We start from the raw sequence: 113,379 nt of genomic DNA, 5'->3' as shown, positions 1-113,379 counted from the left end.
GCAAACGCAGCACCGGGAAGCCCAGCAGGAAACCGAACGTCGCCGCCATCAGGCCGGCAATCGGCAGGCAGATCCAGAAGCTCAGGCCGTAGTAGTGCGACAGCAGCGCGTAGCTGTAGGCGCCGACGGCGTAGAAGCCGACGTAACCGAGGTCAAGCAGACCGGCCAGACCGACGACGATGTTCAGGCCGAGGCCGAGCATCACGTAGATCAGGATCAGCGTCGCGATGTCCACCGCGCCACGCGAGCCGAAGAACGGCCACACCAGCGCCACCAGGATCAGCGCAATGATGAAATAGCGCTGGGTGGTCGGCAGGGTCAGGAAGTTGCTGGCCTTGGCCGGAATCAGCGGCAAGCCCGGCGAGGATCGCCAGGCCTTGCTGATCTGCTGATTGAACAGCACGCGCAGGAACATCAGTACCGAGCAGATGGCGATGGTCGCCAGCACGGCCGGGCTGGTGTTGTGCACTTCCAGGTTGATGCCGACGATGGTCAGTTTCAGACCGAGTACCGGGTAGGCCACGGCCCACACCAGCAAAGCGCTGAACAGCGCCTGTTTAAGATTCCTAGTCATACTTTCTCAACCTCCGGACGGCCCAGAATGCCGGTCGGACGGAACAACAGCACCAGAACCAACAAGCCGAAAGCCACGACGTCCTTGTACTGGTCGCCGAAGATATCGGCACCAAAGGCTTCCGCCACCCCAAGCACCAGCCCGCCGAGCATGGCGCCGGGGATGCTGCCGATACCGCCCAGTACCGCTGCGGTGAAGGCTTTGAGGCCGACGAGGAAACCGGCGTTCGGGTTGATTACGCCGTACTGCATGCTCAGCAGCACAGCCGCAACGGCCGCCAGCGCGGCACCGATGACGAAGGTCAGGGCAATGATGTTGTTGGTGTTGATGCCGAGCAGGTTGGCCATCTTGATGTCTTCGGCGCAGGCGCGGCAGGCGCGACCCAGGCGAGAGCGGGAGATGAACAGGGTCAGGCCGAGCATGGCGATCAGGGTCACCACGAACACCACGATCTGCATGTAGGAAATCAGCACTTCTTGTGCGCCACCTGGGCCGAAGGCAATGTTGCCCGGAATCAGGTTGGGGATAGCTTTGTCCTTGGAGTCTTGCGCCAGCAGAACGGTGTTCTGCAGGAAGATCGACATACCGATTGCGGAAATCAGCGGGATCAGACGGTTGCTGCCGCGCAACGGGCGGTAGGCAATGCGTTCGATGCTGTAACCGTAGGAACTGGTGACGACGATGCTGGCGATAAACGCTGCGGTCATCAACAGCGGGACACTGTCGAGTCCCATCATGGTCAGCCCGGCGATGGCGATGAACGCCACGTAGGAACCGATCATGTACACCTCGCCGTGGGCGAAGTTGATCATTCCAATGATGCCGTAGACCATCGTGTAGCCGATGGCGATCAGGGCATACATGCTGCCAACGTTCAGGCCGTTAACCAGCTGTTGGAAGAAGTGATAGATGTCAGGCATTACAGCGCTCCTAAAAACCTGATACGCATTTCACTGGTGGAGTCATTTTCCCGCCCGGCCCCGTGGATCTTTATCCACTTCGAATCCGGGTTTTGCCAGCGAACCGCTGATGACGGTTTTGAGATTTTCAGGTGGGGAGACTGGCGGATCACGCCAGCGCGGCCCAATACATTCGTAAAACAAAGCCCACGGCACGCCGTGGGCTTTATTGGCAGTCAGTCAGGCAGCGCCTTACTGAGGTGACACTTCGGTTTTCGGCTTGCCGTTGTGCCACTCGTAGACTACGAATTTGAAGTCTTTCAAGTCGCCCTTGGCGTCGAAGCTCAGATCGCCAGTAGGCGTCTTGAAGGTACCGGCATGAATGGCTTCAGCCACTTTGGTCGCGTCTTCGGACTTGGCTGCCTTGATGCCTTCGGCAATCACTTCAACCGCCGAGTAGGAAGGGAACACGAACGGGCCGCTCGGATCTTCTTTCTTCGCCTTGAAAGCATCAGCCAGGGCAATGTTGGCTGGATCCTGGTCGAAGGATTTCGGCAGGGTCACCAGCAGGCCTTCGGCCGCGTCTTTGGCGATCTGGGTGATCGAGTCGTTACCCACGCCTTCCGGACCCATGAACTTGGCTTTCAGGCCTTTTTCCTGGGCTTGACGCAGGATCAGACCCAGCTCCGGGTGGTAGCCGCCGTAGTAAACGAAGTCGACGTTGGCTTGTTTGAGTTTGGCGATGATCGCCGAGAAGTCTTTGTCGCCGGCGTTGACGCCTTCGAACACGGCAACCTTGGTGCCTTTCTTCTCGAGGGTCGATTTCACAGCGGTGGCGATGCCTTCACCGTACTGCTGTTTGTCGTGCAGCACGCCAACGATTTTCGGTTTGACGTGATCGGCAATGTAGTTACCGGCGGCAGGGCCCTGGGCGCTGTCCAGACCGATGGTGCGGAAGATCATTTTGTAACCACGGGCGGTGATGTCCGGGCTGGTGGCAGCCGGGGTGATCATGATCACGCCTTCGTCTTCGTAGATGTCCGAAGCCGGTTGAGTGGAGCTGGAGCACAGGTGACCAACCACGAACTTGACGCCGTCGTTGACGACCTTGTTCGCGACCGCTACCGCTTGTTTCGGATCGCAGGCATCGTCGTATTCAACGGCTTCGAGCTTCTTGCCGTCGACACCGCCCTTGGCGTTGATTTGCTCGATGGCCATTTTCGCGCCACTGAACTGCATGTCGCCGTACTGGGCTACAGGACCGGTTTTAGGACCGGCGATACCGATTTTGATGGTGTCAGCTGCGAACGAATGGCTGGCAACCCCGGCCAGAACCATAGCGGCAAACAGTTTGGAAATCTGCTTAGTAGCCTTAGTCATAGTGCTCCACTCTTACTGTTGTAATTTTTTTGAGTTCTGGCGCCGTAGCAGCAGAACCGGGTCAGATATCTTTGCGATACCCTCCGGAAATGCCCCCGGCAACTGTACCGGTACAGTGTAGAGCGCCGGTTGTCAGCCTGGGAAGCGGGCGCCGAGGGGCAAAACTTCGGGGTGTCGCATTTTTGAATGAAAAAGACAGAATTGCGGCGGGGCGTTCGTGGGCATATATCCCAATCAGCAGCATTCCCTGGCGTTCCTGCTCTTTTCGTTCGGTGCAGCCATTTGCAACCGGGTTTTGCTGGCGGACCACCGACGTTATTATTCGCGTCGATTTCTTTTCCGGACAGCACCCATGAATCAAGAACCTAGCACCCTCTATGCCAAGCTGCTTGGTGAAACCGCATCTATTACCTGGAAAGAGTTGGAGCCGTTCTTCGCCAAGGGTGCCCTATTGTGGGTCGACCCTGCGCTGGATTTGATCGCCGCTGCCGAGGCCGTGGCGTCGGATGATGGCGAGAAAGTGGCTGCCTGGCTGGCCGAAGACAGACTCGCCAAGCTGTCTGAAACGCGGGCGCTGGATCTTTTCGAGCGCGATCCGTCGTTGTGGGCGGTGGTGGTTTCGCCGTGGATTATGATCCAGGAAAGGGCAGTCGCTGCTGACGTCGCACCGTGATAGTGCGACCAGCCATCAGCGAAAAGTGTGTAGCGGAGTAGCGTGATGGCACGTTGCCGTAGAGAAACACCACAAGCGCAGGCGGGCTCACGGTGACGTAAACGTAACGGGAACAGTTTAGTAAGCAGCCTAACGGCTGCTTAATTGTTTCTGGATATTGGAAAGGCCGAAATCTTCAGTGAATTTGAAGGCCTCTTCGCGAGCAGGCTCGCTCCCACATTTGGAATGTATTCCCCTGTGGGAGCGAGCCTGCTCGCGAATGGGGCGACTCGTTCTCAGATCAGATCAGATTAGACCGAGAACGACTTGCCGGTATGGTTATTGAGGGAAATAACCTTGGTCTTGCCAATCCGGTGACGGTAAATCTCGCGCAGGTACTTGATCGACTTCTTCACGCAATCACGCGACAAACGAATGTCGTTGATCGAGACAAACTTCTCTTTGTCGTTGATCAACTCGCGGTACTTCTTCTCGTACATCGGTTTTATTGCATACCAGTTAGTGTCGAGGATCTTCGCCGGGTTCTCGAATTCGTTGAGCAGGTCGTCGATGCGGTCTTCGTCGAACTCTTCGTTGATGATGAAATCGAGGATCGAGTTGTCCAGGGTCTCGTCGAAACGGTACGGGTTCTTCGCGAAGCAGCGCTTGATAAACGCCACGATCAAGGTCAGGAAGTCATCCGACAGGCACGGGCTCTTCGCGATCAGGGTGGTCAGCGAGAGGTTGGCCGAGGCGCCGATCACCAGCGCGTAACGCTTGAGCGTGGTGTTGGGGAACAGGCTGTTGAGGTGAGTCTTCAACCGGTTCAGGTCCATGTACGACAGCTTGTAGTCTTTCGGCAACGAGACAATCGAGACCACCGACGAGCAGTTCTTGAAGAAGTGCAGGTCGTGCAGCGCGGCAGCGTCGTAGCCGGAATTCTTGTACTGCTCCAGCGAAGCGCGATAACGCTTGGACTCAATCGGCAACAGACTGATGCCTTCAATCGCCTGGGTGACTTTGTTGAAGTGCGGCAGGTCGATCGAGCGGAAGAACAGGTCGTCGATGTTCAGGCGCTGCGGCTCTTTGTCGAACACCTTGAACTTGTCGCTGCTCGGTGGCGGGGTTTCCGGCACCACCGATTCGGCGTAGGCAATTGCCACCGGGCCGGCCAGACTCATGAACAGGTCGTTGGCGTCGAGGCGAATGGTTTCGCCGATGTCGATGCCGGCGCGGCGGAAGTAGTTCTGGTCGTAGTCGGTGGTGACGGCCTGCGCTGTCAGAATGTTGAAGATCTGCTGCGAGATGTATTGATTGGCGTGCTTCTCCATCGCATTGACATCAATGTTCTGGATGTTGCCGTCATCGCTTTCTTCGGCGTAACGCATGATGTCGTTGGAGATCAGCATCATTGCGTTCCAAGGGCGGATACGGCCCATGACGCTGGCTTCGCTGCTGTCTTCATTGGCGAAGTTGTAGGAGAAATCCCACTCTTCCGAAAGATATTTGCACAGCAGGCGACCGGCGTTGATGTGCAGCGCCTCGGACATTTCGCTGCGGTGATCGGAGATGTTCGGCAGCACGCAGATGCCGCTGGTGAAGATCGGTTCGAACACGAACGAATGCCCGCTCTTGCCGTCATGCTCATCCATCGGCTTGGTGTCGAACGTCTTGTTCATGTACGAGTGCTGTTGGGCCAGACCGAACTCCGAAGCCATGCCGGAACCGGTACCGCCGCCGGCACTGAAGATCGAGAAATACAGGCGCGACTGGTTGGCCTTGATGCCGCAGCTGTCGATCAGGTACGAATGGATCATTTTCCAGTCAGGGCTAGAGAAGCGCTGGGTGTCCTTGTTGAGGATGATCTTCGCCAGGTACTGGCCGAGGATCGGCGCGTTACCGGCGCCACCGGCGTGGACTTCGGACAAGTCCATGATCTTCATTTTGCTGTAGTCGCGCAGGAAGCCGCTTTTCTCGCCCTTACGCGAGAAACGGATGCGCCCGGCGATGTCCTTGTCGAGGTCGCCGAGCATCACCAGCGGTTCGACCAGGAACACCGGTTTGGTCGATTTGTTCGGGCCGATGCGCAGGTTGTTCTTGATCCACTGGGCCGGGCTGTAGCCCTTGTCGGCCAGACGCCGATCTGCCGCGCGGTCTTCGTTGTTGAATTCGTTGAGGTAAAACTTGCGCGCGTTGTACACCAGCTCCGCGACATCGAGCGCGATGTTGGAGCCGCAGCGACCGAGGCCGATCAGGCACACAGACGGGAATTCCTGGTCGTTGTGCTGTTCGTTATCGCCTTCCAGGTGCGGCGGGCGCGGGAACACCAGATCACGCAAACCGTCGAGGTTGTCGAGGATGCGGTCGGTATTGGTTTCGGTGAAGTACAGGTATTGCTGAGTCGACAGCGGGCGCGACGGCAGCAATGGCTTCGACGGTGACGGGCTGTTGGCGGCGGGGCTCAAAGTCAGATCGGATACCGCAGTGGCGGGATTGTTTTTAGAAGTCATTGTGCGCCATATACCTGGACTGGGTTGGCTCGTGGGCTTTTGCCTGCGAACCTCACGGAATAAGATCTCGCGTCTTTGTGCGCGAATTGAGCCCGAGCATCAGGTTTTTGGCCTGACTGTCGCTGGGGGGAATCCTTTCCTGATCGTTGATGAATCGGCCATTATTCGGCGATCTTTAATCGAAAAGAGGCAAAATGATGTCAACGCTACCTTCGTTGGGGTTCGCCGGAATCGGTCTGATGGGCCTGCCCATGTGCCGGCGTTTGTTGGCGGCGGGTTATCCGCTGACCGTGTGGAACCGCAACCCGGCCAAGTGCGCGCCATTGGTCGAGGCCGGCGCGCGACAGGTAGCGAGCCCCGCTGAACTGTGCGAACACGCTGACGTGGTGATGCTGTGTCTGGCCGATACGGCGGTGGTTCGCGAGGTGGTGTTTGGCCCTGTTGGTGTTGCCGAAGGCGCGAAGAGAGGCCAGTTGCTGGTGGATTTTTCCAGTCTTGAGCCGACCGCCACGCGCGAGATGGCCACAGAACTGGCGGAGAAAACCGGCATGGCCTGGTTGGACTCACCGGTGTCCGGTGGCGTGGTGGGTGCCGAGGCGGGCAGTCTGGCAATCATGGTCGGTGGTGACGCTGCGGATCTTGAGCGGGTGCGCCCGGTGTTGCTCAATCTCGGTCAGCGCGTCACGCACATGGGCGGCATCGGTGCGGGGCAGGTGACCAAGGCCTGCAATCAGATGATCGTCGCCTGCAACGCGCTGGTGATTGCCGAGGTGGTGGCGCTCGCCGAGCAAGCGGGGGTCGATGCGAGCCTGATCGCCGAAGCGCTGGCCGGTGGTTTTGCCGACTCCAAACCGTTGCAGATCCTCGCCCCGCAAATGGCTGACAGCCGTTTCGAACCGATCAAATGGCACGTGCGCACATTGCTCAAGGATCTCGACACCGCCGTCAAATTCTCCCGCGAACAGGGTTCGGCGACGCCGATCAGCGGATTGGCCGCACAACTGATGCGCCTGCATGGGGCGCAAGGCTATTTGGCGCAGGATCCAGCGACACTGGTGCAAATGTACCGCGCGCCAGAATCAGCGGATTGACCGTGTGTGAATGCTTGCGCTGATTGATTTCTTCCAGCACCGGGCGCAACTCGTCCAGCGGCACGGGGCGACTGAGCAGGTAACCCTGGATGAAATCGCAGCCCGAGCGTTCAAGGAATTCGTACTGCTCCAGACTTTCCACGCCTTCGGTCACCACCTGTAAACGCAAGGTGTGCGCCATAACGATGATCGCCTGGACGATCTCCATGTCGGCGGTCGCCGTGGGAATGTCGAGGATAAACGAGCGGTCGATTTTCAGGGTGTTGAGCGGCAGGCGTTTGAGGTAGGCCAGCGAGGAATAACCGGTGCCGAAGTCGTCGATCGACAACGACACACCGAGCGCACGAATCTGACGCAGCAGCACCAGGGTGTTGGCAATGTTGCCCATCAACGCGTTTTCGGTGACTTCCAGTTCCAGCCGTCCCGGCGCCACCCCGGCGGTGCGTAATGCGCTTTCGATTTCCGTGGCCAGTTCTTCCCGGGTGAGGTTGAGCGGAGAGCAGTTCCAGGCAATTTTCAGTTCTTCGCAGCCATGCCGCGAGAGTTCGCCCAGATCCTTGCAGGCCCGGCGCAGCACCCAATTATCCAGTTCGGCAATCAGGCCATTATTTTCGGCGATAGAGATAAAGCGATCCGGGGTCAGCAACCCGTGCAGTGGATGCTGCCAGCGGATCAGTGCTTCAAGCTTGGTGACGCGGCCGGTCTTCAGTTCGAAGATTGGTTGGTAATACAGCGTCAGGCCGTTTTCTTCGCGCAAAGCGTGGCGCAATTCTTCTTCCAGTTGCAGCTCGAAGCTGGCGCGGGTCTTGAGGTTGGAACTGAAAAAATGCAGGCCGTTGCGCCCCGCGCCTTTGGATTGATACAGCGCCAGATCCGCGTGTTTGAGCAATTCTTCGCAGGTGCTGCCATCCTCCGGAAACAGACTGATGCCGATGCTGGTGGTCATCACCATGCGGCGTCCGGCCAGTTCGATCGGCTCCTTCATCTTGAGCATGATGCGCTGGGCCATGTTGCGGGCTTCTTCGCGGTCACGCAGATTGATGAGGATGCAGAACTCGTCGCCGCCGAAACGCGCGACCACGTCTTCATGGCTGCGCACCGAGCCTTTGATGTGCTGGGCGATGACTTTGAGCAGTTCGTCACCGGCGTCATGGCCGAGGCTGTCGTTGATCCGCTTGAAGTGGTCGATGTCGAGAAACATCACCGCGAGCATGCCGCCCTCGGTGGCTTTCTGGCAGAGTTTCTCGGCGAAGATCTGGTTGAACCCGCGGCGGTTGATCAGGTTGGTCAGGGCGTCGTAGTTGGCCGCTTGTTGCAGCGACATGCGCGCCTGATCGAGCTGGCTGAGCAGGGCGTTGACGCGGCGCAGGTCCTCTTCTTTGTTCTGCAGTTTCTTGTCGGCCAGCGCCGCACTGATCGCACTGCCAAGGATCAGCAGGATGATCAGCGCCACGGTCAGGCCCAGTTGCAGATGCCCGTTATCGCCGCCGCTCGCTGTCAGGCCTCCCTCGGGAAGAACCAGATCCAGCGCAGCCATGCCGGTGAAATGCATGCTGATGATGCCAGCGCCGAGAATCAGCGCAGCGCCGTACTTGAGCAACTGATGCGCCACGCCGCTGCCTTCGCTCAGATAGCGGGCCACACACAGCGCGGCGAAACTGGCGCCGATGGCGATCGCCACAGACAGCGCGAACAGTCCTGGCTGATAGTAGGCGGTGGCGCTCGACTTCATCGCCGCCATGCCAACGTAATGCATGCCGGCGATGCCCAGGCCGATGACAAACGCGGTTTTCAAGCAATGCAACGCACTCGGCTGCGCTTCGCTCAAAGTTTGCATGGCCAGCCAAGAGGCGAGCAGGGCGATCAGCAACGAGAAAAGGGTGATACCAAGGTCGTACTGAATGTCGATCGGTGTCTGGAAAGCCAGCATGCCGATAAAATGCATGGCCCAGATGCCGCCAGCCAGGCAGGTCGCGCCGATCCAGCGCCAGATCCGCCGCGATCCCGGATCTTCGGCATTTACAACGCGCTCAGCCATATCCAGGGTGGCGAAACTGGCTGCGCAGGCGACCAGATACGCAACCATCACCAGGAGAGGGTTGTGACTGCAATCGAGGATGACCTGCCCGCTCTCCGGCAGCTCGGCAACAAACTGCAAACCAAGCCACTCCATAGCATGCCCCGTCTCTGAAGTCGTCCCGAGTGCGCGTTGAACGCAGTTGAATGTCAGGAGTATAGAGGCCGATTTCGGCGTGCAAGCGGTAGTGGCACATTGGCGCTAATGATTTTGGCATTAGCGTCATAGCGATTGGCGCTAAAAGCTTAAGCGATCTGTTCGAAAGGGATTTGCGCCCAATCGGGTTGCAGGGGCGGCAAGCCGAAACGCGCGCGGGCCTTATCGCAATCGACATTCTGCTCGCCGTTTTCCCACGACGACTCGAATTCGCGGCAGGGGCTGGAACGCAGTTCATAAATCGAACACTTCACCTCGCTGCCGACTTCGCCGACCAACGCCGTGCAGCGCGGCGATTTGCAGTCGGTGCCGTTCATCGCCACCCGGCTGGGGCTGATCTGTGTGACCAGTTCATCAGGCACCGTGCCGCCGGAAGATGCGCACTCACCCCAAAAGAAAGACACGCGAAAATGGGAACAGCAGGCACCGCAATTCAGACACGGACTGACTTCAGACATGGGCGAGGGTATCAAAGGGATTGATCGGGAGATCCGGACGGATCCGGCGGCCATTCTAGGCTTTGCCGCAGACTTGGGAAGGGGGGCAGGAAACTATTTTTTTGTGGCAAGGTTTTGCCGCAAAAGCCCCGGTTTTCGGGGGATTTCAGGCTTATCAAGGGCTTACGTTTCGTTACAGTGCCATGGGTCGATATCAGGCAGACGAATGATCACAGACAGCCTTTGCGCGGCTGACTAGATTGCAGGTTCCGGGCTCGGATGCGGTGGCAGTGAAGCCCTATAACAATAAAGAGACGGACCCATGCAGAACTCGACCCAAGCGGCGAATGCCTGGCGCATTCTGTTCCTGCTGTTCCTCGCCAACCTGTTCAACTTTTTCGACCGCACCATTCCGGCGATCATCATCGAGCCGATCCGCATGGAATGGCACCTCAGTGACTTTCAACTGGGCATCGTCGGTACCGCATTCACCATTGTTTACGCGATTGCCGGACTGCCGCTGGGGCGGATGGCCGATACCGGTTCGCGTAGCAAGCTGATGGGCTGGGGCCTGGCGACGTGGAGTGCGCTGACGGCAGTCAATGGCCTGGTCGGCAGTTTCTGGAGCTTCCTGATCGTGCGCATGGGCATCGGCATCGGTGAAGCCAGTTATGCGCCGGCGGCCAACTCGCTGATCGGTGATTTGTTTCCTGCCCATCGTCGGGCGCGGGCGATGGGCATATTCATGCTCGGTTTGCCGTTAGGGCTGTTGCTGGCGTTTTTCACCATCGGGGCGATGGTCAAGGCGTTCGACAGCTGGCGTGCGCCGTTCTTTATTGCCGCAGTACCAGGGCTGATCCTGGCGATTTTCATGTTCTTCATTAAAGAGCCGAAGCGCGGGGCGGCGGAAACCGTGCAGGTTTCGCAAGAAAAGGTCGACAAGCCGATCCGGCGGATTCTGGCGGTGCCGACTTTTCTCTGGCTGGTGATGGCCGGGTTGTGCTTCAACTTTGCGACGTATGCCTGTAACTCGTTTTTGGTGCCGATGCTGCAACGCTATTTCCTCATGTCGTTGCAGGAAGCGGCGGTGGCCACCGGAGTTATCGTTGGCGTGACCGGGCTGGTCGGCTTGACCCTGGGCGGCTGGATTGCCGACAAAATTCACCAGCGTGTGGCCAACGGGAGACTGTTGTTTGCCGCGTTCAGCCTGATCATTTCAACGCTGTGCACGGCGTGGGCGCTGCACGCCGGGCGTATCGAGATCGGTGTATTCGTGGCGGTGTTCAGCGTCGGCTGGCTGTTCGCCTACAACTTCTACACCTGCGTTTATACGGCGATTCAGGACGTGGTCGAACCGCGCCTGCGAGCGACGGCGATGGCGTTGTTCTTTGCCGGGTTGTATCTGCTGGGCGGTGGTCTGGGGCCGGTGGTGGTGGGGGGCTTGTCGGATCATTTTGCGCACACGGCGATGCTGGCGGCGGGGGCGGAGCAGATGACCGAAGCGTTCAAGGCAGTCGGGCTGCATGATGCGATGTACCTGATTCCGGTGGCGCTGTTTTTGACCATGGTCTTTCTGTTTCTGGCGGCGCGGTGTTTTGTGCGCGATGCGCAGCGGATGAAGGAGGGGTTGGTTGCGGTGGTTGAGCCAGAAGTGGCTGCGGCGACTGCATAGCCGCTATCGCGAGCAGGCTCACTCCTACAGGGGGACGCATTCCAACTGTAGGAGTGAGCCTGCTCGCGATAGGGCCCTTAGCATCGGCAAGTAAATAACAGGCAAACAAAAAGGCCCGCATCGCTGCGGGCCTTTCTGTTTTCAGCGGTGGAGCGGGGCGGTTTAGCCCGCCACCAACACCCGAATCGCTTCCAGGCGCAACGCCGCTTTATCCAGCATCGCCAGACCCTGCTCACGCTGCTGGCGCAGCGCATCCAGTTCGCTGTCACGCACAGTCGGGTTGACCGCTTGCAACGCGGTCAGGCGCGCCAGTTCTTCGTCGGTGTCGGCTGCCAGACGGCGGCGGGCCTCGGCCACGCGCTCGGCGTGACGCGGGGCGATCTTGTCTTCACCGGCGTTGATCCGTGGCGTCAACTGATCGCGCTGGGCCTGGATGAACTTGTTGGCGCTGGCACGCGGCACGCTTTCCAGCTGATCGTTCAGCGTTTCAAACGATACCCGTGGCGACAGGTCGTTGCCGTTGGCGTCGAGCAGGCAGCGCAGGGCGGCCGGCGGCAGGTAACGGCCCAGTTGCAGCGAACGCGGCGCGACCACTTCGCTGACATACAGCAATTCCAGCAACACGGTGCCCGGCTTCAGGGCTTTGTTCTTGATCAGTGCGACAGCGGTGTTGCCCATCGAACCGGACAGCACCAGGTCCATGCCGCCCTGCACCATCGGGTGTTCCCAGGTGATGAACTGCATGTCTTCGCGCGACAGCGCCTGGTTGCGGTCGTAGGTGATGGTCACGCCTTCGTCGTCGCCCAGCGGGAAACTGGCGTCGAGCATTTTTTCGCTCGGCTTGAGGATCAGGGCGTTTTCCGAATGGTCTTCGCTGTCGATGCCGAACGCGTCGAACAGGGTTTCCATGTAGATCGGCAGGGCAAACTGATCGTCTTGCTCAAGGATGGCCTCGACCAGCGCTTCACCTTCGCCAGCGCCGCCGGAGTTCAGCTCCAGCAGACGGTCGCGACCGGTGTGCAGCTCGGCTTCCAGACGCTCACGCTCGGTGCGTGCTTCGTCGATCAGCGCTTGCCACTCGCTGTCGTCGGCTTCTTCGAGCAGCGGCAGCAGGCGCGGGCCGAACTGGTGCTGCAAGGCGTTGCCAGTCGGGCAGGTGTTGAGGAACGCGTTGAGCGCTTCGTGGTACCACTGGAACAGGCGCTCTTGCGGGCTGGTTTCCAGGTACGGTACGTGCAGTTCGATGATGTGTTTCTGGCCGATCCGGTCGAGACGACCGATACGCTGCTCGAGCAGGTCCGGGTGCGACGGCAGATCGAACAGCACCAGGTGGTGCGCGAACTGGAAGTTGCGACCTTCACTGCCGATTTCCGAGCAGATCAGCACTTGCGCGCCAAACTCTTCGTCGGCGAAGTAGGCGGCGGCGCGGTCACGCTCAAGGATGTTCATGCCTTCGTGGAACACCGTGGCCGGGATGCCGGAACGCACGCGCAGGGCGTCTTCCAGGTCCATCGCGGTTTCGGCGTGGGCGCAGATCACCAGCACCTTGGTGCGCTTGAGCATTTTCAGCTGATCGATCAGCCACTCGACACGCGGGTCGAATTTCCACCAGCGCTCTTCTTCGCTGGCGTCCGGCTGGGCCTGGAAGCTGACCTCCGGGTACAGCTCGGCGTGTTCGCCCAGCGGCAGTTCGAGGTATTCGTCCGGGCATGGCAGCGGGTACGGGTGCAGTTTGCGCTCCGGGAAACCCTGCACGGCGGCGCGGGTATTACGGAACAGCACGCGGCCGGTGCCGTGACGATCGAGCAGTTCACGCACGAGGCGCGCGCTGGCTTCGGTGTCGCCATCGTTGACAGCGGTCAGCAAGGCTTCGCCTTCGTTGCCGAGGAAACCCTGAATGGTTTTGTGCGCTTTGGCCGAGAGACGGCCCTTGTCGAGCAGTTCCTGAACGGCTTCGGCCACCGGGCGATAGTTCTCGCTCTCGGCGCGGAAGGCAGCCAGGTCATGGAAACGGTTCGGGTCGAGCAGGCGCAGACGGGCGAAGTGGCTGTCCTGGCCGAGTTGTTCCGGGGTGGCGGTGAGCAGCAGCACGCCCGGAATGACTTCGGCGAGTTGCTCGACCAGCGAATATTCCGCGCTGGCTTTCTCTTCGTGCCAGACCAGGTGGTGGGCTTCGTCGACCACCAGCAAATCCCAACCGGCAGCAAACAGTGCGTCTTGCGCCTTTTCGTCGTCGACCAGCCATTCCAGCGCGACCAGCGCCAGTTGGGTGTCTTCGAACGGGTTGGTGGCATCGCTTTCGATGAAACGTTCTTCGTCGAACAGCGCAACTTGCAGGTTGAAGCGGCGGCGCATTTCGACCAGCCACTGGTGCTGGAGGTTTTCCGGGACGAGGATCAGCACGCGGTTGGCGCGGCCCGAGAGCAGTTGGCGATGGATCACCAGACCGGCTTCGATGGTTTTACCCAGACCCACTTCGTCCGCCAGCAGAACGCGCGGCGCGATGCGGTCGGCGACTTCGCGAGCAATGTGCAATTGGTGCGCGATTGGCTGAGCGCGTACGCCACCCAGGCCCCAGAGCGACGATTGCAATTGGCGGCTGGTGTGTTCGAGGGTGTTGTAACGCAGCGAGAACCACGCCAGCGGGTCGATCTGCCCGGCGAACAGACGGTCGCTGGCCAGACGGAACTGAATGAAGTTCGACAGCTGGGTTTCCGGCAGGGTGACGGCTTCGTTCTGCCCGTTGAGACCGTGATAGACCATCAGCCCGTCGACGTCGTCGACTTGCTGCACGGTCATCTTCCAGCCTTCGAAGTGGGTGATGCTGTCGCCCGGCGAGAATCGCACGCGGGTCAGGGGCGCATTCCGTAGCGCGTACTGGCGGGTTTCGCCAGTGGCCGGGTAAAGCACGGTCAACAAGCGGCCGTCCTGTGCCAGAACGGTGCCTAAACCAAGCTCTGCTTCGCTGTCACTGATCCAGCGTTGCCCCGGTTGATACTGCTGCGCCATGCTGCCTGACTCCCACCTTGAAAAAGCGGGCTATCTTAACGGAATGCAGGCTTCAGGGCCAAAGATTACTGGCGTAGGAGCTGCCGTAGGCTGCGATCTTTTGATCTTTGAGAACCCTTGAGGTTTGAGCTGTCTGATGAAGATCGCAGCCTTCGGCAGCTCCTACACGTGCCAAGTGCGTCACAGATTTTCGACCAGTGGCTCAAGGCGCCTTTGCCGCAGCCGATAGCCTGCTGACAGGAGACCCCATATATGTTGCCACCGATGCTCCCCCTGAGCGCTGTGCCGATCACTTCCCAGCAGGATCCGATCCGCCAGCGGCCGGACATTCCTCCGGTGGTGCCGGTGCAGGAAAGCTCCAACGAAAGCACGATCGATCTGCAAAAGCGCGACCCGGAAGAGGATCGACTGCTGGCGCGTGAAGAGCAGCGCCGTCAGCAAGAACGTGATCGCCGTCGTCGCGAAGCCGACGAAGACCCGGAAGAACACCTGGCGGTGCCCGGTACCGAACTGAATGCCGACAACACCGTGCCGGTGGTGCCGCTGATGGAAGATCAGCCGCGTCAGGGCTTGTGGGTCGATATCGAGATTTGAGTCGCTGTACCGCGTGGGGCGCGCCGGCTGGTCAGCGCGCGTCTGAGGCTGCATTATTGGCGCAGTCCTGCCGGTGATGTGGCAGTTGTGATTCTTTCAAGTGATGTACTGACGCCATGAGCCAAGACGACAAATTGATTGACCTCAGCACTGAGCGCGCCAAGCGTGTGCATGACATTAAAGAAAAGCGCCTGAACGAGGTGCGCCAAGCGTTCGAGCAGGCTATGCCGCTGGGAAAAGCCAAGAAAAAGTCGAAAAACAAGCCGAAAAAGCGTTGATCTCCCCCTGCATCCGTTGATGCAGGTCAGTTATTTTCCCTCCTTTATCCCCCTTCGTTGCTGGTATTGATCCCGGTCAATTTGTGCGCCTGTGTGTTTGGTAACTTAGTCCCATCGCAGCAGAGCAGGGGCCAGGAGGCCAGTCATGTTTTTCGATAACGTGGTGTTTGCCGGGGTCCTGACTGTAGGGCTGATGGTTCTGTTTTTTGCAGGGTTTGGATTTTTTATCTGGAAGGATGCGAATAAGCGCAAGAAGTGATTCTTCTGGATTGATGAGCACGCAAGGCATTTTGGGGCGACTTCGGTTGCCCCTTTTTTTTTTGTGTCTTGGCGGCCTTTGGGCCGACCATGCTCCTGGGGTTCTGGGTGAATATCCGTTTTTGCGGGTGTTGCTGATTACGGTTCCGCCCTTACGGCGGGTCACCTTTTTCAAACGCCAAAAAGGTAACCCAAAAGGCTTGCTCCTGCGTTCGGCCCTCGCAGGCTCGGGTTCCTTCGCTCCGGGATCGATCCGGGCGCAGCGGCTCCGGTTTGCTTCGCTGCACCTCCTTCCGCTGTGTTTGGCTTCGCCAAACGGTCGCTGCGCTCCCACCCCCGGATCAATCCCTCCACTCAGCCTTCCGACGTCGCCTTACAGATCAAGATCAAAAGCAGGCGAGCTGACACTCGGCCTATTGAGTGGTGAAAAGCGGGTGTTCGGCTTTGGGTTTTTGGTGCTCTTGCCACTCACCCCAGCCCTCTCCCGAGGGAGAGAGAGCCGATGGTGGGCCTGTGAAAATTTGCGTTCAACTCGGACTTTCACGTCGGCGTAACTCTACCAAACACCTCGGTCAGTCCCCTCTCCCTCCGGGAGAGGGCTAGGGTGAGGGGCTTTTGATCTGGCTTTTGATCTGGCTTTTGATCTGGCTTTTGATCTGGCTTTTGATCTGGCTTTTGATCTGGCTTTTGATCTGGCTTTTGATCTGGCTTTTGATCTGGCTTTTGATCTGGCTTTTGATCTTGCTTTGGTTTTTGATCTTTTGCCCCATCGGCAGGCCGAGCGAAGGTGTTCATCCGGGGGTAGGCGCGTAGCGCCGTGCGGCGTAGCCGCATACATCGAGAGGAGGTGCAGCGAAGCAAACCGTAGGCGATGCCCCCGGATGGACACCGTAGCGAGGGAACACTGAGCCTCAGCGAAGTGCCGTACGCCAGGGGCAAAGCCTTTTGGTTCCTTTTTGGCGTTTGAAAAAGGGACTCGCTGTAAGAGCGAAACCGCCAGCGGCAGCACCCGCAGCAACGGATATGCCCCCAATCCCAATCCCAATCCCAATCCCAAAACCCCAAACACAAAAAAAGGCGCGATCCTCTCGAATCGCGCCTTTCTCAAGTACCGCTATCTATCAACTACCCAACGCCTTCGACGCCAGCCAGAACAACCCGGCCGACAGCGCCACAGTCGCCGGCAGGGTCAACACCCACGCCAACAGAATGGTACGCACCGTGCCACCCTGCAGGCCGCTCTTGTTAGCAACCATGGTGCCCGCCACGCCCGAAGACAGCACGTGAGTGGTCGACACCGGCAGGCTGAAGATATTGGCCATACCGATCAAACTGGCAGTAGTGATCTGCGCCGACATGCCCTGGGAATAGGTCATGCCCTGCTTGCCGATCTTCTCACCGATGGTCAGTACCACGCGTTTCCAGCCAACCATGGTGCCCAGGCCCAGGGCCAGTGCAACCGCCAGAATCACCCAGAACGGGGCGTATTCGGTGGTGGTGGTCAGGTCTTTGCGCAGCTTGTCGAGGTCAGCCTTTTCACGGGCTTCCAGGCCAGGCAGCTTGCCAACCTTCTTCGCGGTGTCGTCCAGGCAGAGCAGGTAACGGCGTACTTCAATGCGGCTTTCCGACGATAGCGAGTGATAGTCCGCTACGCCTTTAAGCGTGTGCAGCAGGGCGCTGATGGTCGGTTCGGTCTGCTGCGGGTTGCAGCGGAATTTCTCCGGCAGGTCGCCTTCCACGCTTTTGCCCAAGGCCAGGAATTCACCCAGCGAATCGGCGTTGCGCTGGTAGAACTGGCTCAGGTGCAGGGTCGCATCGCGAGTGCGTTCGATCTGGTACGTGGTGCTGTTCAGATCAAGGACGAACTGCGCCGGGACGATACCGATCAACACCAACATGATCAGGCCGATGCCTTTCTGGCCATCGTTGGAACCGTGCACGAAGCTCACGGCCATGGCCGAGATCACCAGAACGAGACGGTTCCAGAACGGTGGGTGCTTCTTGTCGTCGATCTTGCGGCGTTGTTCCGGTGTCTTGTGCATCTTCGACAGCGGACGCCACCACTTCAGGCCGATCAGGATCAGCGCGGCGATCAGGAAGCCGGCCATTGGCGAGAACACCAGCGAGGCACCGATGTCGATCGCTTTCTGCCAGTTCACGCCGTCGGCCAACGGAATGTCGTTGATCAGGGCGTTGGCGAGGCCGACACCGAGGATCGAGCCGATCAGGGTGTGCGAGCTGGAAGCCGGGATACCGAAGTACCAGGTGCCCAGGTTCCAGGCGATTGCCGCGGCGAGCAACGAGAACACCATCGCCAGGCCATGGCCGGTGTTCACATTGATCAGCAGCTCAACCGGCAGCAAATGGACAATGGCATACGCCACGCCAACGCCGCCCAGCAGCACGCCGAGGAAATTGAACACACCGGAGAAGAACACCGCCAGATGGGGCGGCATGGCTTTGGTGTAGATAACAGTGGCTACCGCGTTAGCGGTGTCATGAAATCCATTGATGAACTCGAAGGCGAGGACAAACGTCAGGGCGAGCAAGAGGCTCACAAGCACCCAAGCATCCAGTCCGCTGAATAAATCGATCATGAAGGTTTTCTGACCCGGTCGTAAGGGGGCGCGATTATGCCAGAAAAGACTGGAAATCGATCCCCTCCCTGCTCATCGGTTACACACTTCTTCGATTTAATTTGTTGCAACGCATGAAAACCTAGCGTTTTGCATGGTTTTTCAAGTCATTGATTTTGTTAGTAGAATCATTGTTTTTCGGGTGATTTCGGCCATGCACAAGGGTCTCAAACGCTTGTCTGAAATATCTGTGAAACCTGTAGGACGCCCGTTCTCAGTCAGTCAGACCGGATGATGGCCGCTGCCCGCGGGTAGCGGGCGCGCAAGGCATCGTCGTTCCACCGCGTTTGTAACCGGTGTGGACGCAAACCTTCAAAAGATCCGAAAACCGTGGCTCAAGGCTCTTCGGCTTTGAGTTCCTTTTCGATTTTTTCGATTTCCTGCTTGAAGACCTGATCCTGAACGGTAGGGCGTTTACGCCATGCTTTGCGTTCCGGTTCGGGCTGAGCGGCGTAGGTGGTGACTTCCCCGCCGTAAACTTCCTTGTAACGTTGTTCCTGGCGCTCAAGTTCCGCGCGCAGTTCGTCTTTCGTCACAGTGCTACCTGTATGAGTTGAGTTAAGTGTCTGGTGAAACGCACTGCAACGAATCGATTGAACGGAGCCACCGCGAGTTCAACGCCCGGACAGGCATTGGTGTGAACGGTGGGGCGATCAAGACTTCCGTGTTACAGGCGGCTACGGCACCAGATAAAAACTGACGCAGCATCAGTTTCCTGTTTCAGCGAGCGCAGGCGTTGCATGAGTAATGCGCGTCAGGCGCTGGCCGGGCTGTTGGCGATGGGCATCGCCGCAGCGGGTGACGACCTCGCGATTGAAAACGAGGTGCCACTGAGCTGCATTATAGCGGTCGATTCAGGAATGACTATCTTTGCCAAGTTAAAAACGGTTCCGGATGTGTGATTGTTTTGTGACTCGCAACTTTTGTTACTAGTTGAAGTGCGTGTTGGCGCTTATTGCGTGGGTGATCTGTTTTTGGCGCCATTTAGTCGGACAACTAAGGCTGTGATTCTGATAATCGCAAAGTTTGGCTTGCCCCATAAATGGCTAGAGGCTAGCCCATCAGCTGATTGCGATTATCGGTCGACGGTTCGATAATCGCCCAATCTTGCAGCCCGACGCTTGTGCATTTGTCGGCGAGCCGCTTGTATAGCCCATTGATCCGTGCCGGATAAAAGGACAAGAAATGAACGATCAAATGCGCAACTCCTTCACCTCCGTGGCGCCGCCGATCGTCGCCTCGCCGGCCAAACGCATCCAGGCGCTGACCGGTGATCCGGACTTCATGACTTCGCTGGCTCGTGGTCTGGCGGTGGTGCAGGCGTTTCAGGAGCGCAAGCGCCATCTGACTATCGCCCAGATCAGCCACCGCACCGAGATTCCCCGCGCCGCCGTGCGCCGTTGCCTGCATACGCTGATCAAACTCGGCTACGCCACCACGGACGGTCGCACCTATTCATTGCTGCCCAAAGTGCTGACCCTCGGCCACGCCTATCTGTCGTCGACGCCACTGGCGGTATCCGCCCAGCCGTACCTTGACCGCATGAGCGAACAACTGCACGAAGCCTGCAACATGGCAACGCTCGAGGGCGACGACATTCTCTACATCGCCCGCTCGGCGACCACCCAGCGACTGATTTCGGTGGACCTGTCGGTGGGCGGCCGTCTGCCGGCGTATTGCACATCAATGGGCCGGATTCTGCTGGCAGCCCTTGATGACACCTCGCTGCGTGAATACCTCGATCACGCCGAACTGGTCGCCAAGACCAGCCGCACGATTCACACGCCCGATGCTTTGCTCGAATGCCTGCAGGAAGTGCGGCAGCAAGGCTGGTGCATCGTCGATCAGGAACTGGAACAAGGTCTGCGTTCGATTGCCGTGCCGGTCTACGACGCTTCCGGCCAGGTGGTGGCAGCGCTCAACGTCAGCACCCACGCCGGTCGCGTCAGTCGTACCGAGCTGGAGCAGCGCTTCCTGCCGGGACTGCTCAGTGCCAGTCGTGACCTCAGTGCGCAGCTGTTCGCCTGATGAAGCTGTTCGATAAACGCACAGTGTTGCGTTTATCGAATTGACGCTAAAACCCTCGGATCATTAATGTCGCGGCAGCGTCATCCGGCGCTGATGTGAATGAACCCGCCGGACTGCCGACTCCCATAATAATGACAAGAGGCAACTCACCATGCGCATGCTCTCCGACTGTCTCCGCCCCATCCGCTGTTGCCGGGTTCACCGCAACGCCTGATCCAGACCTTCTATTCTTGTGACCGTGCCGCTCTCTGGCCGGCCGCCGTTCGACTGCGTTTTTTGCGTGGAATAAAAATAATGAACCAGCCTCAGTCCGCTGTGGGTAACTGCCTCGACGTGCAGACCTTCATCAATGCCCAACCGATCTCGCGCTATCAGTGGCGCGTAGTGATCCTGTGTTTCCTGATTGTCTTTCTCGATGGCCTCGACACCGCCGCGATGGGGTTTATTGCCCCGGCGCTGTCGCAGGATTGGGGCATCGACCGGGCCAGCCTTGGCCCGGTGATGAGTGCCGCGCTGATTGGCATGGTCTTCGGCGCACTGGGTTCCGGGCCTTTGGCTGACCGCTTCGGGCGCAAAGTGGTACTCGTTGGCGCGGTGGTTCTGTTCGGTGCCTTCAGCCTGGCGTCGGCGTACAGCAGCAACGTTGAACAGCTGCTGGTGCTGCGCTTCCTCACTGGCCTTGGCTTGGGCGCGGGGATGCCGAATGCCACAACTCTGCTCTCGGAATACACCCCGGAGCGCAAGAAATCGCTGCTGGTGACCAGCATGTTCTGCGGTTTCAACCTGGGCATGGCCGGTGGCGGGTTCATTTCCGCCAAGCTGATTCCGGCGTTCGGCTGGCACAGCCTGCTGCTGATCGGCGGGATCCTGCCGCTGATCCTCGCCGTGGTGCTGCTGTTCTGGCTGCCGGAATCGGCGCGTTATCTGGTGGTGCGCAATCGTGGCACGGACAAAGTGCGCAAGACCCTGGCGCCGATCGACCCGGTCACCGTCGCTCAGGCCTCGAGCTTCAGCGTACCGGAACAGAAAACCGTCAAGGCGCGCAACGTGTTCGCGGTGATCTTCTCCGGCACTTACAGCACTGGCACCTTGCTGCTGTGGCTAACCTACTTCATGGGGCTGGTGATTGTTTATCTGCTGACCAGTTGGTTGCCGACACTGATGCGTGACAGCGGCGCGAGCATGGAGCAAGCCGCATTTATTGGCGCGTTGTTCCAGTTCGGCGGGGTGTTGAGCGCGGTCGCTGTGGGATGGGCGATGGACCGCTTCAATCCGCACAAGGTCATCGGCATTTTCTACCTGCTGGCCGGGGTGTTTGCCTACGCGGTGGGGCAGAGCCTGGGCAACATCACGTTGCTGGCGACTTTGGTGCTGGTGGCGGGGATGTGCGTGAACGGTGCGCAATCGGCGATGCCGTCACTGGCGGCGCGGTTTTATCCCACCCAAGGGCGGGCGACCGGGGTCTCATGGATGCTGGGGATTGGCCGCTTTGGCGCGATTCTCGGGGCATGGATGGGCGCGACATTGTTGGGCCTGGGCTGGAATTTCGAGCAGGTGTTGACGGCGTTGGTGATTCCGGCGGCATTGGCGACTACTGCGGTGGTGATCAAAGGCATGGTCAGTCATGCGGATGCGACCTGAGTATCAGCGCATGATCGTTCCCACGCTCTGCTTGGGAACGCCTCAATAGACGCTCTGCGTCTGCTTTGGGACGCGGAGCGTCCCGGGCTGCATTCCCACGCGGAGCGTGGGAACGATCAATCAAAACACGAACCGATAGGCTGACAACAATCTGTTCGATAAACGAACACTCAGTCGATTATCGGATTGTTTGGCGATTTTCCCAGGCTTAATCTGCAGTGACTCCGGCGCTGAACCTCGCGCCTTTTTATCACTGGCGATTCATTACAAAAACAGGAGCCCGCTCCATGGCTGAGATCCTTTCGCTGCACGACGCGGTGAAGCAATTCGTCAACGACGGTGACACCGTCGCACTCGAAGGCTTCACTCACCTGATCCCTACAGCAGCGGGTCATGAAATCATTCGTCAGGGCAAGAAAGATCTGACGCTGGTGCGGATGACACCTGACCTGATCTACGACCAACTGATCGGCGCCGGTTGCGCACGCAAACTGATTTTCTCCTGGGGCGGCAACCCGGGCGTCGGTTCGCTGCACCGCCTGCGTGACGCGGTCGAGAAACAATGGCCGCATGCTCTCGAAATCGAAGAGCACAGCCATGCCGACCTGGCCAATGCCTACGTCGCTGGCGCATCCGGCCTGCCGTTCGCGGTGCTGCGCGCCTACGCCGGCTCCGACCTGCCGAAGGTCAATCCACTGATCAAAACCGTGACCTGCCCGTTCACCGGTGAAGTGCTGGCGGCGGTGCCGTCGGTGCGCCCGGACGTGACCGTGATCCACGCACAGAAAGCCGACCGTCAGGGCAACGTGCTGCTGTGGGGCATCCTCGGTGTGCAGAAAGAAGCGGCACTGGCGGCCAAACGCTGCATCGTCACCGTGGAAGAGATTGTCGACAACCTCAACGCGCCGATGAATGCCTGCGTGCTGCCGACCTGGGCCTTGAGCGCAGTCTGCCACGTACCCGGCGGCGCGCACCCGTCCTACGCCCACGGTTACACCGAGCGCGACAATCGTTTCTATCAGGCGTGGGACCCGATTGCCCGTGACCGTGAAACGTTTACTGCGTGGATCAACGAATACATCCATGGCTGCGCTGACTTCAGCGCGTTCCAGGCCAAGTTGGCCGCTGCTTCGGAGGCCAAGTAATGACTTACACCACCAATGAAATGATGACCGTCGCGGCGGCCCGTCGCCTGAAGAACGGCTCGGTGTGCTTCGTCGGTATCGGCCTGCCGTCGAAAGCCGCCAACCTGGCGCGCCTGACCTCGTCGCCGGACGTGGTGCTGATCTACGAGTCGGGCCCGATTGGCGCCAAGCCAAGCGTGTTGCCGCTGTCCATTGGTGACGGCGAGCTCGCTGAAACCGCTGACACCGTCGTACCGACCGGTGAGATTTTTCGCTATTGGTTGCAGGGCGGACGCATTGACGTTGGTTTCCTCGGTGCTGCGCAAGTCGACCGTTTCGGCAACATCAACACCACCGTGGTTGGCGATTACTTCTCGCCGAAAGTGCGTCTACCGGGGGCCGGTGGCGCGCCGGAGATTGCCGGTTCGGCAAAAAGCGTGTTGATCATCCTTAAACAGTCGGCGCGTTCGTTTGTCGACAAGCTCGACTTCATCACCTCGGTCGGTCACGGCGAAGGCGGCGACTCGCGTAAACGTCTGGGCCTGCCGGGCGCCGGGCCGGTCGGGATCATCACCGACCTGTGCATCATGGAACCGGAAGAAGGCACCCACGAATTCGTGGTCACCGCGCTGCACCCGGGCGTGACCCGCGAGCAAGTGGTCGCGGCCACCGGTTGGGCGATTCGTTTTGCCGAGCATGTTGAAAACACCGCTGAACCGACTGAAGTCGAACTGACTGCGCTGCGCGATCTCGAAGCGCGTACTGCCGCCGCCCACGGCCAGGCACCGGGAGAAGCATGATGCGTGACGTTTATATCTGCGACGCGATTCGCACCCCGATCGGCCGTTTCGGCGGCGGTTTGTCCGCCGTCCGCGCCGATGACCTGGCCGCTGTGCCGATCAAGGCCCTGATGGAACGCAATCCATCGGTGGACTGGAATGCCATCGACGAAGTCTTCCTCGGTTGCGCCAACCAGGCCGGTGAAGACAACCGCAACGTTGCGCGTATGGCCCTGCTGCTGGCGGGCCTGCCGGAAAGCGTACCGGGCGTGACGCTCAATCGTCTTTGCGCTTCGGGCATGGACGCGATCGGCACCGCATTCCGCGCCATCGCCAGCGGCGAGATGGAGTTGGCAATTGCCGGCGGCGTCGAGTCGATGTCCCGCGCGCCGTTCGTGATGGGCAAGGCTGACGCAGCGTTTTCGCGCAACATGAAGCTGGAAGACACCACCATCGGCTGGCGTTTCATCAACCCGTTGATGAAGGCGCTGTACGGCGTCGACGCGATGCCGCAGACCGCTGACAACGTCGCCGACGACTATAAAGTGTCGCGCGCCGATCAGGACGCGTTTGCTCTACGCAGTCAGCAACGCACTGCTGCCGCGCAGGCTGCGGGCTACTTCGCCGAAGAAATCGTCGAAGTGCGGATCGCCCACAAGAAGGGCGAAACCGTGGTCAGCCAGGACGAACATCCGCGCGCTGACACCACGATTGAAGCGTTGACCAAATTGAAACCGGTCAACGGCCCAGACAAAACCGTCACCGCCGGCAATGCTTCTGGCGTCAACGACGGTGCTGCCGCACTGATTCTGGCTTCCGCCGACGCGGTGAAAAAACATGGCCTGACCGCCCGCGCCAAAGTGCTCGGCATGGCCAGCGCTGGTGTCGCACCTCGGGTGATGGGCATCGGCCCGGTGCCGGCGGTGCGCAAATTGATCGAGCGCCTGGGCGTCGCGGTCAGCGATTTCGACGTTATCGAACTCAACGAAGCGTTTGCCAGCCAGGGTTTGGCGGTGCTGCGCGAACTGGGTCTTGCCGATGACGCTGCGCAGGTCAACCCGAACGGCGGGGCGATTGCCCTTGGTCACCCGTTGGGCATGAGCGGTGCGCGTCTGGTGCTGACCGCACTGCATCAGTTGGAAAAGACCGGTGGCAAGAAAGGTCTGGCGACCATGTGCGTCGGTGTCGGCCAAGGTCTTGCCCTGGCCATCGAACGCGTCTGACGCAAGCCGTGACGAAAAAGAACAGAGGAAAGCGACATGTCTGACAAGCCTGGTTACCGTCGTCCGCAGGAAGGCACTCAGCCTGAGTACCTGCACCCGACGTATCAATCCACCAACCTGCGCTCGCCGTCGAAGCCGTTGGTGTTTCTGCCGCACTCGCTGTCGGAAATCACCGGGCCGACCATCGGCGCCGAGCGCGTGGGCGACACCGATAACGACCTGACCGCCCAGCATGAAGGGGAGCCGCAAGGTGAGCGCATCATCGTTCACGGCCGCGTACTCGACGAAAATGGTCTGCCGGTACCGGGAATTCTGGTGGAGATCTGGCAGGCCAACGCCGCCGGCCGCTACAACCACAAGCGCGACCTGCACGATGCGCCGCTGGACCCGAACTTCACCGGCACCGGCCGCACCGTCACCGACGCCGACGGCTGGTATCAGTTCCAGACCATCAAGCCCGGCGCCTACCCGTGGGGCAACCACCACAACGCCTGGCGTCCGGCGCACATCCACTTTTCGCTGTTCGGGCCGAGCATCCTCACCCGTCTGGTCACGCAAATGTATTTCCCGGGCGATCCGTTGCTGGCCTACGACCCGATCTACAACTGCGTGCCGGACACTTCGGCCAAGGAACGCCTGATCGCCAGTTTCGATCTGGAAAAAACCATTCCGTCCTACGCCCTCGGTTATCGCTGGGACATCGTGCTGCGCGGGCGTGAAGCCACGCCGATGGAGAAATAAGATGACGCTGACTGCGACCACGTCCCACACCGTCGGGCCGTACTACCACATCGGCCTGACCTGGCTGAACCGTGAAGACCTCACCGTTGAGCAAACCCTCGGTGAGCGCGTGGCAATCACCGGGCAAGTGGTGGATGGCAACGGCGATGTCGTTAACGACGCCATGCTCGAAGTCTGGCAGGCCAACGCTGCCGGCAAATACGACCACCCGGAAGACGAGCAGGACAAACCGCTTGATCCGCACTTTGAAGGTTTTGGCCGGGTGCCGGTGGATGCTGAAGGGCGCTTCCGTTTCACCACGATCAAACCGGGCACGGTTGAGGGGCTGAAGGGCTCGACCCAGGCGCCGCATCTGGTGGTGCTGGTGTTTGCCCGTGGCTTGGTCAAACACTTGCTGACGCGGATCTACTTTGAAGGCGAGCCGGCCAACGTTGATGATCCGTTACTCGATTGTGTGCCGGCCGAGCGTCGCAGCACGTTGCTGGCCAAGCAGGACGCCTCGGGTGTTTACCAGTGGAATGTGATTCTGCAGGGCACTGACGCCGAGACGGTGTTCTTCGATTATTAAAATCAAAAGATCACCGCCTGCGGCAGCTTCTACATGATCGTTCCCACGCTCTGCGTGGGAATGCCGCCATGGACGCTCCGCGTCCACTGTGACGCGGAGCGTAACCGGATGCGTTACCACGCGGAGCGTGGGAACGATCGATGTAGGATGTGGAACGGGACTGTTGCAAAGTATGTCTAGACTCTCACTGTCCCTATCGAGTGAAAAACAATGACAACGACCACCTCCCATTACACCGGTGAAGAGCGCAGCAAGCGCATCTTTGCCATTGTCGGCGCCTCGTCTGGCAACCTCGTCGAATGGTTCGACTTCTACGTCTACGCTTTCTGCGCGATCTATTTCGCCCCGGCGTTCTTCCCCTCCGACAACCCGACGGTGCAACTGGTCAATACCGCTGGCGTGTTCGCCGCCGGCTTCCTGATGCGTCCGATTGGTGGCTGGATTTTCGGCCGGGTCGCCGACAAGCACGGGCGCAAGAATTCGATGCTCATCTCGATTCTGATGATGTGCTTCGGCTCGTTGCTGATTGCCTGCCTGCCGACCTATAAGGACATCGGCGTCTGGGCACCGGTCCTGCTGTTGTTCGCACGCTTGCTGCAAGGCTTGTCGGTCGGCGGCGAGTACGGCACCACCGCGACCTATATGAGCGAAGTTGCCCTCAAGGGCCAGCGTGGATTTTTCGCCTCGTTCCAGTACGTGACCCTGATCGGCGGACAACTGCTGGCGGTGTCGCTGGTGGTGGTCCTGCAGCAATTCCTCACCGAAGAAGACCTGCGTGCCTACGGCTGGCGGATTCCGTTTGTGGTCGGTGCGGTGGCGGCGCTGATTTCGCTGTTCCTGCGTCGCAGCCTGAAAGAAACCACCAACAAGGAAACCCGCGCGCATAAAGACGCCGGCAGCATCAGCGCACTGTTCCGCGATCACAAAGCCGCGTTCATCACCGTGCTCGGTTACACCGCCGGTGGTTCGCTGATTTTCTACACCTTCACTACCTACATGCAGAAGTACCTGGTCAACACCGCTGGCATGCACGCCAAGACCGCCAGCTACATCATGACCGGCGCGCTGTTCCTGTATATGTGCATGCAGCCGCTGTTCGGCATGCTCGCCGACAAGATTGGCCGACGTAATTCGATGCTCTGGTTCGGCGCACTCGGCACGCTGTTCACCGTGCCGATCCTGCTCAGCCTGAAAAGCGTCAGCAGCCCGTTCCTCGCGTTTGTGCTGATCACCGTGGCGCTGGCGATTGTCAGTTTCTACACCTCGATCAGCGGCTTGGTGAAAGCAGAAATGTTCCCGCCGGAGGTCCGTGCCCTTGGCGTTGGTCTGGCCTATGCGGTGGCGAACGCGATCTTCGGCGGTTCGGCGGAATTCGTCGCCCTGAGCCTGAAGAACATCGGCATGGAAAACTCCTTCTACTGGTACGTTACGGCCATGATGGCGATCGCCTTCCTGTTCAGTCTGCGCTTGCCGAAACAGGCGGCGTATTTGCACCACGATCTCTAACCCGAAGTGCGCGGGTCGTCAGGGCCCGCGCCGGCAAGGACTGTTTATGACTCAGCGACCGGGCAATCAATTGTTCGATGCCTATTTCACTGCCCGCGATATGCGTGAGGTGTTCTGCGATCAGGGCCGCGTGCAGGCCATGCTCGACTTCGAAGCGGCGCTGGCCCGGGCCGAGGCGCGGGTCGGGTTGATTCCAGCTTCCGCTGTGGCACCGATTGCGGCGGCATGCAGCGCTGGTCTGTATGACTTCGCGGTTCTGGGCGAGGCGATTGCCACGGCCGGCAATTCGGCGATTCCGCTGGTCAAGGCATTGGGCAAGCAGATTGCTGCCAGCGACGCTGAAGCCGAACGTTATGTGCATTTGGGCGCGACCAGTCAGGACGTGATGGATTCCGGGCTGGTGTTGCAATTGCGTCAGGCGCTGGCGTTGATCGAGAACGATCTCTCGCAACTCGCTGATTCCCTCGCGATCCAGGCGCAACGTCATGCTGCAACGCCGTTGGCCGGGCGCACGTGGCTGCAACACGCGACGCCGGTAACCCTCGGCATGAAAATCGCCGGATGGCTGGGCGCGGTGAATCGCAGCCGTCAGCGCTTGCGTGAACTCAAGCCGCGTTTGCTGGTGCTGCAATTCGGTGGCGCTTCCGGGACCCTCGCCGCGTTGGGCGAACAGGCCTTGCCGATTGCCGAAGCGCTGGCTGAAGAACTGCAACTGACCTTGCCGGAACAGCCGTGGCACACCCAGCGTGATCGCGTGGTCGAGTTCGGCGCGGTGCTGGGTTTGATCGCCGGCAGCCTGGGCAAATTCGGCCGCGACATCAGCCTGTTGATGCAGACTGAAGCGGCTGAGGTGTTCGAGCCATCGGCACCGGGCAAGGGTGGTTCGTCGACCATGCCGCACAAACGCAACCCGGTGGGCGCGGCGGTGTTGATCGGCGCAGCGACGCGGGTGCCGGGTCTGGTCTCGACGCTGTTCAGTGCCATGCCCCAGGAGCACGAGCGCAGCCTCGGTCTGTGGCATGCCGAATGGGAAACCCTGCCGGAGATTTGCTGCCTCGTTTCCGGTTCGCTGCAACAGGCACGCTTGCTCGCCGACGGTCTGGAAGTCGATGCCGAGCGTATGGCCCGCAACCTCGAATTGACTCAGGGGCTGGTGTTGGCCGAAGCCGTCAGCATCGTCCTTGCCCAGCGTGTCGGCCGCGACGCCGCGCATCACCTGCTCGAACAATGCTGCAAACGCGCGGTGGCCGAGCAGCGCCATTTGCGCGCCGTGCTCGGTGACGAACCGCAAGTCACCGCCGAGTTGAGCAGCGCTGAACTTGATCAACTTTTGAACCCCGCTCATTACCTCGGCCAGGCAAAAACCTGGGTCGAGCGCGCGGTGGCCGAACACAACGCATTGTCTGTCTGAAAGGAGAGGGCTGTGGCTTTCGTTCAACTCGCCGATGGCGAACTGCATTATCAAATCGAGGGCCCGGTCGATGCGCCGGTGCTGGTGCTCTCCAACTCGCTAGGCACTGATCTGCACATGTGGGACGCGCAGATGCCGGCGTTTACCGAGCACTTTCGCGTGCTGCGTTTCGATACCCGTGGCCACGGCGAATCGCTGGTGACGCCGGGTCCTTACAGCATCGAGCAACTCGGTCATGACGTGCTCGGTTTGCTGGATGCACTGCACATTGAGCGTGCGCATTTTTGTGGGCTGTCGATGGGAGGCCTGATCGGCCAGTGGCTGGGGATCAATGCCGGGCATCGGCTGCATAAGCTGATCGTCTGCAATACCGCGGCAAAAATCGGTGATCCGTCGGTGTGGAATCCACGCATCGAAACCGTGCTGCGTGACGGTGCGGCAGCGATGGTGGCCCTGCGTGATGCATCGATTGCCCGCTGGTTCACCCCGGACTTTTCGGCTGCTCATCCGGCAGCGGCCAAGCAGATTACCGACATGCTCGCGGCCACCTCGCCGCAAGGTTATGCGGCTAACTGCGCAGCGGTGCGTGATGCGGATTTCCGCGAGCAACTGGTTTCGATCAACGTGCCGTTGCTAGTGATTGCCGGCACTGAAGATGCGGTGACGCCGCCGTCCGGTGGGCACTTTATTCAGGAACATGTACGCGGCGCCGAATACGCCGAGTTCTATGCGGCGCACCTGTCCAACGTGCAGGCTGGCGTGGACTTCAGTGATCGTGTGTTGGCGTTTTTGCGGGCTAAGTGAGGAAGTTTTTGTGGACGAGAAACAACGTTACGACGACGGCATGCAAGTGCGTCGCGCGGTGCTGGGCGATGCCCATGTCGATCGCAGCCTGACCACGCTGACCGAGTTCAACTCGGAGTTTCAGGAAATGATCACCCGGCATGCGTGGGGCGATATCTGGACGCGACCGGGCTTGCCACGTCATACGCGCAGTCTGATCACCATCGCCATGCTGATCGGCATGAACCGCGAAGGCGAACTGAAACTGCATCTGCGCGCGGCGGCCAATAATGGTGTGAGCCGGGGCGAGATCAAGGAAGTGATCATGCAGAGCGCGATCTACTGCGGGATTCCGGCGGCGAATGCGACGTTTCATCTGGCTGAATCGGTTTGGGATGAGCTGGGTGTTGAATCCAGGGATTGATGGTGCCTGAGCTGACGTCTTCGCGAGCAGGCTCGCTCCCACATTTGGAATGCGTTCCCCTGTAGGAGTGAGCCTGCTCGCGATAGCGATAGTGGCCGCGACGAATCAGACGGTGGCAACAATAAATATCCGCTTGAACGCAAACAACGTATGCCCATCCCCCTCCTGCGGATAATGCTTATGCACCCGCATCAGGTAGTGATAGATAAACCGCGCCTGTTCCGCTGAATCCAGCGCCTGCATCACCGGCCGCAGCGCCGAGACCTTCACCCAGTCATAAATTGGCGATTTGCCGTCAACCACCTGCAACTGCTCGGTCTCCCAGATATCCAGGGATGAGGTCAGCGGCGCGAGCAAGCGGTAGTAATCCTCCAGTGCCAACAACGGCCGCGCGGCCATGCGCTGGCGCAGTTCAGGTGTGCCCATTGGCGTGCCACCGGGGCCGCCATTTTCGAGAGTGTCGAGCATCAGCCGATACCACAGCGCATCGCGCCAGTCCGGCATGTGCGCCGCCAGACAACCGCCGGGATTCAGATAACCGAGCAGATGCGGCAGCAGCGTTTCATGGCCCTCGATAAAGTGCAGCACGGCGGCTGCGAGCAGCAGGTCCGCCGGCTGCTCCGGTTGCCAATCGAGCAGATCGCAGTGTTTCCACGATGCCCTGAGCGGCAGACAGCGCGCTTCTGCGAGCATCTGTGCCGAGCTGTCGATCCCCTGCAACTGCGCGCGCGGCCAGCGTTTGGCCAACAACTGCGTGGCAATGCCGGTGCCGCAGCCAAGGTCGTAAATGCGTTGAGGATTTGGCAGGTCAACACGGTCGAGCAATTCATTGACCGGGCGTTGCCTGAGACGGGAAAACTGCTGGTACGCCTTGGCGTCCCAGTCGGGTGTTGCAAGACGAGAGATCATTGAGGTGGTCCTCCAGTGATCGATGGTGTCTTCCGATGACAACCTGGCTCCCAGCTTGAGGACCGACTACGACGACGGAAGCGGAAAGGTGAAGCACCTGACTCCTACAGGGTTGGATCGGTGTTTAGAGGAGGCTGATCGGGTAGCTGACGATCAAACGGTTCTCGTCGAACTCGTTATTGCTGAAATCTCGACGCATGGTCGAGTTGCGCCATCTAAGGTTCAGATCCTTCAGCGCGCCGCTCTGCACGGTGTAGCCCAGTTCTGATTCGCGGCCCCATTCCTTGCCGTCGGTGATGGTCCCGGTGTGCACGTTGTCGCCGCTGATGTAGCGGTTCATCAGGGTCAGGCCGGGGATGCCCAGCGCGACGAAGTTGTAGTCATGGCGTACTTGCCAGGAACGTTCCTGCGCATTGTCGTAGCTGGCGTTGTAGCTGTCGTTGGCCAGCGTGCCGCCGCTGGTGCCGTTGACGCGCATCCAGGCGCTGTCGCCGGTGAGTTTCTGCAGGCCGACGTAGAAGGTGTTGCCGCCGTACTTCGCCGAGAACATCCCTGACCAGGTTTTGTTGTCGAGGTCGCCGGCGCGGGCGCTGCCATCGTCCTTGCCGTAGAAGAAGCCGAGGTTGGCGCCCAGCGTCCAGTCGCCCAGCGGCTGGCTGTGGATCAGGTTGACGTATTGCTGGCTGTAGATGTCCTTGAGTTCGGCGTTCCACAGGCCGATCTGTGTGCGTTTTTCGTTGAAAACGTATTCGCCGCCCTGAAAGTTGAAGCGATCAGAGGTGAACGCCGCTTTGCCGGTCATCGACATGTCGCTCATGCTGCTGTCATCGCGCGGGCTGTTGGCGCGGAACTGGCCGCCGTAGAGGGTCAGGCCGTCGATTTCTTTGGACGTGATCTGCCCGCCACGGAAGGTCTGTGGCAATGAGCGGCCATCGTCCGAACGCAGGATCGGCAGCACCGGCATCCACTCGCCGACCTTCACTTCGGTCTGCGAAAGCTTGGCTTTGAAAGCGACGTTGGTGCGACCGAAGTTGTCCGCCGGACGACCGTCATGGTCCAGCGGCAACAATTGGGTGCCGCCCGTGCCTTTGCCGCCATCAAGCTTTACCGAATACAGGCCCAGCACGTCCATGCCGAAGCCGACGGTGCCTTGGGTGAAGCCGGATTTGGCGTCGAGGATGAAGCTCTGCGTCCACTCTTCAGCCTTGCCCTGAGCCTTGGTCGGGTTGGTGAAGTTACGGTTGATATAGAAGTTGCGCAGGTTGAGATTGACCTTGGCGCCCTCGATGAAGCCGGCTTCTTCAGCCGCTGCGGGCAGCGCCGCGCCGGCCAGGGCCAGGGCGATCAGGCCGGGAATTGCGTAAGGCGCAGGGGATGTTGTCATGGGCTCGGGTCTCTCTTGTTTTTTTAAGGCGAACAGGTGCGCTGACACCGGTTTTCGGAGTGCAAACATGAAAAGTGTTCAGAGGTGAAACGACGGCAATCAGCCGGACGGGGCAGGGCGCGGGAGCATGGTGTCGAACCTGTTGTTATTGGTTTTGTGGAGCGAATGGTGCGGGGGGCGGTGGTGGGGATTCAATCGGCGGAAGCGGTTTTTGGGCGATTATCGAACGCAAGATTTGCTCGGGGTTTTGGGTGAATGGGAGGGCCTCATCGCTGGCAAGCCAGCTCCCACAGGTTTTTGTGTCGTTCACAATGTTGGGTACACCACAGAACATTGTGGGAGCTGGCTTGCCAGCGATGGGGCCAGCCCAGACACCACAACTTTCTGACAGGCAACAAAAAGCCCACCAATCGGTGGGCTCCTTGTATTCAGCCGATGATCAGAACAACTTCATCTTCGGCGCTTCTTCTTTCAGCGGTTCGTTCTGCGCGGTCTGCGCATTCCAGCCACCGCCCAAGGCCTTGTACAGGTTGACCGCACTGGTCAGCTGAGCGAGGCGGTCGGTGATCAGCGCTTGTTGCGCGCTGAACAGCTGACGCTGGGCATCGAGGAAGGTCAGGTTGCTGTCGACGCCGATGCGGTAGCGACGTTCGGCCAGGCGGTAGTAATCCTGGTTGGCCGCGACGAAGTCACGCTGCGCTTGCAACTGCTCGGTGTAGGTCTGGCGGGCGGCGAGGCCGTCGGCGACTTCCTGGAAGGCCGTTTGAATGGACTTCTCGTAGTTCGCCACGCCAATGTCCTTCTGGATCTTGGCGTAGTCGAGGCTGGCGCGCAGGCTGCCGGCGTTGAAGATCGGCAGGTTGATCTGCGGCTGGAATAACCACGTCCCCGAACCACCCTTGAACAGGCCGGACAGGTCCGGGCTCAGGCTGCCCGCGTTGGCGGTCAGGCTGATGCTCGGGAAGAACGCGGCACGGGCTGCGCCAATGTTGGCGTTGGCCGCTTTCAGGTTGTACTCGGCTTGCAGAATGTCCGGACGACGTTGCAGCAGGTCCGAAGGCAGGCCGGCCGGTACGTCGCTGAGCAGGTCATCGGACAGCGGTTTGGCCGTTTGCAGATTAGCCGGGATACCAGTGCCGAGCAGCAGGGTCAGGCTGTTTTCGTCCTGCGCCACCTGGCGGGTGTAACGCGCCAGTTGTGCGCGAGCGTTCTCGACCGAGGTGCGCGACTGCGCCAGGTCCAGTGCCGAAGCCACACCGACTTCGTTGCTGCGGCTGGTCAGCTTGTAGCTTTCTTCGAAGGCACCGAGGGTGTCCTGGGTCAGCTTGAGCAGTTCCTTGTCCGCTTGCCAGGTCAGGTAAGCATTGGCGACGCTGGCGACCAGACTGATCTGGGTGCTGCGGCGTGCTTCTTCGGTGGCGAAGTATTGTTGCAGCGCTTGTTCGCTCAGGCTGCGAACGCGACCGAACAGGTCGAGTTCGTAGGCGCTGATGCCGACAGTGGCGGAGTAGGAGCTGGTGATGCTCGACTCGCCGGTCTGCGATGCACGGGCCGGAACCCGCTGACGGCTGCCGCTGGCATTGGCCGATACCGCCGGGAACAGGTCGGCGCGCTGGATGCGGTATTGAGCCGCATAGGCGTCGATGTTCAGCGCCGCGACACGCAGGTCGCGGTTATTTTCCAGGGACACCTGGATCAGCTGTTGCAGCGCCGGGTCATGGAAAAACTGCTTCCAGCCTTGCTCGGCAGCGGCTTGCGCCGGTGCCTGGGCCGGCGAATAGGCCGGCCCCTGCGGGTACTGACCTGCGACCGGAGCCTCAGGCTGCTGATAATCAGGTATCAGCGAGCAACCGCTCAGCACGAAGGCGGCGACTGCGATGGAGAGTAGCGACTTGCTCATTGGCCAGCCTCTTTAGGAGTTTCTTTAGTGTCATCCGGGTCGGTGATTTTACGCTGGCCCATGGACGAAACCGTAACGAAGAACAGGGGTACCCAGAAAATCGCGAGTACGGTGGCGGTGATCATACCGCCAATTACCACGGTGCCAATGGCGTGCTGGCTGCCTGAGCCGGCGCCTGTGGAAATTGCCAGAGGCACTACGCCGAGGATGAACGCCAGGGACGTCATGATGATCGGACGCAGACGCATGCGGCAAGCTTCGATGGCTGCGTCGCGCAGACTGGCGCCCTGTTCATGCAATTCCTTGGCGAACTCGACGATCAGAATGGCGTTTTTCGCTGCCAGACCGATGGTCGTCAACAGCCCCACCAGGAAGTACACGTCGTTGGACAGCCCGCGCAGACTGGTCGCCAGCAAGGCACCGATGATCCCCAGCGGCACCACGAGCACCACCGCAATCGGAATCGACCAGCTCTCATAGAGAGCCGCCAGACACAGGAATACCATCAGCAGCGACAGCGCAAACAGTGCCGGCGCCTGCGAACCCGCCAGACGTTCTTCATAGGACAGCCCCGTCCAGGAGATGCCTACGCCTTTCGGCAGTTTCGCGGCAATGGCTTCGACCTCGGCCATGGCTTCACCCGTGGAGTAACCTGGAGCCGGGGCACCGAGGATTTCCACCGCTTCCACACCGTTGTAGCGCGAGAGCTTCGGCGAACCGTAGATCCACTCGCCCTTGGCGAATGCCGAGAACGGAACCATGGTGCCGCTGGCGTTGCGTACGTACCACTTCTTCAAGTCTTCCGGTTTCATGCGCGAATCCGGCTGGCCTTGCACGTACACCTTCTTCACCCGACCACGGTCGATGAAGTCGTTGACGTAGCTACTACCCAAAGCAATCGACAAGGTGTTGTTGATGTCGCTGATGGTAACGCCCAGGGCGCTGGCCTTCTCGTCATCGATTTCGAGCTGGAATTGCGGCTCGTCATTCAGACCGTTCGGACGTACCTGCGACAACACTTTGCTTTGCGCCGCCATGCCGAGGAACTGGTTGCGTGCCTCCATCAGTTTTTCATGACCGATACCGGCGCGGTCCTGCAGGAACACGTCGAAACCGGTGGCGTTACCCAACTCCAGCACTGCCGGCGGGGCGAAGGCGAACACCATCGCGTCGCGGAAGGTAAAGAAGTGCTGCTGGGCGCGAGCCGCCAGCTTGAACACGCTGTTGTCGGCGTTACGCTCATCCCATGGCTTGAGCATGATGAATGCCATACCCGAGCTCTGACCACGGCCGGCGAAGTTGAAACCGGTCACGGTGAACACCGAGGCGACGGTGTCACCTTCACCGCCATCCTTGGTCGGACGCAGCAGGTATTCACGCATTTCATCCACGACTACCTGGGTGCGCTGGGCGCTGGAACCGGCCGGGGTCTGCACTTGAGCGAACAGTACGCCCTGGTCTTCTTCCGGCAGGAAGGAGGAGGGGATGCGCATGAACAACCAGATCATGCCGATCAGAATCAGCGCGTAGGCCAGCAGGTAAGGCACCTTCTGGCGCAGGATATTGCCGACGCCACGCTCGTAGCTTTTGACGCTGCGATCGAAGTTGCGGTTGAACCAGCCGAAGAAGCCTTTTTTCGGAACGCCGTGCTCACCATGGGGAATAGGCTTGAGCATGGTCGCGCAGAGTGCCGGGGTGAAGATCAGCGCGACCAGCACCGACAGGGCCATGGCCGAGACAATGGTGATCGAGAACTGCTTGTAGATCACACCGGTCGAGCCACCGAAGAACGCCATTGGCAGCAGAACCGCCGACAGTACCAAGGCGATACCAACCAGTGCGCCCTGGATCTGGCCCATGGATTTCTTGGTCGCTTCCTTCGGAGACAGTCCCTCCTCAGCCATGACTCGCTCGACGTTTTCCACCACGACGATGGCATCGTCCACCAGCAAACCGATGGCCAGTACCATGCCGAACATGGTCAGGGTGTTGATGCTGAAACCGGCGGCGGCGAGGATGCCGAACGTACCGAGCAATACCACCGGCACGGTCATCGTGGTGATGACGGTGGCGCGGAAGTTCTGCAGGAACAGGAACATCACCAGGAACACCAGCGCGATCGCTTCGACCAGCGTGTGAACCACACCTTTGATCGACTCGGTCACTACGGGGGTCGTGTCGTACGGGAACACCACTTCCATGCCTGGCGGGAAGAACGGCTTGAGGCTGTCGATAGTGGTGCGCAAGGCTTTGGCCGTATCGAGGGCGTTGGCGCCGTTGGCCAGTTTCACTGCCAGACCGGATGCCGGGCTGCCGTTGAACTGGGCACTGATGGCGTAGTTTTCGCCACCCAGGCCAACATCAGCCACGTCTTTGAGGCGAACCTGCGAACCGTCCTTGTTGACCTTGAGCAGGATTTCCTTGAACTGCTCGGCCGTCTGCAGACGGGTCTTGCCGATGATCGTCGCGTTCAACTGCTGGCCCTGTACGGCCGGCAAGCCGCCGAGCTGGCCGGACGAGACCTGGACGTTTTGCGCCGCGATGGCAGTCTTCACGTCGATCGGGGTCAGGTTGAAATTGTTCAGCTTGGCCGGGTCGAGCCAGATGCGCATCGCATACTGGGCACCGAAGACCTGGAAGTCACCGACGCCAGCAGTCCGCGAAATCGGATCCTGCATATTCGACACGATGTAGTTGGACAAGTCGTCCTTGGTCATGCTGCCGTCACGCGAGACCACGCCGATGACCAGCAGGAAGTTTTTCACTGCCTTGGTCACGCGGATACCTTGTTGCTGCACTTCCTGCGGCAACAGCGGAGTGGCGAGGTTCAGCTTGTTCTGAACCTGCACCTGCGCGGTGTCGGAGTTGGTGCCTTGCTCGAAGGTCGCGGTGATGGTCATGCTGCCGTCGGAGTTACTTTCCGAGGACACATAACGCAAGTTGTCGATACCGTTGAGCTGCTGCTCGATCACCTGGACCACGGTGTCCTGCACGGTTTGCGCCGAAGCGCCCGGGTAGGTCACGGAGATCGCAATGGCCGGTGGCGCAATGCTTGGGTACTGGTTGATCGGCAATTTCAGGATCGAAAGTGCCCCGACCAGCATGATCACCAGGGCAATTACCCAGGCGAAAATCGGACGGTCGATGAAGAATTTTGACATGGATTACTCCCCTTTGCCGCCGGCGGCTTTGTCAGCTGCCTGAGCGGGGGCCGGGTTCTTGGTGCCGACGTTGGTCGCTTCAGTCGGTTTGACCTCGACGCCCGGTTTGACGAATTGCAGCCCTTCGGTGATCAGGCGATCGCCGGCCTTCAAGCCGTCTTCGATCAGCCATTGGCTGCCGACGGTGCGGCTGGCCTTCAACTGACGCAACTCGACTTTGTTGTCCGGGCCGACGACCAGTGCGGTCGGCGTGCCTTTGAGGTCACGGGTCACGCCTTGCTGCGGGGCGAGGATCGCGGCGCTGTTGACACCGGCCTGCAGCTGCGCGTGGACGAACATGCCTGGCAACAGGGTGTGATCCGGGTTCGGGAACACGGCGCGCAGGGTTACCGAACCGGTGGTCTGGTCGACCGACACTTCGGAGAATTCCAGCTTACCGTCGAGCTTGTATTGGCTGCCGTCTTCCAGAGTCAGCTTGACTGCGGCGGCGTTGTCACCCGCTTTCTGCAGACGACCGCTTTCCAGTTCGCGGCGCAGCTCCAGCAGTTCCACCGAGGACTGGGTGACATCAACGTAGATCGGGTCCAGTTGCTGGATCACGGCCATGGCGTCGGTTTGACCATTGCTCACCAAGGCACCTTCGGTGACCGAAGAGCGGCCGATACGCCCGGAGATCGGCGCGTACACCTTGGTGTAACGCACGTTGATCTGCGCGCTCTGCAGCGACGCTTCCGATTCCATGCGGTTGGCCACGGCGGTGTCGTATTCCTGGCGGCTCACGGCCTGTTCATCGACCAGTTGCTTGTAGCGGTCGGAGATCGACTTGGTCGAACGCAGGCTGGCTTCGGCGCTTTTCAGGGTTGCTTCATAAACCGCCGGATCGATCTGATACAGCTGCTGACCGGCTTTGACATCGCCGCCTTCCTTGAACAGGCGCTTGAGAATGATGCCGTTGACCTGTGGTCGAACTTCCGCGATGCGGTACGCACTGGTGCGCCCCGGCAGTTCGGAGGTGAGGGTAAAGGCTTGTGGTTGCAGGGTGACGACGCCGACCTGAGGCGGTGGAGCGGCCGGTGCCGCTTCTTCCTTTTTACATCCGCTGAGCAGCGATGCCAGGGCGACGGCAGTGACCAGAGCGGTAACAGCTGGCTTGAATTGCATGAAGATCCTCGGGTCAGGCGCGCAAAAAGCGCACAAGAAGTGTGGAAGGGTAAAAAATGGGTATCGGGTGGATAAGTAGCTTGCTAAGGAATATACTTACGTTCATGGTTGTTTGTAAATACCTTGGCGTCGTATCCACCCTGTTACAAAACTCGTCGCAAGGTTTGAAATTGTAGGCCGGGGAGCAGATCCGTGAGAGATCGCCCCCTCTTTATTCAGCGGATATTCAGCCATCCCTGAAACATCCTGTTTGAGGTTTTACTGTCATGGTCCGTCGTACCAAAGAGGAAGCTCAAGAAACCCGTAGCCAGATCCTGGAAGCGGCGGAGAAAGCCTTTTATGAAAGGGGTGTCGCTCGTACGACGCTGGCCGATATCGCGACAATGGCCGGCGTCACACGTGGTGCTATTTACTGGCATTTCAGTAACAAGGCCGATCTGGTCCAGGCCATGCTGGATTCGCTGCGTGAGCCGCTGGATGAATTGGCCAGGGCCAGCGAAAGTGAAGATGAACTCGATCCGTTGGGCTGCATGCGCCAACTGCTGATTCATTTGTTTCATCAAGTTGCGCTGGACCCGAAAACCCGGCGTATCAACGAAATTCTGTTTCATAAGTGCGAGTTCACCGATGAAATGTGCGATTTGCGCCAGCAGCGCCGGGACGTCAGTCTCGATTGCAACGAGCGCATCGCTCTGACGTTGCGTAATGCGGTCAATCGCGGCCAGTTGCCAGAAGATCTCGACACCGCCCGCGCGGCCATCAGTATTCACAGCTATATCGATGGCCTTCTGTATGGATGGCTTCTGGCGCCGGACAGCTTTGAGCTGCATGCCGAGGCCGAGCGTTGGGTCGATACAGGGTTGGATATGCTGCGCCTGAGCCCCAGCCTGCGCAAATGAAACAAAATGCGTAATTGACACCGCTTATGTCAATTGGCCTGCCTTTATATAGCTTCGCAGCGGGGGGAGTTTAAACGTAGCGAGCTACGCATTTTGTAGGGGATTTGTGTCTTCTGTGTGAATGAGTGTAAGCCGCTTGCCCTCACCCTAACCCTCTCCCAGAGGTAGAGGGGACTGACCGAGGTGTTCTTTCGAGTTACGCAGACCTGAAATGTCCGGTTGAACTCACGTCCCGAACATTCCCCGATCGGCCCCCTCTCCCAGAAGGAGAGGGACTGACCGAGGTGTTCTTGCGAGTTACGCCGACCTGAAATATCCGGTTGAGCTCCGATTTCGAACGTTCCCCGATCGGCTCCCTATCCCCTGGGAGAGGGCTGGGGTGAGGGGCTACGTACTCAGACGCGCAATCATTCTCCAGGCGAGCACAAAAAAGCCCCCGACTCTCAAAAGTCGGGGGCTTTGTGTTCCTACTGCTTATAGCGCTGGATAGTCGATGTAACCGACCGGGCCTTTGCCGTAGAACAACTCCGGACGCGCATCATTCAACGGCGCATCCGCCTGCAAACGAGCCGGCAGATCCGGGTTGGCAATGAACGGCACACCAAATGCCACGGCATCAGCCTTGCCGCTGGCCAGCCATTCATTGGCGCTGTCCTTGGTGAATTTTTCGTTGGCAATGTACGGGCCACCGAACGCCTCTTTCAATTGCGGGCCGAGGCTGTCGGCGCCTTCTTTCTCACGGGAGCAGATGAACGCGATGCCGCGCTTGCCCAGTTCACGTGCGACGTAGGTGAAGGTTTCCGCCAGGTTGTCATCGCCCATGTCATGGGAGTCAGCGCGCGGTGCCAAGTGCACACCAACGCGACCAGCGCCCCAGACTTCGATCGCGGCGTCAGTCACTTCCAGCAGCAGGCGCGCACGGTTTTCCAGCGAGCCACCGTAGTTGTCGGTGCGCTGGTTGGTGCTGCTTTGCAGGAACTGGTCGAGCAGGTAACCGTTGGCGCCGTGGATTTCCACGCCGTCGAAACCGGCGGCTTTGGCGTTCTCGGCACCAGTGCGGTAAGCGTCGACGATGTCGGCGATTTCAGCGGTTTCCAGTGCCCGCGGGGTTGGGTAGTCGGCCAGTGGGCGCACCAGGCTGACGTGACCTTTAGGCTGGATCGCGCTTGGTGCCACCGGCGTTTCACCGTTGAGGTACGACTCGTGGGAGATACGGCCCACGTGCCACAGTTGCAGGAAGATCTTGCCGCCAGCGCCGTGAATCGCTTTGGTCACGTTGGCCCAGCCGCGCACTTGATCGTTGGACCAGATTCCCGGGGTGTCCGGGTAGCCAACGCCCATTGGCGTCACCGAAGTGGCCTCACTGAGGATCAGGCCAGCGGACGCGCGCTGTACGTAGTATTCAGCCATCAGCGCGTTCGGTACGCGGCCTTCGTCGGCGCGGCAGCGGGTCAGCGGGGCCATGATGATGCGGTTGGCCAGCTCGACGTCGCCGAGTTTGATCGGATCAAAAATAGTTGCCATGTCTACAACCCTCGTAAGTAAAAGTTAATCAGTTGGTTGCCGGGGCCAGATCGGCATTGCCGTTCTGACGGAAAGTAATCAGGGTCACCAGCAGGGCGAGCACGGCCAGAGCCGCCGCCGCGAGTGGCACGCTGGTCAGGCCATAGCCGTGGGCGATGACGCTGCCGCCGACCCAGGCGCCGAGGGCGTTGCCGACGTTGAAGGCGCCGATGTTCAGGGTCGAAACCAGGTTCGGTGCGGCTTTGCCGAAGGTCACCACGTTGACTTGCAGCGCCGGCACGGCGGCGAAACACGCGGTGGCCCAGAGGAACAGAGTGATTTCAGTCGGGATCAGCGCAACGCTGGTCCAGGTCAGTACGGTGGAGACCACGGCCATGGCGATGAACACGCCGATCAACGTCGCGGCCATGCCCTTGTCGGCGAGTTTGCCGCCGATGATGTTGCCGACGGTCAGGCCCAGGCCGATCAGCATCAGCGTCCAGGTCACGCCACGCGGTGACACGCCGGTGACTTCGCCGAGCAGCGGGGCGACGTAGGTGAACAGGGTGAAGACGGAGGCGGCGAACAGCGCGGTCATGCTCAGCGACAGCCAGATCCCGGCACCTTTGAGGGCGGCGAGTTCGGCGCGCATGTCGAGTTTTTCTTCGTCACGCTTGGCCGGCAGGAAGCGGATCAGGCCGATCAGCGCGATCACGCCGATAACGGTCACCGCCCAGAAGGTCGAGCGCCAGCCGTATTGCTGACCCAGCGCAGTGCCCAGCGGCACACCGAGGACGTTGGCCAGGGTCAGGCCGGTGAACATCAACGCCACCGCCGAAGCACGTTTGTTGGCCGGCACCAGATTGGCCGCCACCACCGAACCGATGCCGAAGAACGCACCGTGGCACAGCGCGGTGATCACCCGGGCGAACATCAGCACGTTGTAATCACTGGCAATGGCGCAGAGCAGGTTGCCGACAATAAAGATGCCCATCAACGCCACCAGCGCCGCTTTACGCGGCAGTCTGGCGGTGGCCATGGCCATGAACGGCGCACCGATGGCCACGCCGAGGGCGTATCCGGTCACCAGCCAACCGGCGCCGGGTATCGACACACCGAGGTCGGCCGCCACATTGGGCAGCAGGCCCATGATGACGAACTCGGTGGTGCCGATGGCGAAGGCGCTCAAGGCGAGAATGAGGAGCGAGAGGGGCATGCGGGTTTCCTTGTCGGCTGGCTGACGTTAAGGGTCAGAGCTCTTTACTGAGGGTGCTGAGGAACGCCTGGATCACGTCCTCGTTACGTTTGAAAAAGTGCCATTGCCCGGCCTTCTGGCTGCTGATCAGGCCGGCGCGCTGCAACGTTGCGAGGTGTGCCGAAACGGTCGATTGCGACAAGCCGCAGCGTTGATCGATCTGCCCGGCGCAGATGCCGTACTCGTGGTTGTGCAACTGTTCCGGAAATTCGTTCTTCGGGTCTTTCAGCCAGTTGAGGATGTCTCGCCGTACTGGGTGCGCCAGGGCTTTTATTATTTCGTCGAGGTCGAGGTTCATGGCAGGGTGCTCACAATGTGTACAACGCTATATCGCGATGTGGCGAAATATAAATCGTTAGATCGCGATACACCAATATGATTTTGATCTGACATCAGCATAAATTGGTATATCGCGTTATAACGATACGTGGGTGTATGGCTTGTGGGTCGCAGTGCTAAGCTGCGCCCATGAACTATCTCGCACATTTACACCTCGGTGGCCAGCGCCCCGGGCAACTGCTCGGCAGTCTGTATGGCGATTTCGTCAAAGGTCGGCTGCAAGGGCAGTTTGCCCCGGAGGTCGAGGCGGCCATTCAACTGCATCGGCGGATTGACGTGTTTACCGATCGCCATCCGTTGGTGGACGTTGCGTTGGGGCGGTTTTCCGATACGAGGCGGCGTTATGCCGGGATCGTCCTCGACGTGTTTTTCGATCATTGCCTGGCCCGGGACTGGACGCTGTATGCCGATCAGCCTCTGGAACACTTCACCGCTGATGTCTATCGAGTGCTGTCCCGAGAACCGCAATTACCCGAACGTCTGGCGAAGATTGCCCCGCACATGGTCGCTAATGACTGGTTGGGCTCGTATCAGGAATTTGAAGTGCTGGAGCAGGTGTTGCGCGGCATCTCACGGCGACTGACCCGGCCGGAAGAGTTGGGGGGGGCGATGGAGGAATTGCGGCGGTTGTATGAGCCGCTCAGTGAAGACTTCCGCTTGTTCTACCCGCAACTCCAGGACTTCGCCCAAAACCCCGAATCACTGAAGATCTAAATGTGGGAGCGAGCCTGCTCGCGAAGGCGGCGTGTCATTCAGCATCTACATTGGCTGAGACACCGCTTTCGCGAGCAGGCTCACTCCTACAGGGGATGTGTGTTTTCAGGCGGCGATCAGTTCGCCTGCACGACGCGGTTCGGCCGGTTTCGCCACCTCACCAAACAACGCCTTCTGCACCGCCTGCTGTGCTTCAAATGCCAACGCCGCACGCTCACGACCCTGACAGGCAAGCGGCTTGAGCAGATGGACTTCGACATCGCCGCAATCATTGCTGAACAGACGCATCAGGTGCGAGAGCAGATCATCATCACCAATGAACGGCGCCAGCGCATCGATCTCGCCATCACGCAGATAACGGATCGCCACCGGTTGCAGCATCACCTCGGAATCAATCGCCGCCGCCAGCAAGCGACCATGAAAGGTACGCAGCGAGCGGCCATCGGTGGTGGTGCCTTCCGGGAACATCAGCAGGGCGTGGTCGGTTTGCAGGTGACGGGTCATCTGCTTGCGGATCAACTGGCTGTCGCCCGAACCGCGACGGATGAACAGGCTGCCAGCCTTCGCCGCCAGCCAACCAGCCACCGGCCAGGTACGCACTTCGGCCTTGGACAGAAACGACAACGGCGTGAGCATGCCGAGCAGCGGAATATCAGTCCACGACACATGATTGCTGACCCACAGCATCGGCTGTTTCGGCAGCTCACCGTGCACGGTCACGCGAAAGGGCAGGGCATTGCTCAGGCGCGCCATGAAGAAGCGCGACCAGCGCTGACGCCGTTCCATCGAATGCGCCAGGCCAATTCGTTCAAATACGCCAAAGACAGTGGCCATGGTCAACCCCAGCGCCACCACCAGCAGCACCCGCGCGATCCGCGCGTACACCCGCAGCCGGCTCATCACACGGCCGCCTTGAAGTGCTTGGCGTAGCGCGGGCAGAGTTCGTCGCGCTTGAGCAGGATAAACACATCGGCGACCTGGAAGTCTTCGTCCCAGCACGGCTCGCCGCAGATCTTCGCGCCCAGGCGCATGTAGGCCTTGAGCAGCGGCGGCATTTCGGCGATCACGTTGGAAGGAATATCCAGCGTCGGCAGCGGATTTTTCGGTTCGGCGCGCAGGTGTTCGGTGCACAGATAGCGTTCACGCAAACGCTGCATGATCGCGTGGGCCTGGATGCCGCCGTCTTGCATAGGAATGCTCGCGCAACCCATCAAGTAGCTGTAACCGCCCTGATTCAACACTTCGGCCAATTCGCCCCACAACACCGCAATGGTGCCGCCGTTGCGATAGGCCGGGTCGACGCAGGTGCGACCGATTTCGAGGATCGGGCCTTGCAGATGCGTCAGGCCGTGCAGGCTGAATTCTTCTTCGCTGTAAAACTTGCCGAGGCTGCTGGCGGCGGTGTGATCGAGCAGACGCGTGGTCGCCACCAAACGGCCGGTGTTCAAGTCACGCACACCGATGTGGCTGCAGTGAACATCATAATCATCCATGTCCAGACCCAGTTCCGCGCCTTTCAGTTTGGCGTTGAACTCGCCGCTGAAGACGTTGAAGCGTAAGGCCTGGGCTTGCTGCAAGGCCTCGGCGCCGATCAGGCGTTCGGCTTGCAGGCGGCGTTCATTGCCGGTGTCGCTGATGCGGGCGATCTGAGTCATGTGAATCTCCGTACGGGCCGTTAACCCGTCGTGGGTTGCAGCCGATCGACTTTCTTTATGCAGCCGTGTTGTGCAAAGTCAGGCTATGTAGCCCCGGTGTCATCGCCATGAACGTTCGGTGATGCTTATATGACAGCCCACAAGGAGCCTCTTATGCCCTGGCCAGATTTGCTGCACTGCCGTGAACGATTGCCCGCCGTTGCTGACCTGGCCGAGGGTTTTGCGACGTTGTTGCAGCAACTGGGCAACGTCACCCCGTTCGAATTGGCGGTCGCGGGCGGGCGGCGGATGGCGACGCCGGGGCTGGCGTTTCTGGTCGGTTACCAGGCGGCATTGCGCATGTTGTGGCCGAGTGCACCGCTGAGCCTCGGTGCGTTGTGTGCGACCGAACAGCGCAGTTTGCGTCCGGCGGACATGCACACGCGGCTTGCCGATTTACGTCTGAGCGGACGCAAGGATTTTGTCACCGCCGGCGATGCGGCGGACTGGTTGCTGATCGCCGCGCGCAGTGAAGAATCCGGTGAAACGCCGCGCCTGAGTCTGGCGGTGGTGTATCCCGGCGAACCCGGCGTGACCGTGGAGAAGCTGCCGGCGCTGCCGTTGATGCCTGACATCAGCCATGGTCGGCTGCAGCTTGATAACGCGTTGTGCGAGTTGTTGGCCGGCGATGGTTGGGACGCTTACGTCAAACCGTTCCGCACCCTGGAGGACGTTTATGTGCTGAGCGCGATGACCGCGTGGCTATATGGCGTCGGCCAGGACAGTGACTGGCCGCAGGCGCTGCAATTGCGCTTGCTGGCGCTGTTGGCCGGGTGTGCGGAGGCGAGTCGGCAACCGCCGAACAATCCGGCCGGGCATGTGTTGTTGGGCGGGTTGTTTGCGCAGTTTGAAGCGCTGGAGGGGGAGGTGAGTCAGGCGTTGTCTGACGGACCGGCAGAATGGGCGCAGATGTGGCAGCGGGATCGGGGGGTGATGCAGTTGGCCTCCGGCGCTCGGGCCAAGCGGTTGGCCAAGGCACTGGTGGTGTCCTGACTGGCCCCATCGCTGGCAAGCCAGCTCCCACAGGTTTCACAGGTGTTCACAAAATTTGTATCCACTCAAGAACCCTGTGGGAGCTGGCTTGCCAGCGATGGCGATTTCATGGAAAAGCAAAATCTCAAATTTGTCATGAGTCCCGACTAATCTCAGCAGGTCCTCCCCAAGAGCCCTCACCATGCGCAAAGGCCTGTCGCTGTTTCTGCTACTGATCAGCTTCACCGTTCACGCCGAACAATGGCCGGGTGAAGAATGGCCAATCGGCACGACGATCACCGATACCGGAGCGCTGGATAATTACGCCTTCCCACCCCGCGACGACACAACCCGCAAAGGCATCCGCACCGATGCCCTGCTGATCATCCACGACGGCCAGATCCTCTACGAACGTTACGCCGGCCCGACCACCGAACAAACCCCGCATCTGACTTGGTCAATCAGCAAAAGTCTGATGGCCACCGTCCTCGGTATGGCGTATGGCGAAGGCCTGTTCAAACTCGAAGCCCCGGTCGTGCAGTTTTACCCGCCGCTGGAACAACACCCGGCCATCAAAATCGCCGATCTGTTGCACTGGGCCTCCGGTATCGACTGGCAGGAAGACTACGAATACGCGCCACTGAAATCCTCGGTGGTGGCGATGCTCTACACCCGGGGCCATCGCGACATGGCCGCGTTCACCGCCGATCACGATGCTTACGCCGAACCGGGGCAGGCCTTCCGTTATTCCAGCGGCGACAGCAACCTGCTCGCGGCGGCGTTGAAAAATATCGTCGGCCCGCAGCGTTATCCTGATTATCCGTGGACGGCGTTGTTCGAACCGTTGGGCATCCGCCACGCCGTTTGGGAGACTGATGCCAACGGCACGTTTGTCGCGTCGTCTTATGCTTACCTGACGGCGAGGGATCTGGCGCGCGTCGGTCTGTTGATGGCCCGTGACGGGCGCTGGAACGATCGGCAATTGCTGCCCAAGGAGTGGGTCGACTTCAATCGGCAGCCCTTCGCCGGCTACAAGGCTCATCAGGACGAAGCGGTGCCCGGCGGTCAATGGTGGCTCAATCGCCCGGCCGATGGCGCCTTGTCACCGTGGCCCGATGCACCGCTCGACACCTTCGCGGCCCTCGGCCACTGGGGCCAGGCGCTTTACGTGATCCCCAGCGAGAAACTGGTGATCGTGCGATATGGCGATGATCGCGACGGCAGCTACCGTCACAACGAGTTGCTTAAGCGTGTGCTGAAGGCGGTGCGCCCATGAAGCGCTTATTCCTGTTAATGCTGGTCCTGTTGCTCGGCTGGATCGTCTACGAGCGCGAAAATCTGTGGGCCTTCCCCGACATCATCAGCGCCTACACCGCCAAGGAATATTGTTCCTGTCGTTATGTGATGAACAATGATGCCGAGTACTGCCGTGGCTATGTAAAACAATGGCTGCCGACCAGCCAATTCACGGATGACAGCGCGAACAAAACCATCACGGTCAGCGGCATGGGCCGCAGCAACCGCGCCCAGTGGCAAAGCGAACGGCAAGGCTGTCGCCTGAATCCCTGAAACACCCGATTGTTTTTTGTGGGAGCGAGCCTGCTCGCGAATGCAATAGCAGGCGCACCTTCTCTGTTGAGGCAGATGACGTCTTCGCGAGCAGGCTCGCTCCCACCGGGTGTGATCTTCAGTTTGCAATAACAGCGTGGGCGGTTAAGGTTCGTGCAGGTTTATCGGCCCTACGAGTGTTCAATGTTCAACCGCTCTCTCTGTGCAACCCTGTCCAGTCTGCTGCTCGCCACCGTCGCGTTGCCGGCGCAGGCCAATTGGTATCTGGACGGCGAGTCGTCGCGGCTGTCTTTTGTCAGCACGAAAAACACCCATATTTCCGAGGTGCAGCGCTTTCTGGTGTTGCACGGCAAGGTCGACCCCAACGGTCGCGCCGAAGTCGAAGTCGAGCTGGATTCGATCAACAGTGGCATCCCGCTGCGTGACGAGCGCATGCGCAAGGAGCTGTTCCAGATCGAGCAATTCCCCGAAGCGACCATCACCACCCAGATCGACCTGCGCCCAATCAACGATCTGGCCCCCGGTGCGCAGCTGGAATTGCGTCTGCCGCTGACCGTCAACCTGCACGGCAAGCAACACGAATACCCCGCTGAGCTGCTGGCGACGCGCCTCGATGACCGGCGTTTTCAAGTGGTCACCCTGGAGCCGCTGGTGATCAACGCCGAGGATTTCGATCTGGTGCCGGGGCTGGAAAGCCTGCGCAAACTCGCCGACCTGTCGGCGATCAGTCTGTCGGTGCCGGTGGGTGCGGTGCTGATTTTCACGGCGCGCTGACATGCGCGGCGCGGTGTTCCCGTGGCGCGATGGCAACCGCTTCGAGCTGTTGATCGATGGCCCGCAATTCTTTCCGCGCATGCTTGAGCAGATTGCTGGCGCGCAGGAGCAGATCGAACTGGAGTTGTATCTGGTCGAGGCCGGCGCCTGTGCCGAAACCATCGTGCAAGCGTTGGTGCTGGCCGCCGAGCGTGGTGTGCGCGTGCGTTGCCTGTTCGATGATTACGGCAGCCTGGCGTTCACCCTCAATCTGCGTCAGCGCCTGACCCATGCCGGGGTTGAACTGCGTTTCTACAATCGGCTGAATTGGCGGCGCTGGGTCGGCAATTTCTATCGTGATCATCGCAAGTTGCTGTTGGTCGATCAGCGTCTGGCAGTGGTCGGCGGCACCGGAGTCACTGATGAGTTCTGGACACCGGGGCACGACACCAGCGAGTGGCACGAAGTGATGGTCGAGATCAGCGGCCCACTGGTGATCGACTGGCAATTGCTGTTTGATCGTCAGTGGATCGCCAACCGCTATCGCCGCGCCTGGCGCCCGGCCGCGCATTTCGGCTTGCCGCGATTACCACGGGTGCCGGACAAGGGCGAGGGCATGGGCCGAGTGGCGTATGCCGACGCCCGCCAGCATCGCGACATTCTGCAGTCGCTGTTCCGTGCGCTGAACAGCGGGCACAAACGCATCTGGATGGCCACGCCGTACTTCCTGCCGACCTGGAAAATCCGCCGCTCCCTGCGCAAGGCTGCGGCGCGCGGTGTCGATGTGCGTTTGCTGTTGACCGGGCCGCGCACTGATCATCCGTCAGTGCGTTACGCCGGGCATCGTTATTACCCGCGACTGCTTAAGGCCGGGGTGCAGATCTTCGAATATCAGCCGTGCTTTCTGCATTTGAAAATGGTGCTGGTGGACGATTGGGTGAGCATCGGTTCGTGCAACTTCGATCACTGGAACCTGCGCTTCAATCTGGAGGCGAATCTGGAGGCGCTGGATCCGTCGTTGACGGCAGCGGTGCAGGCGAGTTTTGTGAAGGACTTCGGGCTGAGTCAGCAGGTGAGCCTGGAGGAATGGAAGCGCCGGCCGTTGTGGCGGCGGGTGAAGCAGCGGGTGTGGGGCTGGGTGGATCGGGTGGTGGTCAACATCCTCGACCGCCGCGGATAACCGCTCACCTGATGATCGTTCCCACGCTCTGCGTGGGAATGCAGCCCGTGACGCTCCGCGTCACTGGACGCGGAGCGTCCCTTGAGGCATTCCCACGCGGAGCGTGGGAACGATCAGCCGAGCAAAAACCGGTTACAGCAATTCAAAGCTCTGCTGCGTCACGTCCTGGGAATCCAGGCCGATCTGCACGTTGAACTTGCCAGGCTCCGCCGCGTATTTGAGCTGGGCGTTGTAGAACTTCAGGTCATCCTCGCAGATGGTGAAGTGCACGACTTTCTGTTCACCGGCCTTGAGCATGATTTTCTGGAAGTTCTTCAGTTCTTTCACCGGACGAATCATCGAGCCGGTGACGTCCTGAATGTACAACTGCACCACGGTTTCGCCGTCACGCTTGCCGGTGTTCTTGACCATGACGCTGGCGTCGAGTTTGCCGGTGGCGTTCAGGGTGGTCGACGACAGCGCCATGTCACTGAGGGCGAATTGGGTGTAGCTCAGGCCATAACCGAACGGGAACAGCGGCCCGGTCGTGTCATCGAAATACTGCGAGGTGTAGTTGCCCGGTTTGCCCGGCGTGAACGGCCGGCCAATGCTCAGGTGGTTGTAGTAAGTCGGGATCTGGCCCACGGAGCGCGGGAAGGTCACCGGCAGTTTGCCCGACGGGTTGTAGTCGCCGAACAGCACGTCGGCGATGGCGTTGCCGCCCTCGGTGCCGCTGAACCAGGTTTCCAGAATCGCGTCAGCAGACTGGTTCTCTTCGAGAATGGTCAGTGGGCGGCCGTTCATCAGCACCAGCACCAGCGGTTTGCCGGTGGCTTTCAGCGCGCGGATCAGCTCACGTTGGTTTTCCGGGATGTTCAGGTCGGTGCGGCTGGAGGATTCATGAGACATGCCACGGGATTCGCCCACAGCCGCAACGATCACGTCAGCGTCCTTGGCGGCTTTTACCGCTTCGTCGATCAGCACGTTGGCCGGGCGCGGGTCATCGACCACTTCCGGCGCATCGAAGTTGAGGAAGTTCAGGTAGTCGAGCACCTTCTTGTCGCTGGTGATGTTGGCGCCACGGGCGTAGATCAGGTTTGACTTGTTGTCGATCACCGAACTCATGCCATCGAACAGCGTGACCGATTGCGCAGGGCGCCCGGCGGCGGCCCAGCTGCCCATCATGTCGATCGGTGCTTTGGCCAATGGGCCGACCAGCATGACTTTTGCGTCTTTCTTCAGCGGCAGGGTTTCGTTCTGGTTCTTCAGCAGCACCAGACTGCGACGCGCCACTTCACGGGCCTCGGCGCGGTGCAGGCGGCTTTCGGCGTAGGTGTCGGCCGGATCATCTTCAGCCTTGCCGATGCGCAGGTACGGGTCTTTGAACAGGCCCATGTCGTACTTGGCCGCGAGCACTTCGCGTACGGCGTTGTCGATGTCTTTCTGTTCGATCTCGCCGGACTTGAGCAGTCCCGGCAGTTCTTTGCCGTACAGGGTGTCGTTCATGCTCATGTCGATACCGGCCTTGATCGCCAGCTTCGCCGCTTCACGACCGTCGCGGGCCACGCCGTGCTTGATCAGTTCGAAAATCGCGCCGTGGTCGCTGACCGCCAGGCCCTTGAAGCCCCAGTCTTTGCGCAGCAGATCATTCATCAGCCAGGTGTTGGCGGTGGCCGGAATGCCGTTGATCGAGTTCAACGCGACCATCACACCGCCAGCGCCGGCATCGATCGCGGCGCGGTACGGTGGCAGGTAGTCCTGGTACATCTTCACCGGGCTCATGTCGACAGTATTGTAGTCGCGACCGCCCTCGACCGCGCCGTACAGGGCGAAGTGCTTGACGCTGGCCATGATGCTGTCGGCCGCGCTCGGGGTGGCCCCCTGATAGGCGCGCACCATGACGCCGGCAATGCGTGAAGTCAGGTAGGTGTCTTCACCGAAGCCTTCGGAGCTGCGGCCCCAGCGCGGGTCGCGGGAGATGTCGACCATCGGCGCGAAGGTGATGTCGAGGCTGTCGGCAGCGGCTTCTTTAGCAGCAACGCGCCCGGACTGACCGATGGCGTCCATGTCCCAGCTCGAAGCGAGGGCCAGTGGAATCGGGAAAATCGTACGGTGACCGTGGATCACGTCGTACGCGAAAAACATCGGAATCTTCAGGCGGCTGCGCATGGCGGCGTCCTGCATCGGACGGTTTTCCGCGCGGGTGATCGAGTTGAACGTGCCGCCGATGTTGCCACCGGCAATCTCCTTGCGGATCAGCTCACGGGGCATTTCCGGGCCGATGCTGATCAGGCGCAACTGGCCGATCTTCTCGTCGAGGGTCATTTGCTTCATCAGGTTGCTGATGAACGCGTCCTTGTTTTCCAGAGGTACCGGGGTCGTGGCGGCCAATACTTGATGACTGGCCAGGCTGACGAACAGACCCAGCAAACACAGCTTCTTCATGAATAGTTTTCTCAAGGGCCCATGCGGCAATGCAACGCCGGCCAGCCAAAATTTAGGGAGCGACTATTGTTGTTCGGGTACAGGCTCAAAGAAACAGAGCCAAAAAACGGCAGCCGACACTTGGCCGCATGATCACGCAGGGCACTTTTTAGCCCATTGCCCCGTCGTAATCCAGCGACGCGGCCGATTATGCCCCAACAGCCCGCTGAGAATGTTTCGCGCTCGGTTTTTATAATGATATGTGCCAAGGAGCATCACTGCGATGAATGTAAGCCCAACCAATCGCTCGCGTTTGCAGGTCGCCACACTGCTGGTGCTGGTCACGCTGTTGACCGCGTGCGGAATCAACAATATCCCGACCCTCGACGAACAGGCCAAAGCTGCGTGGGGCCAGGTGCAGAACCAGTACCAGCGCCGCGCCGACCTGATCCCCAACCTGGTGGAAACGGTGAAGGGTTATGCCAAGCATGAAGAGGAAACCCTCACGGCAGTGATTGAGGCGCGGGCGAAAGCGACCTCGATTCAGGTCGACGCCAGCACCCTCGACAATCCCGAGAAACTTAAGCAATTCCAGCAGGCGCAGGATCAACTGACCGGTGCATTGAGCCGCCTGATGGTGGTGTCCGAGCGCTATCCGGATCTGAAAGCCAACCAGAACTTCCTCGCCCTGCAATCGCAGCTGGAAGGCACGGAAAACCGCATTGCGGTGGCTCGCCGCGATTTCATTCTGGCGGTGCAGAAATACAACACCGAGATCCGCACCTTCCCCGGTCGCCTCTGGCACAGCGTGATGTACAGCGATCTGCCGATCCGCGAAACCTTCGAAGCCACCACGCCCGGCGCGGAAAAGGCCCCGGAAGTGAAATTCTGATTCGAGGTTGTCCATGCGCGTGTTGAAAATGGGTCTGGTGCTGATGCTGTGGCTGTTCGCCGTCAGCGCCCAGGCCGAGTTGACGTTCCCGGCGCTGAGCGGGCGGGTGGTGGACGAAGCGCAGATGCTCGAGCCGTCGGTGCGCACGCAACTGACCCAGCAGTTGCAGGCCCACGAACAGGCGACCGGCGAGCAGTTGGTCGTGGTCACGCTGCCGGATCTGCAAGGTACGACCATCGAGGACTTTGGCGTTCAACTCGGGCGTCACTGGGCAATTGGTCAAAAGGACAAGAACAACGGCGCGCTGCTGATCGTTGCCCGTGACGAGCGCAAACTGCGCATCGAAGTCGGTTATGGCCTGGAGGATCGGCTGACCGATGCGCAGACTTCAGTGATCATCCATCAAGTCATCACGCCCGCGTTCAAGAGCGGCAATTTCAGCAAAGGCATCAGCGACGGCGTGGCGGCGATGCTGGTGGTGCTGGGTGGCAATCCGCTCGATGAACCGTCGACGGTGTATGAATCCACCGGTGATCCGTCCGATGATTTCATCTCGCGGCATCCGGCATTGTTTGTGTTTTTGGTGATGTTGTTCATCCTGACGGTGTTTGTCTGCCAGATGCTCGGTATCCTGCCTGCCGGCCGGGGTGGCTCTGGAGGAGGGGGCGGCTTCGGCGGTGGTGGCGGATTTGGCGGCGGTGGAGGTGGAGGCTTCAGCGGCGGCGGGGGCAGTTTCGGCGGCGGTGGTTCGTCCGGCGGCTGGTGATATCAGAAGAATAATGAGCAGGCACTTTTCAACATGGCACTACTGACCGAACACGAACAACGCAAAGTCGCCGAGGCGATTGCCCGGGTCGAGCGCGACACCGACGCCGAACTGGTGACGGTGCTAGCCGCGCGCGCCGATGACTACGCGTACATCCCGCTGCTGTGGGCGAGCCTCTTGGCACTGGTGGTGCCGGGCGTCGTGCACTATCTGACCGGCTGGCTGACCCTGCGCAGTCTGCTGTTGGTGCAGTGGGGCGCGTTTATCGTGCTGTGTCTGCTGTTTCGTTTGCCGAAAATCACCACTCATTTGATCCCGCGTCGCGTGCGCCACTGGCGCGCCTCGAATCTGGCGCGGCGGCAGTTTCTAGAGCAGAACCTGCACCACACCGTGGGCAGTACCGGCATGCTGATTTTTGTCTGCGAGGCGGAGCGGTATGTGGAGATTCTGGTGGATGAGGGGATTTCCAAGCGGTTGGATAACAAGAGTTGGGATGTGATTGTCGCGGCGTTTACCGAGCAGGTCAGGCAGGGGCGCACGCTGGAGGGATTTGTGACGTGTATCGAGGCGTGTGGGGAATTGCTGAAGGTGCATGTGCCGGTGACGCAGGTGAGGAATGAGTTGCCGAATCGGTTGATTGTGCTGGGGTGAGACAAACCCTCACCCCAGCCCTCTCCCGGAGGGAGAGGGGGCCGACCGAGGTGTCTTGCGCTCGACATCGACCTGAAAAACCGTGTCGATTATGGATTCAAGGCAAATCGTTCAAGTCGGTGTATCTCGTCAATATCCCCCAATCAGTCCCCTCTACCTCTGGGAGAGGGCTAGGGTGAGGGCCGCTTTAACCAACCGTTCGGTAAATAAGAGCGTGTCCCCAACCCCCATCCCCCCTAAAATACCCGCCATTCCCGATTTCGCCCGTCCGAGGCCGCTTTTTCATGTCCGTTACTGCCCCGTCCATCAAGCCTGCGCCCGATCACCACGCCCAGTTCATCGAGCTGCTGCAAACCAGCCTCGAACAGAACGGCTTCATCAAACTGGTGCTGGCCAAATACGTCGGCGAAGAAGTGGATCTGCAGCGAGTCATCATCAAACCGGTGACGGTCAAGGCGCAGCCGAATCTGTCGTTCGTCTATCGCTACAAAACCCGCGACATCACCAAAAACCTGCCATTGGCTGACGGTGTGACGGCGATTGCCGAGTTGTTGCCGGCCTCGTTCAAAAATGCCCATTTACTCGCGGTGACTGATGAAGCCCAGCTCGAATACAGCAAAAAGGGCAAGAGTTCGCTGTTCAAGAGCAAACCTCAGCAATTGCGCGAAGCGCCGTCTGCCGAGCACAACCGCGAGAAAAATCGCTTCCTCGAACTGAGCCGACCGTTCCTCAAGGACCTGGGCGTGACCAACGCGCAGCATGAGCTGATCCCGGCGATGTCACGCAAGTGGAAGCAGATCAACAAGTTCATCGAAGTGTTCAGCCATGCCCTGACCTCGTCGCCGCTGGCCCTGGACAAACCGGTGCGCGTGGCGGATTTCGGTTCGGGCAAGGGTTACCTGACCTTTGCGATTCACGATTACCTGCGCAACACCTTGAAGGCCGAGGGCGAGGTCACCGGCGTCGAGCTGCGTGAAGAAATGGTCAACCTGTGCAACGCCGCGGCAGCGAAGCTCGATCATCCTGGGCTGGTGTTCAAGTGCGGTGATGTGCGCAGCGTGGCGCCGAGCGAGCTGGACGTGATGATCGCCCTGCATGCCTGCGATATCGCCACCGACTACGCGATCCACACCGGCATCCGCTCGGGCGCGTCGATCATCATGTGCTCGCCGTGCTGCCACAAACAGATCCGCCTGCAGATCCAGAGCCCGGCGCTGCTCAAACCGATGCTGCAATACGGTTTGCACTTGGGCCAGCAGGCCGAAATGGTCACCGACAGCCTGCGCGCATTGTTCCTCGAGGCCTGCGGTTACGAGACCAAGGTGTTCGAGTTCATCTCGCTGGAGCACACCAACAAGAACAAGATGATTCTGGCGGTGAAACGCGCCGAGCCGGTGGACCCGGCGCAGTTGTTGGTGAAGATCGAAGAGTTGAAGGCCTTCTACCACATCAGCGAACACTGCCTGGAAACCCTGCTGCGCGCCGACGGCTACCTGACCTGACAAGATCTGAAATACAACCACTGTAGGAGCTGCCGCAGGCTGCGATCTTTTGATCTTAAAAAACAAGATCAAAAGATCGCAGCCTGCGGCAGCTCCTACAAGGGAATGTGTTCAGGCTGTGGCAGGTTGGGCAGGGCGCACGGCGGTTTTGCGCCCGAGCGTGACCGTTGCAATCACACCGCAGGCAAACACCCAGGTAATCGGCTCGACATGTTCGCCAAAGAACAGCGCCGAAAACGCGATGGTGAAGAAGATCTGCAGCAATTGGATCTGACTGACCCGGGCGATCCCGCCCATGGCCAGCCCGGCGTACCACGCGAAAAACCCAAGAAACTGCGAAAACAACGCCACATAACCAAACGCCCACCAGGCCTTCGCCGACACGGCACCGTGATGTTGCAGCGCCAGATACAGCACCGGCCCGATCAACAACGGCGTCGACAGCACCAGCGCCCAGCAGATCACCTGCCAGCCGCCCATCTCCTTGGCCAGTCGACCGCCTTCGGCGTAGCCCAGTCCTCCGACGGCAATCGCGCCGAGCATCAACAGATCACCCGCCTGAATGCTGCCGGCCCCGGTGTATAGCGCATAACCGAGCACCAACGCACTGCCCAACGCTGCGCAGGCCCAGAAGGCTTTTGACGGCCGCTCATGGGACAACCACGCGGCATACAGCGCCACGCACAGCGGTTGCAGTCCGTTGACCAAGGCACCGTGGGACGCCGGCAACGTTTGCATGGCCCACGCCGACAACACCGGAAAACCCAGAATCACCCCGGCGATCACCAGGCTCAGGCCTTTGACTTGCTGCCACGTCGGCCATTTCTCGCGCCGCCACAAAAGCAACAGCGCCGCCGGAATCGCCGCGAACAATGCGCGGCCCAAACCGTTGAGCAGCGGATGCAGTTCCTGCACTACGATGCGGGTGAAGGGCAGGGTGAGGCTGAAGATCACCACGCCGAGCAGGCCGAGGGCCATGCCGGTGTTTTCGCGCGAGGACATGATGGGGGACCGGAATTGAAGGTGGCAGGGAATGACCTTCATAAAGCCATAAACCTTGCAGTTCGGGCTGTTACAGCTAGGCACAGACTTATCCGTACAGTTTGAGATCGCATCGCTGGCAAGCCAGCTCCCACAGTGTCCGAGTTGAACACAACATCGGTGGTCGCCTCAGAACCTGTGGGAGCTGGCTTGCCAGCGATGAGTCAACTCGGTAGTAGCCGGTTGTTACCCGACCTCGCGGATAAGGTCTACCTTGAATACTCCCAAGCATTCCCCCAGAGGAGTCCTCCCCATGGCCGCGAAAAAGATCCTGATGCTGGTCGGCGATTACGTCGAAGATTACGAAGTGATGGTGCCGTTCCAGGCCCTGCAAATGGTTGGTCACACCGTCCACGCCGTGTGCCCGGACAAGGCTGCCGGCAAAACCGTGCGCACCGCGATCCATGACTTCGAAGGCGATCAGACTTACAGCGAAAAGCCCGGTCACCTGTTCGCCCTCAACTTCGACTTTGCCAAGGTCAGCGAGGCCGATTATGACGCGCTGCTGATCCCCGGCGGTCGGGCGCCGGAATACCTGCGTCTGAACGAAAAAGTCCTCGACCTGGTGCGCGCCTTCGACAAGGCCGGCAAACCGATTGCTGCGGTCTGCCACGGCGCGCAATTGCTGGCAGCGGCGGGCGTGCTTGAAGGGCGCGAATGCAGTGCCTATCCGGCCTGCGCGCCGGAAGTGCGACTGGCGGGTGGTACGTACATCGATATCCCGGTGACGGACGGCCACGTTCAAGGCAATCTGGCCACAGCCCCGGCATGGCCGGCGCATCCGAACTGGCTGGCCGGTTTCCTTGGTTTGCTCGGCACCAAAATCACCCTGTAACGAGGATCCGCCGATGTGCGAGCTCTACGTCAAGGCTGACCCTATTCTCTACGAATCACGCTCGCGCTCGTTGCGCATCTGCGGCGTGGTGACGACGTTGCGCCTGGAGAATCAGTTCTGGGACATCCTCAGTGAAATCGCCGAGGTCGACGGCATGACCACCAACCAGCTGATCACCAAGCTGTATGAAGAGGTGATGGATTATCGCGGGGAAGTGGTGAATTTTGCCTCGTTCCTGCGGGTGAGTTGTACGCGCTATCTGAGTCAGCGGCGGGTGGGTGCGCCGGAGTTGTCGGTGGTGCGGGCGGTGGTGAAATAGGCCAGACCGGGTTGACCCCATCGCTGGCAAGCCAGCTCCCACAGGTATTGTGATGCGGCACAGTTATAGGGCACACAACAGACCTCTGTGGGAGCTGGCTTGCCAGCGATAGGGCCGGTACAGGCGACAGATAATCAGGACTGGTCTTTACTCTGAAGCGCGAAATCTCTCAATCGCCAAGGAGAAACGAGCATGTCCGGATGGTACGAAATCAGTAAAAGCAGCAACGGTCAGTTCAGGTTCGTGTTGAAAGCGGCGAATGCCGAAACGATTCTGACCAGCGAGCTGTACACCACTCGCGCTGCGGCCGACGGCGGCATCGCGGCGGTGCAAACCAACAGCCCGCTGGATGAACGCTACGAGAAGAAGTCAACGAAGGACGGCCATCCGTACTTCAATCTGAAAGCAGCCAATCACCAGATCATCGGTAACAGCGAGGCGTATTCATCGGATGCTGCGTGCGATAAAGGCATTGCCAGCGTTAAAACGAACGGGCCGAGCAAAGTGATCAAGGACAAGACTTTGCCGGTTCTCTAAACCCGCTTTCAAATCCACCACCATTCCTGTGGGAGCTGGCTTGCCAGCGATGAGGCCATTTCATTCAGCATCGATGTTGAATGATTCACCGCCATCGCTGGCAAGCCAGCTCCCACAGGTTTTTGCGTTGTCAGTGGATCAGCGCAGGGTTTTCAGGATTGTCTGCAGCTGGGTCTGGCCCGCTTCACTCAGCGGGAAGACCGGCAAGCGCGGATCGCCCACTTCAAGCCCGGTCTGCCGCAACCCTGCCTTGATCGTCGCCGGCAAGCCACCCTTCAAGATGAAATCCAGCAGCGGCAACTGGCGGTAAAACAAATCCCGCGCGCGATCCAGATCACCGGCCATGGCGGCCTCGTACAAGTCCAGATTCAACTGCGGGATCAGGTTCGGCGCCGCTGTGCACCAGCCTTTCGCCCCGGCCGCAAACGCTTCCAGTGCCAGCGGATTGCAGCCGTTGTAGAACGGCACCTGACCTTCGCCGAGCAATTGCAGCTTGTGCATGCGCTGAATATCGCCGGTGCTCTCCTTGACCATGGTCACGTTTTCCACGCCTTTGACGATGCGCAAAATCAGCTCCACCGACATGTCAGTGCCGCTGGTGGCCGGGTTGTTGTAGAGCATGATCGGCACGCCGATGCGCTCGCCAATAGCGCGGTAGTGAGCGAAGATTTCCGCCTCGGTGAGCTTCCAGTACGAAGCCGGCAGCACCATCACCACATCGGCACCGTGGGCTTCGGCGAAACGTGCGCGGCGCACGGCTTTGACGGTGGTCAGGTCAGAGACGCTGACGATGGTTGGCACCCGTTTGGCGACGTGCTTGATGCTGAACTCGGCAACCTGATCCCACTCCGCATCGCTCAGGTAAGCGCCTTCGCCAGTGCTGCCCAACGGCGCGATGGCGTGGACGCCGCTGTCGATCAGGCGATCGATCGATTGCCCGAGCGCTGGCATGTCCAGCCCTTCGCCGTTGGCGCCGAACGGGGTGATGGTGTAGCCGATGATGCCGTGAATAGTGGACATGGGAATCTCTCCGTAACAGGTTTCAGTTCAGGCAATCGGCGTGTTGGCGCAGGTTCTGCCGGGCGTAATAGTTGAAGGCAGCGGCGTGGCGTTTCGGCTTGGCGATCCAGTCATGGGCTTCGCGACCCAGTTCGGGAATGATCGGCTTGATCGTACCGGCCGCCATCGCCAGCAGTTGCAGCTTGGCCGCGCGCTCGATCAGTTGGGCGATGACACAGGCTTCTTCAATCGTCGTACCGGTCGACAGTTGACCGTGGTGCGAAAGCACAATCGCGCGTTTGTCGCCCAGCGCGCCGGCAATCAGCTCACCTTCTTCATTGCCCACCGGCACACCCGGCCAGCCTTCGAGAAACGCGCAGTCGTCGTACAGTGGGCACAGGTCCATGTGGGAAATCTGCAGCGGCACCTCCAGCATCGACAGCGCCGCGACGTGGGTCGGGTGGGTGTGGATGATGCAGTTCACATCCGGCCGGGCGCGGTACACCCAGCTGTGGAAACGATTGGCCGGGTTGGCCATGCCGTGACCTTCGAGGACTTCCAGATCCTCGTTGACCAGCAGCAGATTGCTCGCGGTGATTTCGTCGAAACCCAGCCCCAGTTGCTGCGTGTAATAGGTGCCGGGCTGCGGCCCACGGGCGGTAATTTGTCCGGCCAGACCGGAGTCGTGACCGTTCTCGAAGAGGATCCGGCAGGTCAGGGCCAGCTTTTGCCGGTCCGTCCACGTATTATCCGCCAGGCTTTTTTGCATCTGGGTCAGCGCTTGCTTGACCAGTTGGTCTTTGGGTAGTGCTAATGTCTTGGCCATGTCTGTGTCCTTTGGGTGAGAGCAAATGACACGAAAGAGGCTATATGACACAAAGTGTCATTAGCAAGCACAAATCGTCGCTTCCTCCATGGAATAACTGCTGCGCATGTCTATCCGTTTGAAATTATTGAGAAAAAAACTTGGCGTAACCCTTGAGGCATTGGCCGAAAAATCCGGCATGACCAAGAGTTATCTGTCCAAAGTCGAGCGCGGGCTGAACACGCCGTCGATTGCTGCTGCGTTGAAACTGGCGAAAGCGCTGAATGTGAAAGTCGAGGAATTGTTCTCCGAAGACAACGTCAGCCTCGACAGCTACAGCCTGGTGCGCAGCCATGAGCGCCAGTCACTGGCGGCGAATGACCAGAGTCCCGGGTACGCCGTGTTGGCCCATCAGGTCAGCGAGCGCAGTCTGCTGCCGTTCATCATCTATCCGCCGAGCGAGTTCACTGACAAAACGTTCAAAGAGCATTTGGGCGAAGAGTTTCTGTTCGTCCACGAAGGGCAGGTCGAAGTGGATTTCATGAACGAGAAGGTGCTGCTGGAACGTGGCGATGCGTTGCACTTCAATGCGCAGAAGCCGCACCGGATCCGCTCGGTGGGGGAGGTGCAGGCGCAGTTGCTGGTGGTGGTGCACAGCGCCGAAGATTGAGGCGCCCCCAAAAGCTTCGCGAGCAGGCTCGCTCCCACAGGGGAATGCGATCCAAATGTGGGAGCGAGCCTGCTCGCGAAGGCGTCAGTCAGGCCTGCATCAAACCTCGACGGGCACCGACAACTTCGGATTGCCGAGCGCATGGCTCTTGGCATCAAAAAACCGCAACTCAACCCCGGTCCCCTCAAACACCTGCGCGTAATGCCGCTTCTGATGCTGCACAAACGCCGCACTGCGCGGATAAATCGAGATCGCCACAGTCTTCGGTTTCGCCAACCGCAGCGCCCGAACGATATGCGCATCCTGCTCACCCAAGGCATGACCAAAGATGCACAAACTGCCGCCATGCCCGAGCAACTGCTCATAACAGAACGACAGGTAATCCGAACTGCGAATGGTCTTGAGCTTGTCCGCGCTCGGCCCTTCGGTGACGAACAGCGGCACGTCATCCAGCGTCTTGAGCGTGTTGTTGATCGCAAAACTACCAAGCAACGTGCCTTCGGTTGAAGTCAGCTTGCGCGCCGTGCCGTCCTGATTGCGCACCAGATGCAGACCGCCGTGCAGGTACAACAAGCGCGGTTTGTCGGTGGCAGTTTCGCTCAGATCAAAACTCGCGCTGGCGCCGTTGAACAGATCGTCAATGGCCGCGCTGTTGTGTTGCAGCGCCCAGTAGTTGAGCAGGTCGTAATTGGTGGTGAACACGGTGCGATAGCGCGCCAGTTCTTCGTTCACCGTCGCCAGCGTCGAAGGCTTCACCAGTCGCCACGGAATGTGCACCGCGTGCACTGTGTTGATCAGCGCTTCCTTGATCGCGTAGTAGCGGTTGCGCGGCGCCGCCGAACTGACGGCCAGGGCCTTGTTGACCCGGCTGGTGGTTTTCAGCGCACCGAGCACCTGCTCGAAGCTGCGTGTTTGCAGCGCGTCGAACACTGCCAGTTCCGATGGGCTCAGCGGTTTTTCTTCGACGGTGCGGGCGTTTTCGAACAGCGAGTCGTAGCCGAAGTCGTCCCACACCGCACGGCTGGCGCCATTGCCCACCAGCAAACCGCTGAAATCGGTCGCGGCGCGCACGGTGTTCCAGTCTTCGAGGCTGGCGTCGACATCGAGAAAATCGGTCATTGCGTAGGCGGTCTCAAAACAAAGGGGCTGATGGGCGGCGACTTTATCACGAGCGGGCATTGAGCCAGATCAACATCGGTCGTGACCGATCGGTCGATCCTGTGTGCATCCGCCGGATCGGCGCAGTCGATTCGGCCTCAGTCAGGAGATGCGCGCATGACCAGCACCTTTTTCATTCCGGCGGTAAACATCATGGGCAACGGCTGCCTCGACGAAGCCATGGTCGCCATTCGCAATTACGGTTTTCGCAAAGCGCTGATCGTCACTGACGTGGGGCTGGCCAAGGCTGGCGTGGCCACGATGGTCGCCGAGAAACTGGCGATGCAGGACATCGATTCGGTGATTTTCGACGGCGCCAAACCGAACCCGAGCATTGCCAATGTCGAGTCGGGGCTGGGCCTGCTCAAGGAAAGTCGCTGCGATTTCGTCGTGTCGCTGGGCGGCGGTTCGCCGCACGACTGCGCCAAAGGCATTGCCCTGTGCGCGACCAATGGCGGACAGATCCGTGATTACGAAGGCATCGATCAATCGAGCAAACCGCAACTGCCACTGATCGCGATCAACACCACCGCCGGCACCGCCAGTGAGATGACCCGGTTCTGTATCATCACCGACGAATCGCGCCACGTGAAAATGGCCATCGTCGACCGCAACGTCACGCCGCTGCTGTCGGTCAACGACCCGGCGCTGATGGTCGCCATGCCGAAAAGCCTGACCGCCGCCACCGGCATGGATGCGCTGACTCACGCCATCGAGGCGTATGTTTCGACTGCCGCGAATCCGATCACCGACGCCTGTGCGCTGAAAGCCATGACCCTGATCAGCAACAATCTGCGCTTGGCTGTGCGTGACGGCAGCGACCTTGCCGCGCGGGAAAACATGGCGTACGCGCAGTTCCTCGCCGGCATGGCCTTCAACAATGCCTCGCTCGGTTACGTGCATGCGATGGCGCATCAGTTGGGCGGTTTCTACGACTTGCCTCATGGCGTGTGTAACGCCGTGCTGCTGCCTCATGTGCAGACGTTCAACGCGCTGGTGTGTGCCGAGCGGCTGACCGATGTTGCCCACGCCATGGGTGCAGATATTCGCGGTTTCAGCGCGGAAGAGGGCGCGCAGGCGGCGATCAATGCGATCCGCTGCCTGGCCAGGGATGTCGAAATTCCCGGTGGCTTGCGTGAACTCGGCGCCAAGCTCAGTGATATTCCGCTGCTCGCCACCAATGCGCTGAAAGACGCCTGCGGTTTGACCAATCCTCGGGCGGCGGATCAGCGCCAGATCGAGGAGATTTTTCGCAACGCGTTTTGAGCGGTCATGACGGGGGCAACGGGCTTGACTGCTAGGTTTTGCCCTTGTCTTTGTCCTCAGTGATCACCGTAAATGTTCGAACACGGCCCCAGTCTGACAATTCTCCGTTGATGTTGTGAATGGCGGATATTCGATACCTGCCTTTCGTTAGGGGGGGTGTAGCTTGAGTATGCCATTGCATTTCGCTGTCGACGCTGGCTCTGGCAATCTCCAGGTCGGTGTCCAAATCGATAATGCTAACGATGCCAATGGGCTTGGTGACATTGCCATAAAAGACCGGAACGGCATCTACCTCCGCTTCTTCCTCCGGTCCCATCACTATCGGAATGTTGACGGGGGGCACCAAGAGCGCCTTGTATTTGCGCACTTCACTCCAACCTGACATGACGCCATCCACCTCCTGGCGGGCCTTGATCCTATGCTCTCCCGGAAACTGGGCACCGCTGAAGCTAAACGCCCATCGTCCCTTTGCGCTGACCTGTCCTCCACCCAGCGAATGTGTCTCTTCAACGTTCCAGACCTGCACCAGAGCCCCCGGTATACCGCTGCCGAGAAACAGTGTTGCAACCCCCGTGTTCTTGTCCTCTTCGGGGTAGGTGATGGTCGGGGGCGGGACAGGTTGCGTATTGGGTTTGTCGGGAGTGCTCATTGTGCTTCTCGTTTCAGGCTGAATTTGAAACGAAACACTGGCACGGTGTGTCCCGTTTAGAACCTGTAAGAACTACCAGTTTTTTAGCTTTTTTTACTTGATCGGTAATTTCGTTTTCTTCTAAAAAACTGTCATTTCTGTCAGTTGTCTGCTGTGGCTGCTTCGGATCGAATGCTCTGACAACGGGGGTCGACTCCGATCGCCTTGAGGAGCACACGAACATGCCGAAAGCCAATGCACGTAAAGCACGATTAGCCGGTGAGCTGGATCAGACCTTTGCCCATTCGGGCCTGCAAACACTGCAGTTTCCAGCCGCGCGCAAAACCATCGGGAAAAGTGTCGCAGTGCTGCCTTCGGGACACATCATGGTCAGTACGACCGTCATCGATGCATCGGGAGCCTCGCATTACGGCCTGACGCGACTGCTCGCGGACGGTCATCTCGATACCAGCTTCGGCGAGGGCGGGTACCTTCACGGTCAGTTTGTCAGGGGGCGATTTTCACAAGGCGGGCACCTGGCCGTCGGTGAGAGCGGCGTATTCTGGTTGTGCGCAGTGCTTGCAGATGCAGCAGGCAAGCTTGAGCAAATCATCGCTCGATTCAAACCGGACGGTACGCTCGATCCCGAGTTTGGTGATGGACAGACTGGCTACCGAGTCGTGCCGACGCGTATTCCCGTGCTGAACAATGCCACGGGCGGCCGCTTGATACTGGCGCACTCCACTCCAGCGAAAGCGCTGCCGGACAGATTGCTTTTCGTCACCTCTCAAGGGGGCAGCGGGTTGTTGACGCGTTTTTTTCTGGATGGCAAGGATGACCCGGAGTTTGCAGGCAAAGGCTGGATTCACCTGACGCTTTCCGGTGTGGCGATCACGTTGCACGGGGTTACGCAGTTGGACGATGGGCAGATTCTGGTCCATGGCAAGACTGAAGTGACCAACCAAGGTTTAGTCATGGCTTACGAGCGTTCCGGGCAGGTTGCCACGTCGTTCGGCAAGGACGGTACGCTGCTGCTGGAACTGCAAAATGCGGGTGCACCGCTCGAAAGCTCGGTGAATCGCATCGTTGGGCAATCGGCGCAGCGCCTGTTGTTGATCGGATCGGCCGTCGAGTCGTCCGCCGGGGAAAAGCGTCAGCATGGCTTCATCAGCGGGATCACCCGCGACGGTGAGTTTGATCCAGCATTCAACGGCGGTGCGCCAGTCATTACTGCCGCAACGCGGCCACTGGATCTTAAAAGCTGGAGCGCAGGATTCGCGCTGGATGACTCCCCCGGCTCGCCAATCGTCACGGTCGGACAGACCTCGGACGGCGAACGACGCTTACTCACCGGAGGCTTTTTGGTCGATGGCGCCGTGGATCCTGCATTTGATGTCGAAGGCGCCGCCGGTATCGAGTGGATTGCGCAGGATGCCTGTCTGCAGGAGTCGTCAGTGTTGGTACTGGGGCAGAGAAATGAAGCCGCTCATCTGGTGCGATTGTTGACGGTAGCGGACTGACGGGGAGGGCTGACAAGCCTTCGCTGAAGGGGCTGGCCTCTTCGCGAGCAAGCTCGCTCCCACAGTTGATCGCATTTCCCAGTTGAAATGCATTCCCCTGTGGGAGCGAGCTTGCTCGCGAAGACTGACTTCCAGACGCAGAAAAATCATGGATTCATGACATCAGCTAACAGCCAGTCCGCTCCTCTCAAGCATCCGAATCAACACCACCCCCCCGCGATCACCAACATCGCCCCGCCACCCGCGACGCCGTCAACTGCTTCTCGCTACCAAACGGGAAATGCGCTTTGGTCTACTGATGATTCGGTTGAAAGGGCCGATATAGCAAGGGATAGTGCGCGGCTGAAAAAGTAATCAAGGAGCGGGAATTGACAATGAAGTCTGGCTGGATCGGATGTGCGGCATTGTGCGGGTGGTTGCTGGCGGGGCAGGCATTGGCCGATTGCACGCCGGCGCCAAAGGCGCATGAGATGGATTTTTCCATCTGTAAGGATTGGCCAGCGTATCCAGGGCTGACGCTCACCGCCGCCGCCAACTTCTCGCCCGATCCGGTGTATGGCGAGTCAGAGACTATAGGGCTTTACGATCTGCGTTTGGCCTTGGTGGCGAGTGCAGACTCCAAGCCGTTAGCGAGCTTTTATCAGCCCTCGGCATTCTCTGTGGATGCCATCGCGCTGGACGAACTGAAATTCGATACCGCCCGCTATAAGCTCACGCCGCAATTGCAGGCCTTTGGCGTTCGGGTTCGATTCAAAGGCTCTTCCGTGTGAATCCTTTGGATGAAACCTGGTTGTCGCTCTATGTGAAAGACGGCAACGCATTGCGTCCTGTCATGGATCGGCTGGTGGTTTATGAATATGGCGGAGACTGGGATGGCAATTGTGCGGGAGAGCGCTACGAGACTACGCGAACCGTGGCTCTGGCCAAGACCAGCAGCCATGGCTTTGCCGATCTGATGATCAAAACGATCCGTAGCTCGACCGTTGGCGAGGGCGAGGGCGAGGCGTGTGTATCCAATACCGTCACGCAAAAACCTGTCTTGACGACACTTCGCTATGACGGCAAAAACTACGTAATGCCTGAAGATTTCAAAGGCCTCTAAGACCGATGTCTTTTACTCAAGGAAGAACAATGATCTCGCGTTCCACATTGCTGGGCTCTTTCATCGCAATGGGCCTTTTGACGATGGCCGCTCAAGCCCAGGCCGCCTGCGAAGTGAAGAAGTTCGACGGCCATTCCCTTTCGCGCTGCAAAGCGTGGCCTGCTTTCAATGACCAATCGATTGCGGCGAAATCTTCATTTCTCTCGGATTCGGGCGACGATGAGATGGGGGTATTCGATCTGGAACTGGCGCTCGTCAGTTCGACAAGCGGCAAGAGCCTCGCTACCTATGCAAAGCCGGGTGCCTACAATTCCGATGCCATTAGTTTCGACGATCTGACAATCGATACGGCCCGTTACCGATTGGCTGCTGATGTCCGTGCATTCGGTTTGCGTTCAAAATTCGCCAGTCACGGCTCCAGAGCCAATCCTTACGCAAAAACTGATTTGGCGTTGTATGTGCGCGAAGGCAACAAATTGCGCCCTGTGCTGGAAGGCTTGGTGATTCGCAAGGAGTTCGGCGAAGGAACGGATGAGTGTGGAACCGAGGACACGCAAATCCGCAGAACTATCGATCTCGGCCCGACGAGCCACCATGGTTTCGCCGATCTGATCGTCAGCTCAAGTGGTTCAGTTTACAAATCCTTCCTGTCGGGCAAAGACTGCATCTCGAAAACGATCGAGATGAAGAAAACTCGCGTCACCCTGACCTACGACGGCCAACAATACATCGTCCCCGAAGACCTCAGAGGTTACTGACCCGATGCTCACCGGCCTCAACCACCTGACCCTCGCGGTCAGCGATTTGAATCGCAGCCTCGCCTTCTACCGTGATCCGCTGCGTTCGAGTCAACCGTGCGCCGATTACACCCATTACGCTTTCAGCCTCGATGCAGCCGATTTCTCAACGTTTGTGCATAAGCTACAAGCGGCAAACGTGCAAGAGTGGCGGGATAACCGCAGCGAAGGTGCGTCGTTCTACTTTCTCGATCCCGATGGCCACAAGCTCGAAGCGCATGTCGGCGATCTCGCTTCACGGCTGTCGGCGTGTCGGCAAAAACCGTACGCCGGCATGCGTTTTTACGACGAGTCATGATCAGACTCATTTGTCTGTTATAGACTGGCGGCCACGTGTTCTGGCGCTTGCAGGTTTTCCATGACTCCATCGTTGCTAATGGCCGTGCTGGCCTCGGGTTTCATTTACGGCATTACGCCCGGGCCGGGTGTGCTGGCGGTGTTCGGCATCGGTGCAGCCCACGGGCGGCGGGCCGGGGCGGGGTTTCTTTGCGGGCATCTGCTCGGCGATGTGGTCTGGTGCAGCACCGCGCTGATCGCGATTGTCGGCGCCCGGGAAATCGGCAGCACCGCGTTTGATGTGCTCGGTGTGCTCAGCGGTGTGTACCTGTTCTGGCTCGGCTGGCGCGCGGTGCGCGCCCAGCGTCGCAACGGTGACGAGCCCCAGGGCGCGGCGCGCAATCCGTTCTGGCACGGCATTCTGTTCGGCTTGACCAATCCCAAGGCTTATCCGGTGGCGGTCGCGACCTTCACCGCGCTGTTGTCGAGCCGCGCCGAACTGCTCAACTGGTCGATGCTGCCGGCGTTGATTGCCCTGAGTTTCCTCGGTGGCTTGCTGGCCTACGCTATTCTGATTGGCGTGGTCGGCGCGCAACGGGTACGCACGCTGTATCAGCGTCATGAGTTGCTTATCACCCGATTGTGCGGCGTGATGTTTATCGGTTTTGCCATCAACGCGCTGGTGCATGCACTGCCGGGGCTGATGCCGAACAAGGCTTGAAAATGTGTGCAGGGAGGCGCAATAAAAAGGTCAGGGATGGTTGATCAGTGCTGCATTGTCCGGACACCCACGCTGAACCATGGAAAGCCGAAATTCCGCGCCGTTGGCGAGTTTTATTGATCTGTTGCTGGACGCCGTTTGCGCGGTCGACAAGCAGGGTCGCTTCGTTTTTGTCAGTGCCGCTTGTGAGCGTGTTTTCGGTTATTCGCCTGAAGAGTTGATCGGCCGGCAAATGATCGAGCTGGTGCACCCGGCGGATCGTCAGCGCACTCTGGCTGCCGCCAACGAAATCATGGGTGGCGAACCCAAACTCAACTTTGAAAACCGTTACCTGCGCAAGGACGGCAGCGTCGTGCATATCCTCTGGTCGGCGCGCTGGTCGGAAGTCGATCAGTTGCGCATCGCCGTGGCGCGCGACATCACCGAGCGCAAGCAGGCCGAGTCGCGCCAGGCTGCGCTCTATGCGATATCCGAAGCGGCCCATGCGGCTGAGGATCTGCTGGCGCTGTTCAAGCGTATTCATCTGATCATCGGCGAATGGCTGCCGGCGATGAATTTTTCCGTGGCGCTGTACGACGAGCACTGCGCACAACTGAATTTCCCCTATCACGTCGACGATGACGAATTGCAGCCCGAGCAACCGGGCACCGTCACCGGGCGGCTGTGCACGGAAGTTATCCGTAGCGGCCAGCCGATTCTTCTGACACCGGACAGTGCGGATTCCCCAGCCGATTTCGCCGAGTTGGTGGCGGGGCAGAACGCGCCGTGCTGGCTCGGCGTGCCGTTGAACTCGAAAAACGGCACCATCGGCGCCTTGATCGTCAAAAGCCTGCCCGGCGGCGAGCGCTACACCGAGCAAGACAAGGAATTGCTGCAATACGTTTGCGCTCAGGTCGCCACGGCCATCGAGCGTCAGCAATTGCACGCCCGCCTGCGGCGCATGGCGCAGTACGATCAACTCACGCAGCTGCCCAATCGTGAATTGCTGCGCGATCGCTTGAACGCCGCGTTGGCCGGCGCGCGCGCGCAATCCGGGCACATGGCCTTGTTGTATGTCGACCTGGATCGCTTCAAACAGGTCAACGACACCTTCGGTCACGCGGTCGGCGACATGCTCCTGCAAACCGTGGCCAACCGCCTAAAAGGCTGCGTGCGGGAAACCGACACCGTGGCCAGAATTGGCGGCGATGAATTTATCGTGCTGCTGCACAGCGTGCAGGTTTCGGAAGATGCTGACGGCGTGGCGGAAAAAATCCGACAGGTGCTGGTTCAACCGATGCGTCTCGATGGCCACAACCTGCACATCGAACCAAGCATCGGCGTGGCCCGCTATCCAGAGCACGGCAGTGAGGAACAACAACTGTTTCGCCATGCCGATCAGGCGATGTACGCCGCCAAACGCTTGAACCATCACGCGTTGAATAGTTGATCCGGGGCCGCCGTTCGTCGCAGCGACTGCAATTTTTCTAAACCTTTGCCGGCCAGAAAATTCTCAATCTAGGCGGGCACCTGCTCGCCACGATCATTACCAAGAGGTAGAGAATCATGCCTAATTCAAGAAACTCGAACTCGGGAAACTTCGCCAACGATCGAACGAAGGCCTCTGAAGCAGGTCGCAAAGGTGGGAAAACCACCACAACGACCGTCGACAAAGAGCCAAAACCAGATATGGGCCGCAAGCCCGCTCAGAAATCGAAGTAGTCGGTGAAGGTAGTTTTGATTGAGAGGCGGGGGCGTAAGCTCCCGCTTGAATTTTGCAAGTAAGGAGGGCGCGACCATGAGCCGAATGGCCACCCGTATACGTACCGTGAGTTTTGCATCGCTGTTGGGTCTGTGTGCCAGCAGTGCTTTTGCCCAGTCGCCCGCCGATTTCATCAACGATGCCTCGGCCAAAGGCATGGCCGACATCGAGGCCAGTCGTCTGGCCCACAGCAAGGCCGAATCGAAAGAGGTCAAGGACTACACCATCGTCGTCATCAACGACCGTACGACGGCCAATCAGCACTTGGCGAAAATCGCCAAGAAGCTCGACCTGCCCGTCGCGCCCCGTGAAGAACTGGCCGACAAGGCCAAGGAAATGATGCCGCAAGTGACCGACGGCGCCTCCTTCGATCAGGCCTACGCCGCCAGTCAGGTCAAAGCCACTGAAGAGGCCATCGAGCAGATTCAGCAGCAAGCGCAGACCACCGACGTGCCGGAGATCAAAGCCTTCGCCGACGAGACACTGCCGAAATTGCAAAGCCATCTGGAAATGGCCCGCCAGTTACAGGCCAGCCGCTAACGACAAAAGATCGCAGCCTTCGGCAGCTCCTACACGGTCCCTGTAGGAGCTGCCGAAGGCTGCGATCTTTTGATTTTAAACCCTCAGCACTCATTCAAATCCTGCTTCGACTTACTCTTCTCACCCAGCCCCTCAAGGTTAAACACCTCACCCTCGCCCAACGAGCGGTAGTGCCTGCGCAACGCCTCCAACTGTTTCAGATCCAGCGCCTCCAACCCAAGCATCGCGTTCTGCGCCTCTTTGGTCACCAACAGCAACTCATCGATCTTCAAATGCAGAATGTCGGTATCGCGGTTCTGCGTGTTCTGGATCAGGAACACCATCAGGAAGGTGATGATGGTGGTTGAGGTGTTGATGATCAGTTGCCAAGTGTCGTTGTAGTCAAAGATCGGCCCGCTCAGTCCCCACAGCCCGATCAGGATCAATGCGCCCATGAAGGTCTTGGGACTACCGGCCACCATCGCGAGCTTCTGGGAGATTTTTGCGAATTTCATAGCCGTGTTCCTTATTGGGAAGAGTCTTGAAATTCAGACATTGGCGGCTGGTGGAAAATTCTAATTACAAATCCACCCACGTCACCGGACGTTGGTAGGAGAGGCAGGCGCGCTGGATCGCGGTATCGTGACGAACCGCTGGAATGTCCCGAACAGGAGAACGCAATGAGTTGGTTCGCCAAACAATACGTCGCTTTCGAAGATGAACGCACCCGCCCGGCCCGCGATCTGCTGGCGGCGATTCCCGCGGCTGAAGCGCGAACAGTGGTCGATATCGGTTGCGGTCCCGGCAACTCGACGGAGCTGCTGGTACAGCGTTATCCCGGGGCGAAAGTCAGCGGGCTGGACAGCTCGGCGGACATGATCGATGCCGCACGCAAGCGCTTGCCAGAGTTGCAGTTCGAGGTGGCCGAGATTGATAAGTGGGCCGATGCAGGCCCGTTCGATGTGATCTTCGCCAACGCCGTGTTGCAGTGGGTGCCGGATCACGCGACGTTGCTGCCGGCGTTGGCCAGCAAGTTGTCGGTCGGTGGCAGTCTGGCGATCCAGATGCCGGATAACCTTAATGAACCCTCACACCGCTTGATGCGTGAAGTCGCCGCGGATGGTCCGTGGGCGAGCAAGCTCAGCGGTGCAGCGGGGCAACGTACCGACATGGCGAGTGCCAGCGATTATTTCTCGATGCTGCGGCCGCACTGTGCGCGGGTCGATGTGTGGCGCACCACCTATCACCATCAGCTGTCTGGCGGGGCAGCGGGGGTGGTGGAGTGGTTCAAGGGGAGCGGGTTGATTCCGTTTTTGAATCCGCTGACCGAGGCGGAAAAGGCGCAGTACCTGGAGCAGTATCTGGCGGAGGTTGAGAAGGCTTATCCGGCATTGGCGGATGGCTCGGTGTTGTTGCCATTTCCACGGTTATTCATTGTCGCGACTCGCTGAAATGAGCCGGACGTGTTGTTCGGCTGGAGATTTCGGGTGCGTTTTCGGACGGGCCCCCTCATCGGAACGCCGCCCGCCCAGCCCTCTCCCGAGGGAGAGGGAGCCGACCGGTGTTGTATTCGAAACCGGAGTTCGGCTCGATATTTCAGGTCGGCGTAACCCTAGAGAACAACTCGGTCAGTCCCCTCTCCCTCTGGGAGAGGGTTAGGGTGAGGGCTTATCAAGCTGCAAACCCGCTCAACGCTGCACCGCCACCAACATCATCATCGGCCGCTCCCGCTCTTCCGCCAGCGCCGGTTGCGCCGCCACTTCAGCTTCGCTCGGCCCCCATTCATTGACATGACGAATCGAAAACCCTGCGTCGATCAACGAATTGAGCAATGTCCCCACCGTACGATGCTGCTTGATCACACCCTCAGCCAACCAATTGGTCACCCGCTCACCCTCCAACTGATAGCTGTCCAGCGGCCAACGTTTGTTGCCTTCGCTATCTACCAGCCAACCCGGATTACGCGGCGCCATAAAGATTGGATGCTCAATGGAAAACACAAAGTGCGAACCCGGTTTCAGCGCCGCGTACAGGTGCGCAAACAGCCCCGGCAGATCCTTGATGTAGTGCAGCGCCAGTGAGCTGTAGGCCAAATCAAAACTACAGGCGGACAGATCGAGCTGTTCCAGATCGGCGCGCTCATAACGAATGTTCGCCGCCGTCGTGGTCTCCCGCGCCCGCTCCAGCATCTTTTCCGAGACATCAAGGCCCAAGACACTGGCCGCGCCATGCTCAATGGCCCAGCGACTGAACCAGCCATAACCGCAGCCCAGATCCACCACGTTCAAGCCGTGCATGGATGGCAACAGCGCCTTGAGCGCCGGCCACTCCGGCGCCGCGTCGAGGCCGCCGATGGAGCGGTTCATCTGGCTGTAGCCTTGAAAGAATTCGGGATCGTCGTAAATGTTTTGCGTCATGGTGAAGGCTCTTTTGAGTTCGGTCGTCAGCGGCAAAGTGGCCGCGATTGGAATCCCTCGAAGGTGATGGCGCGTATTCGTCGATGGCCGCGCAGGGGGAGGGTGGTGGCTGATGGGGAAATGCTAGTCGGTCGAGAAGAAGGTGAGAATCGGTGGAGTGTTATGGATCTGTAATGTCGGAAAATTCTGCAAGATTTTTGGCTGCGTAAACGCATTCGGTGGTCAGTGTTTATAAGTGTTCGGTGTTACGTCCTGAAGCCTACAAATCCTTGCGCCGTTGCCTACCGCTACGCCAGAATCCGCCGGCTTGTGCGCTTGGGAGGCGGTCGGTAACTTGGTTCGCGTCACTGATTTCCAGTGATCGGGTTTAGCAGCCCGGCTAGGACTGACCAACGGTTGCACATGTATCTTCCAGTCAGGCATTGCCTGCACTTGATGGTGGCTGTGCGCATGGCACCCTCGGGTGCGCCGGGTTTTGGACTTCCTACCGGTCTGCTAACTTGCGTACAGCTGCCACCCTTTCGTATAGCAGCGGGATGGTTGCGGTTACCATAAAAGGAAGATTCCATGTTCAAGGTAACGCCCAATCCGCCGGAAACCGATCCGGCATCCCCCTACGAATCACCTAATTCAAAGAAATTCCACGAAGCCGCCGAACGCGCCCTCGACCACTACCTCACCCCCACGGCCAGAATTATGGGTTCCACCCACGAACCCGAACCGATGTACCTCGCCAACCCGAAATACGACATCGAATCCCTGTTGGCCAACGCCAGCGAAACCCTCGGCTCGGCCACCACCATGCTCAACAACTTCGCCGCGCTGCTCGACACCTCGCACCGCAAGACTGCACTCGGCATCGCGCAGGTTGTCATGTTGGGCGAATTGGCGGTGAATCAGGCCCTGGATAAGGTTGTGCCGGCTGAGTTGCCGCGTAGAGTCGATATCTGACAGACATAAATAAACCGGCCGTTAGGCCGGTTTCCAAAGTTCAGGATTTAACCCTGCTGCAACACCTTCAACGCTGCCGAAGCCAGAAACCCGGAACGGCTTTTCTCTTCCGGGTGATGCAACACATACTCATCAATGCGGTTGAGCAGGTGGCCCGGCAGGGTGATGTTGAGCTTCTGGGCTTTGCCCAAATACTTGAGCACATCGATATCCACCACGGCCCATGCACAACCGGCGTATTTCGGGTTGGCCACGTGCAGGCTCAATTTGCTGGCCGCTGGAATGGGGGCGTCGTCGTCCGCGAGAATCTCGAAATGACCTTCGATGGCTTCGCGAGCCATGGCGACGGCATCGTCCAGATCCTCTCCTGCGGAAAAGCATCCAGGAATGTCCGGGACTTCTACACCCCAGGCGTGATGGTCATCGCCAATTGAAATCGCAATCGGGTAGAGCATATTTGTTGTCCTCCATGGCGCAACTGACTCAGAGAGTCAAAGCAGCGCCTGCTGCAAAATACTGATGGCCGTTTTCTTCAGCAGATCCTTTTTCGGATGTGGCACGGTGACCAGTCCTGGTTTGGTCGGATGCTTGAAGTGGTGGTGACTTCCTTTGATCCGTACCAGATACCAACCGTCTGCGACGAGTTGGCCGATTAAAAAACGGCTATTCACAACACCTCCCTGTGGTGTGCTTGGTGGGTACTATACCCATTGAATTAATATGATCAACACTATAACCACCGGTCGGTCGTCTTCCGCTGACGGGCGGGGTTGCTTACCGCAGTCTAGGTAAGGCAGACGCGATGGTGAGGTGGGTGTGTTACCGGGTTTTGCTCATGTTCATGTGGCGATCTTTCGCTGCAAAATAATGGAACACATCTTTTTCTGACGTCACTCTCGGGCTGCTAACGTTGAACTCTAATGGGCGAAGGTCATGGACACTCAACGAGCCTGTTGAAAGGAAATCACCTCTCGATAAAGCCAGCGTAGTAATGCATGGAATTTGGCCATGTGATCGTCAGAAGGGAGTGAAACGGATGTCGACTCTAAAATTCAGCAATAGAGATGCAAAGGGCGATTTAAGTCAGCGGGAGTTGATTCAATGGTCAGAGAATTCGGTTTACATTCAAGTACGATCGGACAGCGATACCTTTCCTAAAACCTATCGCAAGGATCGCATCATCGAAGTATTGCTTGGGGCTGAGCTGCTCTTAAACGAGGCCGCTCCTCCTTCTCCGAGGCTTCAGCACGATCGAAAGCGACCGGCGCTCGTTGCTTCAGAAGCCGCTTCGCAAACGCCTCATCCGAAAATGTCACCGGGTAGGATCAATCAAATTCTTTTCACTGGGTTCGCAGCTGCACAACGGGCTGAGCTTGAGCAAAAAGCAGTGGAATATGGGTTGAAGGTCATGAGTACGGCAGGCAAGACGCTGACGTTTCTTTGTTATGGCGAAAATGCGGGGCCAACCAAAGTTTCCAAGGCACTTGAGGCTGGGGCTTTTATCATCAACTCAGAGCAATTCTTGAATCTGATCACAACGGGAGAAATCCCCTGAAGTCATCACTTCGCTCAGCCTGCGCATTGAAACTGCGCCAACCACCGAATGCTTGTTACATGCAGCCAGCATCACCTCATTTTGCTTCTTGGTAGATTCGGTCAGCACTTCACAGTAAACGCGCTTTTTTTCGTGCGATTTCGCATTACGGATGAAGTCTGCGAATGGGCTTGCGTACTCCTGTTTGAATCCGATTGTCATGGGATTGCTCCGCCATTGATCCCAGCCATGGGCATCATTTCGTGCCTCGCATACTTCTCAAGGATTGTCGTTAGAGAGAACAAAAGCGTACAGGTGGAGGGTGCATCTTCAACCTGCAGTGTGTTTCTGAATGGTTCGGCGCTGCCCAAATGACCAACCTCAAATCTCAGACACAAAAAAACCGGCCCTGTAGGCCGGTTTTTGCTGTTCCTGCATCCCCCGTCAAAAACACACAACGTGAGACAAAAAATGAGTGGAGCGGGTAGAGGGAATCGAACTCTTAATGGACACGGAGGTAGGAATATCGTGGAGGTGTGTAGGCGCTCTGACGGCAATCCCCCTGGAATCGTTGGTCAAAAGGTTATGATGTTTTAACGCTGTCTTGACTCACATTGTGACTATTGAAGCGCAGACCTTCCATTGGCCCCTCATGATCCTCCAAGCTCAATAAGGGGGGCGCTCTCCAGCTCTCTATCTGGTAGCCGATAGCCCGCTGGCAATACTCATGAAATTTTCAAACCCAGCAACGCCTGTCTCTGGACTCAAGAGAAGCCAGTTAGGGTCGAAGGCCATGTTGATATAATCACCTGTTTCCCGTGCTCGATGTTTTGTTCCAGCGAATCTATGCGGATCTTAATGGTCGGCGCAGGGAGAGGTTGGATTAGGGCGAGCTTGGGGCCCGGTTAAAGGCTCTATCCACTTCGGCAGCAATGGATTGGTCTCAACCAGTGCGCTTCGTCTGCAGTGGCCGGTGGGACGGAGCCTGGGCTCCAGAGAGGAATTCGAGGTAGTGAGAACGAGCGGATACCCTTGAGGTGCCTAAGCGGGCATCCATTTGTGCTTGTAGGTTTCCGTGGTTTTACAATCACGGCCTATAAGTTAAAACAAGCAATTTTCAATCTTAAATTTTAACTCCGACTACTCCTCTTGCCGCGCTTACCCATTTAACAAATTAGGCTTCGCCGGTAATATGTCTAAGTTGAATTTTTGAAACCCTATAAAAAAAGGCTTTGCAATCATGCAAATTTCCCAGTTCTCACCTTGCGCATATGCGACCGAACGATAGTTCATTGGAGGAAAAGGTTTGCAGTACTTTGCTAAATCATGAACGGCATCCGCTATTTTTTTCTCTGTCAACATGTTATCAAGCGCTGCACTAGATAGCCTTAATGGAATTCCATGTTGTTCGCCTAAACTTATGAGGAGGTTTGTAACTTTTATCCTCCGATACATTTCCATTATTTCCTCATTGTGGGGGAGGTTGGAAATGAGTCCCACATCCCGATGGTAGCGTTCTCCATTACTCCAAGGCAGCCCAAGGCGGATAACGGGTTTCCAACCGCCTAATATCTTTGCCAAAACCTTTTCATAGGCAACAAGATTTCTGCGAAGATACTCACCGATATAATGCGAAGATCTGAAATCTCTTCTCCTAGCAAAATATCCCTGTTGTTCCGGAAGATTAAAAGAAAGCCGCCACAATATTTCCAGTTCATCATGCCCATGACCCCATACTGAAAGTTTATACTCATTTTTCAGTAAGGGCGCCTTACCTGTTATTGCGACAATTGTCGCATGTGCTGTGGTTTCGACGCTTTCTTCAGAAAGTTCACCTTTCTCAAGATCGGCAGCCAATAACTCGCACTGAAATTCCTGAATAAAAAAACGTTGCTGCGAGTCGGCAACATACTCATGGTCTTTAAACCAATGATCTAATATTTGACCAATAGAATCATTTGTGAGTTGGTTAAGCGTTAAGGCACGCCTATTCTGCGCGCGTAAAATTGGCGGGATTGTGCTCAGGTCATCCATTTCCTGATTTTCGCTGATTTTTTTTATCGCTTGAGAAAGTTTTCCGCCAGCGAACTTCTCTTTTCTAGTCACCAAAGATAAAGGCAGTTCAGCATGCGTTGCAGTAGGATTCAGAGATGACAATTTTTCAAGTAGTTTTTTGTAGTATGGATCATCTTTTATCTGCGGGTTTTCACCTGTACTTGAACTACTCATTACCCTTCTTAAAAGCCTGGCCACTCCAAAATCGTTAACTAACTCCGGTATATACAAGTATAGGTTGCTCAATGCAATCTCACCTGCAACCCCGTTCAGCTCGGTGCACGCCGTAACAAGCCTTGCCCATACTGCATTCTTATCGAACTGAGGTAGTTGTTGGCAGATCAATTGTTTGTGGTGTTCAACTCCAGCAGCTTCATTGGAGTCCAATGTTTCTCCAAGCAGTTTTAAGGACTTAACAAAACTATGAAATCTCCCATCGATAATTGACTCGGAGTCATAGCTCTGTACAGCTAGCTCCATCACGAAGTACGCTTTCCTAATTTTATCGTTGCTAAAATTTTTTGCATCAATTTTTTGACGCCATACTGCTTGAGTTAATGAAGAGCGAGCGAAGTTAATTACTTCTAGTGCACCCTTCATCGTACTTAGGCTCGAAGAGTCGAATACAATCTGTATCTCATCTAATTTCTTGTTGAAAAGTGAACTGTTGAAGTCAAGCCAAGCTGATCCAATCGCCTCTTTGAACTCTACGGAGCCTGTTGTCAGTGTCCGCTTCATCTGCATCCGAATTGTGGCTTCGAGACCGGTTTCGGGGCAGAGAGAAAAAATGACGAGATCATCCGTATTGTGCCCAAGTAGTCGTCCTTGAAACTGCAGCCTTACGATATCAAACCCTCTAGGCACTCCAGGGCAAGAAAGCCCGAGGCACATTGCTAGCAATCTAGAAGCTTGAACTCTTCGCTCAAATGCACCTCCACGGTCGCCAGTGGAAGCGGGGCTTGCAACTTGTTTTTGGGTAGGCATTTTCTTGGCTATCGTTCCATCATGTTAGGCACATTAGCGATTATGCGATTTCGCCACCTCTGAGTGGTGGTTAGGATATTCGTTTTTTTCCATGGCCGCGTGTATCAGTCGCAGTTGATTTCCAGCACGTAATCGACTTCGGGCTTTTGACGGTTTTCAGTCCATCATGATCATGGAGGGGGTTGGTCAAATCCAATGCAATCGGTGATTGGAACGCATATACAGAACCGACCCATAGCGGCCTGTCGTGTGCAAGACCTTCAGTGAGCACTGTGGCCATGAACCTAGCTTGTGGGCTGTTGGTGTCAGAGCCGTCCATAACGCTCCAGTACTTTCATCAGCACAGCGTTGGCGTGGATGAAATTGTCTAGCTGACCACGAATTTGGTAAGCCCACTTTGAACCGTGGAAAAGGTTGTTTCTAAGCCGCCAGATGATTATCAGGATGCATAACATGCTGTCGCGGGGATCGTCACTTTTACCTTTGATGACGCGGCCTACCAACTCGGGATAATCCGATCCTCGAAGGTTGAGGTAATCATAGTGATGAGTTGTTTCGCCGTTCAGGGAGTAACGGCTCCTGAAGTAGGCCAGTGCTTCTTCATACACCTCAGAGTGAATGCTGTTTTCAGCGACCCAGCCATTGACCCGCTTTGAGATGGTTCGAGCCTGGGCAAAGTTGTCCATGACCTGCGCCTCGAAAAGGCTCCAGAGAAAAGAGAAGTCGAAAATGGCCCGACGATCTTGGTCAGGCAGATCTCTAAATCCCGGTGCATTCGCATACAGCCACTGTTCACTTTCGCTTTTTTCAACATCATCCATGGTTCAATTTCCTGTCGTGTACGGGCCGTGGATTCGAACTTGAACACTTAAGGCAGACGTTGTGAGCATATCACCCCCTTGTCCTGATCTGAGCGCGGGAGTGGTAGGATCGTTTTCTGCATTAGCTGCTATAACGATGCCGCGATCAGCTACGCTGGCAGATGCCTCACACGGGGTTTACCGCCGCCGTGGGAGGCACATATGACGTACATACCTGGTGAATTACATGGCCAAGCAGCTTTCCCCCGCAGGAGTCATGGCGCTCAAAGAAGCCCTGTGCTCGGTGTACTGGTATAAATCTGAGCTGCGCGGTTTTCTACAGCTTTGTCTCTCCACTCCAGCCATCCTCTCCCGTTTTAACTGGGAAAACTACAAACGCCAAATTGCCTCGGACGTTGTCGATTTTTTGTGTGCGAATCCCGACGCCCATCTTGGTGACTTGACAAAAATTTGTTACGAAATTTGCAAACTGACTGACTTTTCACACCTCCAGCGCTTGGAAGACGGTGCCCAGAAGGTGGTGAAAGCCAAAAGTGCCGTCAACCAGCTCAAATCTTTAGTTGAGCCGCACCAAGACGTCAAAAAAGAGCAAGATGAAATCAGGCGCAGGCAGGAAGAAGCCGCGAAGAGGCTTCGCGAAAACGCTGCCGTACGGCAGAAGCTCCAAGCGATCAACACCCGTTATCTGGCTCTGATTGGCTTTGATAGTGCACAGGCCCGAGGCTTCGAACTAGAGCGCGTCATGTATGAGCTGTTCGAACTTTTCGACCTTGACCCTAAAGCTTCGTTTAAGAATCTCGGTGAGCAGATCGACGGGGCCTTTTCCTTGGAGGGAACCGAGTACCTGTTCGAAGCCAAGTGGCAAAAGGAACCAGTCAACAAGGCTGACCTTGCCATCTTTACCGATAAGGTGAGAACCAAACTGGAAAACACCTTGGGGATCTTCCTCTCGATCAACGGCTTTTCTTCAGAAGGCGTTGCCGCACACCAGGCCGGAGGAGCCTCGATATTGCTGGTTGATGGAGGTGACTTGATGGCCGTCTTGGAAGAGCGGATCGACTTCGTGAGCTTGCTGCTCCGAAAAAAAAGACATGCTGCGCAGACCGGGCAAATTTACCTTAGCTACTACCAGATGGTTGCCACTGGGGCTGGTTAACCAGACTCTGGTTACGAGTTTACCACGCGCGCAAAATTCAACCCAAGGTCTCAGAACCTATGTAAAGCGCGAATACAGACGAGGCTGGCTTTCTCCATCACTCGAGTCAATTAAGGAATTGGTGATGCTGAGCAAGGCTGTGAAATTTCTTCGAAACTCTCTGCTTGAAGACTTCGGCTACCCGGCTAACCTGATCAGCCTCTTGCGCGAAGATGGTGGGTTACCTACTCACCTGCCTACTGAAACTGGCCGAGCCTCGTGGCTTGGTTGGCAGCTGGGGTGACTTTGCAACAGGATGTATGTTTCTTCTTTCAGGGTTTTCTATATTCACAACACAATATGAGCCGTGATCGTCCATTAAATCGGGAGCGTGGATGTTTTGAGCGATTGGACAAAGAGATACGGAGGGGGGGAGAGTGGATTAGCTGGGGGGGGCTGGAGAGCCCGAATTTGCTGGAGATCTGGGAGGAGGGCTGGAGCGGGTAGAGGGAATCGAACCCTCAACTAAAGCTTGGGAAGCTTTCGTTTTGCCACTAAACTATACCCGCATTGCACATGTTTCTTTGCTCACAAAACGGGGTGTCCTATAAGAACCCTCGTCGGAAGCTTGGGAAGCTACTGTTCTACCATTAGACTATACCCGCTCAGAGCGGCTGACTTTGTACCAGACTCGGCCACGGATTTGAAGTTTTTCTTTTACTCATGAACGCTTTGAATCACTGAAATCGGTCAATCGCGGGCGAGCACTGCGGTGCGTAAAGCAAAATCCCAGCCCCACAGCCTCGCTCGCAACGACACCCTTTCAAATAGCCAATGCATGTTGATCCTGAACAAACGAGTAACGCGTTCGGTTGGTCTGCTGTGCCGGTTTCAGAAAGCCGAGCAAGGCGTTCTGGCTATCGCGGCACGCGGCCTTGTGTTCCATGTCGAGGAAGTGCCCGGTGGCTTGCAGCGTGGTGAACGTGCTCTGGGCCACATGATTGCCAAACAGGCGCGCGTCTTCGGCAGCGGTGTATTCGTCCCATTCGCCGTTTAGAAACAGCACTGGTACGTTGATCTTTTTCGCTGCGTTCAGATAGCACTGCCGATCGCTGTGCAGCACGTCGCTGATGTGGAAGTGCATCTGCCCGTATTCGTGCTCGGCGAGGCTGCTGACGTGGCGATAGTTGAAGCGTTTGAACAACGACGGCAGGTGTTTGCCGATGGTGTTGTTGACCAGATGGCCGACGCGGTCGCCGTCGCGCTGGCCGAGGTAGTCGACGCCGCGTTCGAGGTAATCGAGCATGTGCGCGTTGATCACTGGCGAGAACGAGCTGATCACCGCCCGTTCAATGCGCCGTGGCTGCTGGGCGAGAGCGACCAGGGTCGCGGCGCCGCCCCAGGAGAACGACAGCACGTGTTCGGCGGCGAAGTGGTCAATCAGCTCGAGCAGAATCTGCCCTTCGACGTCCTTGGTCAGATGTTTCTCGTGGCGGTTGTGGGCTTTTGACCGGCCCGCGTAGGGCTGGTCGTAGCAAACCACGTTGAATTGCGGGTGCAGGTTTTTCACAGTCTGTGCAAACGACGCAGTCGTGGCCATCGAGCCGTTGACCAGGATGATGGTCTTTTCTGCGGCGTCTGCGCGATAGAACTCCGTGTAAACCCGATACTGACCCTGTATATCCAGCACAGCGATTTCTGGCCTCATGTCATAAGACTCCTGGCAAGCAAGCGGGTATGCGCGCAAATAGAGATTGCACGAGCTTTGTGACAGGTAGGCATACGCCTGGAATTTGCTTGGCCCATGTCGATCCATGACTGCGGTCGACGGGTGTTGTTATTGGCGGGCAGTCTGCCGGCTGAGGCGGAGCCTTGAAGGCTCTCTACCGGCAAAAAGTTTCTTGGATGTATGTTGTGACTCATCGGTCACAATCTGGCCGACGTCCTGATTCAAGCAGGGGAGTAGGGATCGCGCAAGTGCCGTTGGTAAATTGTTCGACAACTTCTGCTGAGCGGTCGCGAGCTTAGAACAAATGGATCTCTTCGGTGCGCAAAGCGCGGTACTCGCCCGGTTTTAGCGCGTTATCGAGGTGCAGAAGCCCCATGGATTCGCGGTGCAGGCGCAGGACTTTGTTGTTGAAGAAACCAAACATGCGCTTCACCTGATGATAGCGGCCCTCGACGATGCTCAGCCGCGCCGAGCGTGGGCCGAGCAGCTCTAGGTGCGCCGGCTGCGTGGTCAGGTCTTCGAAGGCGAAGTAGATCCCCTCGGCAAAGGTGCTCGCATATTGCGCGCCAATCTCCTGCTCGGTCTCGACGTAGTAGACCTTTGGCAGTTTGGTCTGCGGCTGGGTCAAGCGGCGCGACCACGCGCCGTCGTTGGTGATCAGCATCAGGCCGGTGGTGTTGAAGTCCAGGCGTCCGGCGATGTGCAGGTCGTCCTTGTCCGGCTCATCGATCAGGTCGAGCACGGTGGGATGTTGCGGATCGCGGGTGGCGCTGACGCAGCCCGGCGGTTTGTGCAGCATGAAATAGCGTGCCGGTTTGCCGCTTTGCAGGACTTCGTCATCGACTTCGACACGGCTGAATTCCAGCACTTCGCTGTGCGGATCGCTGACGACTTTTCCGTCAACCCGCACGCGCTTTTCCACCAGCAACAGACGAACCTGCTGACGGTTGTAGCGGGGCAGGTTGCTGAGGAAACGGTCGACACGCATGTTCAGAGTTCGATCAATGAAGGGCCGCGCATCTTACGGGATCGGCCGCTTGGCCGCTTGCAGTTGCGCCTCGACCTGCGCGCAACGCGGGCACAGGCAGGATTGGTTGCGCAGTTCTGGCGGCAGCGCTTCAAGCACGGCCGGGTCGATGCTGACGCCATAGCACCAGCATTCGCGGTCGGCGGTGCGCGGGTCGGCCAAGCTGCAGTCGTTGCGGGCGCCGCAGGCCGGGCAATGATCGGGTTTAACGTCGGAATCAGGCATAAGTCGAGTGAGGCATTTCCACGCAGGTGCGGTTGCGGCCGGTTTGTTTGGCTCGGTACATCGCATGATCGGCCCGCGACAGCAGGCTGTGCAAGGTGTCATCGCGTTGCAGGGTGGTGGCGCCGATGCTCACCGTCAGATTGAGGCTGTGGCCGTCGTAGGCATATTCGTGTTGTTCGACGTGTTGGCGGATCTTTTCGGCAATTTTCTGACCGGTATCGCCGTCGGTGTCCTTCAGTAAAACGATAAATTCCTCACCACCCCAGCGGCAAACAATGTCGACTTGGCGCAGGCAACTTTGCAGGTCGCGGGCAAAACCGATCAGCACCTGATCGCCGGCCATGTGCCCGTAGGTGTCGTTCAACACTTTGAAGTGATCGAGGTCGAGCAGCAGCGCGGTTAACGGTTTGGTCTCGCGTCGGGCTTCGTGCAGGGCCTGTGCGGCGAGAATGTCGAAGCCACGGCGATTGGGCAGTTCGGTGAGGCTGTCGAGTATGGCCTGCGCCTGGATTTTGCTTTGGTAGCGCTTGATCACGCGGTTGAGCAGCGCCAGCACAATCAGCGTCACCAGCAGGCAGATCAGTAGATTCAGATACAGCGACTGACGGATTTCACTCAGGGCGCCGTCTTCGCGTTTATCGACAAACAGGTACCAGTTCAGCTCAGGAATAAACCGCACGTTGAGGAAGTGCCCCTGACCGTGGGCGGAGTATTCGTAGCTGCCGCTGTGCGGTTTCGGCAACTGGCTGACCAGGCTTTTCATGCTCTCGAGTTCACTCAGGCTCTGGCCGATGTGTGCGTCTTCAGGTCCGCCTTCGGCGCCGGTCAGGACCAACCGGCCAAAGGTGTCGACGAAGTACACGCTGCGTTGATAGCGCTGTTGATACTTGTCGATCAGCTTGATCACCGCGTCCACGGTCAGACCGACCCCGGCCGCGCCGATGAAGCGGTTGTGATAGTCGTAAACCTTGTAGTTGATGAAGAAGGTCAGGTTGTCCTTGTTGGCCAGATCCGGGTCGACGTTGATCTCGTACGGATCCTTCATGTCACGCACGCGGAAGTACCAGGCATCGCGCGGTTCATCGACCTTGACCTGCTTGAGCACGCCTTTGGCGTGGTAGTAGGTGTGGGTGCTGTTGGAGACGAAGAACGCGGTGTAGGCGCCGTAATGGGTCATGACCTCGTCGAGGTAGCGGGTCATCTGCTCGGGGTTTTGTTCGCCGTTGACCACCCAGTCGCGCATGAAGGTGTCGCGGGACATCATCGAGGAAATCAGGATCGGCCGGACCAGGTCTTTCTGGATTTCCGAGTAGACCGTGTCGGACGTCAGCGGCAGCTCGGTGTTGACGATGTTGTCGCGGATCGACTCGCGGGAGGCGTAGTAGCTGAGCAACGACGTGGCGAGGAACCCGGCGCCGAGCAGGGCGATCAGCGTCAGGACCAGCGAGCGTTGCGAGTACAGGGGAGAACGAAGCGGCATGGCGGTTCCGTTGGCAGTGGCCCGATGGCATGCATTCTAGTGGGATGGCCGGGAAAAGACTGCGGGATTTATGCCTGAAATGGCGGGGGATATGACGTAGAGGGTGTGTCAGAAGGATAGCTCCCTCACCCCAGCCCTCTCCCGGAGGGAGAGGGAGCTAGATTGTGGTGATTTCAAAAATTGTGTTCGGCTCGGTATCACTGAATGACAACCACCTGACAAACACCCCGGTCAGTCCCCTCTCCCTCCGGGAGAGGGCTAGGGCTAGGGTGAGGGTTGGTTTCTGGATCAGTTCCGAGTCTCAAGATACGCCCGCCAGCCCCCCAAATGGCTGATGTCCAGCGCACCCTCCAGTCCATACGGCTCACAAATAAACCCGCTCTCCCAACGTCCATCCGCCAGTTGCACCTTGCCCAGTCCCAGCGGTGCCGGAATCCCGGTGAGGAACGAGCCCAATTCACTGCTCGGCAACTCCCACACTTCCACCGCAATCGTCACGCCGCCATCCTTTACCCGCACCATTCCCGGCCGCAATGGTGGGCCGCCGGCCAACGCATACAGTTGATAATCAGGTGAGCTCAACGTCGTCTCCAGCAAGCGCCCACCCCGCTGGGTCAGTTGCCAGTTCAACGCCAACCCTTGCAGATGCGCGCCACACACCACAATGCGTGCGCGATCATGGCGAGCTGCGTTCGCCGGTGTCGGCAGGTCGGAATCCAGCTGACGCTGCAGCGCATCGGCCACGCTCAACAGGTATTGATCGGTGAACGCCCGGCCAAACAGCGTCACGCCCCACGGCAAACCGTTGGCCATGAACGCGCTCGGCACGGCGACGGCGGCGTAGTCGAGCAGGTTCATGAAGTTGGTGTAGTAACCCAGTTCGGAGTTGCGCAGCACCGGTTCGGCGTGCAGTTCGGCCAGCGTCACCGCACGACCGATGGTCGGGCTCAGCACGCAGTCGAGGCCTTCGAGGGCCTGATCGCACAGGGCTTTCAGGGCTTGCAGCCGATACTGCGCACGGAAGGTCTGCACGCCGCTCACCGCCGGGGCTTTCGCCAGCACGGCTCGAATCACCGGTAACACCGCTTCGGGATTCTGCTCCATCAACTCACCCGCCACGCTATAGCGCTCGGCAACCCACGGCCCTTCGTAAAGCAGGCGCGCGGCTTCAAGGAAGGGCGACAGGTCCAGTTCGACCGCTTCGCCACCCAAAGCCTTGAGCCGGTCGATGGCATCGCCGAACAACAGCGGCCCTTCGACGCAACCGAAAAACTCAAGATCCTGCGCGCGCGGCACACCGAAACGAAATGCGCGTGGTGCTCCAAACGCCGAGCCGTCATTCCACGATGGATTGCGACGGCTGTACTCATCACGCGGATCTAGTTTGGCGGTCAGCGCCAGCAACTGACTGGCCTCACGCGCTGTGGCGGTGAACGTGGTCACGCAATCCAGCGTGCGACAAGCCGGCAGCACGCCGGCCGTGGAGATCAGCCCTTTGCTCGCCTTCAACCCGACCAGATTGTTCAGCGCCGCGGGCACCCGACCGGAGCCTGCGGTATCGGTGCCCAAGGCAAAACTCGCCACGCCCAATGCCACCGCCAGCGACGAACCGGCGCTGGAACCGCCGGACGGATATTCCGTCAGCACACTGTTCGGGCATGCGCCATAAGGCGAGCGGCTGCCGTTGAGGCCCGTGGCAAATTGATCGAGATTGGTCTTGCCCAGCGGAATCGCTCCCAAGGCGATCAACTGCTCGACGATGGTCGCCGAGCGTTCCGGCACATAAGCGAAGTCCGGACACGCGGCGGTGGTCGCAATCCCCGCCAGATCAATGTTGTCCTTGATTGCAAACGGCACGCCGTACAGCGGCAGGTTGTCGAGGTCACGACCGTCGAGGGCGGCGAGATACGGCTCCAGTTCGGCGGCGCTGAGCAGATGAATGAACAAGTGATAATCCGGGTTCAGCGCGGCGGCTTTCTCGCGCAATTTCAGCAGCAGTTGGCGCGGTGTGGTGTCGCCATTGCGATAGGCCTGGCGCAGAACATCGAGTTGCAAATTCATGAGTAGATCCTTATCCAATTGGCTTCAGTCGAGTGCCAGCACCACGATCCGTTGTCCGGCGCGCACCGCCGAACCGGGTTGCACGCGAATCTCGCGCACCACCCCGGCCAGCGGCGCGAGTACCGGGATCTCCATCTTCATCGACTCGAGAATCACCAGCACATCGCCCGCCGCGACACGGCTGCCGGCCTCGACCTGCACCTGCCAGAGATTGCCAGCGATGTGGCTGTCGACGCTTTGTTCACCGTCGGCCAGTGGCGCATCCTCGGTCGATTCCGGCACGGCTTCTTCGCTGTCGAAATGCGCCTGACCGCTGGCGATCCAGCGTTCGCGTTCGGCGTTGAAGGCGCCCTGTTGCTGGGCACGAAAGGCACTGATGCCTTCGGCTTCGCGATTGAGAAAAGCCTGATAATCGGCAAGGTTGAGCTGGCTGTGTTCGATGTTGAGATCGAAACGCCCCAGCGGAAAATCGCGGCGGATGCGCAGCAGTTCTTCGGCGCTGACCGGGTAGAAACGAATCTGATCGAAGAAGCGCAGCAGCCATGGTTTGCCATCGAACGCGGCGACTTCGCGGTAGCGATTCCACATCTGCAAGGTGCGCCCGACAAACTGATAACCGCCGGGGCCTTCCATTCCGTACACGCACATGTAGGCGCCGCCGATGCCCACCGAATTTTCGGCGGTCCAGGTGCGCGCCGGGTTGTATTTGGTCGTGACCAGGCGATGGCGCGGATCCAGCGGCGTGGCGACTGGCGCTCCGAGGTAAACGTCGCCAAGGCCCATCACCAGATAGCTCGCATCGAACACCGTGCGCTGTACTTCGTCGAGATTCGGCAGGTCGTTGATGCGGCGGATGAACTCCAGATTGCTCGGGCACCACGGCGCGTCCTTACGCACGGTGGTCATGTATTTCTCGATGGCCAACTGGCAAGCCGGGTCGTCCCACGACAGCGGTAAATGCACAATACGTGACGGCACTTGCAGGTCGTTGGCGGCGCACACCGCGTCCCATTCACCGGCGACGATGCCGAGCAGATCGGCCAGCGGCAGTTGCTCGGGCTGGTAGTGGATTTGCAGCGAGCGAATGCCGGGGGTGAGATCGATCACGCCGTGCAGGGATTTGAGTTCCAGCGCTTGCATGAGGGCGTGGGCGCGGAAACGCAGAACAAGATTGAGTTCAGGCTCGCCGATTTCCAACAACAAATGCGTATCCCCGGAAACCCGCGCAACAAGCCGCACATCCCCCTGACCCAACTCCAATACCACAGGTGACACAAGATCCTGTGGGAGCTGGCTTGCCAGCGATGAAGTTAATGCGGTGTCTGGCCGGGCCCCATCGCTGGCAAGCCAGCTCCCACAGTTATCCCATTGACAGGCGAGATCGCGAGCGGTTTTTAGATTGACAGGAATGAACTGGATTCTATCGCCCGCCTTGAGCTGCCCCAGTTGCCACAGATCCGCCTCGATCACCGTCACCGGGCAGACAAACCCGCCAAGGCTTGGGCCATCCGGGCCGAGGATCACCGGCATATCCCCGGTGAAATCCACCGCGCCAATGGCATACGGATTGTCGTGAATGTTCGACGGATGCAATCCGGCCTCGCCACCGTCGGCCCGCACCCATTCCGGTTTCGGCCCGATCAGACGAACACCGGTGCGGCTGGAGTTGAAATGCACTTCCCATTGGGTTTCAAAGAACGTGCCGATATAGTTTTCCGTGAAGTATTCCGGTGCGCCGTGCGGGCCGTAAATCACCCGAATCTGCCGCACCGCCGGCAACGCGGTGATGTGCTGCTCGGCCAGTTGCTCACCAGCACTGCGATCCTTCAGCGCAGCGATATTCAACACGTCCCCGGCACGCAACGCCCGACCACCATGCCCACCAAACTGGCCAAGGGTGAAGGTGCTTTTACTGCCCAGATAATCCGGCACCTGCAAGCCACCGCGCAGGCACAGATAACTGCGTGCCCCGGCGCCACTGATGCTGCCCAGATGCAACGTTGCGCCCGCCGGGATCAGCAGGGCGGTGTTCATCGGTACGCTTTCGCCCTCGAGCGTCACGCCGATCGGCGCGCCGGTCACTGCGATAACCGCTTCACAATTGAAGCGCAACAGCGGCCCGCTCATGGTGATTTCCAGCGCCGCTGCCCCGTCAGCATTGCCGAGCAAGCGGTTGCCCAGACGCAATGCACGGCTGTCCATCGGCCCCGATGGCGGCACACCGACCGCCCAGTAACCGAGGCGACCGGGATAGTCCTGCACGCTGGTTTGCGTGCCGGCGCTGAGCACTTCGAAGGTGTTGGCGCGATAGACCAGATTCTCCAGACAACGGGTCCACGGCTCGCCGCTGGCGAATGGAGTGTCGCGGAGAATCTGCCGCAGATAATCACGGTTGGTTTCCACGCCGTACAACAAACTATCGCCCAATGCTTGATGCAACTCGGCACGCGCCTGTTCGCGGCTCGGCGCCCAGGTGATGACTTTGGCGATCATTGGATCGAAGTACGGCGGAATCTCGCAGCCAGCCTCGACCCAGGTATCGATGCGCAGTTGAATGCCGTTGGCCGGCGGAAACTCCACCGCCGTCAGCAAGCCCGGGCTTGGCTGGAAATCGCGGCCCGGATCCTCCGCATACAGCCGCGCCTGAATCGCATGGCCGTCAGGTTTCAACTGGCGATACAACTCGCTCAGCGGCGGCAGCTCACCCGCCGCCAGCTCAACCATCCAGCGCACCAGATCGACGCCCCAGACTTGTTCAGTGACGCCGTGTTCCACCTGCAACCGTGTGTTCACTTCAAGAAAGTAGAAGCGCTGCGCCTCGCTGTCGAAGACGAATTCCACCGTGCCGGCGCTGCGATAGTTCACCGCTTTCGCCAGCTTGATCGCCGCTGCGCACAACTCTTCGGCCATGCCGTGCGGCAGGTTCGGCGCCGGGGTTTCTTCGAGGACTTTCTGATTGCGCCGCTGCACCGAGCAGTCGCGCACGCCGAGGGCGATGACCTCACCGCGACCGTCACCGAACACCTGAACTTCCAGATGGCGGGCGCGCTGAATGTACTTCTCGATGAACACGCCAGCGTCGCTAAAGTTGTTCTGGCCGAGACGTTTTACCGCTTCGAAGGATTCGCTCAATTCGCTGGCGCTGCGGCACACGCGCATGCCGATGCCGCCACCGCCGGCGGTGCTTTTCAGCATCACCGGGTAGCCGACCTGTTCGCCGGCAATCAGCGCGGCGTCGAGGCTGTCGAGCAGTTCGGTGCCTTCGAGCATGGGCACGCCGTGCTGTTTGGCCAGCGCACGGGCGGTGTGCTTGAGGCCGAATACGCGCAGTTGTTCCGGCGTCGGGCCGATGAAAGCGATGTTGTGCGCTGCGCAGGCTTCGGCGAACGCGGCGTTCTCCGAGAGAAACCCGTAACCGGGATGGATCGCCGTGGCGCCGCTTTGCTTGGCGATGGCGAGAATTTTGTCGACCGCCAGATACGTGCCGGCAGCGGCGCCTTCACCGAGGCTGTGCGCTTCATCGGCGTGCAGAATGTGCAGGCTGGCGGCGTCGGCTTCGGAATACACGGCCACGCCTTTGACCTGCAGTGAAGCAAGGGTGCGCAGGATGCGGCAGGCGATGGCGCCACGGTTGGCGATGAGGATTTTTTCGAACATGGCATAACCCCTGAAGGGGAAGCGGGCCGTCCCGCCGTTTTTCGACAGACATCCGGGTCGTCCCGGATGAAAAAAACACTTCAGATCACCACCGAGCCCCTGTAGGAGTGAGCCCGCTCGCGATAGCGTCGGATCAGTCAAAACTCATGTACCTGACACACCGCGATCGCGAGCAGGCTCACTCCTACAATGGGATTTGTGGTGGTTTCACTTTTTAAGGCACTGGCCGGAACGGGCCTGGCACAGGGCGAATAGCCAACGGCGCAAACGGCTGATTTTCAGTTCCATACCAGCAGCTCCGCAGGTGTCGGGTTATAGGCGTTGCACGGGTTGTTCAACTGCGGGCAGTTGGAAATCAGCACGATCACATCCATCTCCGCGCGCAAATCGACGTACTTGCCCGGCGCCGAAATCCCGTCCTCGAAGGTCAGCCCGCCATCCGCCGTCACCGGCACATTCATGAAGAAATTGATGTTCGGCCCGATGTCGCTTTTGCCCAGTCGCCCATCATGGACACAAGCGCGCAGGTAGTTGTCGCGGCAGCTGTGCATGTAGCGTTTTTCCAGGGCGTAGCGCACGGTGTTGCTCTCTTGTGCACAGGCACCGCCGAGGGTGTCGTGGCGTCCGCAAGTGTCGGCGACGATGGTCAGCATCGCGTGGCCGAGGTTGGAATACAGCACGCTGCCGGTGCTCAGGTAGACGCTGTTCTGCCGACGCAAGGTGCGCTGCACGTCGTAGCGTTCCTTGGGATTGGCGAGGCTGTAGAACAACGTATCGATGGCCTGATTACCTTCTAGATCGAGGATGCGCAGGGTCTGGCCGGCCTTGACCTCCATCAGCCAGGGTTCACCGGCCGGGATCGTGGCGCGGTACACCGCTGTGTCGGGTTGGTTTTGCGAAGTGGCGATAGCAACTGACATGGCAGCGATCCTCAGGCGAACAAACGGTCGGTGTTGATAAAGCCGCGCTCATTTTCCGGGCGCGAGGTGCGGCAGTGTTCGGCGACGCTGGCGTCGGCGTTCATCCAGCTCAGCTTTAGCGGTTTCGGTGCGTATTCGGGCGCCGGATCCATCGGGTGCTGCAGCGCAGTGAGCACCACCAGCGTGTCCATCGGGGCGTACAGTTCGATGTAATCGCCAGCCTTGGAATTGCCTTCGACGAAGTGGAAACGCCCGGCCTCGTCGACGTTGACGCGACTGAACAGATTGAGCGTCATCAACAGGTCGGAGAGGCCCAGGCCCCACTTGCCGAGTTCCACCAGCAGGTTGTCGGTACCGTTGCGGAAGAAGCCGTTGCGCAGTTCCTGATAGCGGCCCTGACCGTACTTCTGCGCGACTTCTTCGGCGCAGAGCACGCCGCCGAGGCTGTCGCTCCAGCCGCAGGTGTCGGCGGTGATTGCAGCCAGCACGCGGCCCATGTCCGAGTACAGGCAATGGCCACTGGTGAGCTTGGCGGTGTGTTGGCATTTGAGGCTGTCGGGCAGGTTCAGCCGCTCGGTTTTTTCATTGGCGTTGAGCAAGGTCAGGCTGACGTTGGCGCCGCCGCGCAGATCGGTCAGGCGCAGCAATTGGCCGCGCTTCAACACGAAGGAACGGTGGCCGCCGCCGGGGAGCATTTCTTCGGCAAACGGTGGAAACAGTTGAGTCGAATCGGTCATCGGCTTATTCATTGAAGAAGTCCTCTCAAGCGGTGCGAAGGGCGCCTGCCAGTGGCAACGGCAGGGCGTCGACGGCGGCGCGTTGGGCGCGGCGGTCGCTGTTCAAAGGGATGTCGTAGGTGATGCGCGCGCCATAGGCGCCGGGGGCGTGCGGGTCGAGGCGAACCTTGTCGAACACCAGCAGACGCGTGCCGAGGCTGAAGCCTTCGGACAGGTCATGGGTGACCATGAACACCGTCAGTTTGGTTTCGCGCCACAGTTCCAGCAGCAAGGCGTGCATGTCTTTGCGGATGCCCGGATCGAGCGCGCCGAACGGTTCGTCGAGCAGCAACACGCGCGGTTTCATGATCAGTGCCTGGGCAATCGCCAGCCGTTGCTGCATGCCGCCGGACAGCTGCGCCGGGTACTTGTCCAGTGCATGGCCGAGGCCAACTTTATTCAGCAATGCTGCCGCTTGTTCGCGAGCTTCACGTTTGGCGCTGCCGAACAGCCGACCGAGCAATGGCGCACGCGGCAGTTCGAGGCCGAGGGCGACGTTGTCGAGCACGCTCAAATGCGGGAACACCGAGTAGCGCTGGAACACCACGCCACGGCTGGCATCCGGTTCGCTGGCCAGCGGCTGACCGTCGAGCAGGATCTCGCCGCGACTCGCCGTTTCCTGGCCGAGCAGCAGACGCAGGAAGGTCGATTTGCCGCAACCGGACGCGCCGACCAAGGTGCAGAACTCGCCCTCGTTGACGCTTAGGTTCAGGCCTTCCAGCACCACCTGATCGGCGTATTGCTGCCAGACGTTTTTCACGGTGATGAAGCTCATTTGGCCGCCCCCTCATACCAAGGGAATGCGCGACGGGTCAGGTATTTCAGGCCCCAATCCATCAGCCAGGCGAGGAGGGTGATCCACACCACATACGGCAGAATCACGTCCATCGCCAGATAACGCCGGACCAGAAAAATCCGGTAGCCGAGGCCGTCGGTGGAGGCGATCGCTTCGGCGGCAATCAGGAACAGCCATGCCGAACCGAGCATCAGCCGCAACGAGATCAACAAACGCGGCAACAGTTGCGGCAGCACTACGCGCAGCATCAACGTCCAGGTCGAGGCACCGAGGGTCTGCGCTTTGATCAGCAGTTCGACGGGGATTTCCCGCGCACGCTGTTCAAGGTCGCGAGCGAGCGCCGGGGTGATGCCGATCACGATCAGCATGACCTTCGACAACTCGCCCAGACCGAACACGATGAACAGAATCGGCAGGATCGCCAGCGGCGGCACCATCGATAGCACTGTCAGCAGCGGCGACAACGGCGCGCCGAACAACGGCAGCGTGCCGGCGGCGATGCCCAGGCACAGCCCGGCCAATGCAGCGATGCCGAGGCCGATGGCCAGGCGCCGCAGACTCGACGCGGTGTCCTGCCACAACAGGTAGTCACCGGTGCGGCTGTCGGCATTGAAGGCCAGGCGTTTTACCGCGTCGCTCATCTGCACGGCGCTGGGCAGCAGTTTGTCGTTGGGGTTTTCCGCCAGGCGCTCGGCCGAGCCCATGAAATAGGCGAACAGCAGCAGAGCGAACGGCAGGATCACCAACAACAGGCGACTGGGGCGATCCGGGTGGCGATTGATCAGGCGCATGGCCAAATCCTCCGTGGCTTACAGCTTGGCGTCGGCGGCCATCTGCACGTAGGTCGGATCGAAACGCAGCTTGAGGTTGCCGGTATCGCCACTGGTCACGCCGTTGGCGAAGGCCATGCCGACCGCGCTGGTGTCTTTCGCGCCTTCACCGAGCAAGCCGTGCAGGAAGGAGAATTCGGCGACCTTGCGCATGGTTTCCGGCAGTTGCTTGCTGGTGGCGAAACTCAGCGCTTCGCTTGGCGTGGCGAACAGTCTGGTGGTGTCGAGTTGCGCCTGGAATCCGGCCAGATCCGTGCCCGAGGCCTTGGCCATGTGCTCCAGCGCAGCTTTGCTCGCGGCGTTCTTGGCGTTCATCAGCTCGACCACTTCGAACCACGCGCCAGTCAGCGCTTTGCCCAGCGCCGGGTTGTCTTTGAGGGTGGCGCTGTTGACCACCATCATGTCCATGATCTCGCCGGGAATCTGGCTGGAGTTGAATACTTCGGTCACGCCCGGCTTGGCCTTGATGTCCGATAGCATCGGGTTCCAGGTGGTCACGGCGTTGACCTGATCGGTGTTGAATGCAGCGGAAATGTCGGCGTCGGAGGTGTTGACCACTTTCAGGTCTTTTTCGGTCAGGTCGACCGAGTCCAGCGCGCGGGCCAGCAGGTAGTGCGAGACCGACAGTTCGACCAGATTGACGTCCATGCCCTTGAGGTCGGCGACTGTCTTGCCCTCGCCCTTGAGGACGATGCCGTCGTTGCCGTTGGAGAAATCGCTGACGATCAGCGCGGTGCTGTCGACGCCGCCGGCGGCCGGAATGGTCAGCGCGTCCATGTTGGTCATGGTGCAGCCGTCGAACTGGCCGGCGGTGTACTGGTTGATCGATTCGACGTAGTCGTTGAGCTGCACGACGTCGATCTTGATCCCGTACTTCTTCGCCCATTTGTCGACGATGCCTTGGCTGCCGGCGTATTCCCAGGGCATCCAGCCAGCGTAAATCGTCCAGCACACGCTGAAGTGGTCTTTCTGGGCGGCGGGGGATTGCGTGCTGATGAGCGCGGCGAACGCAGCGGCGAGCAGGGCGGGAAAACTTAGTCGAGTCATGGTGGATTCTCCAGTTGATCAAGGGCGGACAGGAAGGCAACGCGGCACCGCGAACGGTGGCTTGTCTCCCGGGCTTTTGTCCCGCCGTGTAACCTCAACTGGAGGTCGCCAACTCTCGGACCAGCCACTCGCGATTGCGAGCCGGAACCCTAGTCAGCCATTGCAAATTGTGGTGCCGCGAACCTGTGATGACTCCTGCACGGGTTTGCTAAAGCGAGACGCGTGCCAAGTCGCGTCAGGCGCTCTGGCACGGGCGCGCGGGTTGCCTAGGGTTGGTGGCGAGGCTGCTGAGGCGCTTTGAGTTGGTGCGCGACTGCACCGTCATGCAGCGTGTTTGCCGCTGATCCGATGGTTTCGGGGTGTCGGCACTCGGCATGGCTTTGCCAGTCAAAACAGATGTCAGCCGGTCTGTGCCGACTGCTGTCGCGGGTCTTTCAGGAGGCCGCCATGCTTATTCAAAAAACATTGCGAAAGGTGCTGCTGGGAGCGGTGCTCGGTTTGGGTCTGTCCGGTTGTTACTACTACGCCGGACCCTACGGCGGTTACCCAGCCACTTATTACTATCCCGGCTATTACTCACCTTATCCGTACGGCAATTATTACGGCCCCCGCTACTACGGCGGCGCGCGTTATTACTACGGTGGCTACGGGTATCGAGGCGGTTACGGACGGAGTTATCACGGCGGCGGATATCACGGTGGGCACCATTAATCAGCGGCTGAATGACAGCGTTTTTGCGGATGAACAAGGTTTCATAGATCACTTGTTTCAACTTGTTGCAGCAACGCACCAGATGCCGAAAACGCTGTCTGATTTTTCGACAGTCACCGATTAAATGACTGTCGCCTGCCAGCGTCGCTGGTGTGGCCAACCCGCGGTCCAGGAGGCCGCCATGTATAGACGAATTCTTCTACTTGCTGCGATGATGTTTTCCGTTGCCGGTTGCGTCCCGTACTCTTACGCGGACTCGTATTACAGCTCAGAGGTCTACACATCACCTGCACCGGCCTACTACAACACGGGTGGCACGTATTACAACGGTGGCAGCAGGTATTACGCGCAGCCACGCTACTACCAGCCAGCCCCGCGGTACTACCAGCAACCGCGCTATTACCAATCGGCGCCGCGTTACTACCAACCGGCTCCACGTTATTACGAAAGCCGTCGCTGGCACGGCAACGATCGCGGGCGTTGGGATGGTCATCGTCGCGGCGGTTGGGATAACGATCACCGCGGTCGCGGTAACTACGACCGACACAGTGGACGCGGCGACCATAACGGGCGTGGCAACCGCTGGTAGATTCACGCAAATGAAAGCGGCGCAATTAGCGCCGCTTTTTTGTGCCCGGGAATATCGTCAGGATTAAGGCGCCACCGTACAGCGCACCCAAGGATCAATGGCCGTCGTCGCTTTGACGCCTCAACGGGCAGTCAGCGACCAGGGTCCTGTTTGACCGCTATATCAGGCACGGGCTGATAGAGCAGGCCGTAATCCATCAGTAATTCATCACCCTTGCTGATGTCCTCTAGCGCCACGTAGAACGTCAGGTTTTTTCCCGCGGCAATGGAAATGACGTTGTTCGACTTCCATGCCGGCTCATTGCCCAGTTGTGAGGTATTGATCAGGCTCAGGGTATTGCCCGTGTGTAGCCCACTCACCGAGCGATTGCCCGAGCGTGTGCCGAACAAGTAAGTCAGTACAGCCCGTGAACCTTGTTTGCGTATCTCCTGAAACAACGACGCATCTGATTCATGAAACTTGCCTGCGTACGGTCCTAGCACTTCAAATTTGGCAATATCGCGTCGTGCCCACACTGACGCGCCGCGATTGGGGCCGTCATCCAGTGCCGTGAACACTTCCAGAGTTTGATCAAACCGCGATTGATGCTGTCCTTCAGTACGCAACCAGTCTTTGATCGATTCCTTGATCTGGCTTGAAACGTTTTTTTTGCTTGCGTTATCGAGACCGTCAAGCAAGCCATTCCAGTGGGCGATACGGATGTCATCTATCGGCCCCTCTAATGCATGGGTCAAACTGAGCCTGGGGTTCTTTGGGTCCTGCAGGATTGGCAATGTGTTGTCGACCTGATGAGGCAATGACGAGGACGTTCCGGTTTCAACCTTGATTGCGACAGGCAGGATGTCCGAGGAGGGGCCGGGAGCCTGTTCTGAGTTTTGTGGTGTGTCGGCAGACTTCTTCGGCTGGGTCGGGTCGACAGATTCCTGTGCAGGCCGCTTTTGTCCCGAACTTGTCTCGATTTGTTGAGGCGCGGGAGACAATGTGGTGTTTCTCCCTGCCTGTTCGAGACGCCGCACAGCGGTATCTTTTAAGAGTCCATTAGCTCTGACAAGTCGTCGCCAAGAGTTGGGGCTTAATCCGTGCTGGCGTACGAATTCTTCTACTGTGACTGTGTTGCCCGACTTCTCGAAGAGCATTTTCCACTGGCTTAGATGCTCATCTCTAATCGAGTTGTAAGCAACGCCTGCCGCCCTGTTCAACATCGCTTCACCGGCAGGTGCCAGGCTTCCATTTTGCCGGACAATACTTTTAAACAGACCCGGATGAAGGTGATGAAGACCGGCAAATCCCTCCATGGTCATTGCATCACGCAACGGTTGTGTCATGGCTTGCCAATCACGAATATGCGCACCGGTCACCTGATTGACGGGTGTGCCGGCGGGGCGTTCACGCACGATCATGCCCGCGGCGCTCAACTGTCCGTCAGGCTCCACATAGTACGCAAAGGTTTTGCCGGATAGCCCTTTCTGGCGGGTAAAACCCTCGCGGGTAAGCGACAGCTGTTCTGCTCGCGGTAATGCTTCCCAAGCCAATAAGTGCTCAGCAGTGATTAACTCACTACGCCGGCCTGGCACATGAGCCGGCAGGCTCGCAATTGCATCAGTTTTTTGGGGCGCGGAGGGGAGTAGTGCGACGTCGCGCCCTGCTGGATAGAGACGCTGCGCAGTCGCATCTCGTAAAGATCCATTAGCTCTTACTTGCGCATGCCAAGAGGTTGGGCTAAATCCATGTTGACTGACGAACTCCGCTGCCGTGACCAAATTATCCGGTTGCCCGAATTGCCGGCTCCACTCGCGTAGATGATCATCGGTAATCGCGTTATAGGCGGTGCCGGTTGCTCTGTTCAATAGCGCTTTACCGGCGGGCCCCAAGCTTCCATTGCGCCGCACAAAGCTTTTGAACGTCCCCGGATGAAGGTGATGATGACCGGCAAATCCCTCCATGGTCATTGCGTCACGCGCTCGTTGCGTCATGTTTTGCCAATGATCGATATGCGTTTGGGTCACCTTGTCGAAGGGGATATTGGCGGGGCGGTTGCGCACAATGGCGCCCGTAGCACTCAGTTGGCCGTCAGGTTGCACGTAGTATTCAAAAGTTGTCTGGGACAGGTTATGTTGCCGGGCAAAGTCTGCACGACTCGTGTTCCCCTGTTCGTTACGCGACACCGCCTCCCAATTCAGTAGATGCTCGGCAGTGATCTTCTCCTCCGGTACCCCCGGAACCCGCGCCGGTAAACGGGCTGGCGTCGCAGCGAGCGGCACGGCGGACGTCTGCCGAGCTTGATCAAGACGCTGCACAGTCTCATCTTTCAGGGTGCCATCAACTTTAACGTGAAGTCTCCAAGAGTTCGGGCTGAGCCCGTGTTCACGTATGAACTCTTGCGGTGTGACCGAGTTGTCCGGTTTCTCGAACAATCCTTTCCACGTGCGTAAATGGTCATCGGTAAGCGCGTTGTAAGAGCTGCCGGCCGCCCTGTTCAGCAGCGTTTCACCCGCGGGCCCGAGCCCGTCGGCTCGCACATAAGTTTTGAACGAGATCGGATTAAGGTGGTGGTGGCCGGCAAATCCTTCCATGGTCATTGCGTCACGCGCCGGCTGTGTCATGGTTTGCCAGTCACGGACATGTACATGAGTCACCTTGTTGAAAGGGGTGTTGGCAGGTCGGTTACGCATGAGCAAGCCGGCAGCGCTCAACTGACCCTCGGGTTCTACGTAGTACGCAAAGGTTTTGGCCGACACTCCGTTCTGTAGCGCAAAGCCCCGAATGGTCAGCCTCTTCTGTTCCGCTTGCGGCAACGCCTCCCAGGCCCGCAAGTGATCCGCCGTGATCTGCCCCCCACCAAACAATCCCAGTCGTTGCCACTGATCACCCTGGAGATGCTGGACCAGCAGACTGGTTTGCCGGTTGTCGTGATACACCCGCGCACGCACGACGCCGTCTTCCGTGCGAGTGACTTGCCTGACCTCGTACACCGCCGTGGTACCGCTGCCATCGGTATGGCGTATGTGGGAGAGGTGTCCGTCGGCGGCAACATACACCCCTTGGCTGTTGCGAGAGAGCCCGGCGATTCTGGAATCGGGCACACTGTAGCGGCTGAACAAGGTATGGCTCAGTTCGTCCCAATCATCGATGTGTGCAGCGAGCACTTCTCCGGCGACCGCCTGGGTGGCGACAGCGAATTCCTCGAGCGGGCTGCCGTAAGGTCGCATCGTGTCGGCATCAAATGAATACCATTGACCGCTCTTCAGCACGGCCGCACCTTCCACAGTCTGGCCGGTTACTTTTACGGTGCCCGTTGCCGCCGCGTCGTACTGTTTGCTGAGCGCTTTCAAGACATCGTAACTGTTGGCGGTCCCCCTGAGCCGGTTGACGGCTTTGGCGCCTCTGGACAGCAGATAAAGGCCACCGGTGCCCACGAGTCTGGCCAGATCACTCAAGCCACCCACCGGGTTGAGCACATCAATGGTGGCGACACCGATGACATGGGCGGTCTTCAATGCCTTGGCGCCGGTGGACAGAGCAGTCCTGCCGATTCTGATCAGTTTTCCTGCCGTGGCGACGCCCGCCGTGAGAAAACCGAATACATCCACAGTGAGATCAAACACCGCCTCGCCGTAGTTGCCCTTCTGAAAATTGACAATGGCGGATCTGAAGGGGATCAGGTTCAACAAAAACTCACCCAGCGGTTTGGGCCGGTAATATTCGTCCATTGGGGTTTGCCCGCGTGCGAGCTCTTTGATTGCGGGGTCATCCAGATCCAGATGTTGCACAAAGGTGTCGGCAATCGCACGGGACCGCGCGCTGCTGAAACTGCTCACCAGTGATTCGCTTAAAGCGAGCTCGCGACCCAGTTCATTTGCCGCTTCACGGGGGACAAGCTCTTTGGTCGTGAAGTATTTGTTGGCCTCCCTTGATTCCTGTTGCTTTGCCTTGTGCAGGGCCGTCCGTTCAATCGTGTCTTTATTGATGTTGATTTCGTACGCCTGGAACGTGCCGCTCAGCTCCGTCCTGATGAGCAGCCCGGGCTCGTTGGGGCAAGGGGTATGATTGAAAAATCCATCCGAGACAAATGAACCTTGTTGGAAAAAGCTGACTTTTCCAAACTCGAAATTCTTTTTGTCTTCTAGTGGGAGCAGGGAGATCATGTGCCTGATCGTTGTATTGACGGCGGCCTTTTTATCCAGAATTGAGCGGGCGAACTGCCGGTCGAAGGCTTCCTGCACACCGAACGTCGGGTTGTTATTCAATGCCTCGAGTGGGAGGCGGGTATCACTTGATGCAAGTGGACGCGGATTCGGCAAGTCCATCATTGCGTAATCCAGAAGCGAATGGATGCCACTGAAACCCGTCTGTCCACTCTCGCCACGATACGTATCCGTGTGGAGAGCCTTGACTTCGAAAAGCGTGCCCAGATCGCTAAACCGCTCTATCAGCAGGGCCAGGGCAATGTCTTTTCGTGTCGGTAATGCTTTGTCCAGAATCCTGGCGGCAGCAAGCCGCTCTTCAAGCTCTTGGTTAAATGTCGCTCTTATCGTTTCAAGTTGTCCTTCGGTGTAGGCGTCATCGTTTCTTTTCAGGATGATTTCGTTGGTGACAGCCCAATCGCGTAATACGGCTGTCTGAATGCGTTGAGTCGATGCCGGGTCAGCCCGGCGAGCACTTTCAGCCTTGCTCATGACTTGGGCAAACGTCAGGCCGGGGACTTTGCCAGGTGTTTGTGCCTCGATGGCCATTGCCGCCATGGTCAGGTTGGCCCAGGCCAGACTGCCAACTTTCACATTTCGGGGAATGTCTGCAATCAGAAACTGCGGTGCCGACCTGCCTAGCAAAAGGTATGCGCCGGTTTTCGCCAGGGCAGCGCTGGTTCTGCCTTCACGACTTAAGTGTGAGGCGAGGTCATCGATGACTGCAGATGCATGCCGGCCGCAATGTCGATTGCTGGCCAGATCGAAGCCAGCTGTCTTGTTGCGAAGGGGGGCGGTGATCGACTCAGGATCCATCTGCAGTGCGATCCCCGCCAGCAGGTAATCCATAACGCTGCTATCGCTGTCGATGCCTTGCATTCTCTGTTGCAGCGTTTTGCCCATCAGTTGCCCTTGCGGGGAGCGGAGCAGCGCGTCGAGCATCTTTGCAGGGTCGTCTGTCACGTTCTCGGGAATAGGGTGGTCATAACGCAAGAACTCCAGCACACCGCCCTTGATCTGCATCACCAGCGGCTGGTCGCCCAAATGGTGTGCATGGCTCATGGTGATCAGACGCAAGCGGCGTTGTTCGTCCGCACTCAGGGGAATGGGCCAGGACAACGCTCCACCCAAGTTAGCCAGGGGAGTAGCCGGGGAGTCGATGTCATCAGGTCCTGGCGTGGATTGATCGTCAGGGGAGAGCCGTCGAGTCTGCGAAGGTGTGAGTACGAGGGTGTTGGCCATCATGAGACTGTCCATAGTCAAAGAGTCATCCTTGGAAGCGCGCAGGTTGGCGCTTCCAGCGTTCACGAGTGTAAAAACACTCCGTGAATAAACGCCATAAACCAAGTATGAGTCTTTGCGTACAGGTCAGATGAGCCCTGCGCCGCTTTTTATGCCCGTCGAAAAAGTCGCCCCGTTAGCCATCTCCTAGGGCATTCCCAGACGCTTCCTACAGTTTCATTTCCTTGCATTTGTTAGCGTCTGTTCGTGCCGATCGAGGTGAGCAAAACTCAGTTCAACAGCGGCGAATAAAAGGACGATGCCGCTATGAAGCTTCTTGTGATTCACCAAAACTTTCCGGGCCAGTTCCGTCATGTGGTGCTGGCGGCGATTGACAGGCGTTATGAGGTTTTGGCGATAGGTCGGGATACGGCGCCGGGTATCGCAGGGGTGAAAATATATCGATACCGCGCTGCCAGCCGAGCACCGGGCGGTATTCACCCCTACCTGACCCGTTACGAACAAGCGGTGACTGATGGACAGAAGGTTTTTGAAATTCTGAGCCGGCTGAAACATTCGGGTTATCGGCCGGACGTAATTCTCGCTCATCCCGGATGGGGGGAAACGCTCTTCGTCAAGGATGTCTATCCTGACGCGCCGCTTATTCACTATTGCGAATATTACTATCGGGCGCAGGGCGCAGATTCCGGGTTCGACCCTGAATTCCCGCGAGCAACAAGAGAGTCATCAAGGCTGCGAGTGCTCAATTCGCTGCATCTTTTGAATCTTGAGCAATGTGACATTGCCATTGCGCCCACGCGGTGGCAGCGCAGTCTGTTTCCTGCAGCTTATCAGTCGGCCATTCGGGTTATTCACGAGGGCGTCATTCAAAGTTCTTGCTTGGCGAAAGCGGGGGCCGTCAGGTTGCCCAATGGCGTCGAACTGAGAACCGGGCAGCCGATCGTTACTTATGTCGCGAGGAATCTTGAGCCTTATCGCGGGTTTCACAGTTTTATGCGAGCGATCCCGCATATTCAGGCTGAGTGTCCCGATGCACAGATAATCATAGTAGGCGGTGATGACGTCAGTTACGGGTGTAAGCCGGTTGGCTTTGCAAATTGGCGCAGCAGGATGGAGGCAGAGGTAAGTTTCGATGACTCCAGGGTGCATTTCACAGGGAAGCTTCCTTACCAGACTTACCGGGCAGTTCTGGAATGTTCGAAAGTCCATGTTTATTTGACGTATCCGTTTGTTTTGTCGTGGTCGTTACTGGAGGCGATGGCGTCTGAGTGTGTGGTAGTAGCGTCGGATACGGCTCCGGTAAGGGAGGTGATCGTTGATGGTCACAATGGGTTGCTGGTGGACTTCTTCGATCATCACGCTATTGCCAAACGTATTGCCAGGGTTCTTGAATCCGCTGGTGAGTACGACCGCCTTCGCAGCGCTGCGAAGTTGACGGCGAGCAGATTTAATGTGGAGTACGGCACGAAACAATACTTTGAGGTGTTTGAGAACGCGACATCCGGGTATCTCAAGAAACAGCCTGCTCCTCAGTTTGGCAGGGAGGTTTGAAATGCTCCGGATGTCGTATAAGCAATTGATTAAATGGTTTAAGAAGTTGTTGAAATACGGCTTGCTTATTTATGTCTGTTATTGCGTGGTGGATTTTTATATCCGTGAAGAACAAATCGCCGAAGCGATGGCAATCTATTACGCGGATCAGGAGGCCTGTCAAAAGAAGCTGGCGAGCATGAAGCAGGTGCCCATACTGGGTGGTAGCTATGTGGATAAGACTCTGGTGCCGGAGTTTTATGTGGGCATGCCTGAACTGGCGAATAAGAAAGCGTGTCTGGCCAATACGCTCAAGGGGCATTTCTGGTGGACCGGGACGGAGATACGGTCGTACCACGATCAGAGTGTAACGCCGACTCCTGAAAGTTGGCGTCTTTATAAACTGAACGCTGGGCTTTATACAAAAAAAGAAAACACTGAACCCCATGAACGGGGCTATCGGCACGTCAACTGGCCGGATGAGTTGATTGTGAAGTTGAAAAATTATCCTGGACTGGAACTTTGGCTGAATGCACCTCCGCCGCATTTCAAGAATGAGGCTTCCGTTCGAAAGTTTGTCATTGCTGACTGGCCGCGGCGTGATGGCACTCCTCGATTGATAAGCTGTAACGGCTTGATTCGCCACGCTGCTGAGGAAGAACTGACTGACGAGAAATTGGCAAAGCTCAGCAGGGCCGAATTGGAAAACCTGGATTTTGGAAGTTTGAATTTTTTTTGCACCGTGGAATTACACAGCTTTGACTTTACCGGAGGGCACGGTCGGGTAAGTCTCGGTCTGTCGTCATTACGCGAATCACCTGAAATGCTTAAGTTTCTCAGTAGCTATCTTTCACGCTCTGTTATTACAAGGAAGTAACGATGAGTTATGTTTTTAATGATCTGGAAAAGTCAGAAATTTTAAATGCAGCAAATGTTTGTAAGGGGCTGATGTTCGATTCTGAAGATATCGAATATCTTGCGCTGAAATTAACAGGGGCTAGCTGCGCTCCCCTGTATCAAAAACTATTCGATATTATTGGCGGAAGAGTTTCTGAGGTTATCGTTGTCGATAATGAAGCGGGAGAAATTCTGAAAAGCGCCAGGCTCTGGCTTGCCGTGGCCATTGATGCCAACGGTGGAAACGGTGCCTACTCCGCCCTGATTCGCGGCTACACCTCGCGGCAAGGTGAACTGAGATTGAATAAAATTTTCAGTGAAAACCTGATGCAGCTGTCATCGAATCAGGCCGCCGCCAATTTCATCAATACCTTGATCGACGGATCCCTCGCGGGTCGGCTGGCACCCTGGACGGTTCCATCCATCAGCCAGATTGCAGAGATTGATGCCAGTGCGATCGGCAAGGCACTGTTTAGTGAGGCTTGCGGAGAGAAGGATACAGCCGTGAGCCATAACGCCGGCTGGTCAGGGACAGTCGGATTCAGCCTGTTGGGTGGAGCGCCGCCCTATGAAACCTGGAGATTGATCTCTGCTGGTGATTCGCAAGGGGAAGATGGCGGCCCGCCGACTCAAACAACGAAGGAACAGCGACTCAAGACTACAGCGCGATGCAGATTGCTGAACGTCTGCACCCTCTTCCGCCATTGAGGGATGTCGAAGACATTCTGATAAAGGGCGACGAAGAAGCGCAGCGGGCGATGACGGAGATCATTCAGTTTTACGAGCTGAATGTCTGAGTCGTATGGCGACCGATTGAGCCAGCTCGCGATCGGAATCCAGTCGTCATCGCGTCAGTTCAATACTGCGTCAAATCCGCCAACGGATGTCGGCCCTCCCAGACCTTGTGAAAGTGCGCCTCAACCACCGCATCCGGCACATTGTTGATATCCGGCCAGTGCCAGTGCGGCTTCTGATCCTTGTCGATCAACCGCGCGCGAACTCCTTCGCTGAACTCCGGATGCCGGCAGCAATTGAGGCTCAGGGTGTATTCCATCTGAAAGACCTCGGCCAGCGACATATGGCGGGCACGGATGATCTGTTTCCAGACCAGATGCGCGGTCAGTGGCGAGCCTTCGCTCATGGTTTTCGCCGCCCGCGCGATCAACGGATCGCTGCTGTCGCGCTGCAGGCTGATGGCTTTCCACGCACAGGTAACGTCGCTGACGTCGAGCAGTTCGTCGATCTGCTGACGACGTGGCAGCCACTGCGCTTCGGGCATCTGCGCCACGGCTTCCTGCTGCAACGCCTTGAGCAGGCTGTTGAGTTGCACGTCGGTCTGTTCCTGCCAATTGAGCTGCAACAGGCCTTCGATCAGTTGCGGCTGCTGTTCGTCGAGCAGGAAGCGGTCGGCCAGGTCCAGATCGATCGCATCACGACCGTTCATGTGCGCACCGGTCAGGCCCAGAAACAAACCGAGCTTGCCCGGCAGCCGGGCGAGAAACCAACTGGCGCCGACGTCCGGATACAAACCAATGCTGATTTCCGGCATCGCCAAGCGGCTGCTCGGCGTGACGATCCGCGTGCTGGCGCCTTGCAGCAAACCCATACCGCCGCCGAGCACATAACCATGGCCCCAGCAGATCAGCGGTTTTGGATAGGTGTGCAGGCTGTAGTCCAATCGGTATTCCGCGCTGAAAAACTGCGCGGCCAGCGGGGGTACCTCGCCGGGATGGGCGCGACAGGCCTCGACCAGGCTGCGCACCTCGCCGCCGGCGCAGAAGGCCTTGGCGCCGTTACCGCGCAGCAGCACACAGACGATTTGTGGATCCTTGGCCCAGGCGTTCAACTTGTCGCTGAGGGCATTGATCATCGGCAGGGACAGCGCATTCAGCGACTTTTCAGCATCCAGGCTGGCGATACCGATGCGGGCGCCGTCGGTGCCGGTGAGTTCTTCGAAGTGCAGATTCATCGTGACCTCGATCGGGAATTTGAACGATCAGTATGATCGTTGTGTGGGAAAGTGCCGGATCTGCATCAGATCAATTGACAAGCGTGGTCGGCTTTCCTAGGGTTCGCCCCATTGTTTTTGCCGGGTATGACCATGACTGCTGACGACCGTATCAAACTCGAACCGAGCTGGAAGGAGGCACTGCGTGCTGAGTTCGACCAGCCTTACATGGCAGAGTTGCGCCAGTTTCTGCAGCAGGAGCGGGCTGCCGGCAAGGAAATCTATCCGCCGGGACCGATGATTTTCAACGCGCTGAACTCGACGCCGCTGGATAAAGTGAAGGTGGTGATCCTCGGCCAGGACCCGTATCACGGCCCGGGCCAGGCCCACGGCTTGTGCTTTTCGGTGCAACCGGGCGTGCCGGCGCCGCCGTCGCTGGTCAACATCTATAAAGAGTTGAAGCGCGACCTGAACATCGATATTCCCAATCACGGCTACCTGCAGAGCTGGGCCGATCAGGGCGTGTTGATGATCAACACCACCATGACCGTCGAGCGCGCCAACGCCAATGCGCATAAAGACAAGGGCTGGCAGTTCTTCACTGATCGGATCATTGAGGTGGTCAGCGAGCGCCAGCCGCATCTGGTGTTCATGCTCTGGGGCGCGCACGCTCAGAGCAAGCAGAAGCTGATCGACGCGACCAAGCATCTGGTGCTGACGTCGGTGCATCCGTCACCATTGTCGGCATATCGCGGGTTCTTGGGTTGCGGACACTTCAGCCGGACCAACAAGTTTCTCGAGCAGAATGGCGAAACACCGATCGAGTGGCGTTTGCCGCCCATCGCGTAACCTCGTTCCCACGCTCTGCGTGGGAATGCCTCAACGGACGCTCCGCGTTCGGCTCTGAAAGGGACGCAGAGCGTCCCGGGCTGCATTCCCACGCAGAGCGTGGGAACGGTCAGCTTCCAGACTTACTCGGGATTACGATTCCAGTACTTGAACAACGGCTCCGCCAGAAACAGCACAAACAACAACCGCATCACCTGCATCGCCGTCACCAACGGCACCGACAATTGCAGCGTCTCTGCCGTCAGACTCATCTCGGCAATTCCGCCGGGCATCATGCCCAGCGTCAGCGAACGCAGATCCAGATGGGTCAAAGCGCTCAACCCTAACGCCGCCAGTGTCGCAATCAACATGGTCAACGCCGTGCCGATCAATGTCCGCCCCATAAACGAAGGCGCACGGCGGAAAAACTGCCGATTGAAGTGACAACCCAGACCGCTGCCAATCAGCCATTGGCCAATCTGACTGCCGCCATTGGGCAAACCAATGTGCAAATCCCAGCCAATGCTCACCGCCGCACTCACCAGCAACGGCCCGAACAGCCACGGATTGGGTTGGCGCAAACGCTGCCAGAGCCACGCAAGCAAACCGCCCGCCGGAAACAGAAGCGCCAGCCAGCGCCAATCGACGCTGCCGGCATGAGAAATCGGATTGCCGTCGCCGAGCAGATATTTGAACGCCGCCGGCACACACAAGACCACCACCAGCACCCGCAAACTCTGCCCTGCCGCAACATGACTGAGCATCGCGCCGTTGCGGGCGCCGAGGTTGACCATCTCCCCGGAACCGCCGGGCATGCTCGAGAAAAACGCTGTGGCGCGATCTTCACCGGTACGGCGCATCAACCACACGCCGACCACCGCCGAGACACTGGTGACCAGCGCACCGAAGAAGATCAAACCGAAATGACTGAGCACCTGCTCCATCACCACCGGAGTGAAGTGCAGGCCAATCCCGATGCCGACAATCCACTGGCCGCACTTGCGGCCGCCAGGGATTTCCGTGAGTTGCCACGGGGTCAGGCAGCGCACGAGGATGATCGCCAGCAACGAGCCGACCATCCACGGCAGTGGCCAGCCGATCTGGCTGGCGAGGTAGCCGCCAAGCAGACCGACCAGCGGGGTTCCCCACCAGGATTTCAGTGAGGCGCGATCAAACATCGGCGATGGCGCGACGCGCGACCGAACGTTTGCGCCAGATGCGCAGGATCGGCACCAGCAACATCATCACAATCAGGCCCCAGACGGCGAGGGTGATGCCGCTCGACCAGAGGATCTCCAGCGAACCGTTGGAGATCGACAGCGCGCGCCGCAGGTTCTGCTCCATCAGACCACCGAGGATGAAGCCCAGCAGCACCGGCGATAGCGGGAAGTCGAGCTTACGCAGGATGTAGCCGAAGATGCCGATACCAATCATCAGGAACAGGTCGAACGTGGTCGCATGCACGGCGTACACGCCGATCGCGGTAATGATCGCGATCATCGGTACGAGTGCCCAATTCGGCACGGCGAGGATGCGGGTGAAGATACGGATCATCGGGATGTTCAGGATCACCAGCATAATGTTGGCGATGAACAGCGAAGCGATCAGGCCCCAGACGATGTCCGGTTGTTGCTGGAACAGCAGCGGTCCGGGGGTGATGTTGTACAGCGACAGGGCGCCGATCATCACCGCCGTGGTACCCGAACCCGGTACGCCGAGGGTAAGCATCGGCACCAGCGCGCCACAGGCTTCGGCACCGATGGCGGTTTCCGGTGCCGCCAGGCCGCGTTTGTCACCCTGACCGAATTTGCCGTTGGGGCCGGCGATTTTTTTCTCGGTCATGTAGGCCACGGCACTGGCCAGTGTCGCGCCGGCGCCTGGCAGCACACCCATGATGAAACCCAGCACGCCGCAACGCAGGTTCACCGCGAACACTGACGCCGCTTCCTTGAAATTGAACATCATGCGCCCGGTGGCTTTGAACGCTTCCTGGCCCCGGTGGGTTTTTTCCAGCAGCAGAAGAATTTCGCTGATCGAGAACAGACCCAACACCAACACCACAAACTGAATACCGTCGGTGAGGTGGATGTTATCGCCGGTGAAGCGATACACGCCGCTGTTGGCATCAATGCCGACCGTCGACAGAAACAAACCGATCAACGCCGCAATGAACGTTTTCAACGGTCGATCACCGGCCATGCCGCCGAGACAGACAATCGCAAACACCATCAGCACGAAGTATTCGGCGGGCCCGAACGCAATGGCCCACTTCGCCAGAATCGGCGCAAAAATCACCATGCCGCAGGTCGCGATAAACGCGCCAATGAACGAACTCCATGCCGACAGCGACAGCGCGACACCGGCCAGACCCTGACGGGCCATCGGATAGCCGTCGAGGGTGGTCATGACGGTAGAAGCTTCACCCGGAATGTTCAGCAGAATCGAACTGATCCGTCCGCCGTATTCGCAGCCCAGATATACCGCCGCCAAGAGGATCAGCGCCGACTCCGGCGGCAGGCCGAGCGCGAATGCAATCGGGATCAGCAACGCGACACCGTTGATCGGCCCAAGACCCGGAAGCAGGCCGACGATGGTGCCGATCAAGGTGCCGCTCAACGCGGTGACGAGGTTGTAGGGGGTCAGCGCGACCCCGAAACCGTGACTCAAATAACCCAGCGTATCCATATCAGTTCTCCAGAACGTCGAGCAGGCCCAGAGGCAGTGGCACGTCCATGACTTTGTCGAACAGCAGGTACAGACCGATGCTCAGCAAACTGATGATTATTGCGCCGGGCAACCAGCGGCCGCCGTACAAACGGGCCATCGGGATACCGATCAGAATGCTGCTGAGGATGAAACCCAGCGGTTCGAACAGGCCGGCGAACACCAGTAGCAACAGCACGCAGACACCGATTTTTTTCAGGGTGCCGCGATCCAGTGGCGGGTCTTCGTCGCTGTGTTTGATCGGGGAGGGGCGGTAGATCATGTACACCAGCCCGATCGCCATCAGCCCGAGCATCAGCAACGGGAAGGCGCGCGGGCCGATCGGTTCGTAGGAAAACGGTGCCTGGTAAGGCCAGGCCATCGCTATCAGGCTGACGCAGGCCAGCAACAGTAACGACGCAAAAATGCGTTGAACGAGCATGAGGAACTCCTGGGCCATGACCTCAAGGCGCGAGGGCATGGCCGCTAGACAGAGGCGATCACTGAATCAGGCCGAACTCTTTGGCCAGCACTTTGTAGTCCGCCACCTGCTTCTTCACGTAGGTGTCGAGTTCCGGGCCGGTCATGGCGAACGGGAACAGTTCACGCTGGTCGCGCAGCTTGGCGAATTCGTCGGAGGCCAGCAGTTTGTCGAACGAGTCTTTCCACCAGGCGTAGTCTTCATCGCTGACTTTTGGCCCCAGGTAGAAGCCGCGCACCACTGGCCAGACGATGTCGTAGCCTTGTTCGCGAGCGGTCGGAATGTCTTTCATTTCCGGCTCGTCGAGACGCTTGTCGGCGAACACCGCGAGCAGGCGCATGTCACCGCTCTGGATGTGCGGCATGGAGTCGGAGATGTCGGTACTGCCGACCTGGATGTGACCACCGAGCAGGGCCGTGGCGATTTCGCCGCCACCTTCAAGCGCGACGTAACGCAGGTCGCGCGGGTTGATCCCGGCAGCCTTGGCGATCAGTGCGGTTTGCATCCAGTCCTGGCTGCCGACGGTGCCGCCGGAGCCGATCACCACGGAGCTTGGATCTTTCTTCAGTGCCTGAACGAGATCGTCGAGGGTCTTGTAGGGCGAATCGCTCTTCACCGCGATGGCGCCGTAGCTGGTGCCAACCGCTGCCAGCCAGCGCACGTTGGTCTCATCGAAGCGACCGAACTTGCCCTGGGCCAGGTTCAACAGCGAACCGCTCGACCACGCGACCAGCGTGCCGGCATCGGCCGGACGTTGCGCGACCACGGCGTTGTAGGCCACCGCGCCGACACCGCCGGGCATGTAGGTCACACGCATCGGTTTGCTCAGCAGTTTCTGGTTGACCAGTGCGCTCTGCACCAGTTTGCAGGTCAGGTCGAAACCACCGCCGGGGGAGGCCGGGGCGATACATTCCGGACGTTTCGGTTCGGCCATCAGTTGGCCGGCAAACAGGATGCAACTGGCGGCCAGTGCAACTTTACGCAGTGACAGGTTCATTCGATTCTCCACGGGCATTGTTGTTATTCGACGTGTTTTTCACTTACGGGCATTTACCAAAGGGCAACGCTGTAGCTCACCAGCAAACGCACTTCGTCAGCATCGCGAGCCGAGTAGTTGGAGCGGTAAGTGGCATTACGCAAACGCACGGCGACATCCTTCAAGGCGCCGCTTTGTACTACATATTTGATCTCGGTGTTGCGTTCCCATTCTTTGCCTTCTTCGCCGTTCTTGAGCTTGATGTTGTCACCGCTCAAGTAGCGACTCATGAAGCTAAGACCGGGGATGCCGAGTTTGGCGAAGTCGAAGTCGTAGCGCGCCTGCCAGGAGCGCTCTTCAGCGCCGGCGAAATCGTTGATCTGCACGAAGTTGACCAGGTACGGGTCGCTGCCATCGACATAAGGGAAGGCACTGTCGCCAGACATGTGCTGGTAACCGGCGCTGAACTTGTGGCCGCTCAGCGCGTAGCTGACCAGACCGTTGAGCGAGCGGTTGTCGATCTCGCCGCCACGGGCTGCGCCCTGATCATCACTGACGGCGAAACGCAGGTCGGTGGCAAACGTACCGGGTCCCATAGGTCGCGAGGCAACGAGGCCGAAGAAGTGCTGGTTGTAGACTTCGTCGAGTTGGGCGAAGTGGTAACTGCCGGTGATCTTGTCGGTGAACTTGTAGTCCACGCCGCCAAAATCGAAGTGCTTGCCAGCGGCGGTGCCGGCAAAACGGCTGTTCTTGTTGTTGAGGGCGATGTCCTCGAAATCGGTGCTGTCGCGATCCTTGGCTTTCTCCAGACGGCCACCGGTGAAGGTCAGGTTCTTGATCTCTTTGGATGTCAGCAAGCCGCCTTCAAAGGTCTGCGGCAGGATGCGCCCGTCGTTGGGCTTGAGGATCGGCAGTTCAGGAATCAGGCTGCCGATTTTCAGCTCGGTGGCGGAAATTTTCACTTTGCCGGTCAGGCCGACTTTGGAGTATTCATCCGCCGCGCGCCCGTCATCATGGGTCGGCAGCAGGCCGGTACCGGTGCGGTCCGGGCTTGAATCAAGTTTGACCCCGAGCATGCCCAGCGCATCGACACCGAACCCCACGGTGCCGTCGGTGTAACCCGATTGCAGATTAAGCATGAACCCTTGAGCCCATTCGTCACGCTTGGATTGCTGGGCGCTGGTGCCATCGCGAAAGTCGCGGTTGAAATACATGTTGCGGGTTTCGAAGGTGGCGCTGCTGTCTTCGATGAAGTCGGCAAAACTCAACGGCGAAAAACCGGCAAGGGCGGCGGCACTGGCGAGGGCGGTGTGGCTGAAACGGGAAGGGCGGACAGGCGTGGAGGCCTGAGGCTGCATGGACGGCATGCGGGTTTACTCCGTTTATTGTTCTTATTGGTCGAAAACGCTTCGAGGCGTTTTTCTTTACGCTGTGTGGCATCAGCGACGGCAGTCGGAACTGTCCGTGGGCCGACTGTAACGAGCTAACCTTTCGCTAACCTTTCAGCTGACTTTCAAGGTTTTCGGGCTTCACAGCGGCGGTTGCGGCTGTAAACTCCGCGGCAAAGCGTGGCGTTGGCCATTCCTGAACGAGGTAAAAATCCATGCGTGTTCTGCTCGTCGAAGACCATCTGCAATTGGCTGAAAGCGTTGCGCAGGCGCTCAAGAGCACCGGTCTGACCGTGGATGTGTTGCACGATGGTGTGGCCGCCGATCTGGCGCTGGGCAGTGAGGAATACGCCGTGGCGATCCTCGATGTCGGCCTGCCGCGCATGGACGGTTTCGAGGTGCTCGCGCGTTTGCGCGCACGCGGCAAAAATCTGCCGGTGTTGATGCTAACGGCGCGCAGCGATG

General features: G+C 58.7%; 105 protein-coding genes, 1 tRNA gene and 1 riboswitch (2 of these 107 only partly in view). Of the genes, 54 read left to right on the top strand and 52 right to left on the bottom strand.

All coding sequences use genetic code 11. From position 1 onward, the window contains the following. The 3 genes from CKW14_RS15960 to CKW14_RS15945 all read right to left on the bottom strand — a co-directional run. On the bottom strand, window positions 1–574 hold the 5' end (the start) of the coding sequence (locus CKW14_RS15960) for a high-affinity branched-chain amino acid ABC transporter permease LivM (protein ID WP_093438700.1). The gene continues 683 nt to the left of window position 1, outside the view; only the first 574 of its 1,257 coding nucleotides appear in the window; the start codon lies at window positions 572–574; its stop codon lies beyond the left edge, outside the window. Further along, window positions 571–1,494: a high-affinity branched-chain amino acid ABC transporter permease LivH gene (livH, locus tag CKW14_RS15955; RefSeq protein WP_007918526.1), complete on the bottom strand. Its 924-nt coding sequence runs from the start codon at window positions 1,492–1,494 to the stop codon at window positions 571–573. The genes CKW14_RS15960 and livH overlap by 4 nt, the downstream gene beginning before the upstream one ends. Window positions 1,495–1,725: 231 nt before the next feature. Then, window positions 1,726–2,853 carry a branched-chain amino acid ABC transporter substrate-binding protein gene (locus CKW14_RS15945; protein ID WP_016986598.1) on the bottom strand — a complete coding sequence of 376 codons (1,128 nt, stop codon included), beginning with the start codon at window positions 2,851–2,853 and terminating at the stop codon, window positions 1,726–1,728. Between the two features lie 352 nt (window positions 2,854–3,205). Here CKW14_RS15945 and CKW14_RS15940 point away from each other — a divergent pair, with 352 nt between their 5' ends. Further along, the gene (locus CKW14_RS15940; protein ID WP_095125615.1) at window positions 3,206–3,526 is read left to right on the top strand and encodes a DUF2288 domain-containing protein; all 321 of its coding nucleotides are present in this window, start codon (window positions 3,206–3,208) and stop codon (window positions 3,524–3,526) included. Between the two features lie 290 nt (window positions 3,527–3,816). Here the strand turns inward: CKW14_RS15940 and CKW14_RS15935 are convergent, their stop codons facing one another. Next, entirely contained in the window at window positions 3,817–6,015 is a 2,199-nt protein-coding gene (locus CKW14_RS15935) for a hypothetical protein (RefSeq protein ID WP_095049146.1), read from the bottom strand. 194 nt (window positions 6,016–6,209) lie between these two features. Here CKW14_RS15935 and CKW14_RS15930 point away from each other — a divergent pair, with 194 nt between their 5' ends. Then, window positions 6,210–7,106, top strand: coding sequence for an NAD(P)-dependent oxidoreductase (locus CKW14_RS15930; RefSeq protein WP_176471292.1), 897 nt, complete (start codon window positions 6,210–6,212; stop codon window positions 7,104–7,106). Here CKW14_RS15930 and CKW14_RS15925 read toward each other — a convergent pair. Together CKW14_RS15925 and CKW14_RS15920 are read right to left on the bottom strand one after the other, a co-directional pair. Next, window positions 6,997–9,279, bottom strand: a complete 2,283-nt coding sequence (locus tag CKW14_RS15925) for a bifunctional diguanylate cyclase/phosphodiesterase (RefSeq protein WP_095125614.1) — start codon at window positions 9,277–9,279, stop codon at window positions 6,997–6,999. The genes CKW14_RS15930 and CKW14_RS15925 overlap by 110 nt on opposite strands. Before the next feature lie 149 nt (window positions 9,280–9,428). After that, window positions 9,429–9,797, bottom strand: coding sequence for a YkgJ family cysteine cluster protein (locus CKW14_RS15920; RefSeq protein WP_034155003.1), 369 nt, complete (start codon window positions 9,795–9,797; stop codon window positions 9,429–9,431). Window positions 9,798–10,098: 301 nt separating this feature from the next. Between CKW14_RS15920 and CKW14_RS15915 the strand changes: the two genes are divergently transcribed. Next, window positions 10,099–11,448: an MFS transporter gene (locus tag CKW14_RS15915; RefSeq protein ID WP_095125613.1), complete on the top strand. Its 1,350-nt coding sequence runs from the start codon at window positions 10,099–10,101 to the stop codon at window positions 11,446–11,448. 162 nt (window positions 11,449–11,610) lie between these two features. Here the strand turns inward: CKW14_RS15915 and rapA are convergent, their stop codons facing one another. Further along, a complete protein-coding gene (rapA, locus tag CKW14_RS15910) occupies window positions 11,611–14,457 on the bottom strand; it encodes an RNA polymerase-associated protein RapA (RefSeq protein ID WP_095125612.1) in 2,847 nt (948 codons plus the stop codon). A gap of 252 nt (window positions 14,458–14,709) precedes the next feature. Between rapA and CKW14_RS15905 the strand changes: the two genes are divergently transcribed. The 3 genes from CKW14_RS15905 to ccoM all read left to right on the top strand — a co-directional run bounded on the left by CKW14_RS15905 (window position 14,710) and on the right by ccoM (window position 15,588). Next, window positions 14,710–15,051 (top strand): hypothetical protein, encoded by a 342-nt coding sequence (locus tag CKW14_RS15905; RefSeq protein ID WP_003222394.1) that lies wholly within the window; start codon window positions 14,710–14,712, stop codon window positions 15,049–15,051. Between the two features lie 116 nt (window positions 15,052–15,167). Beyond that, window positions 15,168–15,329, top strand: coding sequence for a hypothetical protein (locus CKW14_RS29970; RefSeq protein WP_007918490.1), 162 nt, complete (start codon window positions 15,168–15,170; stop codon window positions 15,327–15,329). Window positions 15,330–15,474: 145 nt separating this feature from the next. After that, window positions 15,475–15,588: a cytochrome c oxidase subunit CcoM gene (ccoM, locus tag CKW14_RS30310; protein ID WP_003222396.1), complete on the top strand. Its 114-nt coding sequence runs from the start codon at window positions 15,475–15,477 to the stop codon at window positions 15,586–15,588. 539 nt (window positions 15,589–16,127) lie between these two features. On the opposite strand, the gene CKW14_RS29530 is transcribed toward ccoM, so the two are convergent. The 3 genes from CKW14_RS29530 to CKW14_RS15890 all read right to left on the bottom strand — a co-directional run bounded on the left by CKW14_RS29530 (window position 16,128) and on the right by CKW14_RS15890 (window position 18,759). Further along, complete coding sequence (locus tag CKW14_RS29530) at window positions 16,128–16,382, bottom strand: hypothetical protein (protein ID WP_141231798.1); 255 nt, start codon at window positions 16,380–16,382, stop codon at window positions 16,128–16,130. 326 nt (window positions 16,383–16,708) lie between these two features. Continuing rightward, window positions 16,709–18,184 (bottom strand): inorganic phosphate transporter, encoded by a 1,476-nt coding sequence (locus CKW14_RS15895; RefSeq protein WP_007917114.1) that lies wholly within the window; start codon window positions 18,182–18,184, stop codon window positions 16,709–16,711. A 374-nt stretch (window positions 18,185–18,558) separates the two neighbouring features. Beyond that, window positions 18,559–18,759: a hypothetical protein gene (locus CKW14_RS15890; RefSeq protein ID WP_008080067.1), complete on the bottom strand. Its 201-nt coding sequence runs from the start codon at window positions 18,757–18,759 to the stop codon at window positions 18,559–18,561. 204 nt (window positions 18,760–18,963) lie between these two features. Between CKW14_RS15890 and CKW14_RS29965 the strand changes: the two genes are divergently transcribed. The 12 genes from CKW14_RS29965 (at window position 18,964) to pcaC (ending at window position 30,451) form a co-directional block, all read left to right on the top strand. Beyond that, window positions 18,964–19,125 carry a hypothetical protein gene (locus CKW14_RS29965; protein ID WP_156685510.1) on the top strand — a complete coding sequence of 54 codons (162 nt, stop codon included), beginning with the start codon at window positions 18,964–18,966 and terminating at the stop codon, window positions 19,123–19,125. A gap of 283 nt (window positions 19,126–19,408) precedes the next feature. Then, window positions 19,409–20,251, top strand: a complete 843-nt coding sequence (pcaR, locus tag CKW14_RS15885; RefSeq protein WP_007917109.1) for a pca regulon transcriptional regulator PcaR — start codon at window positions 19,409–19,411, stop codon at window positions 20,249–20,251. Window positions 20,252–20,545: 294 nt separating this feature from the next. After that, window positions 20,546–21,892 (top strand): MFS transporter, encoded by a 1,347-nt coding sequence (locus CKW14_RS15880; protein ID WP_093438668.1) that lies wholly within the window; start codon window positions 20,546–20,548, stop codon window positions 21,890–21,892. Window positions 21,893–22,179: 287 nt separating this feature from the next. Then, window positions 22,180–23,037, top strand: coding sequence for a CoA transferase subunit A (locus CKW14_RS15875; protein WP_077571457.1), 858 nt, complete (start codon window positions 22,180–22,182; stop codon window positions 23,035–23,037). Continuing rightward, the gene (locus tag CKW14_RS15870; RefSeq protein WP_064393051.1) at window positions 23,037–23,816 is read left to right on the top strand and encodes a CoA-transferase subunit beta; all 780 of its coding nucleotides are present in this window, start codon (window positions 23,037–23,039) and stop codon (window positions 23,814–23,816) included. The genes CKW14_RS15875 and CKW14_RS15870 overlap by 1 nt, the downstream gene beginning before the upstream one ends. Next, a complete protein-coding gene (pcaF, locus tag CKW14_RS15865) occupies window positions 23,813–25,018 on the top strand; it encodes a 3-oxoadipyl-CoA thiolase (protein WP_176471291.1) in 1,206 nt (401 codons plus the stop codon). Before CKW14_RS15870 ends, pcaF begins: the two co-directional genes overlap by 4 nt. A gap of 36 nt (window positions 25,019–25,054) precedes the next feature. After that, the gene (gene pcaH, locus CKW14_RS15860) at window positions 25,055–25,759 is read left to right on the top strand and encodes a protocatechuate 3,4-dioxygenase subunit beta (protein WP_038358206.1); all 705 of its coding nucleotides are present in this window, start codon (window positions 25,055–25,057) and stop codon (window positions 25,757–25,759) included. Window position 25,760: 1 nt separating this feature from the next. Beyond that, the gene (gene pcaG / locus CKW14_RS15855; protein WP_095049153.1) at window positions 25,761–26,327 is read left to right on the top strand and encodes a protocatechuate 3,4-dioxygenase subunit alpha; all 567 of its coding nucleotides are present in this window, start codon (window positions 25,761–25,763) and stop codon (window positions 26,325–26,327) included. Between the two features lie 210 nt (window positions 26,328–26,537). Continuing rightward, entirely contained in the window at window positions 26,538–27,833 is a 1,296-nt protein-coding gene (locus CKW14_RS15850) for an MFS family transporter (protein WP_095049154.1), read from the top strand. Window positions 27,834–27,879: 46 nt separating this feature from the next. After that, complete coding sequence (locus tag CKW14_RS15845) at window positions 27,880–29,244, top strand: 3-carboxy-cis,cis-muconate cycloisomerase (protein ID WP_095125610.1); 1,365 nt, start codon at window positions 27,880–27,882, stop codon at window positions 29,242–29,244. Between the two features lie 12 nt (window positions 29,245–29,256). Next, on the top strand, window positions 29,257–30,048 hold the full coding sequence (gene pcaD / locus CKW14_RS15840) for a 3-oxoadipate enol-lactonase (protein WP_095125609.1): 792 nt from the start codon (window positions 29,257–29,259) through the stop codon (window positions 30,046–30,048). A 10-nt stretch (window positions 30,049–30,058) separates the two neighbouring features. After that, window positions 30,059–30,451, top strand: a complete 393-nt coding sequence (pcaC, locus tag CKW14_RS15835) for a 4-carboxymuconolactone decarboxylase (RefSeq protein ID WP_007957838.1) — start codon at window positions 30,059–30,061, stop codon at window positions 30,449–30,451. Between the two features lie 105 nt (window positions 30,452–30,556). On the opposite strand, the gene CKW14_RS15830 is transcribed toward pcaC, so the two are convergent. The 5 genes from CKW14_RS15830 to emhA form a co-directional block, all read right to left on the bottom strand. Further along, the gene (locus CKW14_RS15830) at window positions 30,557–31,360 is read right to left on the bottom strand and encodes a methyltransferase domain-containing protein (RefSeq protein WP_095125608.1); all 804 of its coding nucleotides are present in this window, start codon (window positions 31,358–31,360) and stop codon (window positions 30,557–30,559) included. 124 nt (window positions 31,361–31,484) lie between these two features. Then, a complete protein-coding gene (locus CKW14_RS15825; protein ID WP_095049158.1) occupies window positions 31,485–32,744 on the bottom strand; it encodes an OprD family porin in 1,260 nt (419 codons plus the stop codon). A 439-nt stretch (window positions 32,745–33,183) separates the two neighbouring features. After that, entirely contained in the window at window positions 33,184–34,644 is a 1,461-nt protein-coding gene (gene emhC / locus CKW14_RS15815; RefSeq protein WP_093438633.1) for an efflux RND transporter outer membrane subunit EmhC, read from the bottom strand. Continuing rightward, a complete protein-coding gene (gene emhB / locus CKW14_RS15810; protein WP_095125606.1) occupies window positions 34,641–37,805 on the bottom strand; it encodes an efflux RND transporter permease subunit EmhB in 3,165 nt (1,054 codons plus the stop codon). Before emhB ends, emhC begins: the two co-directional genes overlap by 4 nt. Before the next feature lie 3 nt (window positions 37,806–37,808). Continuing rightward, window positions 37,809–38,966 (bottom strand): efflux RND transporter periplasmic adaptor subunit EmhA, encoded by a 1,158-nt coding sequence (gene emhA, locus CKW14_RS15805; RefSeq protein ID WP_095049160.1) that lies wholly within the window; start codon window positions 38,964–38,966, stop codon window positions 37,809–37,811. Between the two features lie 266 nt (window positions 38,967–39,232). On the opposite strand from emhA, the gene emhR reads away from it, so the two are divergent. Further along, window positions 39,233–39,865 (top strand): efflux system transcriptional repressor EmhR, encoded by a 633-nt coding sequence (emhR, locus tag CKW14_RS15800; protein WP_016982806.1) that lies wholly within the window; start codon window positions 39,233–39,235, stop codon window positions 39,863–39,865. A 474-nt stretch (window positions 39,866–40,339) separates the two neighbouring features. Here the strand turns inward: emhR and CKW14_RS15795 are convergent, their stop codons facing one another. The 3 genes from CKW14_RS15795 to CKW14_RS15785 are packed head-to-tail and all read right to left on the bottom strand — an operon-like array spanning window position 40,340 to window position 42,921. Next, window positions 40,340–41,389, bottom strand: a complete 1,050-nt coding sequence (locus CKW14_RS15795) for an alkene reductase (RefSeq protein WP_095049161.1) — start codon at window positions 41,387–41,389, stop codon at window positions 40,340–40,342. 28 nt (window positions 41,390–41,417) lie between these two features. After that, window positions 41,418–42,584 (bottom strand): MFS transporter, encoded by a 1,167-nt coding sequence (locus tag CKW14_RS15790; protein ID WP_095049162.1) that lies wholly within the window; start codon window positions 42,582–42,584, stop codon window positions 41,418–41,420. A 34-nt stretch (window positions 42,585–42,618) separates the two neighbouring features. Further along, entirely contained in the window at window positions 42,619–42,921 is a 303-nt protein-coding gene (locus CKW14_RS15785) for a helix-turn-helix transcriptional regulator (RefSeq protein WP_007917068.1), read from the bottom strand. A 170-nt stretch (window positions 42,922–43,091) separates the two neighbouring features. On the opposite strand from CKW14_RS15785, the gene CKW14_RS15780 reads away from it, so the two are divergent. Beyond that, window positions 43,092–43,676 (top strand): ACP phosphodiesterase, encoded by a 585-nt coding sequence (locus tag CKW14_RS15780; protein ID WP_095049163.1) that lies wholly within the window; start codon window positions 43,092–43,094, stop codon window positions 43,674–43,676. Between the two features lie 105 nt (window positions 43,677–43,781). Here the strand turns inward: CKW14_RS15780 and CKW14_RS15775 are convergent, their stop codons facing one another. Then, a complete protein-coding gene (locus CKW14_RS15775) occupies window positions 43,782–44,576 on the bottom strand; it encodes a 1-acyl-sn-glycerol-3-phosphate acyltransferase (protein ID WP_095049164.1) in 795 nt (264 codons plus the stop codon). Continuing rightward, entirely contained in the window at window positions 44,576–45,331 is a 756-nt protein-coding gene (olsB, locus tag CKW14_RS15770) for an L-ornithine N(alpha)-acyltransferase (protein WP_093438600.1), read from the bottom strand. Before olsB ends, CKW14_RS15775 begins: the two co-directional genes overlap by 1 nt. Window positions 45,332–45,484: 153 nt before the next feature. On the opposite strand from olsB, the gene CKW14_RS15765 reads away from it, so the two are divergent. From CKW14_RS15765 to CKW14_RS15745, 5 genes are all read left to right on the top strand, one after another. Continuing rightward, a complete protein-coding gene (locus tag CKW14_RS15765) occupies window positions 45,485–46,363 on the top strand; it encodes an acyl-CoA dehydrogenase family protein (protein WP_095049165.1) in 879 nt (292 codons plus the stop codon). A gap of 181 nt (window positions 46,364–46,544) precedes the next feature. Then, window positions 46,545–47,618: a serine hydrolase gene (locus tag CKW14_RS15760; RefSeq protein WP_095049166.1), complete on the top strand. Its 1,074-nt coding sequence runs from the start codon at window positions 46,545–46,547 to the stop codon at window positions 47,616–47,618. Beyond that, window positions 47,615–47,911: an amidase gene (locus CKW14_RS15755; RefSeq protein WP_095049167.1), complete on the top strand. Its 297-nt coding sequence runs from the start codon at window positions 47,615–47,617 to the stop codon at window positions 47,909–47,911. Before CKW14_RS15760 ends, CKW14_RS15755 begins: the two co-directional genes overlap by 4 nt. Before the next feature lie 183 nt (window positions 47,912–48,094). Further along, window positions 48,095–48,685 (top strand): YceI family protein, encoded by a 591-nt coding sequence (locus CKW14_RS15750; RefSeq protein ID WP_095049168.1) that lies wholly within the window; start codon window positions 48,095–48,097, stop codon window positions 48,683–48,685. Window position 48,686: 1 nt separating this feature from the next. Continuing rightward, window positions 48,687–49,844 (top strand): phosphatidylserine/phosphatidylglycerophosphate/cardiolipin synthase family protein, encoded by a 1,158-nt coding sequence (locus CKW14_RS15745; protein WP_095049169.1) that lies wholly within the window; start codon window positions 48,687–48,689, stop codon window positions 49,842–49,844. Window positions 49,845–49,976: 132 nt separating this feature from the next. Here the strand turns inward: CKW14_RS15745 and bglX are convergent, their stop codons facing one another. After that, window positions 49,977–52,268, bottom strand: a complete 2,292-nt coding sequence (gene bglX / locus CKW14_RS15740; RefSeq protein ID WP_095125605.1) for a beta-glucosidase BglX — start codon at window positions 52,266–52,268, stop codon at window positions 49,977–49,979. Between the two features lie 262 nt (window positions 52,269–52,530). On the opposite strand from bglX, the gene CKW14_RS15735 reads away from it, so the two are divergent. The 4 genes from CKW14_RS15735 to CKW14_RS15720 all read left to right on the top strand — a co-directional run bounded on the left by CKW14_RS15735 (window position 52,531) and on the right by CKW14_RS15720 (window position 56,058). Further along, entirely contained in the window at window positions 52,531–53,139 is a 609-nt protein-coding gene (locus tag CKW14_RS15735; protein ID WP_095049171.1) for a LemA family protein, read from the top strand. 13 nt (window positions 53,140–53,152) lie between these two features. Beyond that, window positions 53,153–53,905, top strand: coding sequence for a YgcG family protein (locus tag CKW14_RS15730; protein WP_095049172.1), 753 nt, complete (start codon window positions 53,153–53,155; stop codon window positions 53,903–53,905). A gap of 33 nt (window positions 53,906–53,938) precedes the next feature. Then, window positions 53,939–54,556, top strand: a complete 618-nt coding sequence (locus CKW14_RS15725) for a TPM domain-containing protein (protein WP_095049173.1) — start codon at window positions 53,939–53,941, stop codon at window positions 54,554–54,556. 284 nt (window positions 54,557–54,840) lie between these two features. Next, entirely contained in the window at window positions 54,841–56,058 is a 1,218-nt protein-coding gene (locus CKW14_RS15720) for an SAM-dependent methyltransferase (RefSeq protein ID WP_095049174.1), read from the top strand. A 111-nt stretch (window positions 56,059–56,169) separates the two neighbouring features. On the opposite strand, the gene CKW14_RS15715 is transcribed toward CKW14_RS15720, so the two are convergent. Then, the gene (locus CKW14_RS15715) at window positions 56,170–57,060 is read right to left on the bottom strand and encodes a DMT family transporter (protein WP_095049175.1); all 891 of its coding nucleotides are present in this window, start codon (window positions 57,058–57,060) and stop codon (window positions 56,170–56,172) included. 292 nt (window positions 57,061–57,352) lie between these two features. Between CKW14_RS15715 and CKW14_RS15710 the strand changes: the two genes are divergently transcribed. From CKW14_RS15710 to CKW14_RS15700, 3 genes are all read left to right on the top strand, one after another. Continuing rightward, a complete protein-coding gene (locus tag CKW14_RS15710) occupies window positions 57,353–57,934 on the top strand; it encodes a DJ-1/PfpI family protein (RefSeq protein ID WP_095049176.1) in 582 nt (193 codons plus the stop codon). Window positions 57,935–57,947: 13 nt separating this feature from the next. Continuing rightward, the gene (locus CKW14_RS15705) at window positions 57,948–58,253 is read left to right on the top strand and encodes a ribbon-helix-helix domain-containing protein (RefSeq protein WP_095049177.1); all 306 of its coding nucleotides are present in this window, start codon (window positions 57,948–57,950) and stop codon (window positions 58,251–58,253) included. A gap of 192 nt (window positions 58,254–58,445) precedes the next feature. Further along, window positions 58,446–58,790, top strand: coding sequence for a YegP family protein (locus CKW14_RS15700; protein WP_095049178.1), 345 nt, complete (start codon window positions 58,446–58,448; stop codon window positions 58,788–58,790). A 138-nt stretch (window positions 58,791–58,928) separates the two neighbouring features. Here the strand turns inward: CKW14_RS15700 and CKW14_RS15695 are convergent, their stop codons facing one another. Further along, window positions 58,929–59,810 carry a dihydrodipicolinate synthase family protein gene (locus CKW14_RS15695; RefSeq protein ID WP_095049179.1) on the bottom strand — a complete coding sequence of 294 codons (882 nt, stop codon included), beginning with the start codon at window positions 59,808–59,810 and terminating at the stop codon, window positions 58,929–58,931. Window positions 59,811–59,832: 22 nt separating this feature from the next. After that, complete coding sequence (locus CKW14_RS15690; protein ID WP_077571483.1) at window positions 59,833–60,615, bottom strand: aldolase; 783 nt, start codon at window positions 60,613–60,615, stop codon at window positions 59,833–59,835. A gap of 106 nt (window positions 60,616–60,721) precedes the next feature. Between CKW14_RS15690 and CKW14_RS15685 the strand changes: the two genes are divergently transcribed. Next, window positions 60,722–61,264, top strand: coding sequence for a helix-turn-helix domain-containing protein (locus CKW14_RS15685; protein WP_095049180.1), 543 nt, complete (start codon window positions 60,722–60,724; stop codon window positions 61,262–61,264). 99 nt (window positions 61,265–61,363) lie between these two features. On the opposite strand, the gene CKW14_RS15680 is transcribed toward CKW14_RS15685, so the two are convergent. Further along, window positions 61,364–62,383 carry a DUF4917 family protein gene (locus CKW14_RS15680; RefSeq protein WP_095049181.1) on the bottom strand — a complete coding sequence of 340 codons (1,020 nt, stop codon included), beginning with the start codon at window positions 62,381–62,383 and terminating at the stop codon, window positions 61,364–61,366. 156 nt (window positions 62,384–62,539) lie between these two features. On the opposite strand from CKW14_RS15680, the gene yiaY reads away from it, so the two are divergent. Further along, window positions 62,540–63,688 (top strand): L-threonine dehydrogenase, encoded by a 1,149-nt coding sequence (gene yiaY / locus CKW14_RS15675; protein WP_095049182.1) that lies wholly within the window; start codon window positions 62,540–62,542, stop codon window positions 63,686–63,688. Window positions 63,689–63,719: 31 nt separating this feature from the next. Here yiaY and CKW14_RS15670 read toward each other — a convergent pair whose 3' ends face one another. Next, entirely contained in the window at window positions 63,720–64,337 is a 618-nt protein-coding gene (locus tag CKW14_RS15670; RefSeq protein WP_095125604.1) for a hypothetical protein, read from the bottom strand. Between the two features lie 221 nt (window positions 64,338–64,558). Between CKW14_RS15670 and CKW14_RS15665 the strand changes: the two genes are divergently transcribed. The 9 genes from CKW14_RS15665 to CKW14_RS15630 all read left to right on the top strand — a co-directional run bounded on the left by CKW14_RS15665 (window position 64,559) and on the right by CKW14_RS15630 (window position 71,013). Beyond that, complete coding sequence (locus CKW14_RS15665; protein ID WP_095125603.1) at window positions 64,559–65,836, top strand: hypothetical protein; 1,278 nt, start codon at window positions 64,559–64,561, stop codon at window positions 65,834–65,836. Between the two features lie 374 nt (window positions 65,837–66,210). Next, window positions 66,211–66,606 carry a hypothetical protein gene (locus CKW14_RS30205; protein ID WP_256587234.1) on the top strand — a complete coding sequence of 132 codons (396 nt, stop codon included), beginning with the start codon at window positions 66,211–66,213 and terminating at the stop codon, window positions 66,604–66,606. Then, complete coding sequence (locus CKW14_RS30200; RefSeq protein ID WP_256587233.1) at window positions 66,603–66,938, top strand: hypothetical protein; 336 nt, start codon at window positions 66,603–66,605, stop codon at window positions 66,936–66,938. Before CKW14_RS30205 ends, CKW14_RS30200 begins: the two co-directional genes overlap by 4 nt. 29 nt (window positions 66,939–66,967) lie before the next feature. Next, window positions 66,968–67,696 (top strand): hypothetical protein, encoded by a 729-nt coding sequence (locus CKW14_RS15655; protein ID WP_095125602.1) that lies wholly within the window; start codon window positions 66,968–66,970, stop codon window positions 67,694–67,696. A gap of 4 nt (window positions 67,697–67,700) precedes the next feature. Further along, window positions 67,701–68,033, top strand: a complete 333-nt coding sequence (locus tag CKW14_RS15650; protein ID WP_095125601.1) for a glutathione transferase — start codon at window positions 67,701–67,703, stop codon at window positions 68,031–68,033. Between the two features lie 60 nt (window positions 68,034–68,093). Further along, window positions 68,094–68,732, top strand: coding sequence for a LysE family translocator (locus CKW14_RS15645; protein ID WP_095049187.1), 639 nt, complete (start codon window positions 68,094–68,096; stop codon window positions 68,730–68,732). Between the two features lie 79 nt (window positions 68,733–68,811). Further along, window positions 68,812–70,161, top strand: a complete 1,350-nt coding sequence (locus tag CKW14_RS15640) for a bifunctional diguanylate cyclase/phosphodiesterase (RefSeq protein WP_095125600.1) — start codon at window positions 68,812–68,814, stop codon at window positions 70,159–70,161. A gap of 116 nt (window positions 70,162–70,277) precedes the next feature. Next, the gene (locus tag CKW14_RS15635) at window positions 70,278–70,433 is read left to right on the top strand and encodes a KGG domain-containing protein (protein WP_007911485.1); all 156 of its coding nucleotides are present in this window, start codon (window positions 70,278–70,280) and stop codon (window positions 70,431–70,433) included. Window positions 70,434–70,509: 76 nt separating this feature from the next. After that, window positions 70,510–71,013, top strand: a complete 504-nt coding sequence (locus CKW14_RS15630) for a DUF4142 domain-containing protein (RefSeq protein WP_095125599.1) — start codon at window positions 70,510–70,512, stop codon at window positions 71,011–71,013. An 83-nt stretch (window positions 71,014–71,096) separates the two neighbouring features. On the opposite strand, the gene CKW14_RS15625 is transcribed toward CKW14_RS15630, so the two are convergent. Continuing rightward, window positions 71,097–71,507: a low affinity iron permease family protein gene (locus CKW14_RS15625; RefSeq protein ID WP_007911483.1), complete on the bottom strand. Its 411-nt coding sequence runs from the start codon at window positions 71,505–71,507 to the stop codon at window positions 71,097–71,099. Window positions 71,508–71,672: 165 nt separating this feature from the next. Between CKW14_RS15625 and tam the strand changes: the two genes are divergently transcribed. After that, complete coding sequence (gene tam, locus CKW14_RS15620; protein WP_095125598.1) at window positions 71,673–72,443, top strand: trans-aconitate 2-methyltransferase; 771 nt, start codon at window positions 71,673–71,675, stop codon at window positions 72,441–72,443. 237 nt (window positions 72,444–72,680) lie between these two features. Here the strand turns inward: tam and CKW14_RS15615 are convergent, their stop codons facing one another. Continuing rightward, a complete protein-coding gene (locus CKW14_RS15615; RefSeq protein ID WP_095125597.1) occupies window positions 72,681–73,409 on the bottom strand; it encodes a bifunctional 2-polyprenyl-6-hydroxyphenol methylase/3-demethylubiquinol 3-O-methyltransferase UbiG in 729 nt (242 codons plus the stop codon). A 567-nt stretch (window positions 73,410–73,976) separates the two neighbouring features. On the opposite strand from CKW14_RS15615, the gene CKW14_RS15610 reads away from it, so the two are divergent. Beyond that, complete coding sequence (locus tag CKW14_RS15610; protein WP_095125596.1) at window positions 73,977–74,360, top strand: DUF6124 family protein; 384 nt, start codon at window positions 73,977–73,979, stop codon at window positions 74,358–74,360. Window positions 74,361–74,407: 47 nt separating this feature from the next. Here the strand turns inward: CKW14_RS15610 and CKW14_RS15605 are convergent, their stop codons facing one another. Together CKW14_RS15605 and CKW14_RS15600 are read right to left on the bottom strand one after the other, a co-directional pair. Beyond that, a complete protein-coding gene (locus CKW14_RS15605) occupies window positions 74,408–74,815 on the bottom strand; it encodes a type II toxin-antitoxin system HicB family antitoxin (protein WP_007911473.1) in 408 nt (135 codons plus the stop codon). A 36-nt stretch (window positions 74,816–74,851) separates the two neighbouring features. Further along, complete coding sequence (locus CKW14_RS15600; RefSeq protein ID WP_095049193.1) at window positions 74,852–75,031, bottom strand: type II toxin-antitoxin system HicA family toxin; 180 nt, start codon at window positions 75,029–75,031, stop codon at window positions 74,852–74,854. Between the two features lie 365 nt (window positions 75,032–75,396). On the opposite strand from CKW14_RS15600, the gene CKW14_RS15595 reads away from it, so the two are divergent. Continuing rightward, complete coding sequence (locus CKW14_RS15595) at window positions 75,397–75,915, top strand: BRCT domain-containing protein (RefSeq protein WP_095125595.1); 519 nt, start codon at window positions 75,397–75,399, stop codon at window positions 75,913–75,915. On the opposite strand, the gene CKW14_RS15590 is transcribed toward CKW14_RS15595, so the two are convergent. The 3 genes from CKW14_RS15590 to CKW14_RS15580 all read right to left on the bottom strand — a co-directional run bounded on the left by CKW14_RS15590 (window position 75,871) and on the right by CKW14_RS15580 (window position 79,754). Further along, entirely contained in the window at window positions 75,871–76,116 is a 246-nt protein-coding gene (locus CKW14_RS15590; protein ID WP_095049195.1) for a hypothetical protein, read from the bottom strand. The genes CKW14_RS15595 and CKW14_RS15590 overlap by 45 nt on opposite strands. A gap of 936 nt (window positions 76,117–77,052) precedes the next feature. Next, a complete protein-coding gene (locus tag CKW14_RS15585; protein WP_141231796.1) occupies window positions 77,053–78,933 on the bottom strand; it encodes a hypothetical protein in 1,881 nt (626 codons plus the stop codon). A 305-nt stretch (window positions 78,934–79,238) separates the two neighbouring features. Then, the gene (locus CKW14_RS15580) at window positions 79,239–79,754 is read right to left on the bottom strand and encodes a hypothetical protein (protein ID WP_095125593.1); all 516 of its coding nucleotides are present in this window, start codon (window positions 79,752–79,754) and stop codon (window positions 79,239–79,241) included. Between the two features lie 226 nt (window positions 79,755–79,980). Here CKW14_RS15580 and CKW14_RS15575 point away from each other — a divergent pair, with 226 nt between their 5' ends. Then, complete coding sequence (locus tag CKW14_RS15575; protein WP_095125592.1) at window positions 79,981–80,910, top strand: hypothetical protein; 930 nt, start codon at window positions 79,981–79,983, stop codon at window positions 80,908–80,910. A gap of 474 nt (window positions 80,911–81,384) precedes the next feature. Here CKW14_RS15575 and CKW14_RS15570 read toward each other — a convergent pair. From CKW14_RS15570 to CKW14_RS15515, 12 genes are all read right to left on the bottom strand, one after another. Next, window positions 81,385–81,458: transfer RNA gene (locus tag CKW14_RS15570), tRNA-Gly, on the bottom strand. 254 nt (window positions 81,459–81,712) lie between these two features. Beyond that, window positions 81,713–82,597: an alpha/beta fold hydrolase gene (locus CKW14_RS15565; protein WP_095125591.1), complete on the bottom strand. Its 885-nt coding sequence runs from the start codon at window positions 82,595–82,597 to the stop codon at window positions 81,713–81,715. A gap of 316 nt (window positions 82,598–82,913) precedes the next feature. Next, entirely contained in the window at window positions 82,914–83,606 is a 693-nt protein-coding gene (locus CKW14_RS15560) for a pseudouridine synthase (protein WP_095049197.1), read from the bottom strand. Window positions 83,607–83,639: 33 nt separating this feature from the next. Next, entirely contained in the window at window positions 83,640–83,870 is a 231-nt protein-coding gene (locus CKW14_RS15555) for a cysteine-rich CWC family protein (RefSeq protein ID WP_064119704.1), read from the bottom strand. After that, on the bottom strand, window positions 83,863–85,350 hold the full coding sequence (locus tag CKW14_RS15550) for a sensor domain-containing diguanylate cyclase (RefSeq protein WP_095049198.1): 1,488 nt from the start codon (window positions 85,348–85,350) through the stop codon (window positions 83,863–83,865). Before CKW14_RS15550 ends, CKW14_RS15555 begins: the two co-directional genes overlap by 8 nt. Window positions 85,351–85,638: 288 nt before the next feature. Beyond that, the gene (gene atzF, locus CKW14_RS15545; protein ID WP_095125590.1) at window positions 85,639–87,411 is read right to left on the bottom strand and encodes an allophanate hydrolase; all 1,773 of its coding nucleotides are present in this window, start codon (window positions 87,409–87,411) and stop codon (window positions 85,639–85,641) included. A gap of 24 nt (window positions 87,412–87,435) precedes the next feature. Next, window positions 87,436–91,068: an urea carboxylase gene (gene uca, locus CKW14_RS15540; protein ID WP_095125589.1), complete on the bottom strand. Its 3,633-nt coding sequence runs from the start codon at window positions 91,066–91,068 to the stop codon at window positions 87,436–87,438. 278 nt (window positions 91,069–91,346) lie between these two features. Beyond that, window positions 91,347–91,988, bottom strand: a complete 642-nt coding sequence (locus CKW14_RS15535; protein WP_095049201.1) for an urea amidolyase associated protein UAAP2 — start codon at window positions 91,986–91,988, stop codon at window positions 91,347–91,349. 11 nt (window positions 91,989–91,999) lie between these two features. Then, window positions 92,000–92,725 (bottom strand): urea amidolyase associated protein UAAP1, encoded by a 726-nt coding sequence (locus tag CKW14_RS15530; protein WP_095049202.1) that lies wholly within the window; start codon window positions 92,723–92,725, stop codon window positions 92,000–92,002. A gap of 25 nt (window positions 92,726–92,750) precedes the next feature. After that, window positions 92,751–93,539 (bottom strand): ABC transporter ATP-binding protein, encoded by a 789-nt coding sequence (locus CKW14_RS15525; protein ID WP_095049203.1) that lies wholly within the window; start codon window positions 93,537–93,539, stop codon window positions 92,751–92,753. Then, the gene (locus CKW14_RS15520) at window positions 93,536–94,351 is read right to left on the bottom strand and encodes an ABC transporter permease (protein ID WP_095049204.1); all 816 of its coding nucleotides are present in this window, start codon (window positions 94,349–94,351) and stop codon (window positions 93,536–93,538) included. The genes CKW14_RS15525 and CKW14_RS15520 overlap by 4 nt, the downstream gene beginning before the upstream one ends. A gap of 18 nt (window positions 94,352–94,369) precedes the next feature. Further along, window positions 94,370–95,437, bottom strand: a complete 1,068-nt coding sequence (locus CKW14_RS15515; protein WP_095049205.1) for a putative urea ABC transporter substrate-binding protein — start codon at window positions 95,435–95,437, stop codon at window positions 94,370–94,372. 63 nt (window positions 95,438–95,500) lie between these two features. Beyond that, a riboswitch (guanidine-I (ykkC/yxkD leader) is annotated at window positions 95,501–95,601 on the bottom strand. A gap of 283 nt (window positions 95,602–95,884) precedes the next feature. Between CKW14_RS15515 and CKW14_RS15510 the strand changes: the two genes are divergently transcribed. Together CKW14_RS15510 and CKW14_RS15505 are read left to right on the top strand one after the other, a co-directional pair. Then, window positions 95,885–96,148, top strand: coding sequence for a hypothetical protein (locus CKW14_RS15510; protein WP_095125588.1), 264 nt, complete (start codon window positions 95,885–95,887; stop codon window positions 96,146–96,148). A gap of 181 nt (window positions 96,149–96,329) precedes the next feature. Next, the gene (locus CKW14_RS15505) at window positions 96,330–96,737 is read left to right on the top strand and encodes a hypothetical protein (protein WP_095125587.1); all 408 of its coding nucleotides are present in this window, start codon (window positions 96,330–96,332) and stop codon (window positions 96,735–96,737) included. A 131-nt stretch (window positions 96,738–96,868) separates the two neighbouring features. On the opposite strand, the gene CKW14_RS15500 is transcribed toward CKW14_RS15505, so the two are convergent. Further along, window positions 96,869–102,166 (bottom strand): SET domain-containing protein-lysine N-methyltransferase, encoded by a 5,298-nt coding sequence (locus CKW14_RS15500; protein ID WP_095125633.1) that lies wholly within the window; start codon window positions 102,164–102,166, stop codon window positions 96,869–96,871. Between the two features lie 303 nt (window positions 102,167–102,469). Between CKW14_RS15500 and CKW14_RS15495 the strand changes: the two genes are divergently transcribed. Genes CKW14_RS15495 through CKW14_RS15485 form a run of 3 tightly spaced genes read left to right on the top strand, consistent with a single transcriptional unit; the run spans window position 102,470 to window position 105,298 of the window. Continuing rightward, entirely contained in the window at window positions 102,470–103,714 is a 1,245-nt protein-coding gene (locus CKW14_RS15495) for a glycosyltransferase family 4 protein (RefSeq protein ID WP_095125586.1), read from the top strand. Between the two features lies 1 nt (window position 103,715). Next, window positions 103,716–104,570: a hypothetical protein gene (locus tag CKW14_RS15490; RefSeq protein WP_095125585.1), complete on the top strand. Its 855-nt coding sequence runs from the start codon at window positions 103,716–103,718 to the stop codon at window positions 104,568–104,570. 2 nt (window positions 104,571–104,572) lie between these two features. After that, window positions 104,573–105,298, top strand: a complete 726-nt coding sequence (locus CKW14_RS15485) for a hypothetical protein (protein WP_256587231.1) — start codon at window positions 104,573–104,575, stop codon at window positions 105,296–105,298. Between the two features lie 148 nt (window positions 105,299–105,446). Here CKW14_RS15485 and CKW14_RS15480 read toward each other — a convergent pair whose 3' ends face one another. Beyond that, the gene (locus tag CKW14_RS15480; RefSeq protein WP_095125584.1) at window positions 105,447–106,559 is read right to left on the bottom strand and encodes an enoyl-CoA hydratase/isomerase family protein; all 1,113 of its coding nucleotides are present in this window, start codon (window positions 106,557–106,559) and stop codon (window positions 105,447–105,449) included. A 132-nt stretch (window positions 106,560–106,691) separates the two neighbouring features. On the opposite strand from CKW14_RS15480, the gene ung reads away from it, so the two are divergent. Next, a complete protein-coding gene (ung, locus tag CKW14_RS15475) occupies window positions 106,692–107,387 on the top strand; it encodes a uracil-DNA glycosylase (protein ID WP_095049315.1) in 696 nt (231 codons plus the stop codon). 122 nt (window positions 107,388–107,509) lie between these two features. Here ung and CKW14_RS15470 read toward each other — a convergent pair whose 3' ends face one another. The 5 genes from CKW14_RS15470 to CKW14_RS15450 are packed head-to-tail and all read right to left on the bottom strand — an operon-like array spanning window position 107,510 to window position 112,893. Continuing rightward, the gene (locus tag CKW14_RS15470) at window positions 107,510–108,544 is read right to left on the bottom strand and encodes an AbrB family transcriptional regulator (RefSeq protein ID WP_095125583.1); all 1,035 of its coding nucleotides are present in this window, start codon (window positions 108,542–108,544) and stop codon (window positions 107,510–107,512) included. Next, a complete protein-coding gene (locus CKW14_RS15465) occupies window positions 108,537–110,051 on the bottom strand; it encodes a tripartite tricarboxylate transporter permease (protein ID WP_095049212.1) in 1,515 nt (504 codons plus the stop codon). The genes CKW14_RS15470 and CKW14_RS15465 overlap by 8 nt, the downstream gene beginning before the upstream one ends. 1 nt (window position 110,052) lies before the next feature. Further along, window positions 110,053–110,511, bottom strand: a complete 459-nt coding sequence (locus CKW14_RS15460) for a tripartite tricarboxylate transporter TctB family protein (protein ID WP_095049213.1) — start codon at window positions 110,509–110,511, stop codon at window positions 110,053–110,055. A gap of 58 nt (window positions 110,512–110,569) precedes the next feature. Then, window positions 110,570–111,547: a tripartite tricarboxylate transporter substrate binding protein gene (locus tag CKW14_RS15455; RefSeq protein WP_034153137.1), complete on the bottom strand. Its 978-nt coding sequence runs from the start codon at window positions 111,545–111,547 to the stop codon at window positions 110,570–110,572. A gap of 53 nt (window positions 111,548–111,600) precedes the next feature. Continuing rightward, window positions 111,601–112,893, bottom strand: coding sequence for an OprD family porin (locus CKW14_RS15450; protein WP_038358338.1), 1,293 nt, complete (start codon window positions 112,891–112,893; stop codon window positions 111,601–111,603). Between the two features lie 236 nt (window positions 112,894–113,129). On the opposite strand from CKW14_RS15450, the gene CKW14_RS15445 reads away from it, so the two are divergent. Continuing rightward, window positions 113,130–113,379: the start of a response regulator gene (locus CKW14_RS15445; protein WP_007911422.1), read on the top strand. Its footprint extends 422 nt past the window's final position; 250 of the gene's 672 nt are visible here — the first part of the coding sequence; its start codon is at window positions 113,130–113,132; the stop codon falls past the right edge of the window.

The organism is Pseudomonas sp. Irchel s3a12, assembly GCF_900187485.1.
Classification (GTDB): domain Bacteria; phylum Pseudomonadota; class Gammaproteobacteria; order Pseudomonadales; family Pseudomonadaceae; genus Aquipseudomonas; species Aquipseudomonas neuropathica.
The sequence above is the reverse complement of the archived record's forward strand: the minus strand, read 5'-3'. Positions and strand labels throughout refer to the sequence as shown.

What these genes read in the sequence shown, in the direction of transcription:
- livH (WP_007918526.1), bottom strand. Translation starts at nt 1,494, where the DNA reads ATGCCTGACATCTATCACTTCTTCCAACAGCTGGTTAACGGCCTGAAC.
- CKW14_RS15945 (WP_016986598.1), bottom strand. Translation starts at nt 2,853, where the DNA reads ATGACTAAGGCTACTAAGCAGATTTCCAAACTGTTTGCCGCTATGGTT.
- CKW14_RS15940 (WP_095125615.1), top strand. Translation starts at nt 3,206, where the DNA reads ATGAATCAAGAACCTAGCACCCTCTATGCCAAGCTGCTTGGTGAAACC.
- CKW14_RS15935 (WP_095049146.1), bottom strand. Translation starts at nt 6,015, where the DNA reads ATGACTTCTAAAAACAATCCCGCCACTGCGGTATCCGATCTGACTTTG.
- CKW14_RS15930 (WP_176471292.1), top strand. Translation starts at nt 6,210, where the DNA reads ATGATGTCAACGCTACCTTCGTTGGGGTTCGCCGGAATCGGTCTGATG.
- CKW14_RS15925 (WP_095125614.1), bottom strand. Translation starts at nt 9,279, where the DNA reads ATGGAGTGGCTTGGTTTGCAGTTTGTTGCCGAGCTGCCGGAGAGCGGG.
- CKW14_RS15920 (WP_034155003.1), bottom strand. Translation starts at nt 9,797, where the DNA reads ATGTCTGAAGTCAGTCCGTGTCTGAATTGCGGTGCCTGCTGTTCCCAT.
- CKW14_RS15915 (WP_095125613.1), top strand. Translation starts at nt 10,099, where the DNA reads ATGCAGAACTCGACCCAAGCGGCGAATGCCTGGCGCATTCTGTTCCTG.
- rapA (WP_095125612.1), bottom strand. Translation starts at nt 14,457, where the DNA reads ATGGCGCAGCAGTATCAACCGGGGCAACGCTGGATCAGTGACAGCGAA.
- CKW14_RS15905 (WP_003222394.1), top strand. Translation starts at nt 14,710, where the DNA reads ATGTTGCCACCGATGCTCCCCCTGAGCGCTGTGCCGATCACTTCCCAG.
- CKW14_RS29970 (WP_007918490.1), top strand. Translation starts at nt 15,168, where the DNA reads ATGAGCCAAGACGACAAATTGATTGACCTCAGCACTGAGCGCGCCAAG.
- ccoM (WP_003222396.1), top strand. Translation starts at nt 15,475, where the DNA reads ATGTTTTTCGATAACGTGGTGTTTGCCGGGGTCCTGACTGTAGGGCTG.
- CKW14_RS29530 (WP_141231798.1), bottom strand. Translation starts at nt 16,382, where the DNA reads ATGAACACCTTCGCTCGGCCTGCCGATGGGGCAAAAGATCAAAAACCA.
- CKW14_RS15895 (WP_007917114.1), bottom strand. Translation starts at nt 18,184, where the DNA reads ATGATCGATTTATTCAGCGGACTGGATGCTTGGGTGCTTGTGAGCCTC.
- CKW14_RS29965 (WP_156685510.1), top strand. Translation starts at nt 18,964, where the DNA reads ATGAGTAATGCGCGTCAGGCGCTGGCCGGGCTGTTGGCGATGGGCATC.
- pcaR (WP_007917109.1), top strand. Translation starts at nt 19,409, where the DNA reads ATGAACGATCAAATGCGCAACTCCTTCACCTCCGTGGCGCCGCCGATC.
- CKW14_RS15880 (WP_093438668.1), top strand. Translation starts at nt 20,546, where the DNA reads ATGAACCAGCCTCAGTCCGCTGTGGGTAACTGCCTCGACGTGCAGACC.
- CKW14_RS15875 (WP_077571457.1), top strand. Translation starts at nt 22,180, where the DNA reads ATGGCTGAGATCCTTTCGCTGCACGACGCGGTGAAGCAATTCGTCAAC.
- CKW14_RS15870 (WP_064393051.1), top strand. Translation starts at nt 23,037, where the DNA reads ATGACTTACACCACCAATGAAATGATGACCGTCGCGGCGGCCCGTCGC.
- pcaF (WP_176471291.1), top strand. Translation starts at nt 23,813, where the DNA reads ATGATGCGTGACGTTTATATCTGCGACGCGATTCGCACCCCGATCGGC.
- pcaH (WP_038358206.1), top strand. Translation starts at nt 25,055, where the DNA reads ATGTCTGACAAGCCTGGTTACCGTCGTCCGCAGGAAGGCACTCAGCCT.
- pcaG (WP_095049153.1), top strand. Translation starts at nt 25,761, where the DNA reads ATGACGCTGACTGCGACCACGTCCCACACCGTCGGGCCGTACTACCAC.
- CKW14_RS15850 (WP_095049154.1), top strand. Translation starts at nt 26,538, where the DNA reads ATGACAACGACCACCTCCCATTACACCGGTGAAGAGCGCAGCAAGCGC.
- CKW14_RS15845 (WP_095125610.1), top strand. Translation starts at nt 27,880, where the DNA reads ATGACTCAGCGACCGGGCAATCAATTGTTCGATGCCTATTTCACTGCC.
- CKW14_RS15830 (WP_095125608.1), bottom strand. Translation starts at nt 31,360, where the DNA reads ATGATCTCTCGTCTTGCAACACCCGACTGGGACGCCAAGGCGTACCAG.
- CKW14_RS15825 (WP_095049158.1), bottom strand. Translation starts at nt 32,744, where the DNA reads ATGACAACATCCCCTGCGCCTTACGCAATTCCCGGCCTGATCGCCCTG.
- emhC (WP_093438633.1), bottom strand. Translation starts at nt 34,644, where the DNA reads ATGAGCAAGTCGCTACTCTCCATCGCAGTCGCCGCCTTCGTGCTGAGC.
- emhB (WP_095125606.1), bottom strand. Translation starts at nt 37,805, where the DNA reads ATGTCAAAATTCTTCATCGACCGTCCGATTTTCGCCTGGGTAATTGCC.
- emhA (WP_095049160.1), bottom strand. Translation starts at nt 38,966, where the DNA reads ATGCAATTCAAGCCAGCTGTTACCGCTCTGGTCACTGCCGTCGCCCTG.
- emhR (WP_016982806.1), top strand. Translation starts at nt 39,233, where the DNA reads ATGGTCCGTCGTACCAAAGAGGAAGCTCAAGAAACCCGTAGCCAGATC.
- CKW14_RS15795 (WP_095049161.1), bottom strand. Translation starts at nt 41,389, where the DNA reads ATGGCAACTATTTTTGATCCGATCAAACTCGGCGACGTCGAGCTGGCC.
- CKW14_RS15790 (WP_095049162.1), bottom strand. Translation starts at nt 42,584, where the DNA reads ATGCCCCTCTCGCTCCTCATTCTCGCCTTGAGCGCCTTCGCCATCGGC.
- CKW14_RS15785 (WP_007917068.1), bottom strand. Translation starts at nt 42,921, where the DNA reads ATGAACCTCGACCTCGACGAAATAATAAAAGCCCTGGCGCACCCAGTA.
- CKW14_RS15780 (WP_095049163.1), top strand. Translation starts at nt 43,092, where the DNA reads ATGAACTATCTCGCACATTTACACCTCGGTGGCCAGCGCCCCGGGCAA.
- CKW14_RS15775 (WP_095049164.1), bottom strand. Translation starts at nt 44,576, where the DNA reads ATGAGCCGGCTGCGGGTGTACGCGCGGATCGCGCGGGTGCTGCTGGTG.
- olsB (WP_093438600.1), bottom strand. Translation starts at nt 45,331, where the DNA reads ATGACTCAGATCGCCCGCATCAGCGACACCGGCAATGAACGCCGCCTG.
- CKW14_RS15765 (WP_095049165.1), top strand. Translation starts at nt 45,485, where the DNA reads ATGCCCTGGCCAGATTTGCTGCACTGCCGTGAACGATTGCCCGCCGTT.
- CKW14_RS15760 (WP_095049166.1), top strand. Translation starts at nt 46,545, where the DNA reads ATGCGCAAAGGCCTGTCGCTGTTTCTGCTACTGATCAGCTTCACCGTT.
- CKW14_RS15755 (WP_095049167.1), top strand. Translation starts at nt 47,615, where the DNA reads ATGAAGCGCTTATTCCTGTTAATGCTGGTCCTGTTGCTCGGCTGGATC.
- CKW14_RS15750 (WP_095049168.1), top strand. Translation starts at nt 48,095, where the DNA reads ATGTTCAACCGCTCTCTCTGTGCAACCCTGTCCAGTCTGCTGCTCGCC.
- CKW14_RS15745 (WP_095049169.1), top strand. Translation starts at nt 48,687, where the DNA reads ATGCGCGGCGCGGTGTTCCCGTGGCGCGATGGCAACCGCTTCGAGCTG.
- bglX (WP_095125605.1), bottom strand. Translation starts at nt 52,268, where the DNA reads ATGAAGAAGCTGTGTTTGCTGGGTCTGTTCGTCAGCCTGGCCAGTCAT.
- CKW14_RS15735 (WP_095049171.1), top strand. Translation starts at nt 52,531, where the DNA reads ATGAATGTAAGCCCAACCAATCGCTCGCGTTTGCAGGTCGCCACACTG.
- CKW14_RS15730 (WP_095049172.1), top strand. Translation starts at nt 53,153, where the DNA reads ATGCGCGTGTTGAAAATGGGTCTGGTGCTGATGCTGTGGCTGTTCGCC.
- CKW14_RS15725 (WP_095049173.1), top strand. Translation starts at nt 53,939, where the DNA reads ATGGCACTACTGACCGAACACGAACAACGCAAAGTCGCCGAGGCGATT.
- CKW14_RS15720 (WP_095049174.1), top strand. Translation starts at nt 54,841, where the DNA reads ATGTCCGTTACTGCCCCGTCCATCAAGCCTGCGCCCGATCACCACGCC.
- CKW14_RS15715 (WP_095049175.1), bottom strand. Translation starts at nt 57,060, where the DNA reads ATGTCCTCGCGCGAAAACACCGGCATGGCCCTCGGCCTGCTCGGCGTG.
- CKW14_RS15710 (WP_095049176.1), top strand. Translation starts at nt 57,353, where the DNA reads ATGGCCGCGAAAAAGATCCTGATGCTGGTCGGCGATTACGTCGAAGAT.
- CKW14_RS15705 (WP_095049177.1), top strand. Translation starts at nt 57,948, where the DNA reads ATGTGCGAGCTCTACGTCAAGGCTGACCCTATTCTCTACGAATCACGC.
- CKW14_RS15700 (WP_095049178.1), top strand. Translation starts at nt 58,446, where the DNA reads ATGTCCGGATGGTACGAAATCAGTAAAAGCAGCAACGGTCAGTTCAGG.
- CKW14_RS15695 (WP_095049179.1), bottom strand. Translation starts at nt 59,810, where the DNA reads ATGTCCACTATTCACGGCATCATCGGCTACACCATCACCCCGTTCGGC.
- CKW14_RS15690 (WP_077571483.1), bottom strand. Translation starts at nt 60,615, where the DNA reads ATGGCCAAGACATTAGCACTACCCAAAGACCAACTGGTCAAGCAAGCG.
- CKW14_RS15685 (WP_095049180.1), top strand. Translation starts at nt 60,722, where the DNA reads ATGTCTATCCGTTTGAAATTATTGAGAAAAAAACTTGGCGTAACCCTT.
- CKW14_RS15680 (WP_095049181.1), bottom strand. Translation starts at nt 62,383, where the DNA reads ATGACCGATTTTCTCGATGTCGACGCCAGCCTCGAAGACTGGAACACC.
- yiaY (WP_095049182.1), top strand. Translation starts at nt 62,540, where the DNA reads ATGACCAGCACCTTTTTCATTCCGGCGGTAAACATCATGGGCAACGGC.
- CKW14_RS15670 (WP_095125604.1), bottom strand. Translation starts at nt 64,337, where the DNA reads ATGAGCACTCCCGACAAACCCAATACGCAACCTGTCCCGCCCCCGACC.
- CKW14_RS15665 (WP_095125603.1), top strand. Translation starts at nt 64,559, where the DNA reads ATGCCGAAAGCCAATGCACGTAAAGCACGATTAGCCGGTGAGCTGGAT.
- CKW14_RS30205 (WP_256587234.1), top strand. Translation starts at nt 66,211, where the DNA reads ATGAAGTCTGGCTGGATCGGATGTGCGGCATTGTGCGGGTGGTTGCTG.
- CKW14_RS15655 (WP_095125602.1), top strand. Translation starts at nt 66,968, where the DNA reads ATGATCTCGCGTTCCACATTGCTGGGCTCTTTCATCGCAATGGGCCTT.
- CKW14_RS15650 (WP_095125601.1), top strand. Translation starts at nt 67,701, where the DNA reads ATGCTCACCGGCCTCAACCACCTGACCCTCGCGGTCAGCGATTTGAAT.
- CKW14_RS15645 (WP_095049187.1), top strand. Translation starts at nt 68,094, where the DNA reads ATGACTCCATCGTTGCTAATGGCCGTGCTGGCCTCGGGTTTCATTTAC.
- CKW14_RS15640 (WP_095125600.1), top strand. Translation starts at nt 68,812, where the DNA reads ATGGAAAGCCGAAATTCCGCGCCGTTGGCGAGTTTTATTGATCTGTTG.
- CKW14_RS15635 (WP_007911485.1), top strand. Translation starts at nt 70,278, where the DNA reads ATGCCTAATTCAAGAAACTCGAACTCGGGAAACTTCGCCAACGATCGA.
- CKW14_RS15630 (WP_095125599.1), top strand. Translation starts at nt 70,510, where the DNA reads ATGAGCCGAATGGCCACCCGTATACGTACCGTGAGTTTTGCATCGCTG.
- CKW14_RS15625 (WP_007911483.1), bottom strand. Translation starts at nt 71,507, where the DNA reads ATGAAATTCGCAAAAATCTCCCAGAAGCTCGCGATGGTGGCCGGTAGT.
- tam (WP_095125598.1), top strand. Translation starts at nt 71,673, where the DNA reads ATGAGTTGGTTCGCCAAACAATACGTCGCTTTCGAAGATGAACGCACC.
- CKW14_RS15615 (WP_095125597.1), bottom strand. Translation starts at nt 73,409, where the DNA reads ATGACGCAAAACATTTACGACGATCCCGAATTCTTTCAAGGCTACAGC.
- CKW14_RS15610 (WP_095125596.1), top strand. Translation starts at nt 73,977, where the DNA reads ATGTTCAAGGTAACGCCCAATCCGCCGGAAACCGATCCGGCATCCCCC.
- CKW14_RS15605 (WP_007911473.1), bottom strand. Translation starts at nt 74,815, where the DNA reads ATGCTCTACCCGATTGCGATTTCAATTGGCGATGACCATCACGCCTGG.
- CKW14_RS15595 (WP_095125595.1), top strand. Translation starts at nt 75,397, where the DNA reads ATGTCGACTCTAAAATTCAGCAATAGAGATGCAAAGGGCGATTTAAGT.
- CKW14_RS15590 (WP_095049195.1), bottom strand. Translation starts at nt 76,116, where the DNA reads ATGACAATCGGATTCAAACAGGAGTACGCAAGCCCATTCGCAGACTTC.
- CKW14_RS15585 (WP_141231796.1), bottom strand. Translation starts at nt 78,933, where the DNA reads ATGCCTACCCAAAAACAAGTTGCAAGCCCCGCTTCCACTGGCGACCGT.
- CKW14_RS15580 (WP_095125593.1), bottom strand. Translation starts at nt 79,754, where the DNA reads ATGGATGATGTTGAAAAAAGCGAAAGTGAACAGTGGCTGTATGCGAAT.
- CKW14_RS15575 (WP_095125592.1), top strand. Translation starts at nt 79,981, where the DNA reads ATGGCCAAGCAGCTTTCCCCCGCAGGAGTCATGGCGCTCAAAGAAGCC.
- CKW14_RS15565 (WP_095125591.1), bottom strand. Translation starts at nt 82,597, where the DNA reads ATGAGGCCAGAAATCGCTGTGCTGGATATACAGGGTCAGTATCGGGTT.
- CKW14_RS15560 (WP_095049197.1), bottom strand. Translation starts at nt 83,606, where the DNA reads ATGCGTGTCGACCGTTTCCTCAGCAACCTGCCCCGCTACAACCGTCAG.
- CKW14_RS15555 (WP_064119704.1), bottom strand. Translation starts at nt 83,870, where the DNA reads ATGCCTGATTCCGACGTTAAACCCGATCATTGCCCGGCCTGCGGCGCC.
- CKW14_RS15550 (WP_095049198.1), bottom strand. Translation starts at nt 85,350, where the DNA reads ATGCCGCTTCGTTCTCCCCTGTACTCGCAACGCTCGCTGGTCCTGACG.
- atzF (WP_095125590.1), bottom strand. Translation starts at nt 87,411, where the DNA reads ATGAATTTGCAACTCGATGTTCTGCGCCAGGCCTATCGCAATGGCGAC.
- uca (WP_095125589.1), bottom strand. Translation starts at nt 91,068, where the DNA reads ATGTTCGAAAAAATCCTCATCGCCAACCGTGGCGCCATCGCCTGCCGC.
- CKW14_RS15535 (WP_095049201.1), bottom strand. Translation starts at nt 91,988, where the DNA reads ATGTCAGTTGCTATCGCCACTTCGCAAAACCAACCCGACACAGCGGTG.
- CKW14_RS15530 (WP_095049202.1), bottom strand. Translation starts at nt 92,725, where the DNA reads ATGACCGATTCGACTCAACTGTTTCCACCGTTTGCCGAAGAAATGCTC.
- CKW14_RS15525 (WP_095049203.1), bottom strand. Translation starts at nt 93,539, where the DNA reads ATGAGCTTCATCACCGTGAAAAACGTCTGGCAGCAATACGCCGATCAG.
- CKW14_RS15520 (WP_095049204.1), bottom strand. Translation starts at nt 94,351, where the DNA reads ATGCGCCTGATCAATCGCCACCCGGATCGCCCCAGTCGCCTGTTGTTG.
- CKW14_RS15515 (WP_095049205.1), bottom strand. Translation starts at nt 95,437, where the DNA reads ATGACTCGACTAAGTTTTCCCGCCCTGCTCGCCGCTGCGTTCGCCGCG.
- CKW14_RS15510 (WP_095125588.1), top strand. Translation starts at nt 95,885, where the DNA reads ATGCTTATTCAAAAAACATTGCGAAAGGTGCTGCTGGGAGCGGTGCTC.
- CKW14_RS15505 (WP_095125587.1), top strand. Translation starts at nt 96,330, where the DNA reads ATGTATAGACGAATTCTTCTACTTGCTGCGATGATGTTTTCCGTTGCC.
- CKW14_RS15500 (WP_095125633.1), bottom strand. Translation starts at nt 102,166, where the DNA reads ATGATGGCCAACACCCTCGTACTCACACCTTCGCAGACTCGACGGCTC.
- CKW14_RS15495 (WP_095125586.1), top strand. Translation starts at nt 102,470, where the DNA reads ATGAAGCTTCTTGTGATTCACCAAAACTTTCCGGGCCAGTTCCGTCAT.
- CKW14_RS15490 (WP_095125585.1), top strand. Translation starts at nt 103,716, where the DNA reads ATGCTCCGGATGTCGTATAAGCAATTGATTAAATGGTTTAAGAAGTTG.
- CKW14_RS15485 (WP_256587231.1), top strand. Translation starts at nt 104,573, where the DNA reads ATGAGTTATGTTTTTAATGATCTGGAAAAGTCAGAAATTTTAAATGCA.
- CKW14_RS15480 (WP_095125584.1), bottom strand. Translation starts at nt 106,559, where the DNA reads ATGAATCTGCACTTCGAAGAACTCACCGGCACCGACGGCGCCCGCATC.
- ung (WP_095049315.1), top strand. Translation starts at nt 106,692, where the DNA reads ATGACTGCTGACGACCGTATCAAACTCGAACCGAGCTGGAAGGAGGCA.
- CKW14_RS15470 (WP_095125583.1), bottom strand. Translation starts at nt 108,544, where the DNA reads ATGTTTGATCGCGCCTCACTGAAATCCTGGTGGGGAACCCCGCTGGTC.
- CKW14_RS15465 (WP_095049212.1), bottom strand. Translation starts at nt 110,051, where the DNA reads ATGGATACGCTGGGTTATTTGAGTCACGGTTTCGGGGTCGCGCTGACC.
- CKW14_RS15460 (WP_095049213.1), bottom strand. Translation starts at nt 110,511, where the DNA reads ATGCTCGTTCAACGCATTTTTGCGTCGTTACTGTTGCTGGCCTGCGTC.
- CKW14_RS15455 (WP_034153137.1), bottom strand. Translation starts at nt 111,547, where the DNA reads ATGAACCTGTCACTGCGTAAAGTTGCACTGGCCGCCAGTTGCATCCTG.
- CKW14_RS15450 (WP_038358338.1), bottom strand. Translation starts at nt 112,893, where the DNA reads ATGCCGTCCATGCAGCCTCAGGCCTCCACGCCTGTCCGCCCTTCCCGT.